This window comes from Pseudoalteromonas atlantica, from assembly GCA_007988745.1.
GTDB lineage: Bacteria > Pseudomonadota > Gammaproteobacteria > Enterobacterales > Alteromonadaceae > Pseudoalteromonas > Pseudoalteromonas atlantica.
Map to the genome: position 1 here is coordinate 1 of BJUT01000006.1, position 115,343 is coordinate 115,343.

Consider the following 115,343-nt stretch of genomic DNA (forward strand, 5'->3'; position numbering starts at 1 on the left):
CAGAACAGATAGCTGATAGCTGATATCTATTCCCTTTTATTTTAGCTACAATACGCGCCGAACAAATTTTAGGTAATAGCCCTCTTGAAAAATCCCCAACATAACTCAGTATTAGTTTTGCGTGCTCAGCAAATTAGCGAATCGCGTCGCGAATTTAATGCCCGTGGCGGCAAAATGGATCGCTGTGAGCAGTGTTTAATTGCTAAGCATTACTGTATATGTGAGGGTGTAGAACAGGCGCAGTGCGATGCTGGCGTGTGTTTATTAATGTATCATAATGAAAGCTTTAAACCGTCAAACACAGGGCGTTTAATTGCTGAAATAGTCCCTGACAACTATGCATTTAGATGGGACAGAACAGAGCCAAGCGCTGAGCTATTAGCTTTATTAAACAACGCTGATTATCAACCTATGGTGATATTTCCAGCTGAAGATGTAGAGCCGGGCAGGGCAACCACCGAAGTAAACATTGAACCTGGCAAAAAGCCATTATTTATATTTTTAGATGGCACCTGGCGCGAAGCTAAAAAAATGATCCGCAAAAGCCCGTACCTAGATAACCTACCGGTGTTGTCGATCACAGCTGATAAATTATCAGATTACCGTTTACGCGTTGCACCTCACGCATACCAGTTAGGCACTGCTGAGGTAGGCATTATGGTGTTAGCGCTCGCAGGTGAGCAAGATGCCGCCTTAAAACTTGAACAGCACTTTATAAAATTTCGTGATGCGTACTTACTTGGTAAGCGAAATAAGGGCAGGCCACAGTAACTTAATTTTAGGCAAAGAAAAGCGCGCTCTATCTCTAGGCGCGCTTGCGGAATCTTCTAATTTTGCATCCTGCAATTGAACTTAATCAACTCCAATTTTTACTTATCCATGTGATTACGATATTACTTTTTAGTTCTATGTAATTTAGGCTATCCGGGCCTATCTCCTTTAAATCCCTGTACATCCTGTAGTGGTAAAAACTATTACCTATTCCTTTTGGCACATCCTAGTGCAGTCCATTAATTTACAATTCCATTGTGTTGCCTCAAGGGCCTGTCCATTTAATTCCTATCACATCCTGTTAAACAACTATCCGCTGTTGTTATCCTTGCTGTATCGTCCTGATACGTTCCTTTGTGCAACAATCCATTGCGATACTCATCCTGAGCCTGTCCTAATTTCCGTGTTGTCCGTAGTAACCTAATCATTGGTTGTTCGAGTAAGCAGTCCATTTCCTTTTACTCGATAAGCATCACTGCTTGGTTGATGTAGTATTTGTAGCGTGCTGGTGCAACTAAAATAGGTTAAAACGGCTATGGATTTACTTATAAAAAATGAGTATTTATAACAAATCAAATAAAAACAAGTGTTTAGGTTGGTTTTTCTGGGTTGTTATAGGTTTTTTTACTCATTAGCTGTCAGCTCTGTAAGAGATGTCTTACGCGGTATTTCCCTTTTGGTCATTAATTACTTATTTACATTTATGTAAAGAGTGTATATTTTCACTTATCACGATAAAATCCCCTGTAAATAATTACTATTTAGGTAAATTGATATGAGAACTGCACTGGCTATACTTACTTGTATTATTAGCGCTTCGCCTGCGTTTGCGAGCGATGTTGTTAATATTTACTCTTTTCGTCAACCGTTTTTAATTCAACCTATTTTAACTGACTTCACTAAGCAAACAGGCATTAAAACGAATGTGGTTTTTGCAAAAAAAGGGTTAATAGAGCGTGTTAAGCGTGAAGGGAAACACAGTAAAGCCGATTTAGTATTAACATCTAATTTTAGTGCGCTTATTCAGCTAGAAGATCTCAATTTAACGCAAAGTATTAAAAGTGATCGCATTAAAAACAATATTCCTGCGTCGTATAGAGATAGCGACGGGCAGTGGGTGGCATTAACTAAGCGGGTTCGTAATGTGTATTCATCAAAAGAGCGCCTAGGTGCATTACCTGAACTCACCTATGAAGATTTGGCTAACCCACAGTACAAAGGACAAATTTGTACACGCTCTGGCAAGCACCCTTATAACCTTGGCTTAGTTGCTTCGATGATTGCTCATCACGGCGAGGAAAAAACTAAAACATGGTTAGAAGGTGTTAAAGCTAATTTAGCACGTAAGCCACAAGGGAACGATCGCGCGCAGGTAAAAGCGGTAAAAGAAGGTTTGTGTAATCTTGCTTTAGGTAATAGTTACTACCTTGGCAAAATGCTTCAAGACGACGAGCAAAAAGCGTGGGCTGAGTCTGTTTATATTAATTTTCCTAATCAGCAAAATCGCGGCTCACACATAAATGTTTCGGGTGCTGTCATTACTAAATATGCAAAAAACCCTGATAATGCCCTTAAGCTTATTGAGTTTATGAGCGAAACCAAAGCACAAAATATGTATGCCTCTGTAAATATGGAGTACCCGGTTAAGCAAGGCGTTGAGCTATCAAGTTTAGTCGCCTCTTGGGGAAGCTTTAAAGAAGATGGCCTAGCACTTGATGAGATCAGTAAATATCGTCCGTTAGCCCTTAAGCTAATAGATGAGGTGAAGTTCGACCTTTAATGAATTTTATATTTAAGCTGTCTAAATGGCAGCTCTTTGCTTGGTCGACAGGGCTTTTATTGTCGGCCCCGCTGTTTTTTCTGATATATGAATCTTTACAAGGCGACTCAGAGGTATTTTCTCATCTGTGGGATACCGTGCTGTGGGATTATATTACTAATACCGTACTGCTTATTTTTGGCGTATGCCTGCTTAGCTGTGCAATTGCGCTTCCGCTTGGTTGGCTCAGTGCGTATTGCTCCTTCCCCGGAAAAAAGCAATTTGAATGGGCGCTTATGCTGCCCCTTGCAATGCCCACCTATTTAATAGCCTATGTGTATACCGATTTGCTAGATTACGCAGGCCCTGTGCAAATAGCCCTAAGAGAGTGGTTTGATTGGCACTCGCCAACGGATTATTGGTTTTTTGATATTCGCACTTTGCCCGGCGCTATTGTAATGATTGCACTTGTGCTGTATCCGTATTTATTTTTAATTTTTAAAACCGCACTGCGAGAGCAGTCATTTAAGCTAGTGCAAGCTAGTCAATTAATGGGTTTATCGCCTTGGCAAAGCTTTTTTAAGGTAAGTATAGTACTTTCTCGTGGCTCAATTGTGGCAGCCCTTGCGCTCATAAGCATGGAAACCATGGCCGACTATGCAACGGTAAGTTACTTTGCAGTGAGCACCTTAACCACCGCGGTGTACGATACATGGTTTGGTTATTACTCACTCACGGCTGCAGCGAAAATATCGGGCGTTATGTTGTTACTACTGTTTTTAGCTTTAATGGCCGAGCGCTTTAGTCGGCGTAACCAAGCCGTGTTTGAGCGTCAATCAGGTGTTAATAGCGAGTCGTTATACAAACTTAAAGGTAAACAAGCATGGCTGGCTACGTCATTTTGCAGTGTTATTTTGCTCATTGCTTTTATTATACCTATGTTGGTATTGCTAAATTATGCAATAACTTACTTTGATAAAGCGTGGAACACGGCATTTTTTAGTTACGCGTGGCAAAGTTTACAAGTAGCTATTATTGTAAGCGTAGCCAGCATAATACTCGCTACACTAATCGTTTTTTATCAGCGTGTGGCAAAGCAAGGCTATTCTTTAATACCTGGTCGCTTAGCGAGCACCGGCTATGCACTGCCAGGTACGGTACTGGCTATTGCTGTGTTATTACCGCTGAGCGCATTAGAAAACTCAATAAATGCAGCCCTTGAGAGCTACAACCTAGATATAGGTCTATTACTAACCGGCAGCATTATCACTATTATACTGGCTTACTTAGTGCGCTTTTATGCCATTGCGCACGGTGCTATAGAATCGAGCTTTGTACGTATTAGTCCATCACTGGATATGGCTAGCCAATCTATGGGTAAAAGCCAAGGGCAAACACTGCGCTTAGTGCACCTTCCTTTATTACGACGAGGTCTTTTAACAGCTGCATTGCTCGTATTTATTGAGTGTATGAAAGAGCTGCCAGCCGCATTACTATTAAGGCCTTTTGACTTTGAAAGTTTAGCCACACATGTATTTCAATATGTGAGCGATGAGCAGCTTGAGCTTGCTTCTATTTCCGCTTTATTTATTGTTTTGGTTGGGTTGATCCCCTTGTATTTTATTAATCGTTCTATGGAGCAACGCAGTTAAATGAGCCGTTTAAATTTACAAGGTGTGGGTTATCACTACAGTGGCACGCATGTGCTACACAATTTAGATTTAACGGTGGGTCAAGACGAAATTGTGTGTTTGCTCGGAGCCAGCGGCTGCGGTAAAACAACCACCTTAAAAGCAATTGCTGGCCTTATTGAAATAAATGAAGGTAGTGTATTTATAGATGGCAAATGTGTAAGCGACAAGCATACATTTGTATCACCAGAGCATCGTAATATAGGGATGATGTTTCAAGATTATGCCCTGTTTCCGCACCTCAGTGTGGCAGATAATATTGCGTTTGGGCTGGGTAAAGTAAGCAAAGCGCAAAAACAGCAACGGGTAGAGGAAATGCTAGAGCTAGTGCATTTAACGGGGTGTGCAAAACGCTACCCTCATCAGCTCTCGGGCGGCCAGCAGCAACGCGTGGCTATTGCGCGGGCTTTGGCTTATAAGCCTAGCTTATTGCTTCTTGATGAGCCTTTTTCGAACATAGATACACAAGTACGTTTTGAGTTAATTGCTGATATTAGGCGCATTATTAAAGCGCAGCAGGTTTCTGCGGTATTTGTTAGCCACTCAAAAGAAGAAGCCTTTGCGTTTTCAGACACGCTAGCCATTATGCACCAAGGAAAAATAGCCCAACAAGGTACACCAGAGCAGCTTTTTGCCGTGCCAAAGACAAAGGAGGTTGCAGAGTTTCTGGGTCAGGGCATATACTTAGGCGCAGAAGTGTTAACGGCAACTGAATACACAACGCCTTTTGGTGTCGTGCAATCGCAGCATGAGCATACGCACAGTGCAATAAAAGGGGTGGTGTATATTCGTCCACACCATATTGAGCTTGCGCAAAATACGCAGGCCGATAACCCTCAAGGTGTGAGCATTTTAAGCCGTCGGTTTATAGGCTCGGCTTATGTTTACACTGTTGTAATTGCAGAGCAAGAGATTGAAGTTGCCGCACAATATGGCCAGTCATTTGAAATAAATGAGCAGGTTATAATAAAAATAAAACCTCACACGGTGAATTTTTTCGAATCATAACAAATGTGTTATTCGCTGTGTTTTATAAAGCTAAGGAATAACAATGGCGCAAGCGCAATCTGGGATTTGTGCTGAAGCAAACTTACACGGTTTGCATTTATTTTTTAATGTATTTGATGGTCAAGACGAGTCATTGCGCGCAAAGCTTAAGCGCGTAAGCGCAATTGAAGAAGAGTTTAGTGATCAGTTCTCCGAAGCCATGCTCTCTTGCATGGTGGCTATAGGCGCGCAATATTGGCCGCATATACTACCTGAATATATCCCAAGCGAGCTGCAAAGCTTTCCTAATATAAATCACAGTGATTTTGTTATGCGCGTACAGCCATGTGATTTATTCATACAAATTCGCTCAGACCGAGAAGATGTTAATCACCTTTTTGCATTGCAAATATTAAAGTTGTTTTCGCCCGATGTAGAGCTAGTTGAACAAATTCGCAATTTTAGGTTTTTAGATGGGCGAGACTTTAACGGCTTTATTTATGCAGGCGACACCCCACATGGACGCCAAAAACGATTCACGGCACTGGTTAATAACCCCGACAGCTTTGAACACCAAGGCAGCTATATTCATGTACAGCGTTATAAACATGACCTGAGCGTATGGCAGCATTTATCACTAAGCGAGCAAGAGCATATTATGGGCCGCACGCGTTTAGATAACACTTTAATTGAGCCTAAGGTAGATACGAGCCACGCGACTAGAAGTGAGCTAAAAGATGAAAGCGGCCAAGCTATACTGCTTAACCAAAGCATGCCGTATGGCGATGTTTACGAGCAAGGCATGCTAAGTATTACATGCTCTGCATCGGGAAGTGCGTTTGAAAAGGTACTTAACAGCCGCATAGGAAAAGGGGGGTGTTACGACCACTGGCTTGATTTTACTCAAGCCGATATGGGCTCAGCGTTTTTTGCGCCGTCAGTTAGTTTTTTAAAACAGCTTTAAACCGTATCAAATAAAGTGCGTACGCGCTCTAGTGTAATGTCTATTTCAGATATTTTTGCTGGGGCAATAAAAATAGTGTCATCTCCGGCAATTGTGCCCAATACACCATCCGCTTTGCCTAGTGAGTCTAATAAGCGGGCAATTAACTGCGCAGCGCCTGGGCTGGTGGTTATAATAATCATCATTTCGTTATGCATAATATCAATAACAAGCTGACGTAGTGGGCTTTTAGCAGTCGGTACGCCCATTTCTGCGGGTAGGCAATAAACCATTTCTTGTTTAGCATTACGAGTACGCACAGCGCCAAACTTGCTAAGCATGCGCGACACCTTACTTTGGCTTATATTGTCAAAGCCTTGCTCTTTTAATGCTTCGACTATTTCGCCTTGCGAGCCAAAGTTCTCTTCTTTTAAAAGTGCTTTAAACGCTTTTACCAGCGCTTCTTGTTTGTCTTGTGGTTGCATAGTCTTTATTCATTTTTGTTATTTATAATGCAAATTCTACACAAAAATGAATAATTATGCAGCAGTTGTTTAGTTAACTTGCCAGTTTGCTGCGATAAACCAACAAAGTTTACAACTATGGTCGAAAATATACCTGAAATAAGCAGGATAAATTTGTTTTTAGTCGCTAATTTCATTATCTTAAGAGCCACAAATATTTCCTACCTCAAATTACGGAGAATTCCAATGAAAGTTGCTGTATTAGGTGCTGCAGGCGGTATCGGTCAAGCGTTGTCTTTATTATTAAAAACAGGCTTACCAGCTGGTTCTGAATTATCACTTTACGATGTTGCACCAGTTGTACCAGGTGTTGCGGTTGACCTATCTCACATCCCTACAGATGTTAAAGTAGCAGGTTTTGGCGCAGACGATTTAAATAAAGCGCTTGAAGGGTGTGATATCGTACTTATCCCAGCGGGTATGCCACGTAAACCAGGTATGGACCGTGCGGATTTATTTAACGTAAACGCAGGTATCATCAAAACATTAGCAGAAGGCATTGTAGCTAGCTGTCCTAAAGCGTTAGTGGGTGTTATCACTAACCCAGTAAACGGCACTGTACCAATTGTTGCTGAAGTATTCAAAAAAGCAGGTACTTACGACGCTAAGCGCGTATTTGGTATCACTACGCTTGACGTAATTCGTTCAGAAGCATTTGTTGCTGAGCTTAAAGGCGTAGACGTAGCAACCGTTAAAGTACCAGTAATTGGTGGCCACTCAGGCACAACCATTCTACCTCTACTTTCTCAAGTTGAAGGCGTAAGCTTCACTGAAGAAGAAGTAGCTACACTTACTCCACGTATCCAAAATGCAGGTACTGAAGTAGTAAATGCTAAAGCGGGCGGTGGTTCAGCTACATTATCTATGGGTGCTGCTGCAGCACGTTTTTGTATGTCTTTAGTTAAAGGCCTACAAGGTGAAGACGTAGTAGATTACGCATACGTTGCTGTTGAAAATGGCGATGCAGAGTACTTTGCTCACCCAGTACGTTTAGGCACAAACGGCGTAGAAGAAATTCTTTCTTACGGCGAGCTAAGCGCATTTGAAGAAAAAGCTAAAAACGACATGCTTGAAACTCTGAAAAAAGACATCAAAGAAGGTGTTGATTTCATGGCGTAATAGCCAAGTTATGCACAAAAAAGCCTGCTTATGCAGGCTTTTTTATTGCTCGAAAATTATGGCCCTTAAATACTAATTTAAGGGAGGCTGCAAAGTTAGTGATCTCGCTCTACAGCTATACGCGCTAAGCTGATTAACGCTTGCTTGTACTGCGACTCTGCTAAAAAGTCTAAACAGGCAATGGCCTTGTCTGCTTCTTGCTGCGCCTTTTGCATTGTAAATTCAAGTGCGTTGGTTTGTTTAAGTGCCGTTAAAATAGCCTCAAGGTTATCCATACCATTGCAATGCTCAATGGCATCACGAATAAGGGCTCTTTGCTGATCACTGCCGTGCTTCATCGCATATATTAGCGGCAAGGTCGGCTTACCTTCTGCTAAATCATCACCAATATTTTTACCTAATTGGTCAGCGTCTGCGTTGTAATCAAGTACGTCATCAACTAACTGAAAAGCAGTACCTAAATGCATACCATATAAATTAAGCGCATCTAACACACTGTTATCTTGCTCGGTAATAATAGCTGCAAGCCCTGTAGCGGCTTCAAATAATTTAGCCGTTTTAGAGTAAATAACCTGCATGTAACTTGCTTCGGTGGTATTAGGGTCGTTGCAATTCATAAGTTGCAATACTTCACCCTCAGCAATCACGTTGGTGGCATCAGCAAGCACTTGCATAATTTGCATTTTGCCCAGCCCCACCATAAGTTGAAACGAGCGGGTGTAAATAAAATCCCCAACCAGCACGCTGGCAGCATTACCAAATTCGGCATTTGCAGTCGGTGTACCACGGCGCAGGTTAGATTCATCAACAACATCATCATGTAATAGTGTTGCAGTATGAATAAATTCAACAATCGTTGCCAAAGTAATGTGATTTTTACCTTGGTAACCCAAAGCTCTTGCTGCCAATATTGCCAGCATCGGGCGTACGCGTTTGCCGCCGCTGTTAACGATGTACAAACCAAGTTGATTGACTAACGCCACATCTGAGCGCATTTGCGCGTGTATAAGTTGATTGACGTCATTCATATCGCTTTCGATTAACGCCTGGATAGCTTTTATATCCATTGATCTCCGAGCCAATTTTTATGTGTGAACGGCGCCGATTGTACAACAAAAAAAGCACTAGCTCGATATTTTGTGACGATTCATTAAAAAAACCGAGTTAAAAACCTTAATTAGCGCTTAATTAGGGTATTTAATTGTATATTTCACACTCAAAGCGCGACTATTTATTGCGCAGTCAATGGGTTCTGGAGTAGGCATAGCGACACGTAAATTTATTTTGTCTTTGCACTAAAAAGCGCTTGGCAACAGGGCAATTTAATATAAAATGGGGGAAATATTGAATTGCTCTCAATGCAGCTACTTTTTATTCATTTTAATTACAAAATAGGCTTGCTAGTTTTTATGCATTAGCGTAAACTTCGCGCCCTATCGAAGAATATTTTAGTTGCGTCGATTTGAGGGCGCACAGACGGAGTTAATTATGTACGCGGTTTTCCAAAGTGGTGGTAAACAGCATCGTGTGACTGAAGGTCAAACGATTCGTCTTGAAAAATTAGACGTTGAAACTGGTGCAGCAGTTGAATTTGATTCAGTACTTTTAGTTGCTGATGGTGAGAAAATCGAGATCGGTGTACCGTTCGTAAACGGTGGTAAAGTAACAGCTGAGGTTGTTTCACATGGTCGCGGTGAGAAGATTAAGGTTGTTAAATTTAGACGCCGTAAGCATTCTCGTAAGCAAATGGGCCATCGTCAATGGTTCACTGAAGTTAAAATCACTGGCATTAGCGCTTAATTAGAGGTACTTAGAAATGGCACATAAAAAAGCAGCTGGTAGTACTCGTAACGGTCGCGATTCAGAAAGCAAACGCCTAGGTGTTAAGCGTTTTGGTGGCGAATCAGTTCTAGCGGGTAGTATCATTGTTCGTCAACGTGGTACTCGTTTCCACGCTGGCGCAAACGTAGGTATCGGTAAAGACCACACTATCTTCGCAAAAGCAGATGGTAAAGTTCAATTTGAACAAAAAGGTCCTTTAAACCGTAAATACGTAACTATCGTAGCTGAGTAATCAGTAAGGTAGTAAAAAACCCCGCCTTTGCGGGGTTTTTTGTTTTCAGAAACGTCAAATATATACCCAAGCCTGCATTTACGTTGGCTTGGGTATATAATAGTTAAATTAAAGCCAATCCCTAAAGTGAGTAATCATGAAGTTTGTAGATGAAGTAGAAATTCGCGCAGAAGCTGGTGACGGCGGCAGCGGTGTCGTGTCTTTCCGTCGAGAAAAATATGTACCAGACGGTGGCCCGGACGGCGGTGACGGTGGAGACGGTGGTAGTGTTTATCTACAAGCTGATGAAAACTTAAATACCCTAATTGATTACCAGTTTGAGCGTTTTCACCGTGCCGAGCGTGGTACTAATGGTCAAAGCCGTAACTGTACAGGTAAAAAGGGCGAAGACTTGGTAGTAAAAGTACCTGTGGGTACACGTATTACCGACGTTGACACTCAAGAGGCGTTAGGCGATTTAACGCAGCATGGTCAAAAAATTGTGGTTGCAAAAGGTGGTTTCCATGGCTTGGGGAATGCACGTTTTAAATCAAGTACTAACCGTGCTCCACGTCAAAAAACGTTAGGTACTCCAGGTGAAGTTCGTAACCTTAAATTAGAGCTTATGCTACTTGCCGATGTAGGCCTATTAGGGTTGCCAAATGCAGGTAAATCAACGTTTATTCGCAGTGTATCGGCAGCAAAGCCAAAAGTAGCTGATTACCCGTTTACCACGCTAATTCCTAATTTAGGGGTTGTGCGCCCAGAGGCTAACAAATCGTTTGTAATAGCCGATATTCCGGGCTTAATTGAAGGTGCCTCAGACGGTGCTGGCTTAGGTATTCGCTTTTTGAAGCATTTAGAGCGTTGTCGTGTATTGTTACACGTGATTGATGTTATGCCTGTTGATGGTTCAAACCCTGTTGATAATGCATTTGCCATTATTAACGAGTTACACCAATACAGCCCTAAGCTTGCTGAAAAGCCACGCTGGTTAGTGTTTAATAAAATAGACTTATTACCAGAAGATGAAGCGCAAGCTTTGTGTGAGCAAATTGCGCAAGAGCTAGGTGAAGAAGAAAACGTTTACCGTATTTCAGCAGTTAATAAGCTTAATACTCAGCCATTAATTCACGATATTATGGCATTACTTGATAGCATGCCTAAAGAGAAGTTCGTTGAGATTGAAGACGAAGAAGTTGAGTTCAAGTGGGATACTTATCATCAAAAAGCAACCAAAGGCGATGATGATGATTGGGACGACTGGGATGAAGACGACTACGATGTAGAAGTGGTCTACGAGCGTTAATAAAAAACATATTTTAAAAAGGAGCATAAGCTCCTTTTTTATTTTTTAAGAATAAAGTACTAGGTATTTGATGTGATAATTTCAATGATCGCCGCAATGGCAAACAACCGTGTAATTGGTCTTGATAATAAAATGCCGTGGCATTTACCCGCCGATCTACAGCATTTCAAAAAGGTAACAACAGGCAAACCTGTCGTTATGGGGCGTAAAACATTTGAATCGATAGGTCGTCCTTTACCTGGGCGTCGCAACATAATTATTACCCGTAATAGCCAGTATAGCGCTCAAGGTATTGAGACGGTCACCACCCCAGAGGCTGCGCTAGAGCTGGTTAAAGCCGAAGAAGAGGTGATGATAATTGGCGGTGGTAATATTTATCAGCAGTTTTTACCAAGTGCCGATCGTTTATATTTAACCTTTATAGATTTAGAGGTTGAAGGGGATACGCAGTTTCCCGATTACCAAGCGGTAGCAACGTGGAAAAACGTCGACGAACAGGCAAATAAACCCGACGAAAAGAATCAATATAGTTATAAATTCGTAACTTTATATAAAAAAGATTAACATTATTGCGAAACTTACAGCAGGTTGGTACAATATTAGACAATCAACATAGGTAAAAAGTACCATAAAGGGTGTTTCATGTTTAAATTGTCAAAGCTAATTGTTATTACAGCCGTTGCTGCTGGTTCGTTAATGTATACCGTGCCTGCTAAAGCCAATGATCAATTAGCAGTATCTATTTGTGAATATATCGCAGCTGATGATAAAAACCGTTTACGTAGTAAACTAAAAAGCTCACGTGTAAAAATTCGCAATATTTACGATGCTATTCAATGTAATGGTAATAATTTACTTCGCCATGCTGTAGTTAGTAACGCTGTTGACTCGGGCGAGTACATAGTTAAAAACTTATCAAAAAGCGCACTGTCTGATGGCGCTGATATAGCATGGGCTGAAGGCAATGGCCACGGTGGCTCACCGTTAATTGCTGTAATTAAAGACCGTGCTGGCCTTTAATTAACACAATAAAATAAAAACCGCGCGGGTCGCGGTTTTTTTGTGCCTGGCGTTAGCTAATACGCAGCGCTTTAGTAATGGTGATAGCTGTATTAAGCCTATTTTAATTTGAACCTTAAGTGATGAAACTCTCACCTTGTAATTAACCCGCGTTTCTTATCTTTAATAGCATATAAATTAAGTCGGTTGGTTTAATAAAGGCGCTGTATTCGCTAAGCCTTTACTCGTATATTTGGGGCAAATATACGTGTTTTCCCTGAGTTACATAAAATTGTCATAAATAGTTAATAGTCTACGCGCTTAAACAATAGGGGTTGTTATTTATGCGCGTATCATCTTTTACTCGGCTGTTAGCCATACTGTTAACATTGGCAAGTATTTTATTAGCCATCACACTATTATGGGCAAGCCAAACTTTACTTAAGCTTGAGCAACAAGACAGCGCATACAGTAAATTAAAAAACACGATTTTAGTGGATTTAGCCGGTGACTTAGGCAGTTATCTAGAACAAGGTGATAGCCAATACTTAAATCAATCATCAGCCCTAATTGAACAAGTAAAAACACAGCAACTCGCAGTACTCCCCTCGGTACTTGCCGAGCAATTAAATGATCAGCTAAGTACGTTAGATACCGATATTAAAGGTAAGTACAGAGCGCTGGGTAAATTATCGGGCAACGAAACGGCGTTACTTGATAATGCAATTCGCCAAATGGCGGGCTCAGCCTCGTCACTGATTGGTTATGCAAAAAAATCCCCTAATCAAAATAGCGATGCGCAAGCTTATTACACACTTGGCGCAGATTATTATAATGAGGTGACCAACCTTGCCTTATTTACTTATCAACTAATCGTAAGTTACGACAGCGATACTGAACAAAGTTTGCAGCAAAGTATTGCTAATTTAAATGCGTTAGCAGCCAAAATAGAGCAACTCCCTAATCTAGGTGTTATGAGCGAAGTTGACGAAGATGCTTTGTTTTTTGACGAAGAAGCTGAAGATTTGGCCGATGAAATAAAATCTGAAATTACCAGCTGGCCTAACCGCTACCCCCGCGATTTAGCCAGTACATTAGCGCAAGCCCAGCAACGTGAAGCGGGCACCAATGAATTACGTGAGCAAATTAGCTTGCTCTCTAAAACCGTTATTAATGCAGAGCAGCAACTAAAACACGCACAAGGGGCGCTTAAAGAAAACGTATTTTGGGTATTTTGCTTTGCTATTGGCGCTTTGGTGATGCTAGCCGCGGGTGTTTATATTGTGCAGCGTAACCAAGTGCTCAACCCACTAAGGCAACTCAGAGACGGGTTTGCCTTTTTAATTGAAAGTAACGAGCTTAAAAACATTGAAAGTAAGAACCCAAAAACAGAGGTTGGCGAAATAGCCAGTTACTTTAATTTATTAATTGAGCGACAGCGCAAAGAGGCACAAGAGCGTGCCCAAATGCTAAAAGTGGTAAATGATTTTATGCAGCAAATGAGTGAGCATTTGCAAACTATTAGTCAAAAAGCGTCTACAAGTCATGGGCAAGTGGAGCAAAACCAACATTTGCTTGCTGATATTCAACAAATTGGCGAGCAGGTAAATAATATTAATGCCCAAGTGGCTGATAACGCCCAACACACTTTTAGTGCAATGGAGCAAAGTTTAGGCTTTGCACAAAGCATGCTAAGTGCCAGTTCAGATACGCAAACACGGGTTGAGCAAAGTATGCAAAACCTACAAGAGCTGCTCGCGGGGGTTGAAGGCGTTGGGCAAATTATTGAAGTGATCCGCAATATTGCCGATCAAACAAACCTACTAGCGTTAAATGCAGCAATTGAATCAGCACGTGCTGGCGAGCATGGCCGAGGCTTTGCTGTTGTAGCTGATGAAGTACGCCAGCTTGCCCGCCAAACTCAAGGCTCATTGAGCGATATTAATGAGCAGCTCACACTACTGAGCGAAAAGTCGGGCACAGTATCTACACAAATCGCGGCCCTAGCAGATGGCGCGCAGTCGCAAACACAAAACGCGCAAGAGCTAAAAGTAAACTCAGAGGGCGTGGCCGATAACGCTCAGCAAGCCAACAAAGTGGCCTTTGAGGCCATGGAGCTGGCTAAACAGCAAAGTAATTTGCTAGATAACTTTAGCCAGTCAATGCAAAGTATGAAAGGCCAAGTAAGCGAATCAAGCTTACTTGTTGACGATATTCATAGCCAGTTACAACAGCAAATGCAAACCATAAAAGTAAACCTTGGTTTGTAAATACCTGCTAACACAAAGGTAATTAGCGTTATACTGTAGGCTCATTAATCAAATGCTTTAAGGATTTATCATGATTGAACAAGGTCAAACGTTACCCGCAGTTACATTAACGCAGCTAACAGACGAAGGCATGCAAACTCACACTAACGCTGAGCTTTTTAATGGTAAAAAGGTTGTGCTTTTTGCTGTACCGGGTGCATTTACGCCTACCTGTTCAAATGCGCATTTACCTGAATTTATAACCCTTAGTGATAAAATTAAAGCAAAAGGTATTGCGGCAATTTACTGTGTATCGGTTAACGATGCTTTTGTAATGAAAGCATGGGGAGAATCTCAAAATGCCCAACAAATCGATATGTTAGCAGATGGCGATGGCAGTTTTACTAAAGCATTAGGGCTTGATAAAGACACCGGCAGTTTTGGTGGAACACGCTCTACGCGCTATGCAATGATAGTCGACGATAATGTAGTAACAGGACTATTTGTTGAAAAAGACAAAGAGTTTTCAGTAAGCCGTGCTGAGTCTGTGTTAGAAAAACTATAACCGCTTTATTAAAGCCCTAAGTGCATGCACTTAGGGCCTTTTTAATTATGGCTGGTATTGGCCACTTAATGTTAAACCCGAAAAGGTTCTGTAAGCGTTAACGCTTAAATGCCACGTACCCGCTTGCGGATTGCTAAACGTACATGTTTCTGCGTTGCCGTTTTTATAAGGACGACAATCGTAGCTAGATGCGGTAGGTTGGCTGCCAAACTTAACAAATAAGTCAGCATCACCTGTACCACCTGAGGTGGTGACTGTAAATGTGCTCATTCCTGCTGGCACATCTAAGGTATAGTGCTTCCAGTTACCTGTTGTAGCCGTTACATCGCTCACCGTGCCGCCACCGGCTTCTGGTGTAGTTGAACCGCCACCTGTAGAACCACCTGTAATATTACCCACTAAACTAACGCCTGAATAAGCCGAGTAGCCACGAAGCATTACATGGTATGTACCAGCGGTTGGGTTATCAATAGAACACTCCTCGCTATTACCGCCTTTGTACGGACGACAATCGTAGCTTGAGGTAGTTGGTTGGCTGCCTGCGCGTACGTATAAATCTGCATCGCCGCTACCGCCACTCATTGTAAACGTAACATTCGTTGCGCCACTTGGCACAGTCATCGTGTAATACGCTTGTGAACTTGCAGCGCCGCTTAAGCCTGTTTTAGCTTCGCCATCTGTCAGTTCGCTATCGCCACCGGTAGGAGGTGTTGTACCGCCACTTGCTGCGGCTACAGCGGCTGCTGCATCAACAATACCTGTACCACAATTTGTACACGTTGCTGGGAATGAGCGGGTGGTCGATTTTAAAATGCTTTCTATTTCATCTGGGGTAGCATTTGGTTTAGCCTGCTTTATCAGGGCTGCAACACCGGCAACATGAGGCGCCGCCATTGATGTACCTTGAGAGAACGCATAGTTATCGCTTGAAGGTGTAGACGAGCCTGAATTATAGGTTGATAAAACGCCTTCAGAGTCGTTTGCAAAGCTTTGTGCGCCGCCCGGCGCTGCAACATCAATATTGCTACCATAGTTTGAATAATATGCTCGTCCGCCGTTACGTCCAACAGAGGCAACATTAACAACGCCACTACAGTTACCTGGGTTATAGTTTGCTGAGTTATCGTTATCATTACCGGCAGCAATAACCACGACTGCACCGTTGCTGCGTGCCGTGTTAATTGCGTTTTGTGTGGTAGAGCTACACGAGCCGCTGCCACCTAAGCTCATGTTAATCACATCAGCAGGGTTTGAGTTGGCAGGAATGCCCGATACACTGCCGCCAGATGCCCAAATAATGCCATCAGCAATGTCTGACGTTAAACCACCACACTTACCAAGAACACGCACAGGTACAACTTTAGCGCCATAAGCCACACCGGCAACACCTTCACCGTTATTAGTAACAGCCGCAACCGTACCTGCTACGTGCGTACCGTGCCAGCTTGAGCCTTGTGCGCCGTTATTTCCACATTCGCCAGCAGCTACAGCATCGCCCGGATCGCGTGCGTCACTGTCGCGACCGCCGCCATCGTTTGCTACCGATAGGTTAGAGATCATATCGTAACCCGGTAAAATGTTAGCATTTAAATCAACATGAGGGCGGTAGCCAGTATCAAGTACCGCAACCACTACGCCACTGCCTGTTGCAGTATCCCATGCGGTTGGTAAATTTAGGCCTCCCGCTTGCTCGTAGTAGTGCCATTGGTCGCCGTAACGAGGGTCGTTAGGCGTTGCAAATGGTTTTAACATTTGATCCACTTCAATGTATTCAACATTGCCAGAATCAACCATTTCTTGCATAAATTCTTGTGCTTCTGCAGCGCTCAGTTTTTTATCTGCGCGCATAACGTGGTGGTTATTAAGCGCCATTGCACGGATGTACTTCGCTTTTACTTTACCTTTTTTAGAAGCGAAATTTTTTACAAAGCGTTGAGCACGCTTTTTCATATTTGCAGGGCTTGCGTCAGCAGACGAGGTGCTTAGCATGTCGTTCGCGCTATTTTTGTACTTAATAATAAACTGAGTTTCAAAACCCGATTGGCTTTGTAGTTTGGCTGTGGTTTCTGCCATAGAGGTAGACACATCTTGGGCAACACTTGCAGATGCTGCAAATACCGTACTAATAGTGAGCGCGATAGCGCAACGCTTAAATGATTTACTTGTTGTCATAATTATCCCTAGTTGTTATTAGTTAGTTCGTAATATTAAATTACGAAACAGAAACAAAGGTAAATGATCTGTTAATTTCTTTAAAATAATAATTGCTTATGTACCTATTTCTTTTAGTTATAACCTAGGTGTACGGTGCCTTTGTCGTTGTTTAGTATTTATCATATAAAACAAAAACAAGCATAAAGGATTGTTATTTTTAAGCTGTTTAGAAAAGCCATAACTAGCCTCGGTTACATTTGTTGCTATAAATTTAATAATAAATTCTATTCAGAGTGTTTAAACAAACTTTGCTATAATCGGGCAAATTTTTGAGTAGGGCGAAGTAATGAATCAAGTAGATGTAATTGTGATTGGCGCAGGTGCAGCCGGATTAATGAGTGCAGCACAAGCCGGTTATCGCGGGCGTAGCGTTACAGTGCTTGATATGGGCAAAAAGCCTGGTCGAAAAATTTTAATAAGTGGTGGTGGGCGTTGTAATTTTACCAATGAAAATGCCAGTCCAGAAAACTACTTATGCAGTAACCCTCACTTTGTTAAATCGTGCTTAAGCCGCTATACCCAACACGATTTTATTGAGCTGGTGGATCGCCACGGCTTGGCATACCATCATAAAACCTTAGGCCAGCTGTTTTGCGATAACAGCGCGCAAGATATAGTCGATATACTACTTACCGAATGCGAGTGGGCTGGTGTTAATATTAAATTGCGCAGCGAAGTGTTAAATGTGGCTAAAACCGACATTGGCTACCGTGTTACCACTGAACAAGAAACACTTACTTGTGAATCGCTAGTTATCGCATCGGGCGGTTTAACAATGCCCAAGCTTGGCGCCACTCCTATAGGCTATAAAATTGCAGAGCAGTTTGGCTTAAACGTACTACCTACCATGGCGGCGCTTGTGCCATTTACTTTGCATCAACACGATAAAGAACGCTTTGAAGGGCTTTCAGGAATTAGTATACCGTGCGAAGTGTCTAGCGAAGACGGCACTGTATTTAAAGAGAATATTTTGTTTACTCACCGAGGTTTATCGGGGCCTGCCATATTGCAAATAAGCTCATTTTGGCGAGCGGGGCAGGCAGTAAGCATAAACTTGCTCCCTGATCTCGATTTAAAACAGCAACTGGCTGATTGGCGAGAAACACAAGCCCAAAAATCATTAAAAAATAGCCTTGCGACTATTTTACCCAAACGCTTTATAGACATACTGCACGACAGCAAAGCGATTCCAGATTGTAATATTAATCAGCTTACCCATGCTCAAATAGATGAGTTAGCAAGCTATATTCACGCATGGCAAATAAAACCTAATGGCACAGAGGGCTATCGTACCGCCGAGGTAACTTTGGGCGGCGTTGATACTGATGAGCTGAGCTCTAAAACCTTTGAAGCTAAAAAAGCCAAAGGCTTATATTTTATAGGCGAAGTAACCGATGTAACAGGCTGGCTTGGGGGCTACAACTTCCAGTATGCGTGGAGCTGTGGGTTTGCATGTGGGCAATATGCATAAGTATTTCAGCGTATTGTGATAGATGAGATAAAAATATTACACTCTTAATTAAGGTGATTTTAAAGAGTGTAATATTGGTGCGTATATTTTTGCTGTTAAGTATTGTCGCTACAAGTTTTAATGCATTAGCATCAGAAAACTACAGCGATCATGAAGCGTTTTGCTTGCAACAGCCCAAAACGCACTGTTTAACTTATATTGAAACGCGCCTTAATGAAGTCAAAGATAACCCTGCACAGTGGTACAAAATAAAAACCTACCAATTTGATTACTACTACGACTACCAACAGTTCGAAAACTTACTCAACGCTATTACTCCTTTTTTAGAGCAAGATAAGCTGCCCGATGTATTTAAGCTACAAATGTATTTTTATTACGCGAAAGCACTTAACTATATTGGCAAAAAAGCAGAAGCTAAAACGTATGCCGCTAAAGCGTTTACCCAGTTAGACGGGATATATAATGCTTTTGGTGACCCTTTAAGATTAGTGGAGTTGGCTAACCTACACTATGTGTTTGGTAGTAAAAAAGCAGCGATGCGATTACTAAGAGATGCCGAGCAGCGCTTTGCAAAAAATAACGATCCTATTTTTCATTTAGAGCTGCACATTAACAAAGCGCATATTTACTTAAAGTGGCAGCAATACGAGCACGCAGTAAAAAGTAATTTAATGGCCTATAACGCCATAAAAAACACCAACCACGCTGCTAAAATAGTGCTTGCTAGCGGTAACTTAGCGTACAGTTATCAGCAAAATAAAGAGTATTCACAGGCTATAAATTATTATAAAACCGCATTCAAATTTACTGAGCCCTCAAGCATTTACCATGCTATTTATAGCTTACGTTTAGCGCAGGTATATTTACAAATAGGTAAAAAGGTACAAGCGAAAGAATGGCTTAGTCGCATTGATAGAAACGCCACCGAGTTTGGTAAAGGCCATGCTGCATTGTATAGCAAGCTGCAGCACGCCCTTAGCAATAATTAATTTGCAATCGCTGCTTTATATGGGGTGTTAACGCCTGCGTAACGCGGGCCAAATATTTCTAAACCTTTAGGGCCTGTAAATTCCTTTGGCGCTGGTAAAATTACAACGGCTACTTTCATGCCTACCTCGTAATTAGGATTAGTAATGGGTGTGCCTGTTTGGCTGTTAATACAGCATATTAAATCAGGAATGGTTACGTGCACTTCATCATTTAAAAACGCGGCCATGTTTTCGTTTTTAACCGTTATTTTGTAGCTGTTATTTACAAACTCGCCTAGCCCTTTAAGTGTTACTTCGCCTAAGGTAAAGCCTTCTACGGTGTTAAATTCAAATGTGCTTACCTCGCCTTCAAAGGCAACAAAGCCGCCGTGCTCGGCAATTATGTGTGCGGTGTTAGCGTGCTCCTCGTTGGCCTCACGCATTGCTTTACCGAGTTTAAGGGCTTTACTAATGGTGCCATGAATAACCGCGTTTTTCATTTGCTCAATAGGTAAAATATGATCAATGGCTGCTATGTCGTTACGGCTAATTTTAGCTAGTGCTCGCACGACTGTTTCGGCGCGTAAGTCATCCATTACATTTTCGCAAATAAAGCACTCACCAAATTCATTCGCGGTAATAATGGGCGCTGCGGGTAAGTTATTTAAATAATAGGTTGAATGGGTGATCTCCGGTACTGCGCGCCCAGCGGGGTCGGCATCAATAATGTAGCCGTCAAACATTGCAGCTAAGTAAAACGATACTGCGGTGTTTGAGCCGCCAAGCTCACAACAAATAGTGCCATAAATAGCATCGTTACCTGTGTATTCAAGGGTGCGCTGGTAAGCAGCTAAAATCGCATGCTTAGTGCTGCGGGGTAGGTTTGCATAAGCGCGTTCTTCTTGTTCACTTAAAGCAGATATTGCCCCTAACATGTAAGGCGTACAAACAAGCTCACCCGCGGGGACTTCATCGGCACTAATTAGTTTAAAGCTTTTACCCTGTGCGAGTGCTTCGTCAATATAGGCAATGCCTTCACTTAACTCACCGCCGCCGCCAGTGCCTAAAATGGCGCAGCCGTACAAAATATCAATAAGTTGGTCACGATTAAGAATTTGCATGTGTGTATCGCTATTGGTTAACTCATACCCATCCCCAAAACAGATCACTTAATTAAGCGGATTGGTATAAAACAGCAGGCATTAAAAAAATACCTGCTGTAAAGGTGAAAAAATTAAAATTGGTAACTGAGCTCAATACCGTAACTACGAGGCTTATTAGGTTGGCGCACTAAGTCTGTAACCCCATCGGCCAGTAGAAAAATATCTTCAATAGCGCGCTCATCCGTAAGGTTGTCTACGTAAACTTGAACGCTCCACTGCTCTGATTTAAGCCCTACACCGGCATTTAGGTAGGTATAACGCGACGACTCAACATCAGGAATATCAATACTGAATGTTTTAGGGCCTTCAATTAATAGCTCAGCGCGCGAGAACAATGACCACTCACCGTTTAGTGCTAAGTTATGATTTGCTGACAGCCCGTAGTTATACTCAGGCACCCAAAATTGTGGCCTGCCAGCCAGTTCTGGGCGCAGTGCAAAGCGTTTAATTTCTGAATCAATAATACCTGCACTGAGGTTAATACTTAAATTGCTGGTGGCAGCAAAGGCGGCTTCTAGCTCTAAACCTTTGGTTTGTACTTCGTCAATAGAGAGGTTTTCAAGGGTGAAGGTATCTATATTAAATTGGGTAAATTGCGCATCGTCTTGCTCAATAATAAACGCGGCGCCATTAAGGGTAACTTTGTTACTAAACAAAGCGGTTTTAAAGCCTACTTCGTAGCTGTCAGAAATTTCTTTATCAAAGGTGCGGCTAATACCGTCGGCCGGCTCGTTAAAGCCCCCACTTCTAAAACCACGCGAGTAGCCGGTGTAAAGCAGTAGGTCGTCATTCATTTGGTACGCCAAGGTAACTTTAGGCTGTAATTGGCTAAACGATTTTTTAGCGTAAGTGGCGTCTTTATTGGTTGGGTCGAACGACTCGCGAGTATCGTGATCGTAGCGCATCGCACCGGTAAGCTCCAACTGCTCGTTTATATCGTAGTTAAACTGCACAGCAAGTGCCCATGCATCGCTGCTGTTGTTGTCTATAATTGAAAGGTAGGGCTCGTCGTTGGCAAAATCTGCACGCGTTAAAATTTCGGCATCGGTAAAATCATCGTAAAATAATACCGCAGTATCGCGGTCGCGCTGTTGATAAAACGCCGACACCGACCATCTAAAAGCCTGATCCGACTGGGATATAAAGCGCGACTCTACCGTTAACGATTCAATACCGTATAACCCTTCAGTACCAAATGGGGCTCTAAAAAAGCCATCTTCGTCAATAAAGGTGGCATCGGCAGAGTAGTCGCCATCGTAAAAGTGCTCGTTTTCTGAATTGCTGTACGCGGTTACAAACTCAAATTTACCTAAATCGTAATGTTGGGTTAGCTTGGCGCTTAGCTCATACACATCACGCTCATCTTGGTTAATAATATTTTGTGAGGTATTAATTGAAAAGTCTTCAATGGTGTCATCGCTCACCCCTTGGTAGTAAGCAAACCCAGCTTCGCTTGAGGTGTATTTACCTTTAAGATTTATTGAGGTGTCTTCGCTTAGCTCAAACTCTAACTGTGAAAAAACCGATTGCTCTTTTAACGGGTCGGCGTAATCGCCTGTGTAGGTATTTTTAATCAGTCCGTCGGTATCTTTAATGTAACCACCGGCTCTAAAATAAGCGGTGTTTTCATCGTTAAGCGAACCCGATACAACCGCATTCAAATTATACGTGTTGCCATTACCTACAGAGCCTTTAATTTTACCTTCAAAGTCTTCAATGGGTTTTTTAGTTGTCACAATAACCGCACCACCAATGGCGCCGCGGCCATACAGTGCGCCTTGTGCACCACGCATAACTTCAATACGTTCAATATCAACTAGGTCTTGGTTTATAAACTCTAAATCGGGGGCGGTAACACCATCAACTACAAACGCTAATGGCGGATCGCCCACCTGCGGTGTAATTAAGCCACGAATAGTAATACGGGCAAGGCCGGGCCTAAAATTATCGAGCTGTGATAAGTTGGGAGTTAAATTAGCAACATCACGAAAATTAGTAATACGTGATTTTTCGATTGTCTCGGCGCTAAATGCGGTAACAGAGTCAGGCACGTTTTGTATCGACTCAACACGCCCACGCGATATCACCGAAATTTTTTCTATAGTGTCAGTTACTGTTTGTTGTTGTTCTTGCGCATGCACATAGTTTATGCACGACAGGGTAACTGCCGATGCTAATAGTGTTTTACGAAAGCGTATTTTGTTGTATCTGCTCATGTTCTATGTCCTAATGTGACTATCATGGTGATGTTACTTAGTGATAAACATTGTCGCTTTTTCAGACAAAATAATATTTTGTAAACCCTTAATACAGCACACACAAATTGCTGAAAATAACGCTTAAGCGCGTAATTTTATGTATTTGTTGACCTTAAATTTACAAAATTCATTATTATTAAATGTGAAACCGGTTATGAAAAAAACGATAAAAATAGACAGGTACAATCAAAAAATACTGGCAATTCTGCACCTAACTGCCGATTTAACAAACGTTGAATTGGCCGAGCAAGTTAACTTGTCGCCCAGTGCATGTTTTCAGCGAGTAAAAGCATTAAAAGAGGCGGGATATTTTAGAACCTTTCATGCTGATATAAATTTAGAGCAAATTTGTGAGCACGTGTTTGCCTATATGGAATTTACCCTAGAGGACAATAACCTAGCAGCACGGCGTAAGTTTTTAGCTGACATACACAACATCCCCGAAATAATGGATTGCATGCAACTAAGTGGCGATATTGATTATATTTCTTTTTGTTGCTTTGCCGATATTCAAGCGCTTAATGCAATGTGCGACAGGCTAACCGGCAGCTCACAGTATGCAATAAAAAAGCTGACTACACGCATAGTGCTTGAGCGCGCTAAGTTCTTTTTAGGCTACCCGCTGGAAAAACTTAAATGGCGAGACGAAATGAAAGTAGACGATGAAGAGTAGCCCCCTAATTTAGATTAATAAAAAGGCGCTTTATGCGCCTTTTTATTGTTTAAAGTTATTGCTGAATAACCGGTTTGGGCGCAATGGCTTTTGCAAACAGGGTATAAATGACGGCCGTTAATATAATGGCGTCAATCACGGTAATACCGCTCATTGATACGTTAAATAAAGCGCCATTACACACCGCATATGCCGCGCCTACAAACCATGCGCTAAACGCGGGGAGAGAAAAGTTAGCGTTATTTGCCAAAGCCGCTGCGTTATAAGCATGGGGTTTAATAAAAAGTGCATTAACAATAATTACGCCTGCCACCGGTACAAAAATATCAGACAAAAACGCTAAAAAGCTTATAAACATATCTAAAATATTTATAAAGGCTGCGCCAATTCCCACCAAACCTAATAACATAATAACCCACTTTTTATGCCAATGCGGGAAGGTAGCCTCTACGCTAAGTGCGGTACTGTACAGGTTTAACGAATTTAAAATCCAGCTGCCAGCTATCACAATAAAAAACGCCGAAAACCCCAAATTAAGCGCAAGCATTAAGCTTAATATTTCGGTTTCTTGCATGGCGGCTGCGGCAAACACAGCCACAAAAATAACCAAAAGCTCAATAACCATATACGCAATAAATGAGGTATACACGCCGCCACGTTTTTGCTTAGAAAAACGGGTTATGTCGGGCAATATTATTGCGCCAATAATAACGCCGCCAACAATGGCAGCGACACCATCTTCAAGAGAAAGCGCTGCTGATTTTTCTAAATTAATAAAATCAACCAGTGGCATATTATCGAGTGCGCCAAAAAGCATCATAGCGGTGACCGCAGCCAAAATAGGGATCATGATAGAGGCCAGCACATTAATGGCTTTAAACCCATACAATGTGGTTATGAGCATGGCGCAACCTGCGACTATATCGATGGGCCATTCGGGCATAATAATATTAAATTCTGCACTGAGTAAGCGCACTACGGCATTAGAAAACAAATCAATATTTACGCCAAACCAGCCAATTAACGATAAAGCAAAGGCAATATTAACAATGCCCGCGCCAGCATTACCAAACGCTATTTTTACCAATAAATAAGAGCTTAAGCGGCTTTTTACACCTATGGTGCCCATGGCCCCACCAATAAGGGTTAATATAAGTGAGCCAATAATTAACGCCCACAGTGTATTACTCACACTTGAGCTTTGATGTATTTCTAGGCCGGTGATAAAAGTGGGCAGCGAAAAGCTGAGCATAGCGGCTATGGCTGCAATGCGCGGCCAGGCAACAAGTTCGTTGCTATTAATAGTGTGGGGGTCGTTCCCGTTTGGCATTGCCTGTTTCTCTTTTTTATTATCTTTTATATTACTATACGCCGCTGGCGTGCAAAATTTTTTATTATTAGGTGTATATTCAAAATATGAGGTTTAAAAAGTAGGGGGCGCACAAAATTATATTTTGTGGTGATTATTTTTAGGGTGTTAAAGGCGTAACTATTTAGGCAAAAAAAACCGCCAAAAAGGCGGTTTAAAGGTCTACACAACATAATTAAATGTTTTACCTTATTGGGTTATTTTAATAACGCCAACACGTCAAAGCAGGCACCCATAGTATGGTAATCCGTTTTACCAATTGGGCTTTTCATGGTATCTATTTTTTTGTTATCTACGGTTAAAATTCTAAACCACGCACCGTATTGATGATCAACTAAGTGCTGCCACGAGTACTGCCAAATTTTGTCATACCACTGCTGGTATTTTTCATCCCCTGTGGTTTCATAAAGGTAGGCTGCACAGCACAGTGTTTCGGCTTGCACCCAAAAGTACTTGTCGTCATCGCATATGCTTTTATCTGGCGCAAAGCCGTAACAAATACCGCCGTGTTGTTTATCCCACGCAACGTCTATTGAATTATCAAATAACGCTTGAGCGCGCTCTACAAGCCAAGTTTGTGGCTTATGCTTATTTAAAAACATTAGTAGTTTTGACCACTCAGTTTGGTGACCTGGCTGAAAACCCCACGGGCGAAACAAATTTTTAGGATCGTCTTTGTTATACTCTAAATCAACCTGCCAATTTATATCGTAGTGCTCCCAAATAAGCCCACCCATTAAATTAGCTTGGCGATTAACCATGTTATCGGCCAGTGTGAGCGCACGATTTAAAAATAGCTCATCTTGAGTTGCTTCATAAGCGGCAATAAGAGCTTCGCACGTATGCATATTGGCGTTTTGCCCGCGATACGGATCGCACTTAGTAAAGTCACTGTTGTGCTGATCTTTATATAAACCCGCTTTTGCATCCCAAAAATGCGTTTCCATTGTTTGAAATGTATCGTTTAGGTATTCGCGCGCCTCTGTAACACCTACGCGGTATGCCCAGCTGTAGGCTAAAATCATGAACGCAAAGCCATAGCAGTGGTTGGTATCATCAAGTACAGTGGCGTTACCTTGCTCAACACTCAATAACCAATTGTAACCGCCTGTTTGCTCAACAAAGTGGTGCTTACGAATAAACTCAATACCCGATTTAACACGGTCCAGGTACTTTTCGTCATTAAAGGTTTGGTACGCACGTGCATAGTTAAATACAAACCGAGTAGAGCTTACTAAGTGGCGAGTTTGCTTATCAAATACCTCACCATTATCCGAAAAATTTTGGTAAAAACCGCCGTGTTCGTCGTCTATGTTTGGCTCGTAAAACGCCAGCGTATCGGCAATATGTTGTGTTAAAAATTCGCGGCTTTTAAAGTTATCAGGTGTGTGGCTCATAGTGCGCTCCTAAAATCGTTAAGCGATTTTTCGTTAGGAAGAGACGTAAATGCCCCTTTGTAAGATGCTGCATGAGCACCACATAACGAAGCAAATTCAAAAATAGTTGTTAGTGTTTCGGGGTTATTGCAAAGCTTACTAAAAGAGCTAGGTGTGAGGTTTTGTAAGCCTAGTTGATACAGCAATCCACCTACAAACGCATCTCCTGCGGCGGTAGCATCAACCATAGTAACTTTTTTAGGGTGAAGCGTTTGCTTGGCACTTTTGGTATACCAGTGCATGGGGTTGCCTGCATCGGTAACCACAAATAACTCACAGCCATTATTGAGAGTGTCGGCTATAAATTCTTCACCCGTTTGCTCACCCGCTAAGTATTCAAGCTCTTCTTTAGAGGCTTTAATAATAGAGCAGTGTTTTAACAGGGGTAAAATGTGTTCACGCGGGTTAGCATTACTAGGCCATAAGTTGAGGCGTAAGTTAATATCAAAACTGACAATTGAGTTATTTTGCTTGGCAAATTCAACCCCATACGCGGTGGTTTTACGTATGCGCTCGTCGGTTAAGGTGTTTGAGCAAATATGAAAAATATCGCATTGCTCAAACCATTCACTGCTAAAGTCACTATTAGTAAAGTGAAGATCGGCGGTGTTATCACGGTAAAACTCAAACGTACGGTCGCCGTCCTTATCAAGTGATACAAACGCAAGGGCGGTTTTTGCTTGGTCGGTAAAGCGCATAAAGTCGGTTTTTACGCCTTGCTCTTTTAAGGCGTTATGTAAAAAATCACCAAAGCTGTCGGTGCTTAGCATGCCAGCAAAGTAGGCGTTACCACCTAGCTTTGCAATAGCTACGCTTACGTTTGCAGGCGCACCGCCTGCAAACTTAGTAAACGCTTCGTGCTCGCTGTTGTTTAGGCTTAATTTATCAGAGAGTAAATCAACCAATACTTCACCAAAACATATTGTGTGTTTCATAATGCTGCCTTAGTTATTAATCAAGTAGCCAATGCAGCGCAATAGCGGCTGTCCATGAGAAATCTTTACCACCACAGCCTGCGCCTGTTTCTGGGTTAAAATATTCGTAGTAACCCGATTTAAGCACTAAATCGCGCGTGTCGTCCTGAATTTTATCTGCCGTGGTCACAAACCCTGCTTCTTTAAGGCCTATGGCTATCATCCAGTTAATGTGTAACCAAATAGGGCCGCGCCAGTAACGCTGTGGCTCGTATTTTTCTTCTTTAGGGTGGGTAGATGCCACACTAAATTGACTCGACTCAATAAAATCTTCTGTTGCGGTATTAATAATACGCGTTTGCTCGTCAGTTGTTAAACCAGCATAAACGGTTAGTAGTGCCGCCGATGTTTTAACTTTAGCTAGGCTGTTGGTTAACACGTTTTTACAGTAAAAGTATTTGCTTTGCTCACACCATAACGTGTTAATTGCTGTTTGAGTAAGTTCTAGACGCTGTGCTAAATAATCGGTACGTGCATCGTTTAAACCGAGTTGTTCACCCATTTTGAGTAAATCTTTTGTCGCACGGTGCAAAATAGCAATAATACCTAGGTCGTTCATTTTGTACGGGCAGGTTTCGTAAATTACTTTGCTATCAAAATTGTTACGTTTAAAAAAGTCTACTAGGTATAAGAAACGGTCGTACTCGCTTTTATGCGGGCGCTGCGACGAATCAACATGGCTGGTGTCGCGGCGGGTGTATTCCCAATCAACACCAGGTACAGCTTCAAGGGCATCATCCCACGATGGGCTGTTATCCATACCCGATTCCCACGGGTGATAAGTGACCACTAAGCCTGTGTTTTCAGGATCTCGGTCGTTGTACCACCATAAATGGTAATCAACAACTTGAGAAAATAATGCTTTAACTTTTTGCTCTGCAAGGGTTTTATCTTGTGCGCTGGCAAGCATTTCTTTCATTACTGTTGCCACAACGGGTGGCTGCGAAATAGACGTACTTTTAATTTTTTTATCAGAGCCCCACACATCTGGACCAGGGAAGTAGGTAGTTGAATCTTTATGAAATAAGATATGTGGCACCATGCCATCATCCCACTGGCCTGAAAATAACACATCAATTTCTTGCCACGCACGGCTCTCGTCAGACTTCATCCACCCTAGGGCTGTAATCGCTGAATCCCAGTTCCACTGAAACGGGTAAAGGCCATGCGTAGGGACGGTATAGCCACCTAAATCGTTTGCTATAAGTGTTTTAGTAGCAAGTTCTGTAAGCGATGCCGCTGTGGCTGCATCAAGTTTACCGTTGAGTGTAGTAGTCATATTGGGTGCTCTTTGTGTGTTATTTTCAATTTGGATAATATTAAAGCACTCATTATGGGTTGTAAATGTTTTTTTTCTGTGCTTAAATCCTGTTCGAAGTAACAAAAAACTAACATGTATACTTGATTATTTCGCACTTACTTAGCCACACTCTGAGTAATTACACACAGACAACTAGCACAATTGGAGAATACCCGTGAATAAAACTACGATCGCCTCTATTGTATCTTTATGCCTCACACAAGGCGCGTTTGCCGCAGAAGAGACTGCGCCAGATACAGCAAAAAAAGAAAATAACGTTGAACGTATTATCGTCTCTGGTACCAGCAAAGGACGCGTTATTTCAGATACCCCACAGTCAGTAACCTCTATTAGCGAAGATGAATTAATAAAGCTTTCATCAAGCAGCCAAGCAGATGTATTACGTTATATCCCAGGTATTAAAGTAGAAGGGGGCGGTGGTGAGGTTGGAACAAACCTACAAGTAAGAGGCTTACCTTCATCGGGTCAGTTTCAGTTTACGCCACTGTCGTACGACGGTTCACCTAGTTTGAGTGTTTTTGGCTTAAACTCATCGGCGTTTGATGTGTACTACCGAAACGACTTAGGTATTGAGCGTGTAGAATTTGTGCGTGGCGGTGTGTCTAACTTATTTGGCCAAGGCTCTGTAGCGGGTATTATTAACTATATTTCTAAAACGGGCAGCGATGATCCGCAAAGTACTGTGCAAATGGAGCTTTCTGATCAGGGCCGTACCCGTTTAGATTTTGCCACAAGCGGGCCGCTTAACGAAGATGGACTTTATTATGCGCTGTCGGGCTTTTACCGTTACGATGAAGGCCCGTTAGATACAGGGCTTGAGACTAAAGGCACTCAGCTGCGCGGTAATATTCGTAAAGAATTTGATGACGGCTCTGGCTCATTTACTGTGTATGGCCAATACATTGATGACCAAGCACAATTTTACCTGCCTATTCCGCTTGATGGCGACAGCCGCGAACGCTTAACTGGTAACGATGGACGCGAAGTGGAGTCATTACAAACTGCTAATGTGTCTAACCTCTCTTACGATACCGCCAATGGTCGTTATGAATCGCCAATTAGTGATGGTGTGGTAACTAAAGGTGGCTCTATTTCAGTGGTGTTTGAAAAAGAGCTCGCTAACGATTTTGCTATTAACATGCGCAGTAAATACGCAAAGTACCAACACGAATTTAATCTATTTTTAGATGGCGACGGTATTATTAATGTACCTGAGAGCCAGGAAGAGTTTTTAGCTAACCGTGGTTTAGGTGATGTAAGCGATGCAGCGTTTACTTACACTGCATCGGGGCAGGCACTGGCAAGCGATGACTTATTATTTGCTAATCGTATTTTAGATAGAGACCGCCCAGCAGAGGATTTCTCGGCCGAATTTAATATTGTTAAAAGTATTTTTGTTGGCGATTTTAGCCACGATATTACCGTTGGTACGTTTTTCTCTCACAGTGAAGCCGATGACGATAACGTTATTACGACCTACTTGGGGGAATTTAACAATAACCCAGAACTGGTTGATTTAACGTACACCAATGCCGATGGTGATGTTGTTCAGTACACACAAAATGGTATTAGTGGCCCAGGTATTTCTTACACCAACCAAACAATTAGCGCTACCCGTCGTGCGCTTTATGTAGCGGACCAAATGGAAAGCGATGACTGGATTATCGACTTTGGTGTTCGTTATGAAGAAATTGACGGCAAAATTAGCCGTGAAGGCAGCCAAGTTGTACAAATTTCTGATGATCCATCACTTGCGCCTAATTTACAGGTAAACACCACAGGCAGTGGTGTAATGACCTACGGCGAAGTAGACACCTCTGAATTTGCAGTATCGGGTGCAGCCTTATACCGCTTAACCGATAACTTAAACGTATACGCGAATGCATCTCGCGGGTTTTTCTTCCCAGAAATTAGAGGGATTCAGTTTAATGATTTAGGTGAGCCTGCCAGCTACGAAGCCGAAATTGTTGAACAAGGCGAGCTTGGTATTAAGTTTTTTGATAACGACTTTAGCGGTAGTATCGCGTTATTTAGAACCGACTTAAAAGACAGACGCAGCGTAGACTTTGTTAACGATGGCAACGGTGGGGTATTAGAGCTGCCTGTTATGCAATCAACCAAAGCAACGGGTGTGGAGCTTACGGGTCGCTACGATATTACCGACGAGTGGGCGATTGATGCCAACATGACCTACACTGACCACGAATTTACTGAGTTTGACTCAGACCCTTCTATTATTGGTAACGAGTTACGTCGTAAACCAAAAGTATTATTTAACTCTTCTATAAGCTACACCGCAGATAATTGGGATGCTGCTTTGTATCATAACTTTACAGGTAAAAACTTTGCTAACGATGCAAACTCTGTAGAGCTTGATTCATTCCACTTGTTTAGATTTGATGCGGGTTATAACTGGCAAATCGCCCCAGAGCAAACCGTACGTTTAAGCGTAGGGGTATTTAATTTGTTTGACTCTGATGGTGTTACCGAAGGCTCGCCGCGTTTAGGCAACAGTCAAACGTCAGACAATCCTTACTTTGTAGGCCGTCCAATTCTCCCACGACGCGTTACATTTAGAGTCAAATACGACTTTTAAATAAATGCTTTACGCCTATTGACCTGTTTTGGGGTTAATAGGCTTTTTGCATTGTGATGCATTTTTCAGCTAAGTTAGCGATAGGCTTGTTTTTAGGGACTGTTTTAGAAGTAAGCATATAGCTGTTTAGTTTTTTATTTTTGAGAAGGCGCTGTGTTTTCTTAATGTGAATACGCGAAATAATTATGAATATATTAGATTTTTCAATAGTTGCTCTTTACCTTGGTGCCTTATTGGTAATGGGGTTTATGCTACGCGAACAAACCAATAAAAGTGATTACTTTTTAGGAGGCAAAAGCTTAGGGTGGAAACCTTTAGCTTTGTCGGTAATGGCCACTCAGCTTTCGGCTATTAGCTTTATTTCGGCTCCTGCATTTGTTGGTTTGCGTGAAGGCGGTGGTATGCAATGGCTCTCGTATGAGTTAGGTGTGCCGCTGGCGATGATTTTAATTTTAGCGACTATTTTACCTAAGCTTTATAAAAGCGGTATTGTAAGTATTTATGATTACTTAGAAATGCGTTTTGGTCGTTCTACCCGTGTGCTTATTAGTGTGGTGTTTCAGTTTAGCCGCGCATTTGCCACCGGCATTATGATTTATGCGGTATCGCTTATTCTCCAAGGCACCATGGGCATAGAAGCATGGCAAGCCATTGTGCTTACCGGCGTGATCACGGTGTTATATTCACTGCAAGGCGGTATGAAAGCCGTGGTGTATGGTGATGCAATTCAAATGATCATCATTGTACTGGGAACTATTGCTTGTATTGGCTTTGGACTTTATCACTTAGGTGGGGTTGATACCTTTATTGCTAATGTTGATTCGAGCCGATTAGAAGCCATAAAATTTGATTCGTTTGGATTTAGTGGCGATGGTTTTGGCTTTTTACCTATGATTTTTGGTGGTGTGGTGCTTTACGCCTCTTACTATGGGTGTGACCAAACACAAGCGCAACGTGCCCTTAGTGCAAAAGATCCTAAAAACTTACGCTACATGATTTTAGCCAATGGCGTAGTACGTTTTCCTATTACTATTTTATATTGTGTGTCGGGCTTAATTGTAGGCACACTGGCTATGAGCAACCCTGAGTTTTTAGCCAAAATTCCAGCCGATAGCCCAGATTGGATGATGCCAATCTTTATTTTAGATTACTTACCACATGGCTTAATTGGTTTATTAGTGGTGGCTATTTTATCTGCGGCTATGTCATCACTTAGCTCAGCTATTAACTCGCTTTCGGCGGTAAGTATTGAAGACTACAGCCGTATTTCAAATAAAGAGCTAGACCAACCAACCTACTTAAAATTGGCTAAATACTTAGGGCTTATTTGGGGTGCAATTACGTTAATTTTATCGCTTTATGCTGGTGATATCGCACCTACTATTATTGAAGCCATTAACAAAGTAGGCTCGTTATTTTATGGCCCAATACTAGCGGTATTTTTAATAGCCGTAGTTAGTAAGCGCAGTGCTGCGCTGCATGCAAACATAGGCTTAATTAGTGGTGTGTTAATTAACTTGTTGGTGTCGGTATTTGCGCCAGACGTATTTTGGTTTTGGTGGAACTTTATTGGCTTTGTGGCCACTGCGGTGATTACCCTTACGACAAGCATTGCGATTCCACGCGAAGTAAACGAGGTTGCTAAAGCGCAAAACGCTGAGACTATCTCAAACTCAATTTTAACCGGTAAAGATATCGTTATGCTGCTTAGCATGTTTGTTGTGATGGTATTAATTTGCCTTGCTATTCCATCAATTTTTTCGTGAGCGTTAACCCATGGATTCTAAAAAGTCATTTTTAATCGATTTATTTACCACGGCGGTAAATGCCTGTAAACCCAGTGCGTGTATGAGCAAGTACTTGGAAAATATAGATGCCAGTAATGGCTTATGCGTGGTGGGCGCCGGTAAGGCCGCCGCCGAAATGGCCGCAGAGGTTAACCGTTTTTATGGTGATAAATGCTTTGGTGCGGTAGTGACACGTTACGGCTACGAAAGTGCCGGCGACACTGGGCGCATTAAAGTGCTTAGTGCTAATCACCCAACGCCAGATGTTAACAGCTTAGCAGCAGGTAAAGAGTTATTGGCGCTTGTAAAAAATAACCCGGCCGATATTCCTATTTTGTTTATTATATCAGGCGGCGGCTCGTCGCTTATGTGTTTGCCGGTAGATGATGTACCGTTTGAGCAAAAGCAGGCGCTTAATCAGTTTTTACTTAAAAGTGGTGCAAGCGTTGATGAAATTAACGTTGTGCGCAAACAGCTCTCGCTCATTAAAGGCGGTAAGTTAGCACAAGCGGCTAAGTCGGATTATGTCACGCTGATTATTTCGGATGTAGTAGGGGATAAGCCAAGTGATATTGCATCAGGCCCCACAATTAGCGATAACAGCACTAAAGCCGATGCGCTGGCTATTTTACAAAAGTACAACTGGCCGGTTATTAACGAAATTGAAGCGCATTTATTAAAGCCTGAGCAACCACGCGCGGCTGATACTCAAGGCAAACACTTTATTGTAGCTAATGCCCAGCACGCGATTGACAGTGCTATTGATATAGCGCAGCACCAAGGCTGGGATACGCAAGTACTGGGGTACGACATTCAAGGTGAGGCAAAAGAGGTTGCCCGCGCACATGCTAAAATAGCCCTTGAGCAAAAAGCGCAAGGTAAGTGCGTTATGTTGTTCTCTGGCGGTGAGCTTACAGTAACGGTAGCCGATATTTATGGCGATGGTGGCCCTAATCAAGAGTACTTAATGGCATTGGCAGAGGCGCTTAACGCCGAGGCGGGCATTTATGCCATAGCCTGTGATACCGATGGTGTAGATGGCAGTAAAGACGTTGCCGGTGCGTATATAAATAGCAGCACGATTGCGCGCGCACTTGATGCTGGCGAAAACTTACACGCTCAGTTAGAAGGCCATAATAGCCATCAGTTTTTTAAAGCCATTGATGATTTAATTATTACTGGGCCAACCAATACTAACGTTAACGATTTTAGAGTGATAGTGATTGAGTAGGCGCGCTCGCCTACTTGTTCTTTAAAGTGGTTTAACGTAACCTTGTGCTCCAATTTTATTAGGGTTAATAGCTATGTTTTCGCTAAATAACAGTAACTTATTACGCTCAGGATTTGAGCTTGGAAAAGGCGATAAACTTTTTCAAGACATTGAGCGTGATATTATTAAGGTGGTGTTTTGGGAGCAGTGCGTAACACAAAGCCATATTGTGAGCGCCACCCGAATTCCGCAGCAAACTGTCTCGCGTTTACTTAAATCGTTAACTCAGCATGGCGTAATAATGCAAACCGATACGCTTATCCCTAATAAAAAGGGTAAGCCTGGGTTTGGTATTGCGCTTAACCCCGAATATGGCTTTACCTTTGGTTTAGCTATTTTGCTTGATGCTATTTCTGTAGCAGTCATGGATTTTACCGGCAAAGTTATTTACACCCATATGCAGCTTATGTCAGACATGAGTATTAATAACGTACTTAAAAGTGCGCAAAAGCTGGTGGACGATATAAGTGCAGAGCATAACATTGCGAGCGAAAAAGTACTGGGAATGGGCGTGGGTATATCGGGCTTTTTTAGCTCTATGGACGGGAAAATGAATACCCACCATATGCTAGAGGAGTGGTCGCAGGTTGATATTATCGATATTGTCTCTAAGCATTTTCAACTCCCTACGTGGGTGGTGAATGACGCTACAGGCGCCGCCGCTGGCGAAGGGGTTGCAGGTATAGGCCGCGAGTATAAAAACTTTGTGTATATGTTTGTCTCGGCCGCATTTGGTGGCGGAATCGTAAATAACGGCGATGTACTGCGTGGTACTTACGGTAATGCTGGCGAGCTTGGCGATATGTTACCGCCAAAGTTATACGCTCATCCCAATTTAGAGTTACTAAAGCGTATTTTGAAAAAAAATGGTGTAGCGGTTGATTCAATTTACGACCTGCACGATAATTTTGACCCAGAATGGCCAGGCGTAGAAGAGTGGCTATTTAAAGTTCAAGACTCGTTTGATTTAGTAGCAACCTGTTGCTCGGCGCTATTAGATGCAGAAGCGATTATTATTGGCGGCCATATACCTAAAGAGCTGGCTGAAAAAGTAATAGCGCGTACTGAGGTTTACGCACAATTTAGACGCGGTGCTAAACGCCCAATGCCCAAGCTGGTGGTCTCAAACATTAATAACTTTCCGGTCTCCATTGGTGCAGCCACTTTGCCATTTAGAGAGCTGTGTTTGTAGCTTAATAATAGAAACTTTAAAACAAAAAGCCGATATTGATTTATACAATATCGGCTTTTTAGTATTTAAACCAAACTCTTAACTAAGTGTTATTGCGAATGGGTTTTACTCTTCAACGAACGGTTCACCTTCTGTCATCCACTTAGCTGCTGGCTTGCCTTTTAAGTAATGGTCAAAGTACTGCATCATACGCACTGAAAAATCGACCTGATTAGGAAACTTTTTCAAATGATGTGGTTCACCTTCGTATTGTAAAAAGGTGGCGTCTTTACCCGCACGGCGCAGGGCTAAGTAATATTGCACGCCTTCGTGCCAAGGCACTGCGTCGTCTTTGTCTCCAAACATAATTAAAATAGGGGTATTTACTTTATCGGCAAAAAACACTGGTGAGTTTTCGATGTATAGCTCGGGTGCTTCAAATAAATTTTTACCTATGCGGCTTTGTCCTGTTTCGTACTGAAATTGACGCGCAAGGCCCGACTTTAAACGTATGCCGCTGTATGCGCTGGTCATGTTTGATACCGGCGCGCCCGATACAACCGCTTTAAACATATCTGTTTGGGTGATCATAAACGCACTTTGATAACCTGCCCATGAATGCCCTTGTAGGCCTATTTTATCTGGGTCGGCAATGCCTAAATCTATTAATTTTTGGGTAGCGTTTATCATGGTTTGCGTTGACGATTTACCCGGGTGACCTATTTCAAAGCGAATATCAGGTAAAAATACCGCATAACCGTTTGAGGTAAACATAGGGAAGTTAGGACGATGATTTAGCTCCATTTTAGGAAAGTCATACATGCGCTGGCTCATATAGCGGTAAAAATACACAACAACGGGTACTTTATCGCCTTTTTTGTAACCTGCAGGTTTAATTAATACCCCTTGTAAGTCTTCGCCGTCAAAGCCTTTGTAGCTAATTAGCTCTGGCTTTTCGCCCCAGGTAAAATCCGCCATTTGTGGATTTAAGTTGGTGACTTTTTTAGGCGCTGCAAAGCTAAAGTCGCTTTGGTAGTAATCAGGAAACTGATGATATGTTTGCTCGGTAAAGAGGTATTTATCGGCATGCTTTGCTTTTTTAACTACATCAATACGTTTTTTGCCACTCAGTACATTAGTAACCGTTTGTGAGGCTAAATCAAGCTTGGCTACTTCACGTTGCTTTGATTGTAAGTTAACGGCTGATACAAGTAATGTATCGTTTTGGGCAAAGCCTACGTGGTTTTTATCAAGCTTAATAACGCGATATTGCGTATTGCTTGGTTTACCATTAGTTAAACGCTCAGCGCGTTGAGTGTTGACATCAAACGCCCAAATATCGTATTTGCTATAAACCAATACTTGGCTGCTGTTATTTAACCAACCGGCAAACCCATAACCAGGTTGCGGTGATGGGTAGTCGTGTTTGTCATCGGCAAACGTGGCATTAATAGCTTTGCTAAGAGCGGTAACTTTGTTGGTTTTTAAATCTTTAAGTTGTACTTGGCTTTGTGCAAAGTAGGCTGCGTAGCGCCCATTAGGTGCAAGGCTTGGTGTAAACGGTGAGTTTTTAATAATGGGAGTTTGCTCACCGGTATTAATGTTTATGCTGTAGTAGTCGGCAAAAAAGCCACCGTACATAATTTTTTCTAGGTGGGCTTGGTTAGAGTAGCCTAATACACTTTGGCTACGATTAGTGTTAAGCGCTAAATCGCTGACTTTTTCATTGCTTAGTTGTACTGCTTTTTGGCTTTTTAAATGAAAAACAGCGCTGTAATGGCGGTTTTTATTAACCTTGTTCCACTGTTGCTCTTCTCGTGGTTTTATTTGGGCATCGTTGTTGTGCCACACGTTTAGCGCTTTATATTCACGAATCGTGTCAAAGTCATACAGTGATGCTTCATCGGTGTACTCTTTTGCTTTTATTTTAGCGGCCAGTTTGGGGTGGTTTTCAAAATATAAGCGCTCGCCATTTTCAGACCAGCTAATCGATGCTGTTTTACCTATAACCCATTCTTTATTAGGGGAGTCGATAGTGCTAAGGGTGTTATTTTGCCAAAGCTTTAGAGAGTATTGTCTGCGACGCTCATCATCGTTTACGTAGTTACCGAGGTTAAATGCGGCTATTTCTTTATCAGGGTGCCAACTAATTGATTGTGCAACCACGCCTGGCTCATCAATTAATACGCTTTGCGCAAAGTTATTATTAAGTTCAAGCAGTACAAGCTGATTGTTGTTGCCATCACTAAAGCTTTGGCTGGCAAGTAGCTGAGCGCCATTTGGACTTAGCGCATAACTAAATACATTGTTTAAGCTGTGGGTGGTGCTGTTTTTTAAGTTTATTATTACTAGCTCAAAGCTTTTATCTTTTTTATCTGGTGTGATAGCGCTTTTTTCTTTGCTGTTCTCTTCAGCAGGTGTGTCTTTTTCTGCTTTTTTATCAACTCGATAAGCAAGCCACTGGCCATTGTTACCTAAAACATAGTCTTTTACGTCGGCAAATTGCTGTTTTTCGCCGGTTTGGGTATTTACTAAAATGAGGTTGTTTTTAAGTGATGACTTTTTCTCGCTGGTCTCTTGCTCAAGCAGGGTGGGTACTTGTGTAAATGCCACCCAATTAGCCGCTTTGTTAATAAAAGGCTTAGTGCCGCGCTCCACGGTGCTAATGAGGGTGTTTGTTGTTAAGTCATAAACTTGCCCATTTGCATTGCCACGGTAAGGCTTAGCGCTAAAGCTGAGGATTTTACCATCATCTGAAAGTTGGGTGCTTTTTGCGTACTTAAAATCGAATACGTCTTTAAATTCTAACGGCTTTTGAGCCCAAGCAGCCGGGCTCGCTAAGCTTGCAAGCAGTGCTGAGCTTAAAAAGGTGAGCGTTGTTTTCATTATTGATTCTCGTTTTTCACAGTACTTTTAATGTAATAAGTATTGTAGCGAGTTTGGTTTATATTTCGAGCGGATCAGATAAGCGGTATAAGAAAAGGGACGAAAGGGTAACCGTTAGCGCGAATAACTAGCGCTAACGGTAAAATAATAAAGTAAGGTTATAACCAAATTTTTTGTAGTTCAGGCCATTGTTTTTCAAATTGCGAACTTGGCTTTACTTTAAAGTCGCTGCGCACAAACTGGTTCATTTTACCTTCAACATAGGCTAGTAAAAAGTTAGCAAGGGTGAGTTCGTCACTTTGAAAGGTTTTACCTTCACGAAGTTTGCGCTCGCGCAGTACTTGTTTAAATTGCGTTTCTAGCTTTTCGAATAGCCCTTGTACACGTTCGCGTAAACGCTCTTGCTCGCCTTGTAGGGCGTCGCCGGTAAGTATGCGTGTAATACCTGGGTTTTTTTCTGCAAACGTTAGTAGCAACAACAAAATATTATAAACGCGTGTTTGGCTTTCTTTTTCGTTTTCTAAAATAAGGTTAATGCGCGATAAAAGCGTGTCTTCGATAAACTCTATTAGGCCTTCAAACATACGTGCTTTACTTGGAAAGTGACGGTAAAGCGCAGCTTCAGACACGCCCACTTCAGCAGCAAGCTTTGCAGTTGTAATCCGTTGTCCTGGGCTGGTTTCTAACATTTGCGCGAGGGCTTGCAGTATTTGCTCTTTGCGATTACTTCTTTTTGTCGCAGGCATGAACCTTCCTTTTTTATTTGTTATTTTTAGCTGCTAATCATTTTTCGTTCAAATGAGTGGCTTATGTTAATGTTTTATTCAGTTTGTTTCCAGCACTTTATAGTTGCTTGGCAAGTTGTTTAATTACCTCAAGAGCAATGCGTGTTTTACTATTTACCGCCAGTGCTAACTGCTCATTTTGCCAGTAAAGTGTTAAAGCATTGTGATCTGAATTAAACCCTAAACCACTTTGCGATACATCGTTAGCGCAGATCATATCGAGATTTTTATTTTTAAGTTTACCCTTTGCATAGCTCTCTACATTTTGCGTTTCAGCAGCAAAACCCACAGTGTAAGGGCGGTTTTGCGTTAAGTTTGCCACGGCGGCTATTACATCGGGGTTTTTAACAAGGGTGAGGGTAAGCTCATCGCCTTGTTTTTTCATTTTTTGAGTCGCTACATTAGCCGCTCTATAATCGGCTACGGCTGCACAACCAATAAAAGCATCAGAGAGTGGGGCATAGGTTAATGACTCATTTAATAGCTGCTCAGCGCTTTCAATGTTTATTAAATTAACGCCAACAGGGGCTTTGATAGTGACAGGCCCTGAAATTAAATTGACATGAGCACCAAGCTTTAAAGCGGCCTCAGCCAGGGCAAAGCCCATTTTTCCTGAGCTGTGATTAGAGATAAAACGCACAGGGTCAAGCGGCTCGCGGGTTGGCCCTGCCGTAATTGTAATGGTTTTACCTGCTAATAATTGCGGCTGATCTGTAGCAGTGCACAAAGCCACAAGCTCATGCGGCTCTAGCATGCGCCCAGCTCCTACATCGCCACAGGCTTGCTCGCCTTTGCCTGGGCCCCAAATAAGTACGTCACGTGCTTTTAAAGTGGTTAAATTTGCTTGTGTTGCAGGGTGTGCATACATTTGCTGGTTCATTGCTGGGGCTATTGCCACTTTAGCAGGGGTTGCCAGTAATAGTGTGGTAAGTAAATCATCGGCTATGCCTGCGGCCATTTTGGCAATGGTATTACTCGTTGCAGGCGCGACCAAAATTAAATCAGCCCATTTGGCAAATTCTATGTGGCCCATTGCGGCCTCTGCTGAGGGGTCAAGTAATGAATCAGACACCATTTCACCACTCACCGCTTGCATGGTTAATGGGGTTATAAAATGCTTAGCTGACTCGCTCATAACTACTTTTACTTCGCAACCTGCCTCTTTTAAGCGCCTAACGAGCTCGGCACATTTATAGGCTGCGATGCCGCCGGTGATACCAAGTACGATTTTTTTGTTTGTTAAGTTAGTCATGAGTGTTTTTTGCTTGAGTGTATATGCAGGCTAAAATAACAAATCTTTGTGCTTTGAGCTAAGTTTTTAGGATTAAATAATCAGGCTAATTTTAAAAATTGCATTACAGTTATAAGACTGTTTTTTAATCATCAAGGATGAATAATGCAATTAACATCGTTACCTAACTCACTTCGCCCACGCGAAAAACTCATTGAAAAAGGCCCTAAAGCATTGACCGATGCTGAGTTATTAGCGATATTTTTGCGTACGGGCTTACCCGGTATGAATGTGATTGAGCTTGCACAGCACCTGCTTAACGAAAACAAAACATTGCATAATTTATTTAACGCCAGCCAAGATGAGTTTTGCGCACAAAAAGGGTTAGGGATGGCAAAATATGTGCAATTGCAAGCGGTGCTCGAGCTGAGTCAGCGTTACATGCAGGAGCGTTGCCAGCGCGATGCGGTGTTTAATTCGCCAAATGCGGTGTATGAATATTTAACGCTGCAAATGCGCGGGCTACAGCAAGAAGTGTTTATGGTGCTTTATCTCGATAGCCAAAACCGTTTAGTAAAAGACGAAATTTTGTTTTATGGCACGATAAACTCAGCCAGCGTTTACCCCAGAGAAGTTCTAAAAGCGGCCTTAAAAAATAATGCTGCGGCCATTATTTTGGCACACAATCACCCAAGCGGGATTGCCGAACCAAGCCAAGCAGACAAACTTATCACTAATAAATTACAACAAGCACTGCAATTAGTAGACATAAATGTGCTTGATCACATCATTGTAGGAGGAGAAACGTGTGTTTCTTTTGCACAGCGAGGCTTGATTTAAGGTTGCTTGATGAATAAGTGTGTTAAAAATGAGCGGTTTGGACGGTTTTAGCAAATTAGTTTAATTTAAATGCAGTTTTTACTTTCCCTAAGGGCATTCGATCTTTATAATTAGCCGCTATCAAATTTACATATGAGCTGGTTGGATAGATCAGTATTTGATCTTTGCCTGTAAAAGCTGTATAAAGAGCGCCCTTCGATTTATCTAGGGCACAAATACATGGCCTTAGGTTAAATTAAGCTCGAGCGAAGTTATTGGAGATATATAGACATGTCTAAAGTATGTCAAGTTACAGGTAAGCGTCCAACGGTTGGTAATCACCGTTCACACGCGAGAAACGCGACTAGACGTCGTTTCCTACCTAACCTACAAACACACCGTTTTTGGGTTGAAAGTGAAAAACGTTTTGTAACACTACGCACTACTACTAAAGGTATGCGTATTATCGATAAAAAAGACATCGACGCGGTACTTACAGATATCCGTGCTCGCGGCGAAAAAGTTTAAGGAACTGAATCATGCGCGATAAAATCCGTTTAGTTTCAACTGCTGGTACTGGTTTTTTCTACACTACCGACAAAAACAAGCGTAACATGCCTGAAAAGATGGAAATCAAAAAGTTCGATCCTAAGGCTCGTAAACATGTGATTTTCAAAGAAGCTAAAATCAAGTAATTTAGTTTTCTTTCAGAATTGTAAAAACCCAGCTTATGCTGGGTTTTTTGTTTTTAGCACTTATCAATATTAAACAGCCCCTAAAATATTTTATTAAATCAACAGATATAATTTAGGCATAAAAAAACCTTGCAGGTAAAACCCACAAGGTCATTATTTTTACAGCTTACTGTGCCGGCAATAGCAACTTGTTTACTTATGGTATCCCAAGCACGTTTCTACTTCGTTTTTAGAGCCTAATATTACCGCCACACGCTGGTGGATTGCATCGGGTTGAATATCCATAATACGCTCAGTACCCGTAGAAGCGATACCACCTGCTTGCTCAACTAGCATAGCCATGGGGTTGGCTTCGTACAGCAAACGTAGCTTATTAGGTTTGTTTGCATCTTTGGTGTCGGTTGGGTAGGTAAATAAACCACCACGGCTAAGTACACGGTGCACATCGCCAACCATAGCGGCAATCCAGCGCATGTTAAAGTTTTTAGCACGTGGGCCGGTATCGCCAGCGAGTAAGTCATTAATATAGTTTTGCATTGCTGGCTGCCAATGACGCTGGTTTGACGCATTAATGGCAAATTCGTTTGTATCAGCAGGGATAGTGGCAAAGTCTTGTGTTAGTAAAAAGCTACCTTGGGTTTTATCTAGCGTAAACATGCGCGTGCCTTTACCTGTAGTAAGTGCAAGCATAGTTGATGGGCCGTAAAGCACGTAACCTGCAGCAACTTGTTTGTGGCCTGGCTGCAAAAATATACTTTGATCGGCGGCATCTGAGCCTTCTGGGGCTTCCATAATTGAAAATATAGTACCCACTAGCGAGTTAATATCGGTATTTGATGAGCCATCAAGCGGGTCAAACGCCACAATGTATTTAGCGTCTTGGTTGCCAGCTACTGTGTAATCTTCTTCTTCTGAGGCGATGGCTTTAACTGACCCAGACTCGAGTAAAATATCTTTTAAAAGCTGATTAGATAATACATCGAGCTTTTTTTGGGTTTCGCCTTGAATGTTTTCATCAAGCGTTGAGCCTAATACGCCAGAAAGCGCACCTTGGCCAACACGAAACGAAATTTCTTTACATGCTGCTAAAATGGTTCTAATTAACGATAAAAGTTCTCTAGGACAACCGTCTTCTAGTAATACTGGTGGGAGTCTACGCATTCTATTTTCCTGATAACGTGTACTAGCTAATCTAAATGTGAGAGAGATTAACTTAGTGCGCTGAATTTCGTCTTAAATACCTGTATTGTTTAAATAGCACTGTAATAATGGTGCCACCTAATTGTACTTAAAACGCCAATAACAAAGATAAGATTATGAAAAAAATACCACTAATAAGTTACATATTCTTTACTGTGCTGTGCTCTATGATAACCCAAGCGCACGCAGCAATTAAGCCTATAGATGAATTTACTGCGCAAATGAATCACTTTCCTGGGTACTTTTCGTTTTACTACGATACTCAAAACGGCAAAGTGTTTTTAAAAGTAGATAAATTAGAGCAGCAATTTTTGCTTCAGCAAAGCTTACCCTATGGAGTTGGCTCTAACGATATAGGCTTAGATAGAGGCCAACTTGGTAACACGCATTTAGTTCAGTTTGAGCGTTTTGGCGATAAAGTAATGTTGCGCGCGCTAAATACATATTATCGCGCTAATACCACTAACAAAGCTGAGCAGCAAAGTATCAAAGAGGCCTTTGCATCCAGTATTTTAGCGGGCTTTAAAGTGGTAGCGCAAAGCGAAAAAGCGCTCCTGATTGATTACACACCTTATTTATTAAGCGATGTACACGGGGTAAGCCGTACGCTTGCAACGCGCAAGCAAGGCAGCTTTAGCCTTGATGAATCACGCAGCGCTGTATATATGAATCGCTCAAAAGCGTTTGTAAAAAACACCGAGCTTGAAGCAGTATTAACGTTTAAGGGCACTAAACCAGGTAAATTTGTGCGCCAAGTAAGCGCCGATGCATACGCACTTACTGTACATATGCACCACTCACTTATTAAATTACCTGATGATAAATACACGCCACGTAAATTTGACCCGCAATCAGGGTATTGGAGCATTGAGCACAAAGACTATGCAGCCCCCCTTGGTGAATCTATGTTTGTGCGCTATATACCGCGTCATCGCTTAGCTAAAAAAGATCCAAGTTTACCGATTAGTGAACCCGTAGAGCCCATTACTTACTACCTAGATCCTGGCGTTCCTGAGCCGGTTAAAAGCGCGTTACTTGAAGGCGGTAAGTGGTGGAATGATGCCTTTAGCGCAGCAGGCTATAAAAACGCATTTATAGTCAAAGTATTGCCGAGCAATGCTGATCCTATGGATATTCGCTATAACGTTATTCAGTGGGTACACCGTGCTACACGCGGATGGTCTTACGGAAGCTCTGTTATAGACCCTCGTACCGGCGAAATACTCAAAGGGCATGTAACACTTGGCTCATTGCGTGTACGCCAAGATATTTTAATTGCAGAAGCCCTCGGTGCGCCTTATTTAAAAGGTAACGAGGTGGCTAAAAATTTACAGGCAATGGCACTTGATAGGATTCGCCAGTTAAGTGCACACGAAATTGGCCATACGCTGGGCATTGCACATAACTTTGCAGCCTCGGTGGGGGATAGAGCGTCAGTTATGGATTACCCGCACCCACTACTTGGCTTTAACGAGCAAGGCGAGCTTGATGTAACCCGCGGCTATGCAAGCGGTATGGGCGTATGGGATACCCAAGTTATTAAATATGGTTACAGCGACTTTACTCATCAAGATGAAAGTGTTGAGCTTGCAACAATATTAAAAGAGAACAAAACGAAGGGCCTTGAGTTTATATCTGATAGCGACGCACGCGCAAAGGGCGGGGCACACCCTACAGCGCACTTATGGGATAACGGTACTAACCCAGCGCAAGAGTTACTTAGAGTGCTTGATGTACGTAAAAAAGCGCTTTCGCAATTTGGTATTAACAACATTAAAACGGGCGATGCACTCTCGCAGTTAGAAGAAAAACTCGTGCCGCTTTATTTATTTCATCGCTATCAAGTAGAGGCTGCAGTTAAGCTAATTGCGGGGGTTAACTACGAATACGAAACACGTAACGACTCACCTGCTAAGGGCGCACAAGTGGTTGCAAAAGCGCAGCAGCAATCGGCGCTTAGTGCTATTTTAACAACATTAAAACCGGCTAATTTAATTTTGCCTGAGTCGGTATTAGCGCTTATTCCGCCAAAAGCGTATGGCGAGTCTAAATCACGTGAAAGCATAACAGGGCGTACGGGTGTAACACTTGATGCGATGGCCTTGCCAGAAGTAGCTGCGCAGCATAGTTTATCGTTATTATTAAACCCACAGCGTTTAAATCGTTTAGCTCAACAACAAGTACGTAATTCTAATTTTTACAGCTTAGATGAGCTGCTAGAGCAGCTTTACAGCCAGGTGTTTAATGTGTCATCACCTAATACAATGAAAGGCAAAATCACCCAGCGGGTGCAATTTTTAACTGCAAAAAATATGGCTGATTTAGTCACTAGTGACAAGGTAAGCCCAGAGGTGCAGGCGCAGTTACGTTTCTACTTGGTAAAATTAAGCAAAGAGTACAATCAAAACTCAATGTTAAGTAATACCAGTGTAGGAGAAAGCGCGTTTAAACAGTATTTAGCAGAGCAAATAAAACAGTTTTTAAAAGTAGGTAAGTGGCCTGAAAACTTCAGTGGTTTACCAATGCCACCGGGCTCACCAATTTAATTATATGTTTTAGTGTGTAGTGGCTACTTAACCTGAGTTCAGGTTGTTAAATAAGTAGCCACGTTGCGGTGCCTAAAAAGGCAAAAATACCGACAATATCAGTCACCGTTGTAAGTACAACACTACCGGCAAGTGCAGGGTCTATATTCATTTTTTTCAATAAAATAGGAATACATGCGCCAGCAACACCAGCCACTACGAGGTTCATAAACATTGCAAATGCGAGCACGCCGCCAAGCATAAAATCCCATTGCCAAAGCGCAATTACACTGGCTATAAGTATTGACCAAATAACCCCGTTTAATGCGCCTATCGCCAGCTCTTTAGCCATTAAAAATCGTTGGTTAGTTTGGTTAATATGGCCCACGGCAATACCGCGAATAACCAGAGTTAAAGATTGGCTACCTGCTACACCACCCATTGAGGGCACAATGCCATTGAGTACAGCTAAAATAGGTAATATATCTAAGGTGCTTTCAAAAAAGCTGGCCACAAAGGCGGCAGCTAAGGCAGTGAGTAAGTTAACACCAAGCCATACTGAGCGTTTTTTTGAGCTTTTTAAAACAGGTGCAAAGGTGTCTTCTTCATCATCAAGACCGGCAAGGCTTAATAAGCTGTGCTCTGCATCTTCACGAATAACATCAACAATATCATCAATGGTGACACGTCCAAGCAAGTGGGCGTTATCATCGACTACAGGGGCCGATATCCAGTTGTGGCGCTCAAATAACTGAGCAACTTCACTTTCATCCATCGAAATAGGGATAGACTCACAGTCTTCATCCATTAAATCTTGAACAATTTTTTCAGGCGGATTAGTTAACAGTGTACTAAGTGACAATGCACCTAAAAAACAGTTATGTTTATCAACAACGTATAAATCATCGGTGCCCTCTGGCAGCTCACCGCGTAGCCTAATATAGCGCAGCACAACATCAAGTGTAACGTCTGGGCGAATGGTCACCGTATCGGTGTTCATTAGCGCGCCTGCAGAGCGCTCTTGGTAAGATAAAGCCTGTGTAGCGCGTTCGCGGTCTTGCGTATCCATAGCGCTAACCACATCTTTGTACACGGTATCAGGTAGGCTACGCAGGACTTCACCTAAATCATCGTGGCCCATATCCTCAGTGGCCGCGGCAATATGCTCAGGTTCCATTTGTGCAATGATACCTAAACGTACATCTTCAGAGAGCTCTTCTAGCACATCCCCTTGCACATCTGGGTCAACCAGTTGCCAAAGCATGCGTCTAATTTTATGCGGAGAGGATTCAAGCAGCAGTGCTGTATCACAAGGTGCTGTTTTTGCTAGCATGCGTCTTACTTGAACAAATTGCCCACTATTAAGTGATTTAGTCACTTGTTTTAGTTGCTGTAGTGGGTAGTCTTGTTCAAACGCTTCTGGCATTGGCATCCTAAATATTTTTGTGTAATGGAAAGGTGTTTAGTAAGTGGTGTTGCCCACTGTCATTTTCTTTATTTTTTGTGCTAAACCCAATGCTGGGACTAAATTAGTGTTTAAAATTAAGTAACCAAATTTAGCAGGGGCATGGCTTTATTACCCTAAATTAAAGCACTAAATTAGGCGAGTCGGAATACCCTAATTTACTAAATCTTTATAGTCTAGCCTGATAAGTCTTTAACTTATAAGGCTATGATGCTTTAAATTATTCTTGTTCGTTAAATCGTTGTACAATTAATTGCCCAACCGCATGCAAAGCTTGCTCTGAGTCAGGGCCTTCACAGACTACTTTAACTTCTTTACCTTTACTGCTTTCAAGTAGCATTAAAGCCAATACGCTGTCGCCTGCGGCTTCTTTATCATCTTGGTGTAAGGTGATTTTAGCATCAAACTGCACAGCTAATTGCGCAAGGACCGTTGCCGCTCTGGCGTGTAAGCCTAATTTATTTTTTATTAAAAATGTGTCTTCACAGCGCATAAATTACTATACCTAAACTGAACAGGTTATTATTTTAAGGTTACTTTTCTTGCTCACGATGACGAATTTTGACATTCGGATGCGTCATAGCAAAGCTCTCACCAATGGCTTGCGCTAAATAAACCGAGCGGTGTTGACCACCAGTACAGCCAATTGCAATAGTGAGGTAACTACGGTTATTACGCTCTAAGTGTGGCAACCAAGTTTGTACAAAGGTTTGAATTTGCCAAGTGAATTTTTGGACTATGCTGTGATTTGCCAAAAAATCTTTTACTGGTTGATCAAGGCCCGTAAGCGGTTTGAGTTCAGGCTCCCAGTGGGGGTTTGGCAAAAAGCGAGCATCAAAAACATAATCAGCTTCTTTAGGTATGCCGTGTTTAAAGCCAAACGATTCAAACGTTACAATAAGTTGCTTATCTTTTTTACCCAGTATTTTTTCGCGAATTGACTCTGCTAATTGGTGCACACTTAAATCGGTGGTATCAAGCATAAAGTCAGCGCGCGTTACGAGCCCATCAAGCAGTTCTTTTTCTTTTTTTATTGCTAAATCAAGCGGCAGCGAATCGATGGATAAAGGGTGTAATCTGCGTGTTTCTGAAAAACGTTTGATCAGTGTTTGATCATCACTATCTAAATAAAACAGTGTGGGTTTAGCAAAGTCAGGAAGGTACTCGAGAATATCGTTAAATTCGTCTTGTTCTTTGGGGATATTACGAACATCTATACTAACGGCTATTTTGTCATAGTTATCTGAAACACTTCGCACTAAAGAGGGCAGTAAGTTGACCGGAATATTATCTACGCAATAATAGCCTAAATCTTCAACCACGCGTAAAGCAACCGACTTACCTGAACCAGAACGGCCGCTTATGATAATTAACTCCATTTATAGCCCTTAATATTTACTACGATTGATCAACAATTACTTGATACAGCTCAGCATCGGTTTTAGCACTGCGCAGCTGTTTACAAAATTCTTTGTTGCTCAGTTTATCAGCTATGGTTGCCAGAGTCTTTAGGTGCTGTTGGTTATCGCCATCTGGTACGATGAGTGCAACAAAAATATCAACAGGGCAGTTATCAATAGCGTCAAAGTTAACAGGCGTGTCGCTAACAAGTACTAAAGCCAGCGGCTCTTCTACGCCACCCATTCTGCCATGAGGAATGGCGATACCCCGGCCAATACCAGTACTGCCTAGCTTTTCTCTGCTTGCCAGCGCATTAAGAATATCTTGTTGTGGTAAGTAGGGGAGCTTTTCATGAGCTAGCTCACTGATAAACTCTAAAATTCTTTTTTTACTACTAAAAAGGACCGCAGCTTTGCTGCAGTCCTGGCATACTAATGTACTTAATTTCATAATATTAGTGTCTAGCAAGCTTCTCTTTATGTTTTATGACTTGACGATCGAGCTTGTCAATCAACGAGTCTATAGCGGCATACATATCTTGGTGCTCTGTTGAGGCAAATAAATCTGCGCCACTTACATGAATAGTCGCTTCTGCTTTTTGGTTGAGTTTTTCTACATCGAGAATGACATGCACATTGCTAATATGATCTGAGCGCCTTTCTAGCTTTGCAAATTTATTATTTACATAGTCTCTAAGTGAATCAGTTACTTCTACGTGACGACCAGTTAGGTTTAGTTGCATAAGCATTTCCTCTTTGTTTTTTACGTCTTATATCAAACTCTTTCTCTGATTTGACGGTGGAATAGCTAGCGATTCACGGTATTTTGCTATTGTGCGTCTAGCTACTTTAATTCCTTGCTCTGCCAATATATCCGCAATTTTACTATCACTCAATGGTTTAGCTGAGTTTTCCGCGGCAATTAGCTTTTTAATTAGGGCACGTATTGCGGTTGATGAACACTCACCGCCGTTTTCAGTGCTTACGTGGCTTGAGAAAAAATACTTAAGCTCAAAAATACCACGTGGCGTATGCATATATTTTTGCGTAGTAACACGCGAAATTGTCGATTCATGCATTTCTACCATTTCAGCAACATCGTTTAAAACCATTGGCTTCATTGCTTCTGGGCCATGTTCAAAAAATGCCTGTTGCTGTTTTACAATACAGTTTGTTACCTTAAGCAGCGTGTCGTTTCTGCTTTCAAGGCTTTTTATAAACCATTTAGCTTCTTGTAAGTGAGAGCGAATAAATTGGCTATCACCACTTGATTTTACGGTACGTGACATAGCCGCGTACTGACTATTTACGCGTATTTTTGGCATGCTATCTGGGTTTAGCTCTACCACCCAGCGGCCTTTTATTTTTTTAACCGACACATCCGGTATTACATACTCCGACTCTTCCCTTACTATTGTATCTGCAGGTTTTGGGTTGAGGGTATGTATTAGGGTCATGACCTCTTTAAGCTCGTCTTCTTTAAGCTTAGTCTTTTTCATTAATGTACGATAGTCGCGTGCCGCTAATAGATCAATGTGATCGGTTAAGATCATTTTAGTTTGTTCTATAAAAGGGGTGTCTTTATCAAACTGGTTTAGCTGAATACACAAGCACTCTTGTAAACTGCGCGCGGCTATACCTACAGGGTCAAATAACTGAATACGCTTTAAAACGGCTTCTATTTCGTCAAGTTCAACTTCAACTTCGTCATTGTTTTCTTGGTTAAAGCTCTCTAAAATTTCTTCGCAACTTAGCGTTAAAATACCCGAGTCATCTACAGCTTCTACAATGGCAATAGCAATGGCTTCGTCAGTTGGGCTAAAAGGAGTAAGCTGAAGCTGCCACATTAAATACTCATGTAGCGTTTCAGTAGAGGCACCTTGATAAATAGACTCATCTTCCGGCATTGGGCCTGAGGATGCCGCAGGGGCTGCGCTCATGTACTCATCCCAGGTTACATCCATTGCCATATCATCGCTAACGGTGTCTTTATTTAAAGCTTCGCCACTGTCTTGCTCGTACTCGCTGGTTGTATCGTCAGCCGATGCGCTTACGGTTACATCATCCGTATCTGCTTTTTGTTCATTTTTTCCAGCCGACTCTTCCGTGTAATCTTGCTCTTCTACTTCTAATAGCGGGTTGCTATCAAGTGCTTCTTGTATTTCTTGCTGGAGATCCAATGTACTGAGCTGCAGCAAGCGAATCGCTTGTTGCAATTGTGGAGTCATTGTAAGTTGCTGGCCCATGCGCAGCTGTAATGATTGCCTCATGTATCTCTAACAATCCTTTTATGTTGTTATAATTAATATTAGCAGATGCTTGTAGGTGTGGCTTAAATGTTACAGCCTAAATTGCTCGCCTAAATAAACATCGCGTACAGTTTTGTCATTTAATACGTGTTCTGGGGTACCAGATGCAATTAGCTCCCCATGAGAAACAATGTAGGCTTTTTCACAAACATCAAGGGTTTCTCTTACATTGTGATCGGTAATTAATACGCCAATGCCACGGTTTTTAAGATGTTCTATTATTTTCTTTATATCTAACACTGAAATCGGATCAACACCAGCAAAAGGCTCATCCAATAAAATAAATTTGGGGTTCGCTGCCAGTGCTCTGGCAATTTCTACACGGCGGCGTTCACCACCAGAAAGCGCCATACCTTGGCTATCGCGAATATGCTGAATACTAAATTCATCAAGTAAGTTGTTGAGCGTTTCTTCTCGCGCGGCTTTATTGAGCTCTTTACGCGTTTCTAAAATAGCCATTAAGTTTTGATAAACTGTCAGCTTTCTAAATATTGATGACTCTTGCGGCAAATAGCCAATGCCTAAGCGGGCGCGGCTGTGCATAGGTAATAACGTAATGTCGTTATCATCAATAGAAATTTTACCTTTGTCGCTAGGTACTAACCCTACAATCATGTAAAAGGTGGTGGTTTTACCTGCGCCATTAGGGCCCAATAAGCCAACAATGCTGCCGGCTTCTACCTCAAGGCCTACATTTTTTACAACTTGGCGGCCTTTATAGCTTTTTGCTAATAGTTCTGCTTTTAAGGTGCTCATGGTTGACCTTCGTTACCTGTTTTTTCTTTAATTTTTGCTTCAACAGGCACTAAAATTGTGTGGACACGATCCGTGGAGTTTTCGTCTTTTTCTGCGCTAATAAGCTGCTGCTGCATATCGTAGGTAATACTTTTAGCATTAATTTTTTGACCGGCTTGTGCGACTTCAGCATCGCCAACAAGCGTTAAAAAGCGCTTTGCTACGTCGTAACGTACTTCGTTTGCACTGGCGCTCATTACGGTACCATCGTCTTGTTTTTCTTCGAAGTAGGCTGGGCTGCCAGTGGCAATAAGGAGTTGTTTGTTATCCCCTAAGTCTTCACGTTTATGTACTTCGAGTCGGTCGGCTGTAATTTTGCGATTGCCATGCACAATTTCGACGTTCTTTTCAAAAATACCTACGTTTTCTTTAAGTTGGCCTTCTTGACGGTCTGCACTAATAGAAATTTGATTTGCTGGCGGTTGAGCAGCAGGCTCAGCAGCAGAGGCGCTAAATGCAAGCATTAGCGATGGGATAATAAGTATTTTAGTGAGTTTATTGGTCATAATATATTGTTCGCGTATGGTTAATTAGTTTTATTACTTCGGTTTTTAAATCGGCTTCAAGGCCTTTACCGACAATTTTTAAATTAGGCCCAGTGACAACCACTGGCTGCTCAGAGCGCATTGTTAGCGCTTTAATGTCGACTTCGATGTTATCGGCATCGATGTTATCTATCATGGCATTATCAACTAAATTTTTAGCAACCACATTGCCTTCTAAAATAAGTTGCTTATCTTCGTAAAGCGTTGCTTCGTCTGCATTTATTCGCCATGTTTGCTTTTCGTTATACAAGGTGAAAATAGGTTTTTCAAAAAATGTAAAACCAAGCTGTTGGTACAGCTCCATTTTAGCCGCAGTGACTTTATGGCTTATTTTGCCTTGCTCGTCATAGGCTGTTTGCTTAAGCTCTATAGCGGTGTAATCGGGCTTTGCGATTACTTCAGGTTCTTGCTCTGGCGCTACATTGGTTTGGGTAAAATAAGGGTACCAAAGCCAAACCATACAGCCGATGAATAACGCACTGAGTATAACGCGTGCTGCATTCATGAACTGGTGCCTTGTGTTGTAAGCGCTATGCCGTTCTCTAGCATAAGTAAATCTGTGAGCTCTCTAACGGCGCCAAAGCCGCCAGGCATTTGCGTAGTGTAATGCGATAAGCGCTTAATTAGTGGGTGTGCATCGTTTACTGCAACGGCAAAGCCAACGCGCTCCATTACTGGCATGTCAGGGCCATCGTCACCAATATAGGCTATTTGTTCATCAGTTAACTTTAAAGTGTTTTTGAGTTCTTGATAAGCAATAAGTTTGTCTTCTTGGCCTTGATAAATGTGCTGCACGGTTAAGCTGCTCATGCGAGTTTGCACTATTTCTGAGTGACGCCCCGTAATGGCCGCAACTTCAAAACCGCTATTGATCAGCGCTTTAATGCCAAAACCATCTTTTGTATTAAATGCTTTTAATTCTTCGCCTTGGTTACCGAGGTAAATTCGGCCATCAGAAAATACACCATCAATATCGCATATGAGTAGTTTTACTTTTTTGGCGCGTGCTTTGGCATCATCGCTTAGCGGTTGATAGAGATCTTCAAATTGCATTTATAATACTCCTGCTTTTAAGAGGTCTTGCATATTTAAGGCGCCTATTGGCTGGTTTTTATCATTGACAACAATTAAACCATTAATACGTTTATTTTCCATTATGTTTAGGGCTTCAGCTGCAAGTATATCGGCTGTGGCAGTTGTGCATGACTTAGTCATAACCTGGCTAATAGCGGTGCTATGTATATCCACTCTTTGCTCTAAAATACGGCGTAAGTCACCGTCGGTAAAAAGGCCAGCAAGCTGTTGATTGTTATCTACAATAGCGGTCATGCCCAGCCCTTTGGCTGACATTTCTATTAACGCGTCTTTAATTGTTTGCGTTACACCTATAATAGGGGTGTTTGTGCCGCTGTGCATTACATCTTTTAAAGTTAGCAACAATCGCTTACCTAAACTGCCGCCAGGGTGAGAGAGTGCAAAGTCATCGGCGGTAAAGCCGCGTGCTTCTAAAAGCGCAACCGCCATTGCATCACCCATTGCTAAAGTAGCAGTGGTGCTTGCAGTAGGCGCTAAACCTAATAAACAGGCTTCTTGTTCTACTTTTATGCATACGTGCACATCGGCAAGTGTAGCCATAGTAGAAAGCGGGTTGCCCGTCATCGATATTATTTTTGCACCAAGGCGTTTAAGCACCGGAATAATATTAAGTACTTCGCTGGTTTCGCCCGAGTTTGATATAAGCATAACCACGTCATTTTTGGTTATCATGCCTAAATCGCCATGGCTTGCTTCGCCTGGGTGAACAAAAAAAGCAGGGCTGCCTGTACTTGCAAGGGTAGCAGCAATTTTATTACCAATATGGCCTGATTTACCCATGCCAATAACAATAATCCGGCCTTGGCAATCAAACATGAGCTGACACGCACTATGAAAGTTTTCGTCAACGTATTGTGTAATATCAGCAAGCGCTTGGCGTTCAATGTTTAATACGCGTAAACCTTGCTCTATAAAATTTAGTTGTGCCATTGTTACCCTACTTGACTAAAAATATAACCTTGGTACGCCAAAAATGCCATGAGTAATAGGCCACCTTCTACTCTATTGATACGCTGAGAACCTCTAAAGTTCAATGACATAATAATAAGCGCAAGCGTAGCACCTAACATAATAAGTATGTCGCGGTTTGCAAGTGACGGGTCAACCACTGATGGGTTAATAATACCTGCAAGTGGTAATACCGCTAAAATATTAAATATATTTGAGCCCACAATATTACCTAGGGCTAAATCATCTTCGTTTTTAAGTACACCCGCTACAGAAGCTGCAAGTTCAGGCAAGCTTGTGCCAATGGCGATAATGGTTAAACCAATTACTAAGTCGCTTAAACCAAAGTATTTAGCAATATCGACTGCTGAACCAACTAAAAAGTGTGAGCTAACAGGTAATAAAACCATGCCAACAATTAGCCATAAAACGGCTTTCTTAGTTGGTACATCGTTAGGAACCTCATCGCAGGCTTCTGAAACAAAAGGGTCATCTTGATTTTTTGCGCGCAAAGAAACCACAATCAAACCGCCAATAAACACAGCAAATGCAACTAGCAACGCCACCCCTTCGGTGAGCGAGAAGTAGTTGTCTGAAAATACATACCACGTAGCCAAGGATACCAGCATAACAAGCGGCATTTCGCGTTTTAAAGTGCTTGATGACACACTCAAAGGGCGTAGCAGCGCAGTAATACCTAACACAAGTAATATGTTTGTTATATTTGAACCTACCGCGTTACCAACCGCTGTGTCGGTTTTATTTGCCAAAGCAGCCGAGGCCGATACCATCATTTCAGGGGCCGAAGAACCCATAGCAACAACCGTTAAGCCAACAATTAAAGTAGGGACTCCAAAGTTTTTAGCAAGCGCTGCCGCACCGTATACAAATCGGTCGGCGCTCCACACAAGTGCAGCAAAACCAAGAATTAAAATAACAAACGAGGTAACCATTATGTTAAGCCAGATGTTCAAAATACAGATGGCGCGAATAGTAACAAAAGCCAACATGAAAGTATAAGCAAAAGAGTAGGGTCTACTATTGCAGTGCGTGAATTTTATGCGCTTAAGCAAAGGTTAAGGCAATTTACTTCAGCCTTAGAGCGCTTTTTGTAGGCGTATTACAAAATCTTACGAATTGTTTTTTCCATCTTGGCTAAAAAACCCTTAAAATAGGAGCACGAGTGAACATTGTTACGGAGAGCGACTTGTCGCAATCAATAGTAGAAGTCAAGGATGTTAGCTTTTCGCGAGGCGATAGAACCATATATAAAAATATGAGTTTTAGTGTTCCTAAAGGTAAGATAACAGCGATTATGGGGCCAAGCGGAATTGGCAAAACCACAATGCTACGCTTAATTGGTGGGCAGCTTAAGCCTGACGCCGGCGATATTTTATTCGAAGGTGGCAGTATTCCTAGTATGTCGCGTAAAGAGTTATATGCGGCACGAACCAAAATGAGCATGCTGTTTCAAAGCGGTGCGTTATTTACTGATATGTCGGTTTTTGACAACATTGCATTTCCTCTGCGAGAGCACACCAAGTTAAGTGAAGCGTTAATTAAACTAGTCGTATTAATGAAACTGCAAGCGGTGGGTTTACGCGGTGCTAAAGATTTAATGCCTTCTGAGCTTTCTGGCGGTATGGCCAGACGAGCAGCACTTGCACGTGCTATTGCACTGGACCCAGAACTTATTATGTATGATGAGCCTTTTGCCGGCCAAGACCCAATATCTATGGGCGTATTGGTAAAGCTTATTAAGTCGTTAAATGAAGTGCTAGGTTTATCATCCCTTATTGTAACCCACGATGTGACGGAGGTAATGAGTATTGCCGATCACGTTATTATTATTGCCGATCAAGGCGTAATAGGGGCTGGGACACCGGATGAAATGCGTAATCATGAATCTCCATTAGTACAGCAGTTTTTAAAAGGGTTATCGGATGGACCTGTGCCATTTCATTATCCTGCACAAACGTATGCTGATGAGCTGTTAGGAGAAAACGCTTAATGTTGGATTTATTTCAAAAGTTAGGTCATAAAACGCTGGGGCGTTTTGCTGCATTAGGGCGCTCTGCCAACATGCTTTTTAATGCATTGTGGAATGTACCTAACTTTAAAAAAGGCACACCGCTGTTAGTGCGCCAACTTTATATGGTTGGTTCGCAATCATTATTAATTATTATGGTGTCGGGTTTGTTTATTGGTATGGTGCTTGCGCTGCAAGGTTACACTGTATTGGTTGGCTATGGCGCCGAAGACAGCCTAGGCCCATTAGTTGCGCTTAGTTTATTACGCGAACTAGGCCCTGTGGTTACAGCGCTATTATTTGCTGGGCGCGCTGGAAGTGCGCTAACGGCAGAAATAGGTTTAATGAAAGCCACCGAGCAACTCTCTTCACTAGAAATGATGGCCATTGACCCTCTCAAGCGCATTATTGCACCGCGCTTTTGGGCAGGTTTTATTAGTATGCCATTGCTTGCACTTATTTTTTCTGCGGTTGCCATTATCGGTGCTCATTTAGTTGGGGTTGATTGGTTAGGCGTAGATACCGGCAGCTTTTGGTCGATAATGCAATCGCAAGTATCGTTTCAAGAAGATGTATTAAACGGCATGATCAAAAGTTTTGTATTTGCCATGGTAGTGACCTGGATTGCGCTTTATAAGGGCTACGACTGTATCCCAACCTCAGAAGGGATCAGTAAAGCAACAACAGAAACAGTCGTACACTCATCACTGGCAGTATTAGGGTTTGACTTTATTTTGACAGCGGTAATGTTTACCAGCTAATAGGGTATAGATAATGAATTCACGGAAATTAGAGATTTTAGTTGGCTTTTTTGTCGCATTAGGCATTTTAGCGTTTGCAATGTTAGCACTTAAAGTGGCTAATTCGGGTATTAGCGGGTCGGGTGAAACCTACACGCTAAATGCAAAGTTTGAAAATATCGGCTCACTTAAAGCGCGTGCACCGGTAAAAGTAGGCGGTGTAGTGATTGGCCGTGTTGAATCTATTTATGTACACCCACAGGAGTTTTTGCCTGTGGTAAATATGACGATAGATGCACAGTATTTATGTCGTTTTTCAGACACTAGCTCAATCTCAATTTTAACATCGGGTATTTTAGGGGAGCAGTACTTAGGTATTCACCCTGTTATTTCTCCTAATGCAGCAGAGCAGCGCTGTTTAGGTGAAACAGTGACCGAAAACGCACAAGATCAAGCAATCGATGAGTTATTTGGCGTAGAGAGCAAAGCGTTAGGTGATGGTGATTCAATCACAGATACTAAGTCTGCACTTGTTTTAGAAGAGTTAATTGGGCAGTTTTTATTCAACCAAGGTAGTGAGTAATTATTATGTTGAAACAGTTTTTAGCCGTTATTGCACTTGGTGCAACCCTAGCTGTGCAAAGTGTTAGCGCAGCCGAAGTTAAACTGACAGATCCTAACAAAATGGTGCGTCAGGTAGCAGAGCATACATTTGAGCGCATTAAAAAAGATCAACCGCTTATCACTAAAGATAAAGAGCACCTTCGTGTTATTGTAGAAGAAGAGCTGATGCCTTACATAGACTACAAATATGCAGCACTTCGTGTGTTGGGTAGTGAAGTGTCTAAAGTGCGTGCAATTACCGATGAAGCCGAAAAAGCCGAAGCAATTAAAGACATCCAAGAATTTATTGGCGCGTTTAGAGCCTATTTAGTTGCTACTTACGCGGGGGTATTTACTCAATACACTGACCAACATGTAGAATTTGGCGCAGAGCAACCATTTAAAGGCAAAGATGTAGTTGTAGTAAAAACTAAAATTACAGAAGATGGCAAGCCTGACATAAAAATTGATTTTAAAGTGCGTGAAGATCGCAGCGGCGAGTGGCGCGCATACGATATGATTGCAGAAGGAATTAGCTTACTCGATGCAAAACAAAGTGAGCTACAAGGTATTTTACGCCAGCAAGGTATTGCACACGTAAGCAAATTACTAGAGCAAAAGAGCCAGTTACCTGTGCAATTTAGAGGCAACAACAGCAATGACTAAATTGGCAATTAGCCAAGTAGATGAGCAGCACTATAGGGTAAGTGGTGAACTTACCCGCAGCTCAATTGGCAATGAACAGCTTCTGAACGCCAAGTCATTAAGTAAGCATAAAACCATCTATTTTGACCTTTGTGAGGTAATGAGGGTTGACACAGCGGGCTTAGCTTGGTTAATTCACTCTTTTGCTGAATTTAAGCAACAGGGCACACGCCTTGAATTGCAAAATCCACCTGAGCAATTGCAAAATTTAATGCTGTTGGGTCAGGTAACAACTTTATTTGAGTGAGAGTTATGGAAACTAGCCAAGTCGAAACATTATTACGCGACGAACTTCAATTATCTGAAGTAAAAGTAAAAGCCAATGGTAGCCATTATGAAGTAATTGCAGTAGGTGAGTGCTTTGACGGTTTAAGCCGCGTTAAAAAGCAACAGCTAGTTTATGGCCCATTAATGAATACTATTTCAGACGGCACAATTCACGCTGTATCAATTCGTGCATTTACGCCAACTGAGTGGAAGCGTGAACAAAAATTTATTTTACCTCAATAGTTAAGGCCTCTTAATGGATCAGTTTGTAATTCAAGGTGGCACTTCACTTGCGGGTGAAGTAACTATTTCTGGCGCTAAAAATGCCGCATTACCAATTTTGTTTGCCGCACTGCTTGCCGATGGTAAAAGTACATTTACGAATGTTCCTCGCCTTCGCGATATTGTGACCACTGAGGCGCTTTTAAGCACCTTAGGCGCAACTGTAAATTGGCAAGGCGATACACTGTATATTGATGGCGCAACCGTTAATAAAACGCTTGCTCCTTATGATTTAGTTAAGCAAATGCGTGCCTCTGTTTTGGCGCTTGGGCCTTTAGTGGCGCGTTTTGGTGAGGCGCAGGTATCGCTACCTGGTGGCTGTGCTATAGGTGCACGTCCGGTTGATATACATATTCAAGGTTTAGAGCGCATGGGCGCACAAATAAACGTTGAAAATGGTTATATCAATGCAAAGGTAGAAGGCCGCCTTAAAGGCGCTGAAATTTTCATGGAAATGGTCAGTGTTGGCGCAACCGAAAACTTACTAATGGCCGCAGCACTTGCTGATGGTAAAACGGTGCTTGAAAACGCAGCTCGCGAGCCCGAAATTATTGACCTGGCCAATTGCCTAATTGCTATGGGTGCAAAAATTACTGGTGCAGGTACAAGCCGTATAGAAATTGATGGCGTAGAGCGTTTAGGCGGCTGTGAGCACAGCATTTTACCTGACCGCATTGAAACGGGCACTTTTTTAGTTGCAGCAGCGATGGCTGCAGGCGAAGTACTTTGTAAAAAAACAGATTTTCATTCACTTGAGCCTGTTATTGAAAAATTACGTGCCGCGAATGCATTAGTTGAAGTAAACGATGACAGCATTTATTTAGATATGCGTAATCGTGAGCTCAAAGCCGTTAATATTAAAACCATGCCACACCCTGGTTTTCCAACCGACATGCAAGCGCAGTTCACCGCGTTAAATGTAGTGGCTAATGGTAGTGCAACAATTACCGAAACCATTTTTGAAAACCGCTTTATGCACGTACCAGAGTTACAACGCATGGGCGCTAATATTCGTTTAGAAGGGCACACCGCTATTTGTGGTGAAACGCAAAGTTTAAGTGGCGCACAAGTAATGGCAACCGATTTACGCGCCTCTGCAAGCTTAATTTTAACCGGTATTGTGGCGCAAGGTGAAACGGTAGTCGATCGTATTTACCACGTAGACCGAGGCTATCAACGCATTGAAGATAAACTCAGTGGCTTAGGTGCCAATATTAAGCGCAGAAGTAGCTAATACCCATTCGCAATAATATTTATTCGCTTTAGGGTGAGAGCACACTTGCTCCTAAATTAAGCGCTGGGTTAAACACAGTTTACTTTAGACATAAAAAAAGGTCGGATACGCGTATTGCTATCCGACCTTTTTATTGCCATTTTGGTTAGAGTTTAGTTTCGAGCTCTGCAACTCTAACCATTATTTTTTCTACTTTACCGTCTCGGTACAGCTCAAATTCTATTTCTTTACCGGGCTGTGTATTGCCTATTTTTTCGAGTACTTTTTGCGGGTTGGCGACACTTAACCCTGCAATTTTAATAACGATGTCTTGCTCTTCAATGCCAGCTTGCCATGCAGGGCCTAATGGGTCTAAATTGGTGATTCGCATACCAGCAACCTCAGTAAGGCTGTCGTTTACCTCTTTGCCAGTGCTATCAACCGCAGTGCCTTCAAAGCCTAAATAGCCACGTACTACACGGCCATGGCGTATTAGCTTTGCCATTACTTCTTTAGCGAGCGAATAGGGAACAGCAAAAAATATTCCTTGGATATTAAGATTTTCACGAGTTTTAAACTGCGCAGACGTGATCCCCACTAAATCCCCATTTGAATTAACCAAAGCACCGCCAGAGTTACCTACATTTATAGCAGCATCCATTTGTAGTAAGTTGTTATAAGGGCTATCGGTAATTTTTTGTTTACCGGTGGCACTAATTATACCTTGGGTGATGGTTTGCCCTAAATTGAGTGGGTTACCAATGGCCAGCACTACATCACCTACACTGGTGGTGTAATTATCGTTTACGGGGATCACCGGCAGGTGGTCGGCGTTAATTTTTAATAAGGCTAAATCGGTAATGGTGTCAAAGCCAATTAACTGCACATCAAAAAAGCGTCGGCCATCGGTTAATATAACCAAGATTTGATCTGCATTATTTATAACGTGGTAGTTAGTTAATATGTAGCCATCTTGCGCCATAATTACGCCAGAGCCAAGCTCTTGAACGGTGTTTTGTTGCTTATATCGAGGCTCTTTAGAAATGCTTTCTGAAAAAATAGTTACTACCGACGGTGCAGCACGTTTAACCGCGTCAGCAAAGCTAAGGTGATTTGAGCTCATAGCACTGGGCAAGGGAACATTAGGGAGTAAAGAGGCGCGCATATTAGGGCTGAAAAAAACCACTAAAAAAGCGATACCTAAACCGACAAACAAAGGGGGAAGTACAAATTTTAGTAATTTCAGCACGAGATTCTTATTGTTAGTGAGCAATTCTTTATGATGGCACAAAAAAAATAACAGCGGCAAGTGCTGCTGTTATTTTTATTGCTTATTTATAACGTGTTACTTATTGGATAAGTACAAAGATAGACTCTCTGCCACGTTTAACGCCAAGTACAATATTACCTTGGGTATCTTCGATAATTTTGTTCATTTGACGAATGTTTTCTACACGTTGGCGGTTAACTTGTACAATCACATCACCTTCTTCAAGGCCAACACGTGCAGAAGGAGAACGCGGATCTACTGTGGCGACTTCAATACCTTTAGTGCCATTTTTTTGCACGTTTTCAAGCGTTGCACCTTGGAATGCAGGATGCAGTTCATCGCCTGCGGCGGTTACACCCGATGCACCATCAAGCGTTACTTTAATGGTTTTTACTTTGCCATCGCGGTAAATACCTAATTTAACTTCGCGTCCTTCACCTAACGTTGCTATTTTACTGCGCAGCTCGTGGAAGCCACTAATATCGCTGCCATTAATACTAATAATAACATCGCCAGCTTTAATACCTGCTTTGCTTGCTGCGGTATCATCCATTACTTGCATAACGTAAGCACCTTGTTTAACGTCAAGTTGCTGTGCTTTTGCAAGGCCTGCATCAAGTGGGCGGCCAGAAATACCCAGTGAGCCACGGCGTACTTCGCCATGTTCAATAATTTGGTCAACTAAGTTTTTCATCATATTTGATGGAATGGCAAAGCCAATACCAACATTTCCACCCGAGGCACCTAAAATAGCAGTATTAATACCAATAAGTTCACCATTAAGGTTAACTAAAGCGCCTCCTGAGTTACCTTGGTTAATAGCTGCATCGGTTTGAATAAAGTCTTCATAGCCTTCAATATTTAAACCACTACGCCCTAATGCACTTACAATGCCCGAGGTTACTGTATGACTTAAACCAAATGGGTTACCAATTGCTACTGCAAAGTCGCCGACACGCAATTTATCTGAATTTGCCAGTTTAACTTCGGTTAAGTCATCTGCATCTATTTGTAATAGCGCAATATCAGACTCTTTATCGGTACCAATTTTGGTGGCTTCAAATTCACGCCCATCTTCTAGCGTTACCACCATTTTTTCGGCATCTTGAATTACGTGGTTATTTGTTACTACATAGCCTTCGTCGGCATCAATAATAACCCCTGAGCCTAAACCACTAAATTGGCGCTTTTGACTACGTGGCTGAGGGTTACCAAAAAAGTATTCAAGCGGGTCTGCACGGCGGCGCACTTCTTTTGAGCCAGAAACCTGAATGCTCACAACGCCAGGGGTAATTTGCTCAAGCATAGGCGCAAGTGTGGGTAATTGTTGGCCATTAACTGCAATAGGCAGTTTTGCATAAGAGGCCATTGGGCTTAGTAATAAGCTTGTAGATAAGATTGCAGCACTAATAAGTGATAATTTCATTTTCATTTTCATAGTCAGGGTGTACTCCACATCACAGGAAAAGCAAAAAGGCTGCATAAGCAGCCTTTTCGAATTTAAATATAAAGCTGTTACATTTAAAGACTATGGGGTCAAAAAAAAGTTCCTCAAGATAGCACTAACATTTTAGCGTGCTCAGTGTGTTAAGAGGCTTTTGCAGGTTTTGTATCGCTATTTTGCCCTGCAAATAAACCAGACTCACCCGAGACGTAATCGGCAGGTTGTGCTTGTGCAGATGAACGGTCAACCTCGCGCTCTTTTAAAGACGCTTGTAATTGCTCTGTTGTTTCTTTAGAGAAAAACGGCTCGCTAGGTGCTTTGTTTTTATCATCAAGTAAGAGTTGATTGGTTTCTTCAACATGGCTGAGTAGTTGGTCGTAGTTTTCTTTCATTTTATTCACAAGCTTACCTGTGCTTGCTAAATGATCGGCCACATCTTGGCGATACTGCTCAAGCGCGTTTTGTGCTTGCTCGGCTTGCTCTTTTAATTCATCTTGCTTAAATTGCTTTTTAGTAACGAATGCACCAACAAAAAATGCCACTACAGCAGTAATAATAATTAAACCTACCCACGTAACTGTGCCCATAACTTCACCCCTTTGGGAAAAAATATCTAATAATGCCTGATTCAAATATAAATCATCCTGTGGGTAATATACCCCGAGTTAAGATGCGTGTTAATATGTTGTGCAAATTAAACTGTGTTTAAAATGTAATTAGATATGACTCCTTGGCAAACTTACCAGCAAGATCTTAAGCGCGATGACTTTGTACATGACCAAGCACAAGAAAATGCAGTGCGCCATTTACAACGTTTATACGATGACCTCACAAGTAAAAAGCCACAGCAACAAGGCTTTTTTGCAAAGCTGTTTAATAAAAGCGAACCTGAGCCAATTAAAGGGCTTTATTTTTGGGGCGGTGTAGGGCGTGGTAAAACCTATTTAGTAGATACCTTTTACGAAGCGCTGCCAGGTGAGCGTAAAATGCGTGTGCATTTTCATCGCTTTATGCACCGAGTTCACGATGAACTAAAAAAGCTAAATAATAAAAGCAATCCACTGGAAATTGTTGCCGACATATTTAAAGCCGAAACCGATATCATCTGTTTTGATGAATTCTTTGTTCAAGATATTACAGATGCCATGTTACTAGGCGGCTTAATGCAGGCATTATTTGCACGCAATATAGTATTAGTTGCTACCTCTAATATAGTACCTGATGATTTATATAAAAACGGCTTACAGCGTGCGCGTTTTATTCCGGCCATTGAACTGGTAAAAGCGAACACAGAAATAGTAAATGTAGACTCTGGTATCGATTATCGCTTGCGTACACTTGAGCAAGCCGAAATATTTCACAGCCCGTTAGATGAGCAAGCCGATAAAAACTTATTTGAATATTTTGATAAGCTCTCTCCAGAGGCGGGGGAGCTTGATCAACCCATAGAAATAGAAGGGCGCTTAATCAACACACGCAAAGTGGCCAAGTGCGTAGTGATGTTTGAATTTAGCGAATTGTGTGAAACCGCACGTAGCCAAGTCGACTACATGGAAATTAGCCGCTTATACAACACTGTTATTATTTCTAATGTTAAACAGCTTGGACAAAATAATGATGATGCAGCTAGGCGCTTTATTGCTTTAGTGGATGAGTTTTACGAGCGACATGTAACATTAATCATTTCGGCTGAAAAACCGATCACGCAGCTTTATACCCAAGGCAATCTTAACTTTGAATTTAAGCGCTGCATTAGCCGCCTGCAAGAAATGCAGTCTTTAGAGTATTTAGCAAAAGAGCATTTAGCATAGCGCTAATACGACTGTATCGACTCTTTAAAGTGGCCTTATTGTTGTTTTTATATAAATGCATAAATTTTTGTAATTTTCTTGTGGAAAAAACAACCGCTCGGTAGCAATGTGTTTTAAGTGCTGGTATACTCCCGCGTCTGCCACGTTGCGTTCTATGTCCTCATATAGTTTAGCCACTTGTGAGCGGCGCTAAAGTCTAAAACTCGAAGGGGTTATAGCATACTTAGAGCGGTAGTTAATAATAACTGCCTGTGGTTTTAATTGAAAAACATTGGATTTTTATAAATGAAAACGTTTGTTGCTAAACCAGAAACAGTAAAACGTGACTGGTACGTAGTTGACGCTGAAGGTAAAACTTTAGGTCGCATCGCTACTGAAATCGCTCATCGCCTACGCGGTAAGCATAAAGCTGAATACACTCCACACGTAGATACTGGTGATTACATCATCGTTATCAACGCTGAGAAAGTTACTGTAACTGGTAACAAATTCAAAGATAAAGTGTACTACGCTCATACTGGTTTCCCAGGTGGTCTTAAGTCTACTACTTTTGATAAACTTCAAGCTGCAAAGCCTGAAATGATCATCGAAAAAGCTGTTAAAGGCATGTTGCCACGTGGTCCTTTAGGCCGCGCTATGTACCGTAAACTTAAAGTTTACGCAGGTACTGAGCACAACCATGCTGCACAACAGCCTCAGGTTCTAGACATTTAAGGAGCACTATCATGGCAAATCAATACTACGGTACAGGTCGTCGTAAAAGTTCAAGTGCTCGCGTATTCTTACGCCCAGGCACTGGTAACATCGTAATCAACAAGCGCTCTTTAGAAGAGTACTTTGGTCGCGAAACAGCACGCATGGTTGTTCGTCAAGCTCTTGAGCTTGTTGACATGACTGAAAAATTTGACCTTCACATCACCGTTGCCGGTGGTGGTACAACTGGTCAAGCTGGTGCTATCCGTCACGGTATCACTCGTGCACTTATGGAGTTTGACGAGTCATTACGTCCACAACTTCGTAAAGCAGGTTTTGTTACACGTGATGCACGTAAAGTTGAACGTAAGAAAGTGGGTCTTAAGAAAGCGCGTAAGCGTCCACAGTTCTCAAAACGTTAATTTTTACGTTATCAAGAATTCAAAAACCCAGCTTATGCTGGGTTTTTTGTTTTTGGCATTAAAATTTAAGTACTTACCTACCTCAAGCCCGCTTTTTTAAGGTTAGGCGCTGATCATATTTTATAAATACTGCGTATTTAATGTACGAAAGCTTTAAAATACCCATTTCGCTGCAAAAAAGTTAAATAATTATCGCAATTAGTGTAAATCCATCAGTTAATTGGTGGAATTTTTTGCTACAATTGGCTGGCAAGTAGTATGAGCAAGTTCAACATCACCATGTACAGTTTATCTGTTTCCTCGTAGTGGGGTTGATCTTGGTCAGTATATTGTTTTTACAGAAGCGCTATTATAGTCATTCGGCTTTATTCTCGAGCTTACTTTATCAAACTATTGATCAAGTCGGGTTATTCGAGCGTGAGGCTGTGAATAACCTTGTTTTAATCAAGGGTTTTAATTATGATCGCTTCTATTTTAAAAATTTCGAAAAATTAACCTGCTGTAACTGATGTTCTCAATATAGCAAGTGTTGAGAATCATAGTGGAGATAAGTGGATGAGCAATGCGCCTGTAGACAATGGCCGACGTCGCTTTTTAACCATAGCTACCTCTGTTGTAGGTGGTGTTGGTGCGGCTGGGGCTGCTGTTCCTTTTATTGCGTCTTGGAATCCAAGTGAGCGAGCTAAATCTGCGGGTGCGCCTGTAGAAGTAGATATCAGCAAACTTGAGCCAGGACAATTAATACGTGTCGAGTGGCGTGGTAAACCTGTATGGGTTGTATCACGTACCCCTAAAATGCTTGAGCAGATGAAAGAACATGAAGGTCAACTTCGTGATCCGCAATCGCAAGAGCCACAACAACTAGAATCATCAACAAATGATTACCGTTCATTACGCCCAGAGATTTTTGTCGCTGTTGGTATTTGTACGCATTTAGGGTGTTCTCCAGGCTTTTTCCAAGGTAACTTTAGTGAAAAAGTTGAAGGGACAGATGATGGTTTTTACTGTCCATGTCACGGTTCTAAATTTGATATGGCTGGGCGAGTATTTCAATCAGTTCCTGCACCATTGAACTTAGAAGTACCACCTTATACTTTTCTTGATGAAACCACTATTTTAGTGGGCGAAGAAAAAGGGGTAGCCTAATGTTTGGTAAAATTGTTAGTTGGATTGACGACCGTATCCCAATGACACGTGTTTGGAACATGCACATTGCACAGTATCCAGCACCTAAAAACTTTAACTTCTGGTACTTTTTTGGCTCGCTAGCCATGTTAGTACTAGTAAACCAAATACTTACTGGTATTTGGTTAACGATGAACTTTGTTCCCTCTTCTGAAGGCGCTTTCGCATCAGTAGAGTACATCATGCGTGATGTTGAATACGGTTGGTTATTACGTTATTTACACTCAACGGGTGCATCTGCGTTTTTCATCGTTGTTTATATGCATATGTTCCGTGGCATGATCTACGGCTCTTACCAAAAACCACGTGAATTACTGTGGTTGTTCGGTATGTTTATTTTCTTAGCATTAATGGCTGAAGCCTTCATGGGTTACTTACTACCATGGGGTCAAATGTCATTCTGGGGTGCGCAGGTAATCATTTCGTTATTCGGGGCTATTCCGGTAATTGGTGATGACTTAACACTTTGGATCCGTGGTGACTACGTAATATCGGGTGCAACGCTTAACCGCTTCTTTGCATTACACGTTATTGCACTACCATTGGTTATTGTAATTTTAGTGTTCTTACACATTGTTGCGCTGCACGAAGTAGGCTCTAACAACCCAGACGGTGTTGAAATAAAACGCAAAAAAGGCACTGTGGCTGAAGAAGATAAGTCTAAATTTAAATTCCATGAGTATTACACCGACAAAAAAGACATTGTTGATGCGATACCGTTCCACCCGTACTACACAGTAAAAGATATTGTGGGCGTGGTTGGTTTCTTAATCTTGTTCTGTTGGGTTGTATTCTTTATGCCTGCGATGAATGGTTTCTTCCTAGAAGCGCCAAACTTTGAAGCAGCAAACCCACTTAAAACACCAGAGCACATTTTCCCAGTTTGGTACTTTACGCCATTCTATGCAATCTTACGTGCAATCCCTGATAAACTTATCGGTGTTGCGGCTATGGGTGCGTCAATTGTGGTACTCGCATTGTTACCGTGGATTGACCGTGGTCGTGTTAAATCGGTTCGTTACCGTTGTGGTTTCCACAAATGGAACATTGCAGGTTTCGTTGTAACTTTCGTTCTTTTAGGTTGGGTGGGTGCAACTCCACAAACTGATATGAAAACGATAATTTCTCAAATCTGTACTGTGACTTACTTTATGTTCTTCGTACTGTTATTTATATACAGTAAGAATGAAAAAACTAAGCCATTGCCTGAGAGGTTAACGAAATGATGAAAAAGCTACTTATTGGTGTATTTGCTTTATCAGTAAACTTGCTGCCTAACATGGTTATGGCTGCGGGTCCTTCGGTTCCTCTTATGGAAGCGGGTAACGATATATCTGATCAGCCTTCTTTGCAGCGCGGCGCAAAGTTGTTCATGAACTACTGTCTTGGTTGTCACCAAATGCAGTATCAACGTTATGAACGTACTTTCCGTGATATTGGTATTCCAACCGAGCTTGGTAAAGAACAATTGATTTTTGATGGTTCAAAAGTAGGTGGCCATATTCTTAACGCTATCGCAAAAGAAGATGCTGCTAAATGGTTTGGTGCGGCTCCGCCGGATCTAACCAATGTGGCGCGTGTGCGCGGCAGTGATTGGATTTACACTTACTTAAAGTCGTTTTACAAAGATGAATCTCGTCCGTTTGGCGTAAATAATACGTTATTCCCATCGGTGGGTATGCCACATGTTCTTCAAGAACTACAAGGTTTACCAACACCTATCATTGAAGAAGTTGAACAACATGGTCAAACAGTGACTAAAGTTGTTGGTACTGAAACAGATGGTAAGGGCGAATTAAGCGTTGATGAATACGATCAAGCGGTTCGTGATTTAACGAATTTCTTAGAGTATGTAGGTGAACCTACACGCCTTGAGTCAGAAGCGTTAGGTATTAAGGTAATTGGATTTTTAGTTATCCTGTTTATCTTGGCATTTATGCTTAAGAAAGAATACTGGAGAGATGTTCATTAATTTGAGCATTTTACAAGGTAATTTTGCAATAGGGGCTTAAGCCCCTATTGCTGTTTTAGTTATTTAATGGAGGTATAGGCATGGCCGTAGCTGCCAATAAGCGCCCTGTAATGACCCTTTTTTCTGGTGCTAACTGTATGTATAGCCACCAAGTACGTATTGTACTTGCAGAAAAAGGTGTAAGTGTAGATATTCATTTGGCTGAAAAGGATAACTTGCCAGAGGCACTTCACGAAATTAACCCTTACGGTACAGTACCCACACTGATTGACCGTGAGCTTGGCTTATATCAGGCAAACATCATCATGGAATACCTTGATGAACGTTTCCCTCATCCTCCACTAATGCCTGTGTATCCGGTAATGCGTGGTCGTAGCCGTTTAATGATGCACCGTATTGATACTGATTGGTACAGCCTTGCTGAAAAAATCATTAACAATACAGCAGATGCTGCACAAGCTCGTAAAGAGTTAACTGAAGCGTTACTTGCAATTGCACCAATCTTTAACGAAGCTCCATACTTTATGAGTGAAGAGTTTAGCTTAGTAGATTGTTATTTAGCACCACTATTATGGCGTTTACCAGAGTTTGGTATTGAGCTTAATGGCTCTGGCGCTAAAGAGCTAAAAGAGTACATGATCCGCTTATTTGAGCGTGAGTCATTCCAAGCTTCTTTAACTGAAGCAGAGCGTGAGATCCGTTTATAATGACGCCTAATCGTCCTTATTTACTACGTGCTTTTTTTGATTGGATCGTAGATAACGACTGCACACCACATTTAGTGGTTGATGCGCAGTACCCAGCAGTACAAGTGCCTACGCAGTTTGTACAAGATGGCCAAATAGTGCTTAATATTAGCCCTTCTGCCGTTACTGGGTTTTCGTTAGATATGGAACAACTAAGCTTTAATGCGCGCTTTGGCGGACAGCCAATGCAAGTATATGTGCCTTTAGGTGCGGTGCTTGCTATTTATGCGCGTGAAAATGGCGAAGGAACAGTCTTTACTGCAGATGAGTTTTTAGAGGACGAAGACGATTTTGCACCTGACCTTGAAAGTGTGGAAACATCAGATGAGATTATTGATGAGACCCCGCCAGAAAAGCCAGAAAAGAAAAAAGGCTCACATTTACGCGTTATCAAGTAACGCTTAAATACAAAAAAACCGCTAATTAAGCGGTTTTTTTATGTGCCTTTTAAAAGGCTTTTTATGTATTTTATAAATATTCAAACACTTTAATAACGCGCTCTACACCCGATACATTGCGTGCAATGTTAACCGCTTGGTTAGACTCAGATTCAGATACTAATCCCATTAAAAATACTTCAGCGTTTTCGGTCACTACTTTAATATTATTACTCGGTATATCTTTAGCTGTTAAAAGCTGCGCTTTTACTTTAGAGGTTAGCCACGAGTCATGCGTTTGTGTGGTAATTCCAATATTTGAGCCAATTCTAATTTGGTTATGAATTTTACGTATACCTGAGAGCCCCTCAATGCTCTGCTGAGCTTGGTTTTTCATTTCTTGATTGGCAACCTGACCTACCAATAAAACAATGCCATTAACGCTTATAGCGTCTACATTGGCGAACTTTTCTAGTCGTTCAACTTCACTAAGCGCAATACTGGCTTTAATTTCTATATTATTGTCGTCTATTTGCGAGCCAATGGTGCGGCGATCATTTGCTGCTGTTACTGCACCAGCTGTTCCTGCAACCACTGCGGCTGCACAGCCTTGCAGTAAAACAACAGTACCTAAAACAATAAGAGAGCGTTTAAACATAATTTTCATCCTGCGGGAAAAGAGTTAAATCAACCAGTTCACTTAAGCAATGTAAGTTAACTAAGTGAGATTCAATAATGCGGCTAGGGCGCTTAGAAGGCGTACGAATTTCTACATCATTAGGGCCTAATAAGCCAACGAGCTCTCCACCATCGTCACCTACCATCACTATGACCTTCATATCTTTAGTAAGTGCCGCTTCTACAGCAGAAATAATATGTTTTTCGTTGCCATTAATTGCTAACGCAAGCAGTAAATCGCCTTGCTGTGCAAAGGCACGTACTTGGCGAGCAAAGGTATCATGCTCATCTACTTGGCTACTTTGCCCTAAATTGATGTTTTCTTGAGATAGCGCAATAGCAGGTAAACAGGGGCGCTCTGTTTCGTAGTGATTAACTAATACGCCGGCCATGTGCTGCGCTAGCATATGGCAGTTTGCCGTGCCACAGCAAAGGAGTTTGTTACCATTAATTAAACTTTGTGCAATGGTAAATGCCGCAGACTCTAGTGCGCTTGGCAGTACTTCGCCTGCTGCTATTTGTACTTGAATGCTTTCTGTAAAAATTTCTTTAATTGTATCTTGCATAGACTACCAATAATTTATTCGTCATTTTTGTTTGTTGCTGGGCGTTTTACTAATCTGTTTGCGTGGTGTTAAAGTACGCTTTTGATCCAATTTATATTGCCAGAGCCTTCACCTGTAATGGCAACATAGTCGACTCTTATAGGCTGATTAGTTAAGTTTTTTGCTGCCAAGTAGTGATAAATAGTGCGTTTTAGTCGTGCTTGTTTTTGTGCGCCAAGGGCATAATTTGCACCGCCTCTCGCATTGTTTTTACGAAACTTAACTTCTACAAATACAAGCGTATCGCCGTGTTTCATAATCACATCAAGCTCACCAAAGGGGCAGTAATAATTACGCTCAATAGGCGTAAGCCCTTCACGGGTTAAGTATTTTTCTGCTTGGCGTTCATAGTACTGGCCTTTTTCTCGGCTATTTTGCCACAGCTCTTTAAACCACGACATAGCCGCTCCAGATTAATCAAACGTAAGCGTAGTGCTTTCGTTGGCTGATTGCATAAATAAAGGCACGGGCTGCTTTGTTTCTAGCTGTACGGCTTTTATGCGTCTATTTGTGTATTGTGCCCAATCAAGCGTACGCTCTATGTGTCCGCTTGTATTTACCGAAAGCTTTCCACTTAAACCTGTAAACTTATTACCGGGCATTACACTCAATTGCCTAATGTCGCTTAGCACCGACACGGCATCGTAAGCCATGGCAAATAGGCGTTGGCTTATATCGGCATTTTCAGGCCACAGCGTGTTGTATTGATTGCGTAAGTTATGTTGTTTAACTGTCGCATTAAGCATCCACGGAAGCTCTGTAAAGTAAAGCCCTTCTAAATCGCCTTTATCAGTGCGATCTATTTGCTTACTATGGCTTTTAGAGCTGGCATAAAGCGGGATCCGCTGTGCAAAAGTACTTACATTTACATCTAAATAAGGTTTTATCAGGCGTGTTTCTATAGCGTCGCCTAAAATGTAAATCGCATCAATATCGCTACGAGAGCGGGTTTCACTTTCTACTTCTTGTTTAAATAAAGACTTAACCGTCTTAATACGCTGCTTAGATTTATCAACCTCTAACAAGCTTGTAATTGTGTTAGGCATGTCTTTGTTATCGTTATAAAACCCAATTTGCGGTTTTGTTTCGCTATAGCGCTGCCACTGAATATTAAAGTAATCAACCAAACGCTGACCATTGGCATTATTAGGCGCTAATAACATAGGCTTTTGATAACCTTTAGCTAAAAAGTGCTCCAGCGCTTGCTGCACTTCATGCTCAGGGTTTAAAGCAAAAAAGTAATGTTGCAGCGAGAGTCGCTCACCATCAAATGTATTTAAGTGTAATGTTGGGGTATCAATAAGTGTTTTAGCTTGTGCAAGTTTATCTATATTCGCTTTTAATAATGGCCCAATCACAAAGTCTGGATTAAATTGACTCAGCTGCTCGCTTAGCACTTGGGTTGAAAGGCTCTCGTCTATAAAAATAGTGTCGCTAATAGTTTGCTTATCAAGCCCTGCCAAAATGCCGGCTTTTAGGGCGTCACCTAAACGCTCATTTGCGCCTGATTGCGGTAAAAGTACAGCTAAACGCTCTATATTAACTGGTGCTAGGTCGGCTAGGGCTTCATCTTGCTCGGGTAAAATAGCTACGGCTGGGTGCCCAGGGTAGCGACGGCGCCAATTATTAATGGCTTGGTCAAGCTCTACACCGCTATTTGCATATACCTGGTGGTACAAAGCTAAGTTAGTCCAACCTTGTTGAATAACAGAGCCACGATTAAAGCGCTCCAGCGCATAAGAAGACAGCTTTGTTAAGTTATCCCACAGCGCACTTTGCAGAGCAGGGATCTCAATATTGTTTTTATTCGCAGTTTCTGAGGCTCTAAAAAAATAAGGTGCGGCGCGCTTAGGAAAGTTTTGCGATGCATATATGCTAGCAGTTAAATATTGATGCCAAGCAAAGTGTTCAGGCTGTTTAAGTTGGCCATCGAGTGATTGCAAAATAACGAGCGCTTGGTCGTTTTTATTTTGCTGCTTTTGTGCATAAGCAATGTATAAGCGGTTTTGAATTTTATCTACACTTGGGGTTTGCTCAAGCTCATTACAAATGTTTTCAAGTAACGGCCAGCTTTGCTCCGAAATAGCCGCATCACGCGCACTATAAAGCAATTGAATTTTGTCGGCACCGGTACGATTAAGCGCTAATTTATAAATAGCATCGGCACTGGTTGCTTGATTTTGCAGCGCATTCGCACTGGTGTTAATGCTATCGCTATTTTTAGTTGGTTTTTCGGTTGTGCTACAGGCCGATAACCCTGACAATATAATTAATAGACTAACAAGTTTAAGTCGCACAATGATTTCCCAATACGTTAACGCGATTTGCTTATATTACTGACTGACGCAGGAGACCTCAATGTTAAATGAGGAGAATTCACAGAAAATTGGCACTCTTTACATTGTTGCCACCCCAATTGGCAATTTTGACGACTTAAGCCAGCGTGCCATCGCGACATTATCGCAAGTTGACTTAATCGCTGCTGAAGACACGCGCCACACCGGTAAGCTACTAAGCCACTTTGGTATAAAGGCTAAAACTTTTGCACTACATGACCATAACGAAAAACAAAAAGCGCAGCAGATTATTGATTGGCTAAACGAAGGCAAAAATATCGCGCTAGTCTCAGATGCTGGCACGCCGCTGATAAGCGACCCAGGTTATGCCGTTGTAAACCTGTGCCGCGAGCAGGGCGCGCATGTAACACCCGTGCCCGGTGCGTGTGCTGCTATTACTGCAGTGTGTTGCTCAGGCCTGCCAACAGATCGCTTTCAGTTTATTGGCTTTACACCGGCTAAAAGTAAAGCCCGCCAAGATTTTTTCATAGAAGCTGTAAACTCAAGCATTACCAGCATAATGTACGAAAGCACCCACCGTATTATGGCAAGCCTAGATGATTTAGAAGCGGCCTTAGGTAGTGAGCAACAAGTGGTATTTGCAAAAGAGCTTACCAAAACCTTTGAAACCTTTTTTAATGGTAGCGTAAGTGAGTTAAAGCAGTTTTTAACTGATGATCCCACTAAGCAACGTGGCGAAATTGTTTTAATGTTGCCAGGCAAACCTAAGCTTGTGGACGATATTCCACCCGAGGCACGTAAAATGCTAGCGCTACTTGAAAGCGAAATGCCGATGAAAAAAGCGTGCGGCATAGTAGCTGAATACTTTGGAATGAAGAAAAACGCCCTGTATAAAACAATTATTGACGAAAAAGGGTAAATCTTTACTGCGTACAAGGCGCAGCTCATGTATACTGCGCGCCGAGTTAGCCAAGATAATCGCTGCCTGTGACGAAAATGATCAGGGGGAGGAAAGTCCGGGCTCCACAGGGCAGAGTGCCAGCTAACGGCTGGGGGGCGTGAGCCCACGACAAGTGCAGCAGAGAGGAGACCGCCAACCCTCGGGTTGGTAAGGGTGAAAGGGTGCGGTAAGAGCGCACCGGGCCACTGGTAACAGTTGGTTGCAAGGTAAACTCCACTCGGAGCAAGACCAAATAGGGTTCCTTATGGCGTGGCCCACGTTGGAACCGGGTAGGTTGCTTGAGCCATAGAGCGATTTATGGCCTAGACGAATGATTATCACTTTCTTCGGAAAGGACAGAACCCGGCTTATAGGCTAACTCACTCATTCAACAAAAAAGCCCGTAGTTAACGCTGCGGGCTTTTTTGTGCCTAAAATTTGATTAAGTACTTTGTTGTTTTTTAAGGCTCAGGCTGTCCTTTTTTAAGTCGCTTACTGAGTGCTGGCTGCGATATACCGAGTAGTTGCGCTGCCATAGATTGATTTGAGTTGCTACGTTTCATCGCTTCTGCCACCAGTAATTCTGCAGCTTGTTTTAAAGTGGGTAGCGTTGATGTTGACTCAAATAACGGCTTGGCAAGCTGGGCTTGCATATCTAATTTGGGCACGGCGCTGCGTACGCTTTCAAACGCTTTCATAGACAGTGCGCCGCTTTGGTGGGTGCTCATTGCATCAAAGGCCATGGCGCGCAGCTCTCTTATATTGCCCGGGAAAGCGTAGTTTTCGAGTAAAATTAATAATTCTTTTGGAATACTTGCCACCGGTTTATTAAATTCTTGTGCGGCAAGCGTTAAAAAGTGCTCGAGTAATAAGGCTATATCTTGCTTGCGCTCTCTAAGCGGCGGAATATTTACATGGTGAATTTTTAAACGGTAGTATAGGTCGTTTCTAAATTCGCCATTTTCTTTTTTAGTGAGTAAGTTTTGGTGGGTGGCTGCAATAATGCGCGCGTTGATGCGCTTTGGGGTATCGCTGCCTACAGGGTAATATTCGCCTTCTTGCAAAAGCCTTAATAACTTTACTTGCGAGGCCAGGTTTAAATCGCCAATTTCATCAAGAAATAGTATCCCGCCTGATGCGCGTTCTATCATGCCTTTGCGGGCTTGCTCAGCGCCTGTAAAAGCGCCTTTTTTATGGCCAAATAAGGTATCCGAAAATAAGTTATCGTCAAGGCCGGCTACGTTTACACACACAAGCTCGCCACTGCAGCTACTGGTTTCGTGAATGGCTCTGGCTATAAGCTCCTTTCCTACGCCGCTTTCTCCGGTAATAAGAATAGGTTGTTGGCTATTTGATATAGACTCAATGTAATTAAACACCGAATGCATTTGATGATCCACACTAATAATTTTGGAAAACGCAGGGTGCAGGCTTGTTTGGTTTTCTAGTAGATAGCCGCGCATGGCTTGGTTTTCTAGGTTTAGCTCTTGAAAACGCACCACCTGCATTATGCTATTGCTTAGGCGTTCGGGATCTTCTGTTTTTACATGATAACCATAAGCACCTAATTTTATACATTTTACAGCGGCTTCTACTTGGTTAATGCCACTGATGATCACCACCGAAATGTGCGGAAAAAGCTCTGTAATTTGCGCTATAAGCTCATCACCGCTGATATGTGGCATGTTTAAATCAAGCAATACAACGCGAACATTCCCTTGGTTTAGTATGGCAATTACATCGCGGCTATCATTACATTGCACAATGTTGTTAATGCCGCAGTAGCGCTCTATTGCAAACGATATGCTTCGTAAAAAGCTGTTGTCGTCATCACAAATGAGGACCTCAAAACTAGGATATAAATTAGTATTCATAGTTCTCTCTCGTGTTGTAATAAGGGTAGTGATAGCTTTACTTTTGTGCCTTTACCGAGGGTTGATTTAAAGGTGAGTTGGCCTTGATGATCTGCCACGATCCCCGCTGATACAGAAAGCCCTAAACCGGTGCCGCCAGATTGTCGTTTGGTGGTATAAAAGGGGTCGGTGAGCTTAATTAAGTGCTGTTGATCAATGCCTACGCCTTGATCTTCAATGCTCAGCACAACCTGATTGTGTTTAGTATGGAAATAGCTGGTGATAATAATTTTTTGCGATTTGTCTTCAAGCGCTTGGCAGGCATTTAAAATTAAATTAACGATTACCTGCTCGATGCGGCTGCCGCTGCCTTTAAACGCAGGCAGTGAGTTGGCTAAGTTAACCTCTAAGTGGTTTGTCGAGTTTTTAATTTGATTTGTGACTAAGCGAATAGAGCGGTTTGTTAGTAGGTTTAAATCTAGCTGCTCAGTTTTCTCATGCGATGCTTCACCTTTTACGGCAAAGCTTTTTAAATCCTCTACTATGCCCTTTACCTTGTTACTGGCAATGTGCATATCGTCTAAAATTTCTGGCAGCATATGTTTAAAGCGCTGATAGCTTACACCGGCAACAAGAAAATCGCCTTGGCGTGCTTGATGCTCATCAAGTATATCTGTTGCATCTTCAAAGGCTTCTTTTATAAACGGAAAATTTAACGTTAAAATACTACATGGGTTATTTATTTCGTGAGCGACTCCCGAAAACAGTACCCCCAGTGAGGCCATTTTATCTGCATGAAGTAGCTGTAACTGCTGGGCTTGTAGCTCTTTGGTGCGGCTTTCTACTTTTTTGCGCAGGGCTTTGTTCCAAATTATCACCACGGTACTAATTAGTAGCAGCACCACTACACATATACCTGCTATTACGCCAGCTTTTGACCAAGGTGATACGTTTAACGGGCCAAACCATTTGTCGTAAATTTCTTGCTGACGGCCGGTGTTTTTTAAAATAGCTAAGCCTTGAGTAAATTGCGATAACAGCGCTTCATCTGCGGTTTTAGTGGCATAGCCATAAAGCCGGTTTCTTTCTAGGCTAGAAATAGCAGTGATGTTTGATAGCCCCAATTTTTTACTTAAATATAAACCGGGTAAGTTTGAAACCACTGCAAAGTCATAGCGGCCAGAGGCAAGCAAGCGCAGGGCATCGGCATGGGTTTCAACCGGTATAAGGGTAATGTTTAAGCCTGAGTGGTTAAGCATATCAAATGCCGAGCCATTGCTTTGTACAATAACGCGGTAGTTTTCAAGCTCGCTGTAGTGCGTTATTTTAGGGCTATTGTCGCGCGCAAATATAGAGTGGTTAACAAACGTGTGCGGGCTAAAGTTATACAGATCGGTGCGCTCGGGTGTGGCGGCCATGCCTTGTAAAATATCCACATTTCCACGGTCAAACTCGGCTCTTATTTCGGCCCAGGGCATTAGCTTTATTTTTATATTAAGCCCCATTACAGCGGCTATTTCTTGGCTAAGTTCTACGTTGTAACCTGTAAGCTCGCCATCTTCGTTAATAAACTCATAAGGGGGGTAGTTAAAATCTCCGCCCACTACAATTTGTTTAGGCTGCGATAAATTAGCTTGTGCAATGCAGTTTAGGCTATTGAAACCCAGTAGGCTTAGTAGCGCTATTTTTAATACATAAAACCAAGCGTTTTGTTTAATAAACAAGTGAGTAAACCTCTGCATTTTTTAGTTGTGGTAGTGCGTTAGTAAATTGTCTAAACAGTACAAATAAAATGGCGTTTATGTTCCTTTTACAGCCGCAAAAAGGTTGTTTTTAGTTGGCAGCAGGGGACTATAGTCTGTATTTTAATTTTATATAAATTAGGTACTAACGAATTTATCATGGTTTTAAGTCTTATCTATTTATACTTTAAACTAAATAAGAATAAATTAATTGTTAATTAAGGTTTTTTGTAAGGCAGTTATGTCTTTTTAAGGCTGTTTAATAAAATAAAAGCGATTTAATATCGGCTATTAAATCGCTTTTATTGGTTGGGCCTATTTAGAGAATGTTGACCTGTGTAGATTAACGTTTTTCAAGCTAGGGCAGTTTAAGCAAGGCGCTGGCTTTTAAGCGAGTAGGCTTAATAATCGCTTTTGCTAAATACTAAACTCACTACTGTAAATTTAATCACGATTGGTCAACATGCCTTAGTACTAAAACTTCATGTTTAGGTTTACTTGAATGCGATCGCGGCCATTGTTGTTAGTGGGTATATCGTTATTAATATTATCTACGCTAAACCATCTTAAATCGGCATTTAGGTTCTCTGCAATTTTGTAATCTAGCTGTACGCGTGTGCCTTTAATATTGGTATAAGAACCCGGAGTATTAGTTTGCGTAAACGCGCCGTTCATAGGTAATGCATAGGCTTCGGTACGTAGCACGTAAAAACGCAGGCCAAACTGTTTATTAATTTGATAACGAGCATGTACAGTAAACGCTGTATTTTCGCTGTCGGCTTCACTTGTGTAGTAATCGGCTGCAAAGCGCACTGCGCCATAACGTACATCAAGGTTGTAGGTCATTACGTTGCCTGCTTGGTCATCATCAAGACCCGACTCAGCACTGGCATAGGCCGTATCTGAGGCGCTAACAAAAATTCCGCCAATACCGGCTTTAAGGTTAATGTTATTAAAACTTGTAGCATATACACCTTGTAGCTGTTGCCAGCTAGCATCGCGCTTGCCTTCGCCATTATCGACATTTTCTTCAAGAATAATATGCCCCGCATTAACGCTAAACGTATTGTTACTCCAGTTAGCTTGTACACCTTCTAGCGCTATATCGTCACGAAAAAGCAGCTCTGATGAATGCATATAAACGGGTGCCGCCTTACCAATATATACTTGGGTGTTACTAAGCCCTGTGTACTTCATAAAGGCGCGGTCTAAACCAAAGTCATCGTTATCGCTGGTATCGGTGATACCAAAGGTTTGATGGGTTGAATCGTGTTGGCTTGAGGTTGTTCTAAAGCGCATTTGCGCTGACCAGTTCTCGGTAGCTGCGTATTTAATACCAAATCGGGCACGCAAACGGGCGCGGCTTGTTGAGTCAATTGTATCGCCTTCGGTGCGCTCAAAGCGCATACGCATATCGCCAAATAGCTTAACGGCTTCAAGGCCATTTAAACCTTCAATTGTAATATCTGCGTGGGCAGGTTTAGCTAAGGCAATAACACCTAATGCAACGGGTAAATAGATAAGTTTACTAGTCATGGTTTGTTCTCTATAAAATTACTAAATCGAGGGTTATTGCTTAGCGGGTTGAGCCGCTGTGTTGTCTTGGTTGTAAAGGGTTTCGTCAAGCTCGCCTTCGCTTTTACCAATTAATAAAGTAACCATTAAATCGCCTGTTACATTTATGGTAGTGCGCGCCATATCTAAAATTCGGTCAATACCGGCAACTATTGCAATGCCTTCAAGTGGTAGGCCAACGGTGGTCAGTACTAGCGAAAGCATAATAAGGCCTGCACCGGGTACACCAGCGGTGCCTACAGAGGCTAAAGTAGCTGTAGCTATAATTGTTAAGTAATCTGTTGTGGTGAGGTCAATACCAAAGGCTTGGGCAATAAACAGTGCTAATACGCCTTGGTATAAAGCGGTGCCATCCATGTTAATAGTGGCGCCTACAGGCAGTACAAAGCTTGATACAGTACGCGATACACCTAAGTTTTGAGTGGCGCATTTAATGCTGGCAGGTAAAGTACCTGAGCTACTTGTGGTGGTAAAAGCAATAATTTGCGCTTCAATAATACCTTTATAAAAACGCTGTGGATTAAGCTTGCCTAGTAAGCCTACAAAGCCGCCACCCAACACTAAAACGTGAATAATGCAGCCTAGGTACACTAAGCCAATTACTTTTATAAGTGGCAGTAAAACATCCAGTCCGTACTTGCCAGATACCCAAGCCATTAATGCAAATACACCGTATGGTGCCAGCTTCATTACAAGTTCAGTTAACTTGTACATTGCATCGGCTAGGCTTTCAAACATTTTGCTAGCGGGTTCGCCTTTTTCACCAATTAGGTTTAAAGCAATGCCTAAGCTCAACGCAAACACAATAATTTGTAAAATATTACCTGAGGCTAATGAGCCCACTGGGTTTTTTGGTACTAAACCTACAATGGTGTCTACTAAGGTAGGGCTTGGTTTAGCATCAGCCACTGTGGTTGCAACCATATTTAAGCCTGCGCCAGGTTCAAACAACAATCCAAGACCCAAACCAATCGAAATGGCTACTGCGGTGGTGGCTAAATAAAATACGATTGACTTAACACCAATACGACCCATTTTAGTGGTGTCTTTCATTGAGGTAACACCAACAATTAATGAGCAAAATATAAGCGGTACAATTAACATTTTTATGGCGCTAATAAATAGCTGGCCAATTGGTTTTATATATTCAGCATTATTGCCTAACAGCATGCCGGCAATAATACCCGCTATCATACCTATGAGTATTTTTAGCCAGAGCGCCATTTTTTTAGGCTCGTTGTTATTAATACTTGTTGTACTGGTCATAGTGTTATTCCAATTATTTATAATATTTAGTGGGAGCTATTTAACTTTTGCTTAGGGCGTTAACGCGCATACTGCACCGGCACGTGCACAGGCCGCACAAGGGGCTTGCAATTTTATGGACAAGCTTTCGTTAGCCTTTTTAGATAGGGGTTGTTTGTACATGTGCATAATTAAGCTCTAAAGTTGTTAGATTATTGTTATTGCATTAATAATGCCAAGCACGGTTTTGTTAATAACGTATTGAATGTTATTGGTTTTATTGTTTTTGGTTGGCGGTTTGTTAATATAACTTTTTGAATAATTATTAATAATGAAAGGCGGGTTAAAGGCGGCTTAAATGATGGTTTATAAATAACTCATTTAAAATCAATGAGTTGATGGGTGTATAACTTTTATTATTGATATAACAAAAGTTATATTTAATACATTAATTAATCATATTTTTTGATTTTTTAGGGTTTAAAACATTATTAAGTTGTAAATTGGCTGTATGTGGTTTTATTTTTTCTTATACGTTTAACTTAGATAATATTTTTACCCTGTTCAGGATCCCGTGATTTTTCGGCTTGATCACGAATTTCGTCGGTATCACTACTTACATCATCAACCGTTTCATTTTGCTGCTGCAGCTGCTTAGAGCTTTGCTGAGCAGTTAAAGGTTGCTCAGCTTTATTGGTGGGCTTTTGTGTATCACTCTCATCAGGTGCACTGAGTAAAATACGCTCGCGGGCATCATCTGGCATACTGATGTTTTGCGCTGTAAATTCGGTTACTAGCTCACGCATTAACTGCGAGGCCACTTTTAACGGACTATGTTGCTCGCTGTTAACCCAAAAAAACAGATTAAAGTTAATTGTTGAGCTGCCTAAATTATTGATCAGCACTTGTGCTGGTGGCTCAGTAATCACACCCGTTTGCTTGTTTGCAATTTCAAGGGCGAGTGTTTGGCAGTAACGAATATCGTTATCGTAACCTATGCCAATCACCACCTTGGCACGCATTTTTGGATTTGCAGTTAGGTTTTTAATGGTATTTTTATAAACCGTGGCGTTAGGTATTTGTATATGGTTGCCATCGTAATCAACTAAGGTGGTTGCGCGAGCGGTGACCTTTTTAACCACACCTAAGCGGCCATCGACTTCTATTACATCGTCTATTTTAAATGGCCGTTGAACGCTCAACAGCAAACTAGCAATAAAGTTCTCTGCTATGTCTCTAAAGGCAAAGCCCAATATTAAGCCTATTAATCCGGTACCGCTCATAATGGCAATAGCAAATTCGGTAAGTCCTGCTAAACGTAAAAATAAATACACGCCCAGCAATAAAATTAAAATGCTAATCCCACGTTTGGCCACTAAGTGCACAAGTTTACTGTCGGTCATATAAATGAGCGGTTTTACTAACAGCTTAGATAAAGGACTGGCGACAAAGTAGCTAATAGTTAAAAGTATAAAACCTAATAAAAGAGTGGGTAATATTTGCGCTGTTGCGTGAAGTAATTGCAAACTTTGGGCGTATAAATACTGCCAACTGAGCACGCTTTCTGGGGTGTTTAAGGCATTCACAGCCGTGGTGTTCACTGCAATTAGCATAGTTATAAGGCTGTTCATGGCGTATTACCTTGGTATTTTAAATAACCTAGCAAGCAGCAAGTTTAATACCAATGCCATAAGCACAGCTTGGCAAACTTTTTGCTCGATAATAGGCTAAAAAGGAGCAAACAATGAGCAAACCTAAACGGGGACAACATGCCGAGCAGCCAGTGCACATTCCGGTTATTGGTTGGTGGGACATAGCCAAACGTATTTTTAAGCAAATGAGCCAAGATAACTTATCGCTGGTTGCAGCGGGCGTTGCGTTTTATGCCTTACTTGCTATTTTTCCTGCTATTGCTGCAATGGTTTCTGTGTATGCGTACTTTTCATCGCCCACCGATATTAGTGAACACTTAAGTAAAATAGTTACCTTATTACCGCAAAGCACGAGCGATTTAATTTTATCTCAGGTCTCGAGCTTGGCTCAAACCTCTAACGCCAGTTTAAGCTTAAGTGCAATTGGTACACTTATTCTTACTATTTGGAGTAGCTCTAAAGGCAGCCAAGCGCTCATTACTGCCTGTAACATTAGTTATCATGAATACGAAAAACGCTCATTTTTTCATGCTCAGTTAGTACGTTTTTTATTTTCGGTAGGGGCTATTTTAGTGGCTATTTTTGCTTTGCTAATTATAGGTATTTTACCCATAGTTCTTAATTTAGTGGGCTTAAAAGAAAGTATAGACTTACTAATAAAGTTAATATCGTGGCCATTACTCGCCTTTATGTTTAATTTTGCATTGGTGCTTTTGTATCGCTATGCACCACACCGAAAACCCGCTAAATGGCGCTGGATCACACTTGGCTCGTGTATTGCGACTGTATTATGGATTTTAGCCTCAATTGGTTTTTCGTTTTATGTGTCTCACTTTGCAAGCTACAACGAAACGTATGGTTCGTTAGGCGGGGTAGTGATTATGCTAATGTGGCTCTATATAAGTGCCTATATTATTACACTTGGGGCGGTAATAAATGCGGCAACCGAACAACAAACAGCGATAGATAGTACCAAAGGCCCCGCTAAAGAACGCGGTAAACGCGGAGCCTATGTTGCTGATCACCTTGATGTAGATGAGCCGACAAACTCTTAGCCCGGCTCGTTATTGCACAAGCTTATGAGATGCTGAGTAAATGCTTGGCCAACGGGGCCTAAACGGTCATTGTCGGTGCACATTAAATAAAGTTTTAAGGAGCGGGTTGTACCTTGCTCTAAATTAAGGGGCTTAAGTGTGTTGTTTTTAAGATAAGGTTTAATTTGTGCACTAGGCAGCCATGCATAACCAAAGTTTTGGCTAACCATATCAATAGAGTTGCGTAAGTGACTTACTGTCCAGCGCATATCAGCCCCAAGCCAGCCGTCGTCGTGGCTGGTGTGGGTGGCCGAATCGCGAACAACTATTTGCCTGTGTAATTTAAGCTCTCTGTAGGTCAGTGGTTCAGTGCGCTGGTGCAGGGGGTGATCAGGGTGCGCAACGGCAATAAATTCTATATCGCACAAGCTATGGCAATTAATGCCATAAAGCGCAATAGAGGTAATTGCTAAGTCGACCACTGCATTGGTAAGTAATTCGTTTGCGCCGTTAAGTACGCTTTCTATCAGTTCTATTTTTACCAGTGGGTATTGCTCATTAATATGGCTTAGCGCTTGGTACAATAAATGCTGCGGAAACACTTCATCTACTGCTATTTTTAATGTGCTTTCAATACCTTCGCTTAATGTATTAGCAACCGATTCTATTTTGCTGGCTTCATCTATTAAAAATTCAGCGCGGCGCAATATAAGCTTACCGTTTTCGGTTAAATACGCTTTACGGCCTTTTACTTCAAGCAATTTTACTTGCAGTGCCGACTCTAACTTTTGCACTGCATGGTGCACGGTTGATTGGCTTTTAAATACCGCGCTGCTAGCACCGGCAAACCCACCATGCTCTACAACAGCTTTAAACATTCTCCATTGCTCGAGTGTTGCCTTTGCCATTTTAAACCTTGTTACTACTTACTATTGATTAAACTACCTGACCGTGTAGACACTCTATTTATTGCGTAACTACTTATTTATTATTGGCAATAACCATTTTTTTGCTGCTCAGCAGCGTCATAAACTCTTTTTTAGGCACTGGCTTTGAAAACAAATAACCTTGCCCGTAGTCGCATCCTGCTTTTAGTAGTAGCTGCATTTGTTGCTGCGTTTCAATTCCTTCGGCAATAACTTTTAGGCCAAGCTGGTGGGCCATTACAATAATGGCTTCACATAAAGCAAGCTCCTGGCTCCCTGCTTTAATATTATCAATAAAGCGTTTATCTATTTTTAGGTAATCGGTATCCATTTCTTGCAAGTACGCGAGCGATGAATAACCGGTGCCAAAGTCATCTAGCGCTAATTGCACACCTGACTGGACTAATTTTTTTAAGCGACTTTGAGTTAGTGGCTCTGGGTTAACCATAAGGCCTTCTGTGATCTCGGCCACAATAGAGGAGGCGGGTAGTTTGGCTGCTTTTAAAATCTCACACCAATCGTCAATTCCGCTATCGATTGTTGATAACTGCACAGGAGAGACATTTATACTAATTTGAAATTGCTCACCCATGGTGGTGTTTATTTCTTTTAGGGTGTGTATTGCTTGCGTAAATACAAATTGGCCCAGCGCATTTATTTGCCTAGTTTCCTCAGCAAGCGGTATAAACGTCGCCGGCGAGACTAAACCCTTTTTAGGGTGGTGCCAGCGAATGAGCCCTTCGGCTTTATGAATGTGCAAATCGTTTAATGCCACAATAGGCTGATAAAATAGCTCAAATTGTTCAAGCTCTATGGCGGTGCGTAAATCTTTTAATAGCTGCATACGCGCTTGCGCATGAATACGCATATCTTTTGAAAAAAATTCAAACCCATTACGGCCGTTATTTTTAGCTTTATACATGGCTTGGTCGGCAGCTTTTAATAGCAGCTCTGTACTTTGGCCATCGCTAGGTGCGCATGCAATGCCCATACTAGCGCTAATAAATAGCTCCTCGTCTTCAAGCTGTATACTTGATGAAAGGCTTTGCAATATATTGCTGGCAATTTGGTTTATATGGCGACTGCTTTTAACGTGGTCGTATACAATCACAAATTCATCACCGCCAATACGCGCGACAAAACTGGCGTTTATTGCAGCTTGAATTATCCGTTGAGAAACTAACTTAAGTAGATTATCACCATAATGATGGCCTAACGTGTCGTTAATATCTTTAAAGTGATCAATATCGAGCAGCATCACAACAAGTTCGCATTTGTCGCCTGTTACTTCATCAAAGCGCTTATTTAAACGCTCTTTAAGCTCTAGCCTATTTGGTAAATCAGTTAAGTGGTCGAAGTGAGTTTTTCGCCATATGGTTTCATCGGCTTGTTTTTTTTCTGTTAGGTCGGTAAAAATGGCCACCCGGCGAGTAGGCATGTTTTTATCATCGTAAACGGTATCTATGATCAGAAATTCGGTATAGGTGTCGCCATTTTTTTTACGATTAATTATCTCACCCTGCCAACGGCCAGTTTCTCTGAGCTCTGCCCACATTTTTTCATAAAATGCTTTTGAGTGTTTGCCAGATGCTAAAATCCGACTGGTTTTACCTATCGCTTCTTCTTTGCTGTATTGGGTTGTTTCGCAAAACGCAGGGTTTACGTCATAAATAATGCCGTCGGGGTCTGTAATCATCATCCCTTCACTACTATTACTGTAAACAAGCGACGCTAAATGTAGCGCTTTTTCGTTGACCTTTTTTTGGCTTATATCTCTAAGAACAATAATGTATTCATTATTAGTGAGTGCATTGATTCTTGCCTCAAAAAAGTGCTCTTTAGATTTTTTAAACAATGTAAACTCAATGGTTTGTGAGCCATCTAAAGTACCTAAATGAGAAAGCAGTAACTCTGCGTTGGCCTCAGAGAGTACATCAACTAATTTTAAAGCTTTGCCTGTCTCAACATTTAGCACAGGGCTAATATAGCCGCCAATATAAAGGATTTTGCCTTGGGCATTTATACGTATGTAGGTATCGGGTAAAGCATTTAATAAGCTCATTAACTCGTTGTGCTTATTTTTTAATTTAGCCTCTGCAGATAGCCGGGTTTGTGCCATAACAGCAAAACGGTCATAAAGCGCGCGCAGTTCTGGGCTATTGGGCTTCTTAATATGTTTGGGCATAGTGCCATTTGCCAGTTCATCTGTGGCTTTGGTTAAATTAGCGATAGGCTTAAATATACTTTGTTTAATTAAGCGCCTAGCGAGCAGCACCAACAGGACAATAGCCGATAAAAACGCAAAAATGGTTTTAGCAAAGCTTTCATTCACTTTATTAATAAAGTCTTCAACCGAAACGGCTATATAAATATCTAAATTATTATCATGGCCGTCTTTGTATATTACTGAGCGGTGAAAAACCTGATTTTCGCCTTCTGCATTTTTAAACACGGTTAACGAGCTTTTATCGTGAAGTAAATCTATGTCGGTAATTTTTTGGCCTAAATTACGTGGTTGATTAGGGTAGTTGGCCAGTATTAAGCCATTAGAGTCGGCAATAACGGCCTTGGCATTGTTAGGTAATTTTGCTTCGCTTAAGGCGATATTCCACCAATTCAATGCAATAACGGTAACTAGTGTGCCTTTTAATTGGTTATTACTATCTATAATTGGGTAGGCAAAATTGACACTTTGCGCTTGAATACTTCGGTCGTATTGAAAATACCCCACCGAAAAACTTTTATTACTAATGGCATTTTGAAAATAAGTACGATCGCTAATATTAATATTTTTACTACGACCATTTGTCACGCACTGTAGGTCGCCATTTTTATCAACAATACCTATATTTGCAATATTCTTATAAAGGGCTTTTATTTCGTAAAAGTAATTAGGGCAGATTGTGGGGAGTGTTTCATTTTTTGCTGTTTTATCGGCTAAATAAATAGTAATACGTTTAACATCATCAACCATTGTTTTTTGATGTTGTGTCAATTGCTTAGCTATATTTACTATTCTTTCTTCACTTTTTTCAATGGCAGCATCACGCTCATACCATAGCGTAAATACCGTCACAGCGGCGCCGGGAATGCTAAGTAGGATGAGTAACCTGTAAAGCTGGCTTTTAAGCGATGAAGTAAAAATAAGATTTCCTTAAGCTCTGCGTCCCTAAAAAGTGATTGTAGACATAAAAGCCAAAAATAACCATACAAAATATAGGGTTGTACTAAAAAGTTATTAGAAATCAGCTTAAGTCTGTGTTTTTAATCATGGAGCTTATTATACCAAATAAACGAATTATCAAAATAAACACTCAATTTTCTAAAAAATAGAACGTTTTGCTCGATTTAAAGACATAGTCGTATTGTTTTATGAATGCTTTAATAAGCTCATTAATTAATCTACTACAGTATTTTAAATATGAACATAGCAAAAGTGTTAACTGCTTACGCCACCCAAGATGGTGATGGTGTAAACATAAGGCGATTACCTGGTTTTGATGGCAAATACCTCGACCCTTTTTTAATGATTGATGAGCTAAAGTCTAACAATGAAAGTGACTATATTGGTGGCTTTCCACCGCACCCTCATCGCGGCATTGAAACCTTTACGTACATTATTAAAGGTGGCTTTGAACACCAAGATCAAATGGGCAACAAAAAAGCGATCCGATCTGGCGATGTACAATGGATGAGTACAGGTAGAGGCGTAATGCACAGTGAAATGCCACTAACAGATGCAAAAGAGGGGCTGCATGGCTTTCAAATTTGGATCAATATGCCCAGTGGCGAAAAAATGCGTGCGCCACGTTATCAAGATACTACACAAAATCCAGCGCCTGAAGTCACTAACCAGCACGGCGTGAGCTTTAGCGCACTTGCGGGTAATTGGCAGTTTGAAGATTGTACGTTAACGTCGAGTTTGCAAAGCTTAGCGGCCAATGCTGCACTGGCCAATGTTACTCTCCCCGTTAATACACGCATGCAGTTAGCAGGGCTTAAACAACGTAAAGTGATGATTTATGTTCATACAGGTGAGCTTATTACAGGTGACGAGCAAACATTTAATGCTGGCAAGTTGCTTATATTAAGTGAAAACAGTGACATTGATATATCTTCACAAAAGGGGGCGGGGATGCTTATTTTAGCGGGTGACCCACTTGAGCAACCTATTGCACATATGGGCCCATTTGTAATGACCACGCAAGAGGAAATTAAACAAGCGGTGCGTGATTATCAAAACGGTGAATTTGGCAACATTTAATAGTTAAATGAGGAGGTTATTATGGGTTTATTAGTTGATGGCCAATGGCAAGACAAATGGTACGACACCGGCTCGAATAATGGTAAATTTAAACGCGAAGCAGCGCAGCTTCGTAATTGGATCACAAAAGATGGCAGCCCTGGTCCTACAGGAAACGGCGGATTTAAGGCGCAAGCAAATCGCTGCCACTTATATGTTGCCTTAGCGTGCCCGTGGGCGCACCGCACACTTATATTCAGACAGCTAAAAGGCCTAAGTGATATTATTAGCGTATCGGTAGTCAGCCCAGATATGTTAGATAAGGGGTGGAGCTTTGATAAAGATAACCTCAGTAGCGGCGATGATTTATTTAATAGTGAATACTTACATCAAATTTATACTAAGCACGATGAAAATTACAGTGGGCGAGTAACTGTGCCTGTGCTTTGGGATAAGCAGCAAAATAAAATTGTTAGTAATGAATCTGCAGATATTATTCGTATGTTTAATACCGCATTTAATGAAATTACGAATAATACGGATGACTATTACCCACAATCACTACAAGCTGATATTGACGAAATTAACGACCTTGTTTATACCAATATTAATAATGGGGTATATAAAGCGGGTTTTGCAACCACACAAACAGCATACGAAGATGTATTTACTGCGTTATTTAAAGCACTTGATAAAGTAGAGGGCATACTAAGTAAAAATCGCTACCTGATGGGGAGTACATTAACTGAAGCGGATTGGCGTTTATTTACCACACTCATTCGGTTCGATAGCGTGTATGTAGGGCATTTTAAGTGTAATTTACGCACCATTGAAAGCTACCCAGCGCTGAGTAACTATGTACGTGAGTTATACCAAATAGAGGGAGTAGCCAGTACGGTTAACCTTGAGCATATTAAGCGACATTACTATTTTAGCCACACGATGATCAACCCAACGCAAATTATTCCAAAAGGGCCGGCGTTAAACTTTAGCCAAAATCATAATAGAGACAAGTTGGGCTAAGAGGTATTAGAAGGCATTAAAGTAAGCGGCAATTGCATTTTTAAAAAAGCTTTTTAAATGCAATTGCTGCTATGCAAATAACCTTACCAGCCAGCCGTATTTTCGCACAAAGCTGGTTTCGCTTTTGCCAGCTTGAACTGTTGCTCCGGCTAAAAAAGCTGATGCCAATCCTACCTTGGTGGCTGCAAAGCGCTTAAAGCGATACTTTATTGCTGCATGGTGCTGGCGTTTTAATGCATGCTGTAAATCCATTTGCTTATTTAACGTGTCAACGTTCTCATTCGGTTCTTTAATTAGAAAATTAACAAGCATGGTTATTTCCTTATAGATTTAAAAGTTGCTTCACACTTTTAATCGTTTTACTAAAGCCAATTTTATTGCTTAGGTATACGGTATTTCGCCAAAGCCAAATTAAACAAATTATTTGCGCGAGTGCAGCAGTAGCAAAGCTAAGCCAAACCGAGCCAAATAAATCATATACGCCGTAGCCAATTGCACCTAGTAAGCCGGCCCACAACAAAATCAAACCACTGGCAAAACATCCTAAAAATATAGTGATCAACGCCATTGATCGTAACGACAGCTTCCACTCAGCCTTTGCAAGTTGGTGGGTAAGCTTTCCTTGCGTTTTATAATCCTCCTTGAGCTGGTCAGAGTATTCAATGATCTTTGCTATATGATCCTGCCAATCATCCTTTTGGCTAGGGTCATCTGTTGTTTGATTTTGAGCATTACCGTCCGTGGTTGCTGTTGTTTGTGAGCTACTCATTATTTATTACTTACGACGAAATAGTGACGTTACAAGCATACCCGCCGCAAAAGCAATACCCGCTGTTGCTAGCGGATTTTCTGAGGCAAAAGCACGCGTTTTTGCGCTGCACTCAGTTAGTTTTTCACGAGCAATAAGTTGTTTTTCGCTTAGTGCTTCTGCAGAGCTTGAAGCGCCTTTACGTACGCTTGACTCAGCAACTGATGCCTTGCTTGAAAGTGCATCTACTGCATCGTGTGCTACAGACGTTGCTTTTTCAGTCAACGGTGCCTCACTCTCTTTTTGTTTAAGATCAGGTTTCATGTTTGTTTCAGTATTCGGTTTTGTATTTGTTGCAGTAGCCATAATCAATCCTTAATAAATAAAATAAAAAAATTTAACTGGTGCTATAGCAGATGCAACGATTAAACCAACCATTAAAAATAATTTAACCACTTGATTTTATTGTTTTATATATTTAAGGCAGGGTGCGGTAGATTAAATAAAAAGCAGCATGAAGTAAGTATTGCTGCTGTGCTAAGTAAATTTTACATGCCTATAAACCTAGGGCCTGTTTACCTTTCGAGATTTAATTTGCAGCAGTCTGTTTGGGATTTAGGCAAGGTAGAGCCTATGTAGTGTGGTTATTCCCCATAAATAGGCGATAACGACGTATAAATGTCAAACAGGCGCTGCCCGAAGAGTTCTGCCTAGGGGGCATTTACTCTTTGTTACTCGGTTTTTACTTAGCCCACTAGGTTACAAACCTCACGCCGCGATTAAATACCCCCTAGATTGAACAAATTATAATCCTTAAAGGTCAACAGGCCCTAGATTCATTTTTTTGTAATTATTCATTGATTATTCAGTAAGCAAATTATGTAAACCAAACGTTATTAGTATCGCTTTAAAAAAATTTTATCTACTACCTCCACTTTTTCCCACGTAATTCAATCGCTTTGCGTAAAGCCTTATTTTTTCTAGCTTAGCGAGACGTTAAAGCTGGTCAGCTTACTTGACAAAAAGGCTTGTCAAGCCCTAAACTGGAGCACTGTGGTAAAAAGTGGTTTTTAGTGGATCTAACTGGATCAAATTAATCGAAACTCGATTACACAATTTAAAAGTAGGCTTTTTATGTTTCGTGGCGCTAGTTCACTGAGCTTGGATGATAAAGGACGTTTTGCGGTACCGACTAAGTACCGAGACGCTTTGCTGTCTGAAGATCAAGGAACGGTAATATGTACCATTGCGCTAAACGAGCCGTGTTTATGGTTGTATCCTCTTGCACAGTGGCAAGAAATAGAAAGCCGCTTATCTAAAATCTCTAATATGAATCCACGCGCTCGCCGAATGCAACGTATGTTGTTAGGTAATGCCACAGAGTATCAACTTGATAAAAATGGTCGAATTTTGCTGGCGCCTTCATTGCGTAGCCACGCAGAACTTGGCAAAAAGATCATGCTAGTTGGTTTAATGAATAAATTTGAAATTTGGGATGAAGCGCGTTGGCACGAACAAATGCGCCAAGACACTGAGCTGGAAAGGCTCGGCGATTTTGAAGCAAACCAAGATTTAGATAATTTCACACTCTAACGGCACTAAAAAAGGCAAACACAAGCTAATGACTGCGCAATTTGAACACGTATCCGTATTAATGGACGAAACCATCGATGCTCTTGCAATTAAGCCAGACGGCATATACATGGATGGTACTTTTGGACGTGGCGGACACTCAGGTCAAATACTTGCTCGACTTGGTGAGCAAGGGCGTTTACTGGCCATTGATCAAGACCCACAAGCAATAAAGTCGGCTGAAAAATTTGCCGATGACGCTCGCTTTGCTATAGCTCACACCCGCTTTTCTAACTTATACGATGTTGCAGAGCAAAACGATCTGTTAGGTAAAGTTGATGGCATTTTATTAGATATTGGCGTGTCCTCACCCCAGCTTGATGACGCAGAGCGTGGCTTTAGCTTTATGAAAGATGGCCCTCTTGATATGCGCATGGACCCAACAAGTGGGCGCAGTGCAGCGCAGTGGCTAGCCGAAGCTGAGCTTGAAGACATTACCCATGTAATTAAAACCTACGGTGAAGAAAAATTCGGTAAGCGTATTGCCCACAAAGTACTTGAGGTAAGAGAGCACACGCCAATTACTACAACCAAGCAACTTGCCGATTTAGTCGATGAAGCGGTGCCCGTTAAAGATAAATTTAAACACCCAGCCACACGTACATTTCAGGCAATCAGAATTTATATAAACAGTGAGCTGGAAGAAATTCAAACCGCATTGCAAGCCGCTGTAAAAGTATTAAAGCCAGGTGGACGTTTAGTGGTTATTTCGTTTCATTCACTTGAAGACAGAATAGTGAAGCAATTTATTAGAAAACAGAGTAAGGGAGAAGCGATACCCAGAGGTCTGCCTTTAACCGACGCACAAATAAATAAAAACCTGACGTTAAAAGCAGTGGGTAAAGCTATTAAACCAAGTGCTGAAGAAATTGAGCGTAATCCACGCTCTCGCAGCTCAGTACTTAGGATTGCACAGAGGCTTGGATGAACACTAAAGCGAATCATCGCCAACCCAATTTATTTTTAGAAATATTAAAAGGCCTAGGAGCTAACAAGCTAACCTCGGCCTTGTTGGTTGTGATATTCGCTTCAAGCTTTGCAGTAGTGCAGGTTACGCACTCGGCTCGCGCGCAGCTAATTAAGCAAGATACGCTGCTACAAGAGCGAGATGAGCTCGACCTTGAATGGCGTTATTTACTTGTAGAAGAAGAGTTTTATTCGCAGCATGCGCGCATTGAAGAAGTTGCTACCACGCAGCTTCAAATGAAGCGCCCTACCAGTCAGGATGAACAGGTAATAATAATACAATGAGAAATCGCGGCAAAAAACAGGTCAATAACTTAATCACATGGCGCTTTATGTTGGTGTGCACTGTGGTGTTTTTAGTGTTTGTAACACTGGTGTCGCGTGCTGCCTATTTACAAGTTATTGAGCCAGATAAAGCCCGTTCAGAAAGCGATAAACGCACCGTTCGTGTAGAAAAACTACACGTACAACGCGGTATGATCTTCGATCGTCAAGGCAAAGAGCTTGCTGTAAGTGTGCCTGTAGTCAGTGTGTATGCCGATCCTAAAGCATTGCATAAGTCACTTGTTGCCAAAGTTATAAAACAAGCACGTAAAAACGGTGAAGATCATAAAACGCTTGCAGAAAATGCCGCTGAGCTTGATAAGCGTACCTCTGTTTATTATGAAAATGATCTGCGTTGGCGTGAGCTGGCAGATGTATTACGTATCGATCCTAAAAAAATAAATTCGCGTTTATTAAATGATCCCACCCGTCGTTTTGTGTATTTAAAGCGCCAAGTTACACCGGCTGTTGCCAACTACATTAGCCAATTACGCTTACCTGGTATTCATTTGTTAGATGAGTCTAAACGTTATTACCCCGCGGGAGAGGTAACGGCCCACATTATTGGTTTTACAAATATTGATGGGAAAGGCATAGAAGGCATTGAAAAACTCTACGAAAATGCCTTAACAGGCGAAGAAGGCCGTCGCACTATTCGTAAAGATGCCCAAGGCCGCGAAGTTGAAGTATTAGATGAGCGTGAGCGTGTAGAGCCTGAAAATATTCAGCTGAGTATTGATCAACGTATTCAAGCAATTGCTTATAAAGCAGTAAAATCTGCTGTACTTACATATAAAGCGACATCGGGGTCGGCCATGGTGGTTGATGTTAAAACCGGTGAAGTTTTGGCCATGGTAAATAGCCCATCATTTAATCCAAATAATTTGAACGATGCACAACCACATAAACGCCGTAACCGCGCAATTACCGATTTGTTTGAACCAGGCTCAACCGTTAAGCCACTAGCCATTTTAGCTGGGCTAGACTACGGCGCAATTAAAGCCGACGACACCATTGATACCTACCCAGGTTGGATGCGTTTAGGCGGCAGTTTAGTAAAAGATACCCGTAACCACGGTGAAATGACGCTTCGCGAAATTTTAAAGTATTCATCAAACATGGGCGTGGCGAAGGTAACGCAGCAAGTACCTAAAGATTACTTAGTTGGCTTATATCAAAAAGTGGGCTTTGGTAGCGATACCGGCACAGGCATGGTTGGCGAAAGTAGTGGTTTATTTTATCCAAACCGCCGCTGGTCTGACTTTGAAATTGCCACGTTATCGTTTGGTTATGCTATTTCGGTAAGTACGGCGCAAATGGCCCGTTTTTACACCATGTTAGGCGCCGGTGGGATTAATCGTCCGTTAACGATTTTAAAGCAAGACGGTGTGCCAGAAGGCGAGCGTATTTTTAAACAAAAAGACGTAGAAGCCGTTGTTCACATGATGGAAAGCGTGTTTGAAAAAGACGGTACAGCCCGAAACATAAAAGTAGATGGCTACCGTGCGGCAGGCAAAACCGGTACTTCTAAAAAGGCGGTTGCTGGTGGTTACGGTGATGAATACGTAGGTTATTTTGCAGGTGTAGCACCGGCAAGTAATCCACGCTTGGCTGTGGTAGTGATGATAAATGAGCCCGGTGGCGATGTGTACTATGGAGGTGCCACCGCAGGCCCTGCATTTGCAGAAATCGTCTCTAACGCATTAAGAATATTAAACGTAGCCCCTGATAAGGAAGAAGTGGCTTACGTAAAAGGTAAAGATAACGATGCGTGATTTAAAGGCTATTTTAAAATACATCGACATAGATGCACCTTCGCAGCTAGCTAAAGATTTACGCCTTGATAGCCGGGATGTAACGCCAGGCGATGTATTTGTGGCTATAAAAGGCCATGCGCTTGATGGCGGACAGTTTATTGCCAAAGCAATTGAAAACGGCGCTGCAGCCATTATTGCCGATAGGCTCTGCGAATTTGATGTCACTTTTGAGCCACTGTATTTAGTAACTGAGCTTGATAAAAAACTCCCAGAGCTAGCGAGTCAATTTTATGAAAACCCAAGCCAATCTCTCGATTTAATTGGTGTAACGGGCACTAATGGCAAATCTACAACAACGGCTATGATGGCGCATTTAGCGCAGTTTTGTAGTACCCCTTCGGCCATTATAGGCACATTAGGTTATGGCCACCCCGATACACTTACGCCACTTATTAATACCACGCCTTCGGCTGTTGACTTGCAGCACATATTGCATGACTTAAAACAGCAGCATAAAAAGCTTGTGGCGATGGAGGTTTCATCGCACGGATTAGTGCAACAACGTGTGGCACAATGCCAATTTAAAGCGGCGGTATTTACTAATTTATCGCGCGATCACCTTGATTATCACGGCGATATGACAAGTTATGGCGACGCTAAGCTTATGCTGTTTCGCGATTTTGACCCACAGCTAGTGGTGCTAAATCAAGACGATGGGCAAGCAGAGCAATGGCTTGAAAAATACAGTTTTAATAACCTTATTTGTTATGGTCGTAAAAATTTAGCGCCGAAAAATGCACAGTATGTGTATTTTTCTGATGTTGAGTATTCTAAAAATGGTATTTCGGCGCAATTGAGCACAAGTTGGGGTGATATTAGCGTAACATCGCCTCTATTTGGTGAGTTTAACTTATATAATTTAACTGCGGCACTGGCAACATTGTTGGGGCTAGGTTATCCGCTTGAGCAGTTAGCCGCCGGATGCGCGCATTTGCACCCCGTTGCTGGGCGTATGCAAGCGTTTAGCGAAGTTAATTTACCTACGTGCGTTGTTGATTACGCCCATACGCCTGATGCGCTTGCTCTGGCTTTACAAGCATTGCAAAAGCATGTGCCTGGTGGGGTTAGTTGTGTTTTCGGTTGTGGCGGCGACAGAGATAAAGGTAAGCGTGCCTTAATGGCGCAAGCGGCAGAGCAAAATGCAGATAAGGTTATTGTTACCAGCGACAATCCGCGTTCAGAAAACCCAGATGCTATTTTGGCAGATGTGGCAGCGGGTTTATCGCAGCCTGAAAAAGCCCATTTAGAGGCTGACAGAGCAAAAGCCATTCGCTATGCAATAGAAAATGCAAATGCGGATGACGTTATTTTAATTGCCGGCAAAGGCCACGAGGATTACCAAATTATTGGCGATCAACGTATCGACTTTTGCGATCGCAGTTATGTAAAAGAACAACTAAAAAAAGCAGTAAGAGGGATAACTCAATGATCCCAATGGACTTTGATTGGCTGGCAAATGTGCTAGCAACCGATTATCTAGGTGATAATCTCAATGTAGTAAATATTAATACCGATACTCGCAGCATTTGCGACGGTGAGGTGTTTTTAGCTTTAAAAGGGCCTAATTTTGATGGCCATAAATTTATTGCTGACGCTAAACAAAAAGGCGCTATTGGCGTTATTGTTCAGCATAAAGTAGATGTAGATATTGTGCAGTTTGTTGTTAGCGATACCCGTATTGCATTAGGTAATATAGGTGCGGCGGTTATGGCGCAGGTTAACCCTAAAACCATTGCTATTACGGGCAGCGTGGGTAAAACAACGGTAAAAGAAATGTGCGCCGCTATTTTATCGGTGCACGGAGATGTGCTTGCTACAAAAGGTAATTTTAATAACGATATTGGCGTACCACTTACGCTATTACGTTTAGAGCCGCAGCACCGTTTTGCTGTTATAGAGCTTGGCGCTAATCATTTAGGCGAAATTGCTTACACTACCGCCATGGCAAAACCCGATGTAGCTGTGGTGTGTAATGTGGCCGCAGCGCATTTAGAAGGCTTTGGCAGCCTAATGGGGGTTGCTAAGGCAAAAGGTGAGATTTTTGATGGCCTAAAAGACGATGGCGTTGCCATTGTTAACTGCGATAGCGAATTTAGCCAATACTGGCTTGATAAATTAAAAGGGCGCACTGTTAAGTGTTTTTCAAGTACTGAAAAACTTGATATTTGGGCTGAAAATATCAGCCTAGACGAAAACGCTCGCGCAAGCTTTTTATTGTGTACACAAGATAAAAAAGTACCAGTAACGCTTGCTCTTCCTGGTAAGCATAACGTGAGCAATGCGCTTATTGCCGCGGCTTTAACCAGCGAGTTTGATGTATCACTTGAAGAGATAGCCACCGCACTTGCCACCATGGGCGATGTTAAGGGGCGTGTAAACTTAATAAAAGTAAGTGATTCACTGACCGTTATTGATGATACCTACAATGCAAATGTTAAGTCGGTAAAAGCAGCAATTGATTTATTAAGTGATATTCAAGGGCACCGTATTTTAGCACTGGGCGATATGGGAGAGCTTGGTGAGCAAGCCAGAACTTATCATCAAGAAGTAGGCGAATACGCAAAACAACAAGGCATTGATGAGCTGTATACGCTGGGTGTGTTAAGTAAATACGCAAGCGATGTATTTGATAAGCCAAACCGTCATTTTTCTAACCGCGAAGAGATGCTCAAGCAAATTCAAACCAGTCTTAATAACACAAACAATAAAACCACGCTTGTGGTGAAAGGATCGCGCAGTTCTCGCATGGAATTATTAGTAACCGATTTAGTAAATGGCCAGCAACAAGCCATCAATGGAGTATCATAATGTTAGTTTGGCTGGCAGAGTATTTAACCCAATATTACAGTGGCTTTAATGTTTTTTCGTATTTAACCCTACGTGCCATTTTAGGCATATTAACAGCGTTAATGATGTCGCTTTATTTTGGCCCTAAGCTCATTCGTTCGTTACAAAAAATGCAAATTGGCCAAGTAGTGCGAGATGATGGCCCAGAATCTCACTTATCTAAAAAAGGCACTCCTACTATGGGAGGATTACTTATTTTAGGCGCCATATTTACCAGCACCTTATTATGGGCTGATTTATCAAACAAATACGTATGGGCAACCTTATTTGTAATTGGCTCATTAGGTTTAGTGGGCTTTATAGATGACTACCGCAAAGTAATACGCAAAGACCCTAAAGGGTTAATTGCTAAGTGGAAGTATTTTTGGCAATCGGTTATTGCTCTAGTGGTGGCAACTGCACTGTATGCTACGAGTACACAAGCGTCAGAAACCTCACTTGTTGTGCCATTCTTTAAAGATGTATTGCCACAATTAGGCTTGTTTTACATTGTAATTACTTACTTTGCATTGGTGGGCACTTCAAACGCGGTAAACCTGACTGATGGCTTAGATGGCCTGGCGATTGTGCCGACTATTTTAGTGGCTGCTGCACTGGCGATAATTGCTTATTTAACCGGTAATATTAACTTTTCGGCTTACTTACATATCCCGCATTTACCGCTTGCTAGTGAGCTGGTGGTTGTGTGTACCGCTATTGTTGGCGCTGGGTTAGGCTTTTTATGGTTTAACACTTACCCAGCACAAGTGTTTATGGGTGATGTAGGGTCGCTGGCACTTGGCGGCGCGCTGGGCATTATTGCTATTTTAGTACGCCAAGAGCTACTGCTTATTATTATGGGCGGCGTGTTTGTAATGGAAGCTTTATCGGTAATTTTACAAGTGGGCTCATACAAATTACGCGGACAGCGCATTTTTAGAATGGCGCCGATTCATCATCATTACGAGCTAAAAGGTTGGCCAGAGCCACGTGTTATTGTGCGCTTTTGGATAATTTCAATTGTGCTAGTACTTGCTGGCCTTGCGACATTAAAGATTCGATAAATGCAGTATTTAAACGAGATAAAAAACAAACATATAACAGTGCTCGGACTCGGTGTAACCGGTCTGGGTATTGTGCGTTTTTTATTATCTCATGGTTTTGCACCAAAGGTCGTTGATAGCCGGGTTGCGCCACCAGGTATGGATTGGCTAAGCGAGCATGCTCCTGAGCTTAATACGCATTTTGGTGATTTAGGCAGCGCCGCGCTTTGTAAAACCGACATGATCATCATAAGCCCCGGGCTTAGCTTAAAAATTCCCGCAATTGCTCAAGCAATAGAGTCAGGCATTGAAGTAATTGGTGATGTAGAGCTGTTTGCTCGTATAAATACAAAACCGGTTGTTGCTGTTACAGGCTCTAATGGTAAATCAACCGTTGTTACCTTAGCCTACGAGGTATTAAAAGCAGCAGGTTATAAGGTGGCATTAGGTGGCAATATTGGCACTGCGGTATTGGATTTACTAAGTGATGATTTTGATGTGTATGTGCTGGAGCTTTCGAGTTTTCAGCTGGATACCTGCTCAAGCTTAAAACCAATAAGCGCAGCGGTATTAAATATATCTGAAGATCATTTAGATCGTTACGACAGCTACCAAGCCTATATCGACTCTAAATTAAGTATTTATAACAATGCTGAGCTTTTAGTAACCAATGCAGATGATATTCAAACTAAGCCTATTAGTCGCGCTTTAGCGCCGCAAATGAGCTTTGGCACCGACCACGGTGATTACCACTTAGCTGAGCGCAATAATGAGCTGCACTTTATAGTAAAAGGCGAGGCGTACTTACCTGTTAGCACGCTTGCGGTCGTTGGTAAGCACAATTACTTAAATACACTTGCGGTTATGGCGTTATTAAGCCCGTTTGATATTAGCAAAGAACAGTACGCAGCGGCGCTTTGTCAATTTAATGGTTTAGCGCACCGTTGCCAGTTTGTTGATGAGCAACATGGTGTTCAATACTTTAACGACTCTAAAGCCACCAATGTTGGCGCCACTATAGCGGCAATAGATAGTTTGGCCTCAGATCACGAAAACCTGATTGTAATAGCCGGTGGTGATGCTAAAGGCGCTGATTTAAGTGCGTTAAAGCCATATATAAAAAGTCATGTAAAAGCGCTTGTATGCTTTGGTAAAGATGCAGCAGAGCTTGCTGCTTTAACGAGTAAATCGCACTTAGTAAACACAATGCAAGAGGCGGTATCGCTCGCTAAAGTATTTAGCAAGCGCGGTGACATTGTATTACTTGCCCCTGCCTGTGCCAGCATTGATATGTATAACAACTACATGCAACGCGGTGATGACTTTGTGCAATGTGTAATGGAAGGGCAATTATGATTGCCTTTGCCGATTTAAAAGAAACACTCACCCCAAAACCCTCAGCACAGCTTTACGATGTGCCACTGCTTTATTGCATGTTAATGCTTATAGGGGTGGGTTTTATAATGGTGACCAGCGCCTCAATGCCCACAGCCGAAAGGCTGTTTGATAACTCATACCATATTACCATTCGCCACAGCATGTTTTTAGCGATGGCATTTGTTTTATTTTGGATTGCCGCCAGCGTGCCTATGGATTGGTGGAAACGCTCAAACCCGTATTTATTGCTGCTTGGTATGGTGCTACTTATTGCTGTGTTAATAATAGGCCGCGAAGTCAACGGCGCTAAGCGTTGGATACCCATTGGGCCTGTTGGTTTTCAGGTGGCTGAGGCCGCTAAATTATACTTTTTCAGTTATATAGCAGGCTACTTGGTAAGAAAGCGCGAAGAAGTACAAGAAAATATTAAAGGCTTTGCTAAGCCTATCGCTGTATTTGCGGTATATGCCTTACTTATTTTACTGCAGCCCGATTTAGGAACCGTGGTGGTTATGTTTGTAACAACTGTGGGGCTGTTATTTTTGGCCGGCGCAAAGTTATGGCAGTTTTTTGTACTTATTTTAACGGGCGTAGGGCTTGTTGTATTACTGATTATTGTAGAGCCATACAGAATGGCGCGAGTGGTGGGCTTTTTAGACCCTTGGGAAGACCCATTTGGTAAAGGGTATCAGTTAGTGCAGTCGCTTATGGCCTACAGCCAAGGTGGCTGGTTTGGCCAAGGGTTAGGTAACAGCGTGCAAAAGTTACAGTATTTACCCGAGGCGCATAACGATTTTATTTTTGCCGTTATTGGTGAAGAGCTAGGCCTAGTAGGTGTAGCAAGTATTTTATCTGTGTTGGCTGTGTTTGTATTTAGGGCGCTTTTAATAGGCCAACAAGCTTTAAAATGTGGCAAAGAATACGAAGGCTATTTTGCGTTTGCTATTGGCATTTGGTTTGCGTTTCAAACCATGGTTAATGTAGGCGCCAGTGCGGGGTTATTACCGACTAAAGGGTTAACCTTGCCGTTTATTTCGTATGGTGGTTCAAGTTTATTAATAATGACGATTGCCACCGGTATTTTATTGCGTGTTGATTTTGAAACTAAAATGGCAACCAAACAAGCCACCTCACGCGGAGGTAAGCGATGAGTAAAAAATTAGTAGTTGTGGCCGGTGGTACAGGCGGGCATATATTCCCAGGTATTGCTGTAGCCGATTATTTAAAAGAGCAAGGCTGGCAAGTAAGCTGGATAGGCACGCCAGACAGAATGGAAGCGGATGTTGTACCAAAGCATAACATTGAAATTGATTTTATTAATGTAAAGGGCGTACGCGGTAATGGCTTAAAGCGTCTTATTAAAGCCCCATTCATGGTACTTAATGCAATATTGCAGGCGCGTAAGGTATTGAAATCTCAGCAACCAGATGTAGTGCTTGCTATGGGCGGCTATGTAACCGGGCCAACCGGCATTGCCGCTAAAAGTTTAGGCATTCCACTGGTGATTCATGAGCAAAATGCAGTGGCAGGAATGAGCAACAAGTGGTTGGCAAAATTTGCTAACAGAGTACTTGCTGCGTTTCCAAGCGCCTTTGCACCAGGGCAAGCCGAATTAGTCGGTAACCCAGTACGTGCAAGCGTTGCTAATGTAGCTAAACGTGATGTTTCAAGCCCTATTAATATTTTAGTGGTGGGTGGCTCGTTAGGCGCACAAGTGCTTAACCAAACACTGCCAGAGGCGTTTAATTTACTTGCTAAAACAGCGCCAATCAAAGTGTGGCACCAAACAGGTAAAGGCCATATTGAGGGCGTGAAAAGTGAGTATGCGAAAAACAACATTGCAGATGAAGACCTAAAAGTTGCTGAATTTATAGATGATATGGACGCCGCCTACGCGTGGGCCGATATTGTTATTTGCCGTGCTGGTGCACTGACTGTTAGTGAAATTGCCGCCGCGGGTAAAATGGCTGTATTTGTGCCGTTTCCACATGCGGTAGACGATCATCAAACCGCCAACGCAAAATATTTAGTAACCGCAAATGGCGCGCTTTTAATGCCTCAGCCGCAGTTTAATAAAGATTCAATAGTTGAGCTATTAAACCCGTATTTGGCAAAGCCTATATTAATTAAACAAATGGCCAGCAATGCTAAGCAGCAAGCCATTTTAGATGCCACAGCAAGCGTTGCCTCGCACTGTGAGCAAGTAACAAATAAGAGAAAATAAGTGAAAGATAAGTCAATACAAGAACAACAAACTCGACCTGCTATGCGTCGAATAGAAACCATCCATTTTATTGGTATTGGTGGTGCGGGTATGGGCGGTATTGCTGAAGTACTGGCTTTTGAAGGCTACCGCATTACAGGCTCAGATATAGCGCACAGCGCAATGACCGAACGCTTAATTAAAGCCGGTGCAGAAGTATTTATAGGCCATCACGAAAACAACGTAAAAGATGCCAACGTAGTTGTTGTTTCAAGTGCTATTGACGAAACAAACCCTGAGATTATTGCTGCAAAAGCAGCGCGTATACCGGTAGTTCGCCGTGCAGAAATGCTTGCCGAATTAATGCGTTTTCGCCATGGCATTGCCATTGCGGGCACACATGGTAAAACCACAACAACCAGTTTAATTGCCAGCATTTATGCTCAGGCAGGGCTTGATCCTACTTTTATTATTGGCGGCTTATTAAATAGCGCGGGCAGTAATGCAAAAGTGGGCAAGAGCGACTTTTTAATTGCTGAGGCAGATGAAAGCGATGCATCGTTTTTGCATTTACAGCCTATGGTATCGGTGATCACCAATATTGAAGAAGATCACATGGAAACCTATGGCGGCAGTCTTGAGAAAATGAAAGACACTTATGTGGACTTTATTCATAACCTGCCATTTTATGGCTTAGCCGTAGTGTGCATAGACTCGCAGGTAGCAAGTGAGCTGATCCCGCGTTTTGGTCGCCCTGTGATCACGTATGGCGAGTCAAAAGATGCCGACTACCGCATGAGCGATTTTAGCCAATCAGCAAGTACTTGTACTTTTACAGTGACACATAAAAGTGGTGAAAGCTTAAGTGCAACGCTTAATATGCCAGGTAAGCACAACGCACTGAATGCCACGGCGGCAATTGCAGTGGCCAAAGATCAAAACATTGCTAACCACGCAATTTTAGAGGCGCTGCAAAAATTTGAAGGCATAGGACGACGCTTCCAGCATTATGGCAACTTTGAAAACGAGCGCGGCAATGTCATGTTGGTGGATGATTACGGACATCACCCATCAGAAGTTGCTGCCACCATTGCAGCGGTACGCGAAGGCTGGCCAGAAAAGCGTTTAGTTATGGTTTATCAACCGCACAGGTTTACCCGTACACGCGATTTATACGAAGACTTTGTAAAAGTATTAGCAGATGTAGATCAACTTTTATTACTAGATGTGTACAGTGCCGGCGAAGAGCCTATTGTTGGTGCAGACAGTAAAAGCCTGTGCCGCAGCTTACGTCAGCGCGGAAAAGAGCCTCTACATGTAGCAACGAGCGCAGAGCTTGCTGGTGTGCTGGCCGATAACTTACAAAATAACGACTTAGTTTTAACGCAAGGCGCTGGTAATATAGGACAATTGGTTAAAACATTAGCGGCAACAGGTATGTCGGTGGAAAAATTAAAGCAAGGTGAAGTATGACGCAAGAAAACGCGCAATTTGGTAAAGTAGCAGTACTGCTTGGGGGTAACTCAGCAGAGCGCGAAGTGTCACTACGTTCAGGGCAAGCGGTGCTTAATGCACTACAAAATGCCGGCGTTGATGCCATTGCTTTTGACCCGCAAAATCGCTCTTTGTGGGAGCTGAAAGAATTACAGGTAGATCGTGTTTTTATTGCTTTGCATGGCCGTGGTGGCGAAGATGGGACAGTGCAAGGCGCACTTGAATTTATGAACTTGCCATACACGGGCAGCACTGTATTAGGCTCAGCCTTGGCAATGGATAAAGTCCGTTGTAAGCATTTATTTAAATCTGCAGGACTAAGCACAGCGCCTTATGCAGTTGTTGATGCTAAAAAAGGCTTTGATGCAAAAGCTATTATGGATGAGTTTAAAAAAGTAATGGTTAAGCCATCGCACGAAGGCTCAAGCATAGGTATGGCGCAAGCAAGTACCGCTCAAGAGCTTGAAGATGCCCTTACACACGCTTTTAAGTTTGATAGCCAAGTGTTAGTAGAGCAGTGGATAACCGGACGCGAATTTACCGTGACTGTATTAGGCGATGAAGTACAGCCTGTGATTGAAATGACGACTCCAAATGGTTTTTACGATTACCAAGCTAAGTATCAATCAAATACAACACAGTATCATTGCCCTGCAGATTTATCGGCGCAAGATACGCAGCACTTACAGGCTATCTCGTTAGAGGCGTTTGATTTAGTGGGTGCAAGCGGCTGGGGCCGTGTAGATGCCATGCAAGATGAGCAGGGGAATTTTTATTTATTAGAAGTAAATACAGTCCCTGGCATGACCGAAAAATCGCTGGTGCCCATGGCGGCAAAAGCAAACGGGGCAACATTTGAGCAATTAGTTGTTCGCATTTTGGGGCAAACGCTTTAATATGCATCCCCTTTTAGAAAAAGCTCAACAGTTAAAACAGCAACTTAACTTTAATTGGTCGCTAATTTTTGGTGTGAGCTTTTTTCTGGTGGTAGTGATTGGGCTCGTGCAAATAACTACCGGTGTATCTGATTGGCTAGTAGAGAACAAAGATGCACAAATAAAGCACTTAACAGTGCTAGGAAAGCCCAAATACACTGACGAAAAGGCCATAATAAAAGCAATAAAAAAGGCCGATTTAAGCAGTTTTTTTGAGCTAGATGTAAAACGCGTACAGCAACTGGTAAAAGATTTACCTTGGGTTGCAACCGTATCGGTACGCAAGCAATGGCCCGATACAATACAAGTGTACGTAGTTGAACACGAAGCCGTAGCCCATTGGAATAGCGATTTACTGCTAAACCAAAGTGGCGATGCCTTTGAAGCAAGTAGCGATAAACTCGCCAATGATTTACCGCAACTTTACGGCCCAGAAGGCAGCGAAAAAGAAGCGTGGATTGCCTTTAAGCAGTTTGACGAAATGCTAAAGGTAAATGCGTTAACGTTAAAAAGCTTAGCCCTTTCGGAGCGTTTTTCGTGGCAGTTATGGTTAGATAATGGTGTGCGCTTAAATTTAGGGCGCAAAGACAAAGCAAAGCGAGTACAGCGGTTTATAGATGTGTACCCGCGCATGGAAAAGCGTGCAGATGCACAAATAGATGCAATAGATTTACGCTATGATACCGGCCTTGCAGTTAGCTATAAGCCTGTGCAAGAACAGCAATTACAAAATAAGAGTAAGGCATGACTAAGTCAGCAGAAAGAAACCTAGTGATTGGATTAGACGTTGGTACCTCAAAAGTGGTGGCCACGGTAGGTGAAATCACCGCAGATAACAAGCTCAGCATTGTTGGTGTGGGCAGCCAAGTATCTCATGGTATGGATAAAGGCGGCGTTAACGATTTAAACTTAGTGTCTGAGTCGATTCGCCGAGCAATAGATGAAGCCGAGTTAATGGCTGATTGTCGTATTAGCTCAGTGTACTTAGGGATTTCTGGCAAGCACATACAGTGTCAAAACGAAAGCGGCGTGGTTGCTATTAATAATACAGAAGTAACCGATGAAGACATTGAAAATGTAATTCATATAGCGCGCTCTGTGCCCATTTCGGCCGAGCGTAAAATGCTGCATGCATTACCGCAAGAATACAGCATTGATATGCAAGAGGGCATTAAAAACCCCCTTGGTATGAGCGGCGTACGTATGGAAGCACGTGCACACATTATTACCTGCTCAAACGACATGGCTAAAAACATTGAAAAATGTGTTGAGCGCTGTGGTTTAGAGGTTGATCAGCTTATATTTACCGCACTTGCATCGTGTTACTCGGTTTTAACCGATGACGAAAAAGAGCTTGGTGTAGCGGTACTTGATATTGGTGGTGGTACAATGGATATCACTATTTATATTAACGGGGCATTACGCCATTCTTCGGTTATCCCAGTGGCGGGTAATCAAGTAACCGGTGATATTGCAAAAATATTTCGTACACCTATATCACATGCTGAGTCACTCAAAGTACAATATGCATGTGCAAGTAGCCAAATGGCCAGTAACGAAGACACCATAGAAGTACCAAGTGTAGGCGGGCGACCAGCACGATTAATGTCGCGCCATACTTTATCTGAAGTGGTAGAGCCTCGTTTTAGAGAATTATTTGAATTAGCGATGGAAGAAATTCGTCGCTCAGGTTTAGAAGACCAAATTGCGGCAGGCCTCGTTATTACAGGCGGGACTGCTAAAATGACTGGCGCAATGGAAGTGGCTGAAGACATTTTCCAAATGCCAGTGAGAATAGGCAAACCAATCGGGATAGTTGGTTTGACAGACTACGTAGACGATCTTTCGTACGCAACCGCTGTAGGTTTGTTACAATACGGGCGCACTATGCAATCGATGAATGCACAAAAGTCGAAAGCAGAGGATAATAATAATTGGTGGAACCGCATTACTAAATGGTTCCAAGGCGAGTTTTAAAGTACTCAAGTCGGAGAGTAAACATGTTTGATATGATGGAACAACACAGCGAAGAAGCTGTAATTAAGGTAATTGGCGTGGGCGGTGGCGGCGGTAACGCTGTTGAGCACATGGTAAAACAACAAATAGAAGGCGTGCGCTTTATAGCCGCTAATACGGATGCACAAGCATTACGTAATTCCGCTGCCGATATTACCGTACAACTAGGCACGCAAATAACCTCAGGGTTAGGTGCAGGTGCAAACCCAGAAGTAGGCCGCGAATCGGCTGAAGAAGATGCAGAAACAATCCGTGCCAGCCTTGAAGGCGCAGATATGGTATTTATTGCTGCCGGCATGGGTGGTGGTACAGGTACTGGTGCTGCACCTGTGGTTGCTAAAATTGCCAAAGAATTAGGTATTTTAACGGTTGCTGTAGTAACGCGTCCTTTTGACTTTGAAGGCAAAAAGCGCGCAGCAGCTGCTGAACAAGGCATTAACGAATTGTCAGAAATTGTAGACTCACTTATTACAATTCCGAACAATAAATTGCTTAAAGTTTTAGGTAAAGGGACTACACTGTTAGATGCCTTCGCTAAAGCAAACGACGTACTTTTTGGTGCGGTTCAAGGTATTGCGGAGCTAATTACACGTTCTGGTTTAATTAACGTGGATTTCGCCGACGTACGTACCGTAATGTCAGCAATGGGTACTGCCATGATGGGCACAGCCTCTGCATCAGGCCCAGATCGTGCTCAAGAAGCTGCAGAAGCGGCTATCTCAAGCCCATTACTAGAAGACGTTGATTTAACCGGTGCTAAAGGTATTTTGGTTAATATTACCGCGGGTATGGACATTGCGATTGAAGAATTTGAAATTGTGGGTAACCACGTTAAAGCGCTAGCGTCTGAAAATGCAACTGTGGTTGTAGGTGCGGTTATTGACCCAGAAATGAGCGACGAGTTACGTGTAACCGTTGTTGCTACGGGGTTAGGCGGCGATCGTCGTCCGCAGTTTGGTATTGTTGATAACGGCTTTAAAAAGGCATCAGGTTCTGATGTAGCAAGTTCATCAAACCAATCTAGCAGCATGTACGTACCAAGCTTTGCAAGCCAAGGCACAAGCACTGAAGAAACGACGCCAAGCACGCAAGTAGAAAGCAAAGAACAAGCGCCATCTACAAGCTCAAGCAACACGGCAAGTTCATCAGCGCAAAACAGTAAAAAAGCGGATAAATCAGAAGGCGGAGATTATTTTGATATTCCGGCTTTTTTACGTAAGCAGGCTGATTAACATTTACTAATGCTTTTGTTTGAAATATGTACAAATATTGAAAGGCAAAAGGATTTATGTTAAACTCCGCCGTCTAACTGTAACTGATTTAAAAGTGAGCGAACCTATGATTAAACAGCGTACGATTGCACAAGTAGTCAAAGCCATAGGAATTGGACTTCATAAAGGTGAGAAGGTCACAATAACTCTCCGACCTGCGAGCGCAAATACCGGGATTGTATTTCGTCGTGTCGACCTTGATCCGGTTGTTGATTTTGAAACAACACCTGAAGCCGTTGGTGATACGCAGCTGTGTACCTGTTTAATTAACAAAGATGGCGTTCGCTTATCAACGACTGAGCACCTAATTGCAGCGGTTGCTGCAATGGGTATCGATAATTTAATTGTTGAATTAGACAGCTCAGAAGTGCCGATTATGGATGGTAGTGCATTACCGTTCATTTATTTGTTACAAAAAGGCGGCATTGAAGAGCAAAATGTTGCGAAACGCTTTATTCGTATAAAAGAAAAAGTACGTATTGAAGAAGGCGATAAATGGGCCGAAGTAGAACCATATGATGGTTTTCACATCGACTTTGAAATTGCCTTTGATCATCCGGCCATTAATGAAAGCCGCCAGCGCATTGGTTTAGATATTACTGCGCAAAGCTTTACTGAAGAAATTAGCCGTGCACGTACGTTTGGCTTTATGAAAGACATTGAATACATGCATGCTAATAACCTAGCACTTGGTGGCAGCATGGACAGCGCAGTAGTACTTGATGACTTTAAAGTACTAAACCCAAATGGTTTGCGCTACAGCGATGAATTTGTAAAACACAAAATATTAGACTGTGTGGGCGACATGTTTATGACAGGTCATAACCTACTAGGTAAAGTAACGGCTTATAAATCGGGTCACGATTTAAATAATAAGTTACTTCGCAAAATTATGGCAACAGAGTCAGCGTGGGAGTGGGCAACATTTGAAACGCCTGTTACGATGCCTGCACCCGGCCTTGAATTAGCGACGGCCTAATTTAGTATTTTTTAAAAATACACGCTCACAAACAGTTATAAAAAATGACGCTTAATAGCGTCATTTTTTTGCCTTAAATTAGCGAGTTGTAGCTAATTACTATTAATTTTTAATAATTAACGCGCAGCTTAAAGCGCTAAAATTGCTGGTAACTGTGCCAGTTCAGTTATGGTGTAGGTTGGGCTTATGCCTGCTGGTAACTGCTCGCCTGGGTGCTGTAGCCAACAGGTATCAATACCGGCATTATTGCCTCCTAAAATATCGCTAGAGGCAGTGTCGCCCACCATTAATATTTTGCTTTTGTCTGGGTTACCCATAAGCTCAAATGTGTGCTCAAAAATAGCCTTGTTAGGCTTAGCAATGCCTACCAGTTCCGAAATAACCAGCCAATCAAACATGTTTTCAAGGCCGGTATGCGCTAGGCGCAGGGCTTGCAAACGTGCAAAGCCATTAGTAATAATACCCAATCGTGCATGCGGTTTGAGTGCATTTAGTAAATCGATTGCGCCGGGGAGTGGTTCACAAATTTGTGCCATAGCATCTAAAAATGCATCGTTTAGCTCCTTAGCGGGTACCCCTAATTTTACAGCCCACTCGTTAAAGCGGGTTACTTGTAAGTAATCGGCGCTAATTTTTCCATCTTGATAATCTATCCACAGCTGCTTATTAGTTTTTTGGTAATGGATGTAATCGGTTTGGGTAAACTCAATGTTGTACGCTTTAAACATGCGGGTCATTCCCGCTAAAATATCAAACCTGAATAGTGTTTCGTCTGCATCAAACAGTACATAACTGTATTTCATTAATTTTCCTGATAAAGGCTAGGGTGTAAAAAAGGAGCCATAGCTAAGGTAAGCGCTTGGGTGTAGGTGCTTTGACGAGTGGCATGGTTGTTTGTGAGAAGCCCTATCGCGCCGCCTTTTTGCTTAACATTATGGGTGTTAAATGCTTTATCCATTACATCGCCAAGCTCTTCTCCGCTTAGCAGCGCGTTATATAACACTTGCGGTAACGGCAGGTTACTGCTGCGTCCTATCGCTTGCTCAGAGCCATTATTAATCACAACATAGGCAAAGGTTGCAGCTCCATAGCTAAATTGCTCTGCACCGCCTTCCATTGCACAGTAGTAATCTGCTTGGTACATGCTTTTACAGTAAGTAACTCGGTTTTGTGCGCCTATACGGGTTTGTTCCTCGCCAATTGGTTGATCGGGAACATTTGAGGGAGCATCAACGCCTTGGCAATCAATTTCATAACTAGGAAAGTACATTGCAAAAATATGTTTTGCAGCGTTAATTTTTACTGGGTTTTTAGAGCCCACAATAATTTTTAATGAGTGCGACACGTTTTCCCTCACTGTTAGCAAAAGCAGCAGTGTACGTCAGAAGTGTAAATCATAAAAGAGGGGCTAAATGGGTATATCTAAAGGGGCTAGGTTTTCAAGAGCACGCTTTTTAACAATAATGTCTTTAATAAGCGGGGTAAGCACCAGCTCCATTGCTAAACCCATTTTACCGCCTGGCACCACAAGGGTATTTATACGTGACATAAAGCTGCCTTCAATCATCTGTAAATAATACGGAAAATCAACGTCATCAATTCCTCTAAAGCGAATAACCACAAAGCTTTCATCTAGCGAAGGTATATCTTTTGCGCTAAATGGGTTTGACGTATCAACCGTTGGCACACGTTGAAAGTTAATATGGGTGCGCGAAAACTGTGGTGTAATGTGATTAATGTAGTCATCCATACTGCGTACAATGGAGTCCATTACTTTTTCGCGAGAGTGGCCGCGGTCTTGCGTATCGCGGATCAATTTTTGGATCCATTCAAGGTTAATAATAGGCACCATGCCTATAAGTAGATCCACGTGCTTAGCTACATCATGATCCTGATCAACCACGCCACCGTGCAAGCCTTCGTAAAACATTAAATCAGTGTTTGTTTCAAGATCTTGCCAAGGGGTAAAGGTCCCCGGTAATTGATTATAAGGCACTGCTTCATCAAAGGTATGTAAGTATCGGCGCAATTTGCCTTGGCCTGTTTCGCCGTAGGTACCAAATAAGGTTTCTAATGCGCCAAAGTCATTGGCTTCACGGCCAAAGTAACTTATGTGTTTACCTTCTTGTTGTGCTTCGCGTACTTTTTTATCCATTTCTGGGCGCGTGTAACGATGAAAGCTATCTCCTTCGATAAAAGCCGCATCAATGTTGAGGCTACGAAAAATATGTTTAATTGCATTGGTGGTAGTGGTAGTTCCCGCACCCGACGAACCTGTAATAGCAATGATAGGATGTTTAGCTGACATGTATTTTCTCTTTTTTAGGACCAAGTTAGTTATAAAGAGTTGACTGACTTAGGTCAAGTGACGCCATCGGCAAATAACGTTATCATGAGGTGCTTAAAAATAAAACGAGAGAAAGCATGAAACTTATTAAACCATGGCTTGGGCTAGTCTCTTTAGCGGCGCTAAGCCTTGCTACAGCGCAGGCTAGCATGCCTAAAAGCCAAATATTACTTGCTGATTTAAATACACCCTACGGTATGCAAGTGAGTATAGTGAGCGACAAAAATAGCTATAACAACCAACCTAATTTAACAAACAAGGGTATTTATTTCACCCATGAAGTTATTTCAAGCGAGCAAAGTCAAACCGATATTGCCTATTATGATTTAGCAACCAAGCAAATAAGCAACATAACAAATACGCCAGTGAGCGAATATTCGCCCACTGTTATGCCCTCAAAACAAAGTTTATCGGCTATTGTGGTAGAGCAAGATAGCAAACAAAAGTTGTGGCAATACCCACTCGATACTGAGCAAGCACCGAGCCGTATTTTTGATTGGATTGAACCTGTTGGCTACCACGCATGGGGCGCTCAAAGCGACTTAGTGATGTTTATTTTAGGTGAGCCACATACATTGCAATATACTTCGGTTGCAGCGGCAAAAGGCGAGGTGGTAGCAAGTAACATAGGGCGTACGCTTATTTATAACAGTAAAAGCGCAACATTTTTATTTAGCTACACAAAAAATGATCAGCATACTTTAGCAAGCTTTAACCCGCAATCTAAACAGGTAGAAGATTTACTTAGATTGCCAGAGCAAGTACAAGACTTTATTTTAAAAGATGCTAATACAGTGGCTTATGCGGTTAAAAACCGTGTATATATGCGTAACTTAAGCGGCACCGATGAGGTTTCTCAATGGCTTAACTTAAGCCCATATTGCGAGACAAACATAACGCGAATGAGTTATAAAAACGACAAACTTGCCTTTGTATGCGATGTAAAATAATTCGGACTTTGCAGCGCGTATAGGCTAATGTAATGCACAATTAAACATTAAAGGGATCACCACGTGGCTTATAGTGCAGATGAGTTAACAGAGCAGCTCATTCAGTTAAAGTGCAGAAGCAACTTTAAAATTAAAAACATTGCTGAGTACATGTTAGCAAATTCTAAAGAAGCAATTTATACCCACAGCGAAGCGGGTAAAGGCAAAATAATTATTCGCCCAGCCTTTGAAGTGTTTAGCGATGATTTTGCAACAATTGATGAGGTAACACGAGTACAAGGTTATTTTCATAGTAGCGAGATGACACGCTTTCCTACACGTATTCACAAAAGTGCGCAGCCGATTCACTATGGTGTGGCCTTTAAAATTAACTCAGAGCAAGCAGCAAAAGACTTTATTGCCAAGCTAACACAGATTATTAACGGGTAAATAAAAGCCGCTGAGTGAATAACTCAGCGGCTTTTTTAATTATGCATATTTACTTTTAATTAAGCTTACTTGCTTTTTAAAAAGTCATTAACTGATGCCAGTTCACGCTTTTTAAGCGCAATACAGTCATGGGTACTTTCTTCAAGCTTGCTTAGTGTACGCGCGTAGCCAGGTGTTTCTTCAATTTTATCTTTAAAGAATGTTTGCGTGGTTGCTAAACTTTGTTCATCACAACGCGCGGTTGTAAAGTACGGTAAGTTAGGCACAAAAAACGGCGGTAAGCTTTGTGTTACCTTGTCGTAATTGCTGTATATCCACTCAATAAATAGTGCTTGGCGTGACTCGCTATAACTTTGACCCGCTAAAATGGTGCGCATATCAGATGCGGTTACTTCGTCGGTTAGGGTGTACGCTAATACTTGCTTTTGTAACTGCGCTTTACCCATAAAGCCCATTGCAGCCAGCATGTTTGTGCGTACTTGTGGATCTTTAGTGGTTTTAAAGGTTGCCATAAATTGATCAAGTAAGGCTTTATCCCCATTATAGGCGGCAAGTTTTAAGTAGGTAGCTGCTAAATACGGATCCACTTTTTGCGGATCGTTTAAGTATACTTGTGTTTGCTCTTTTGCTTTGCTGATCACACGTTGATCTTCGCCATCAAAACCAAGCAAGGACACAACACCTGCACGTAGTTGCGATACTGCACCGTCTTCGCCAGCTTGTGCTTCAAGTGAATATTTTTTAGCTGCAGGCATTACTGCACTGCGAATAAACTCAGGCCATAACGCTTCGTTGCTTTCATCTTTAAAGGTATTTTTTTGCGATACCAAATAGCCCAGTGCTGTATTTGCAACACGAGGATGATCATCGCTCACAAATACTTCTAAGGTTTGCATTAACTTAGCCGCCGATATTACACCCGCATCAAGTAGTGCATCAGTGGCAGAGAGCAGCGCTAAACGCTCACGATCATTAAGTGCTTGCGGAGCATGTTTTATAAGTGAATCAAACTGCGCATCGTCCATTACCCAGCGGTAATAACCTAGCGCCCCTTCATCGGGATAAATCCACTGTGGCTCAAAATCAAGTGTTAAGGTTTGGCTTTGCTTATTAAGTAAAATACTGGCTGTTTTTACTTTATCACCAGCGCCATATTTTATCCCAACAGGGACATTCCAAAGCTGTGCGGGTGCATCTACACCGGCATTAGCAAAGCGACTTTGCGATATAGTAATTTTTTTACCGTCTTGTTTTACATCTACAAGCGGAAAAGAAGACTGTTCAATAAATGATTTTAAAACACTCGCAACATCTTTATTAGAAGCTTTACCTAGCGCTTCCCATAAATCGGCTGCTTCGGCGTTTTTATACGAGAATTTTTTTAAGTAACTTTGAATCCCTTTTTGGAATGCGTCTTCACCAATCCAGTTTTCAACCATAGCCAGTACAGCGCTGCCTTTACTGTAGGCAAGCCCTAAACCATCCATAATATCGGCTTCGGTTTTAATCGGTTTACGAATCGGCTTAGTGCTTAAGCGAGCATCTAATGCCATTACGTTGTTTTGTGGTAAATCAAGGTGAGATTCAAATTCTGGATTAAGCTGCTTAGTAATCTTTGCCGCCATCCAGCTGGCAAATGCTTCGTTTAACCATAAGTCGTTCCACCACTTCATGGTAACTAAGTTACCGTACCATTGATGGGCAAGCTCGTGAGCAATAATCGACACATTACGCTGTTTTTTACTGCGTGTAGCAGCTGCTAAATCAACCAGTAATATATCTTCGCGGTAGGTTACTAGGCCTGAGTTTTCCATTGCGCCAAAAGGAAACTCGGGTACTGCTACCGAGTCGAGCTTTTTATAAATATAAGGAATACCAAAATACGCCTCAAGTGCAGCAAGTACTTTTGGCATGTTCTCTTTTGCGTAATCAGCTAAATGAATTTTACCCTGCGGGGTAATAACACGCCCTGGAATTGGCATGTCTTTTATTTCAAGCTCTTCAAAAGGGCCCACGGCCATAGCCACTAAATAAGAAGGAATAGGTGGCGTTTTATCAAAGTAATGCGTTGTCATC

General features: G+C 42.0%; 107 protein-coding genes, 1 other RNA gene and 1 pseudogene (1 of these 109 running past the window's edge). 63 read left to right on the plus strand and 46 right to left on the minus strand.

Features of this window, described 5'->3' with window-relative positions; genetic code table 11:
- The first annotated feature begins 84 nt into the window (after positions 1 to 84).
- The 5 genes from PAT01_RS04575 (at position 85) to PAT01_RS04595 (ending at position 6,172) form a co-directional block, all read left to right on the plus strand.
- A complete protein-coding gene (locus tag PAT01_RS04575; protein WP_029773351.1) occupies positions 85 to 771 on the plus strand; it encodes a tRNA-uridine aminocarboxypropyltransferase in 687 nt (228 codons plus the stop codon).
- 775 nt (positions 772 to 1,546) lie between these two features.
- On the plus strand, positions 1,547 to 2,551 hold the full coding sequence (locus PAT01_RS04580) for a Fe(3+) ABC transporter substrate-binding protein (RefSeq protein ID WP_029773350.1): 1,005 nt from the start codon (positions 1,547 to 1,549) through the stop codon (positions 2,549 to 2,551).
- Positions 2,551 to 4,182, plus strand: a complete 1,632-nt coding sequence (locus tag PAT01_RS04585; RefSeq protein ID WP_154944956.1) for an ABC transporter permease — start codon at positions 2,551 to 2,553, stop codon at positions 4,180 to 4,182. The genes PAT01_RS04580 and PAT01_RS04585 overlap by 1 nt, the downstream gene beginning before the upstream one ends.
- Positions 4,183 to 5,229 carry an ABC transporter ATP-binding protein gene (locus PAT01_RS04590; RefSeq protein WP_154944958.1) on the plus strand — a complete coding sequence of 349 codons (1,047 nt, stop codon included), beginning with the start codon at positions 4,183 to 4,185 and terminating at the stop codon, positions 5,227 to 5,229. It begins immediately after the preceding gene.
- A 43-nt stretch (positions 5,230 to 5,272) separates the two neighbouring features.
- Positions 5,273 to 6,172 (plus strand): Dyp-type peroxidase, encoded by a 900-nt coding sequence (locus PAT01_RS04595; protein WP_154944960.1) that lies wholly within the window; start codon positions 5,273 to 5,275, stop codon positions 6,170 to 6,172.
- On the opposite strand, the gene argR is transcribed toward PAT01_RS04595, so the two are convergent.
- Complete coding sequence (gene argR, locus PAT01_RS04600; protein ID WP_154944962.1) at positions 6,169 to 6,636, minus strand: transcriptional regulator ArgR; 468 nt, start codon at positions 6,634 to 6,636, stop codon at positions 6,169 to 6,171. The two genes, PAT01_RS04595 and argR, sit on opposite strands and share 4 nt — an antisense overlap.
- A gap of 225 nt (positions 6,637 to 6,861) precedes the next feature.
- On the opposite strand from argR, the gene mdh reads away from it, so the two are divergent.
- Entirely contained in the window at positions 6,862 to 7,794 is a 933-nt protein-coding gene (gene mdh / locus PAT01_RS04610) for a malate dehydrogenase (RefSeq protein ID WP_004587919.1), read from the plus strand.
- Positions 7,795 to 7,889: 95 nt separating this feature from the next.
- On the opposite strand, the gene ispB is transcribed toward mdh, so the two are convergent.
- Positions 7,890 to 8,861 carry an octaprenyl diphosphate synthase gene (gene ispB / locus PAT01_RS04615; protein WP_154944965.1) on the minus strand — a complete coding sequence of 324 codons (972 nt, stop codon included), beginning with the start codon at positions 8,859 to 8,861 and terminating at the stop codon, positions 7,890 to 7,892.
- A gap of 421 nt (positions 8,862 to 9,282) precedes the next feature.
- On the opposite strand from ispB, the gene rplU reads away from it, so the two are divergent.
- From rplU to PAT01_RS04650, 7 genes are all read left to right on the plus strand, one after another.
- On the plus strand, positions 9,283 to 9,594 hold the full coding sequence (rplU, locus tag PAT01_RS04620; protein ID WP_004587921.1) for a 50S ribosomal protein L21: 312 nt from the start codon (positions 9,283 to 9,285) through the stop codon (positions 9,592 to 9,594).
- Between the two features lie 16 nt (positions 9,595 to 9,610).
- Entirely contained in the window at positions 9,611 to 9,868 is a 258-nt protein-coding gene (rpmA, locus tag PAT01_RS04625) for a 50S ribosomal protein L27 (RefSeq protein ID WP_004587922.1), read from the plus strand.
- Between the two features lie 136 nt (positions 9,869 to 10,004).
- Positions 10,005 to 11,156 (plus strand): Obg family GTPase CgtA, encoded by a 1,152-nt coding sequence (gene cgtA / locus PAT01_RS04630; protein WP_004587923.1) that lies wholly within the window; start codon positions 10,005 to 10,007, stop codon positions 11,154 to 11,156.
- A 72-nt stretch (positions 11,157 to 11,228) separates the two neighbouring features.
- Positions 11,229 to 11,720 carry a type 3 dihydrofolate reductase gene (folA, locus tag PAT01_RS04635; protein WP_055252694.1) on the plus strand — a complete coding sequence of 164 codons (492 nt, stop codon included), beginning with the start codon at positions 11,229 to 11,231 and terminating at the stop codon, positions 11,718 to 11,720.
- A 78-nt stretch (positions 11,721 to 11,798) separates the two neighbouring features.
- A complete protein-coding gene (locus PAT01_RS04640; protein ID WP_004587925.1) occupies positions 11,799 to 12,176 on the plus strand; it encodes a DUF3718 domain-containing protein in 378 nt (125 codons plus the stop codon).
- Between the two features lie 323 nt (positions 12,177 to 12,499).
- Positions 12,500 to 14,425: a methyl-accepting chemotaxis protein gene (locus tag PAT01_RS04645; RefSeq protein ID WP_154944967.1), complete on the plus strand. Its 1,926-nt coding sequence runs from the start codon at positions 12,500 to 12,502 to the stop codon at positions 14,423 to 14,425.
- A gap of 70 nt (positions 14,426 to 14,495) precedes the next feature.
- The gene (locus PAT01_RS04650) at positions 14,496 to 14,969 is read left to right on the plus strand and encodes a peroxiredoxin (protein ID WP_055252698.1); all 474 of its coding nucleotides are present in this window, start codon (positions 14,496 to 14,498) and stop codon (positions 14,967 to 14,969) included.
- A 45-nt stretch (positions 14,970 to 15,014) separates the two neighbouring features.
- Here PAT01_RS04650 and PAT01_RS04655 read toward each other — a convergent pair whose 3' ends face one another.
- Positions 15,015 to 17,141 carry a S8 family peptidase gene (locus PAT01_RS04655; protein WP_154944969.1) on the minus strand — a complete coding sequence of 709 codons (2,127 nt, stop codon included), beginning with the start codon at positions 17,139 to 17,141 and terminating at the stop codon, positions 15,015 to 15,017.
- Positions 17,142 to 17,469: 328 nt separating this feature from the next.
- Here PAT01_RS04655 and PAT01_RS04660 point away from each other — a divergent pair, with 328 nt between their 5' ends.
- Both PAT01_RS04660 and PAT01_RS04665 read left to right on the plus strand, forming a co-directional pair.
- Entirely contained in the window at positions 17,470 to 18,654 is a 1,185-nt protein-coding gene (locus PAT01_RS04660) for a BaiN/RdsA family NAD(P)/FAD-dependent oxidoreductase (protein ID WP_029774315.1), read from the plus strand.
- Between the two features lie 77 nt (positions 18,655 to 18,731).
- Positions 18,732 to 19,643: a tetratricopeptide repeat protein gene (locus PAT01_RS04665; protein WP_318299738.1), complete on the plus strand. Its 912-nt coding sequence runs from the start codon at positions 18,732 to 18,734 to the stop codon at positions 19,641 to 19,643.
- On the opposite strand, the gene PAT01_RS04670 is transcribed toward PAT01_RS04665, so the two are convergent.
- Positions 19,640 to 20,743 carry a DUF917 domain-containing protein gene (locus tag PAT01_RS04670; protein ID WP_154944972.1) on the minus strand — a complete coding sequence of 368 codons (1,104 nt, stop codon included), beginning with the start codon at positions 20,741 to 20,743 and terminating at the stop codon, positions 19,640 to 19,642. The genes PAT01_RS04665 and PAT01_RS04670 overlap by 4 nt on opposite strands.
- Before the next feature lie 113 nt (positions 20,744 to 20,856).
- Positions 20,857 to 23,001 carry a TonB-dependent receptor gene (locus PAT01_RS04675; protein ID WP_154944974.1) on the minus strand — a complete coding sequence of 715 codons (2,145 nt, stop codon included), beginning with the start codon at positions 22,999 to 23,001 and terminating at the stop codon, positions 20,857 to 20,859.
- Positions 23,002 to 23,197: 196 nt separating this feature from the next.
- On the opposite strand from PAT01_RS04675, the gene PAT01_RS04680 reads away from it, so the two are divergent.
- Positions 23,198 to 23,716: an Lrp/AsnC family transcriptional regulator gene (locus PAT01_RS04680; RefSeq protein WP_024031376.1), complete on the plus strand. Its 519-nt coding sequence runs from the start codon at positions 23,198 to 23,200 to the stop codon at positions 23,714 to 23,716.
- A 55-nt stretch (positions 23,717 to 23,771) separates the two neighbouring features.
- Here the strand turns inward: PAT01_RS04680 and PAT01_RS04685 are convergent, their stop codons facing one another.
- From PAT01_RS04685 to PAT01_RS04700, 4 genes are all read right to left on the minus strand, one after another.
- On the minus strand, positions 23,772 to 25,046 hold the full coding sequence (locus PAT01_RS04685) for a purine-cytosine permease family protein (RefSeq protein WP_154944976.1): 1,275 nt from the start codon (positions 25,044 to 25,046) through the stop codon (positions 23,772 to 23,774).
- A gap of 236 nt (positions 25,047 to 25,282) precedes the next feature.
- A complete protein-coding gene (locus tag PAT01_RS04690; protein ID WP_154944978.1) occupies positions 25,283 to 26,482 on the minus strand; it encodes an AGE family epimerase/isomerase in 1,200 nt (399 codons plus the stop codon).
- Complete coding sequence (locus PAT01_RS04695) at positions 26,479 to 27,456, minus strand: carbohydrate kinase family protein (protein ID WP_154944980.1); 978 nt, start codon at positions 27,454 to 27,456, stop codon at positions 26,479 to 26,481. The genes PAT01_RS04690 and PAT01_RS04695 overlap by 4 nt, the downstream gene beginning before the upstream one ends.
- A gap of 16 nt (positions 27,457 to 27,472) precedes the next feature.
- Positions 27,473 to 28,774 (minus strand): MGH1-like glycoside hydrolase domain-containing protein, encoded by a 1,302-nt coding sequence (locus PAT01_RS04700; RefSeq protein ID WP_154944982.1) that lies wholly within the window; start codon positions 28,772 to 28,774, stop codon positions 27,473 to 27,475.
- A 196-nt stretch (positions 28,775 to 28,970) separates the two neighbouring features.
- On the opposite strand from PAT01_RS04700, the gene PAT01_RS04705 reads away from it, so the two are divergent.
- From PAT01_RS04705 to PAT01_RS04720, 4 genes are all read left to right on the plus strand, one after another.
- A complete protein-coding gene (locus PAT01_RS04705; RefSeq protein ID WP_154944984.1) occupies positions 28,971 to 31,412 on the plus strand; it encodes a TonB-dependent receptor in 2,442 nt (813 codons plus the stop codon).
- 185 nt (positions 31,413 to 31,597) lie between these two features.
- The gene (locus tag PAT01_RS04710) at positions 31,598 to 33,178 is read left to right on the plus strand and encodes a sodium:solute symporter family protein (RefSeq protein WP_154944986.1); all 1,581 of its coding nucleotides are present in this window, start codon (positions 31,598 to 31,600) and stop codon (positions 33,176 to 33,178) included.
- A 10-nt stretch (positions 33,179 to 33,188) separates the two neighbouring features.
- On the plus strand, positions 33,189 to 34,430 hold the full coding sequence (locus PAT01_RS04715; protein ID WP_154944988.1) for a glycerate kinase type-2 family protein: 1,242 nt from the start codon (positions 33,189 to 33,191) through the stop codon (positions 34,428 to 34,430).
- A 73-nt stretch (positions 34,431 to 34,503) separates the two neighbouring features.
- Positions 34,504 to 35,661, plus strand: a complete 1,158-nt coding sequence (locus PAT01_RS04720; RefSeq protein ID WP_024031368.1) for an ROK family transcriptional regulator — start codon at positions 34,504 to 34,506, stop codon at positions 35,659 to 35,661.
- Positions 35,662 to 35,766: 105 nt separating this feature from the next.
- On the opposite strand, the gene PAT01_RS04725 is transcribed toward PAT01_RS04720, so the two are convergent.
- The 3 genes from PAT01_RS04725 to coaBC all read right to left on the minus strand — a co-directional run bounded on the left by PAT01_RS04725 (position 35,767) and on the right by coaBC (position 40,563).
- Positions 35,767 to 38,526, minus strand: a complete 2,760-nt coding sequence (locus tag PAT01_RS04725; RefSeq protein WP_154944990.1) for a S9 family peptidase — start codon at positions 38,524 to 38,526, stop codon at positions 35,767 to 35,769.
- Positions 38,527 to 38,684: 158 nt separating this feature from the next.
- Positions 38,685 to 39,272 carry a nucleoid occlusion factor SlmA gene (gene slmA, locus PAT01_RS04730; protein ID WP_004587943.1) on the minus strand — a complete coding sequence of 196 codons (588 nt, stop codon included), beginning with the start codon at positions 39,270 to 39,272 and terminating at the stop codon, positions 38,685 to 38,687.
- A gap of 97 nt (positions 39,273 to 39,369) precedes the next feature.
- A complete protein-coding gene (gene coaBC / locus PAT01_RS04735) occupies positions 39,370 to 40,563 on the minus strand; it encodes a bifunctional phosphopantothenoylcysteine decarboxylase/phosphopantothenate--cysteine ligase CoaBC (RefSeq protein WP_138577868.1) in 1,194 nt (397 codons plus the stop codon).
- A 144-nt stretch (positions 40,564 to 40,707) separates the two neighbouring features.
- On the opposite strand from coaBC, the gene radC reads away from it, so the two are divergent.
- The 3 genes from radC (at position 40,708) to rpmG (ending at position 42,056) form a co-directional block, all read left to right on the plus strand.
- Positions 40,708 to 41,382 (plus strand): RadC family protein, encoded by a 675-nt coding sequence (radC, locus tag PAT01_RS04740; RefSeq protein ID WP_054982295.1) that lies wholly within the window; start codon positions 40,708 to 40,710, stop codon positions 41,380 to 41,382.
- A gap of 270 nt (positions 41,383 to 41,652) precedes the next feature.
- Positions 41,653 to 41,889 carry a 50S ribosomal protein L28 gene (rpmB, locus tag PAT01_RS04745; RefSeq protein WP_154944992.1) on the plus strand — a complete coding sequence of 79 codons (237 nt, stop codon included), beginning with the start codon at positions 41,653 to 41,655 and terminating at the stop codon, positions 41,887 to 41,889.
- Positions 41,890 to 41,900: 11 nt separating this feature from the next.
- Complete coding sequence (gene rpmG / locus PAT01_RS04750) at positions 41,901 to 42,056, plus strand: 50S ribosomal protein L33 (protein ID WP_004587947.1); 156 nt, start codon at positions 41,901 to 41,903, stop codon at positions 42,054 to 42,056.
- A 192-nt stretch (positions 42,057 to 42,248) separates the two neighbouring features.
- Here the strand turns inward: rpmG and PAT01_RS04755 are convergent, their stop codons facing one another.
- Complete coding sequence (locus PAT01_RS04755; protein WP_138577866.1) at positions 42,249 to 43,217, minus strand: class 1 fructose-bisphosphatase; 969 nt, start codon at positions 43,215 to 43,217, stop codon at positions 42,249 to 42,251.
- Between the two features lie 155 nt (positions 43,218 to 43,372).
- On the opposite strand from PAT01_RS04755, the gene PAT01_RS04760 reads away from it, so the two are divergent.
- Positions 43,373 to 45,802, plus strand: a complete 2,430-nt coding sequence (locus PAT01_RS04760) for a zinc-dependent metalloprotease (protein WP_138577864.1) — start codon at positions 43,373 to 43,375, stop codon at positions 45,800 to 45,802.
- Between the two features lie 46 nt (positions 45,803 to 45,848).
- Here PAT01_RS04760 and mgtE read toward each other — a convergent pair whose 3' ends face one another.
- The 12 genes from mgtE to PAT01_RS04820 all read right to left on the minus strand — a co-directional run bounded on the left by mgtE (position 45,849) and on the right by PAT01_RS04820 (position 55,291).
- Positions 45,849 to 47,207: a magnesium transporter gene (gene mgtE, locus PAT01_RS04765; RefSeq protein ID WP_004589080.1), complete on the minus strand. Its 1,359-nt coding sequence runs from the start codon at positions 47,205 to 47,207 to the stop codon at positions 45,849 to 45,851.
- Between the two features lie 259 nt (positions 47,208 to 47,466).
- Positions 47,467 to 47,739 carry an HPr family phosphocarrier protein gene (locus PAT01_RS04770; RefSeq protein ID WP_138577862.1) on the minus strand — a complete coding sequence of 91 codons (273 nt, stop codon included), beginning with the start codon at positions 47,737 to 47,739 and terminating at the stop codon, positions 47,467 to 47,469.
- Positions 47,740 to 47,779: 40 nt separating this feature from the next.
- Entirely contained in the window at positions 47,780 to 48,625 is an 846-nt protein-coding gene (rapZ, locus tag PAT01_RS04775; protein WP_138577860.1) for an RNase adapter RapZ, read from the minus strand.
- Positions 48,626 to 48,644: 19 nt separating this feature from the next.
- Positions 48,645 to 49,097 carry a PTS sugar transporter subunit IIA gene (locus tag PAT01_RS04780; RefSeq protein WP_004589083.1) on the minus strand — a complete coding sequence of 151 codons (453 nt, stop codon included), beginning with the start codon at positions 49,095 to 49,097 and terminating at the stop codon, positions 48,645 to 48,647.
- 4 nt (positions 49,098 to 49,101) lie between these two features.
- Positions 49,102 to 49,389, minus strand: coding sequence for a ribosome hibernation promoting factor (hpf, locus tag PAT01_RS04785; protein ID WP_154944994.1), 288 nt, complete (start codon positions 49,387 to 49,389; stop codon positions 49,102 to 49,104).
- Between the two features lie 27 nt (positions 49,390 to 49,416).
- Positions 49,417 to 50,916, minus strand: coding sequence for an RNA polymerase factor sigma-54 (locus tag PAT01_RS04790; protein ID WP_138577858.1), 1,500 nt, complete (start codon positions 50,914 to 50,916; stop codon positions 49,417 to 49,419).
- Between the two features lie 69 nt (positions 50,917 to 50,985).
- Entirely contained in the window at positions 50,986 to 51,711 is a 726-nt protein-coding gene (gene lptB, locus PAT01_RS04795) for an LPS export ABC transporter ATP-binding protein (protein WP_004589086.1), read from the minus strand.
- Positions 51,708 to 52,256 carry a lipopolysaccharide transport periplasmic protein LptA gene (lptA, locus tag PAT01_RS04800; RefSeq protein WP_004589087.1) on the minus strand — a complete coding sequence of 183 codons (549 nt, stop codon included), beginning with the start codon at positions 52,254 to 52,256 and terminating at the stop codon, positions 51,708 to 51,710. The genes lptB and lptA overlap by 4 nt, the downstream gene beginning before the upstream one ends.
- Entirely contained in the window at positions 52,246 to 52,800 is a 555-nt protein-coding gene (lptC, locus tag PAT01_RS04805; protein ID WP_054982305.1) for an LPS export ABC transporter periplasmic protein LptC, read from the minus strand. Before lptC ends, lptA begins: the two co-directional genes overlap by 11 nt.
- Positions 52,797 to 53,348 (minus strand): 3-deoxy-manno-octulosonate-8-phosphatase KdsC, encoded by a 552-nt coding sequence (gene kdsC / locus PAT01_RS04810; RefSeq protein ID WP_096042313.1) that lies wholly within the window; start codon positions 53,346 to 53,348, stop codon positions 52,797 to 52,799. The genes lptC and kdsC overlap by 4 nt, the downstream gene beginning before the upstream one ends.
- The gene (locus tag PAT01_RS04815) at positions 53,349 to 54,320 is read right to left on the minus strand and encodes a KpsF/GutQ family sugar-phosphate isomerase (protein ID WP_004589090.1); all 972 of its coding nucleotides are present in this window, start codon (positions 54,318 to 54,320) and stop codon (positions 53,349 to 53,351) included.
- Positions 54,321 to 54,322: 2 nt separating this feature from the next.
- Entirely contained in the window at positions 54,323 to 55,291 is a 969-nt protein-coding gene (locus PAT01_RS04820; protein WP_154944996.1) for a calcium/sodium antiporter, read from the minus strand.
- Between the two features lie 254 nt (positions 55,292 to 55,545).
- On the opposite strand from PAT01_RS04820, the gene PAT01_RS04825 reads away from it, so the two are divergent.
- The 7 genes from PAT01_RS04825 to murA are packed head-to-tail and all read left to right on the plus strand — an operon-like array spanning position 55,546 to position 60,198.
- Positions 55,546 to 56,349: an ATP-binding cassette domain-containing protein gene (locus PAT01_RS04825; RefSeq protein WP_004589092.1), complete on the plus strand. Its 804-nt coding sequence runs from the start codon at positions 55,546 to 55,548 to the stop codon at positions 56,347 to 56,349.
- On the plus strand, positions 56,349 to 57,128 hold the full coding sequence (mlaE, locus tag PAT01_RS04830; RefSeq protein ID WP_024033330.1) for a lipid asymmetry maintenance ABC transporter permease subunit MlaE: 780 nt from the start codon (positions 56,349 to 56,351) through the stop codon (positions 57,126 to 57,128). The genes PAT01_RS04825 and mlaE overlap by 1 nt, the downstream gene beginning before the upstream one ends.
- A gap of 13 nt (positions 57,129 to 57,141) precedes the next feature.
- Complete coding sequence (mlaD, locus tag PAT01_RS04835) at positions 57,142 to 57,690, plus strand: outer membrane lipid asymmetry maintenance protein MlaD (RefSeq protein WP_004589094.1); 549 nt, start codon at positions 57,142 to 57,144, stop codon at positions 57,688 to 57,690.
- A 5-nt stretch (positions 57,691 to 57,695) separates the two neighbouring features.
- Complete coding sequence (locus PAT01_RS04840; RefSeq protein WP_138577854.1) at positions 57,696 to 58,376, plus strand: MlaC/ttg2D family ABC transporter substrate-binding protein; 681 nt, start codon at positions 57,696 to 57,698, stop codon at positions 58,374 to 58,376.
- Positions 58,369 to 58,662 carry an STAS domain-containing protein gene (locus tag PAT01_RS04845; protein ID WP_138577852.1) on the plus strand — a complete coding sequence of 98 codons (294 nt, stop codon included), beginning with the start codon at positions 58,369 to 58,371 and terminating at the stop codon, positions 58,660 to 58,662. The genes PAT01_RS04840 and PAT01_RS04845 overlap by 8 nt, the downstream gene beginning before the upstream one ends.
- A gap of 5 nt (positions 58,663 to 58,667) precedes the next feature.
- Positions 58,668 to 58,925, plus strand: a complete 258-nt coding sequence (locus PAT01_RS04850) for a BolA family protein (RefSeq protein ID WP_004589097.1) — start codon at positions 58,668 to 58,670, stop codon at positions 58,923 to 58,925.
- 13 nt (positions 58,926 to 58,938) lie between these two features.
- A complete protein-coding gene (gene murA, locus PAT01_RS04855) occupies positions 58,939 to 60,198 on the plus strand; it encodes a UDP-N-acetylglucosamine 1-carboxyvinyltransferase (RefSeq protein WP_004589098.1) in 1,260 nt (419 codons plus the stop codon).
- Between the two features lie 145 nt (positions 60,199 to 60,343).
- Here murA and PAT01_RS04860 read toward each other — a convergent pair whose 3' ends face one another.
- The 3 genes from PAT01_RS04860 to PAT01_RS04870 all read right to left on the minus strand — a co-directional run bounded on the left by PAT01_RS04860 (position 60,344) and on the right by PAT01_RS04870 (position 63,451).
- On the minus strand, positions 60,344 to 61,426 hold the full coding sequence (locus PAT01_RS04860) for a trypsin-like peptidase domain-containing protein (protein WP_154944998.1): 1,083 nt from the start codon (positions 61,424 to 61,426) through the stop codon (positions 60,344 to 60,346).
- A 100-nt stretch (positions 61,427 to 61,526) separates the two neighbouring features.
- On the minus strand, positions 61,527 to 62,879 hold the full coding sequence (locus PAT01_RS04865; protein ID WP_004589100.1) for a Do family serine endopeptidase: 1,353 nt from the start codon (positions 62,877 to 62,879) through the stop codon (positions 61,527 to 61,529).
- A gap of 155 nt (positions 62,880 to 63,034) precedes the next feature.
- On the minus strand, positions 63,035 to 63,451 hold the full coding sequence (locus PAT01_RS04870) for a Z-ring associated ZapG family protein (protein ID WP_404821010.1): 417 nt from the start codon (positions 63,449 to 63,451) through the stop codon (positions 63,035 to 63,037).
- Between PAT01_RS04870 and PAT01_RS20350 the strand changes: the two are divergent.
- From PAT01_RS20350 to PAT01_RS04910, 9 genes and pseudogenes are all read left to right on the plus strand, one after another.
- Positions 63,390 to 63,518: pseudogene (locus PAT01_RS20350) on the plus strand (hypothetical protein); the annotation flags it as partial. The gene PAT01_RS04870 and the pseudogene PAT01_RS20350 sit on opposite strands and share 62 nt — an antisense overlap.
- A gap of 95 nt (positions 63,519 to 63,613) precedes the next feature.
- A complete protein-coding gene (gene zapE, locus PAT01_RS04875) occupies positions 63,614 to 64,702 on the plus strand; it encodes a cell division protein ZapE (RefSeq protein ID WP_154945003.1) in 1,089 nt (362 codons plus the stop codon).
- Between the two features lie 285 nt (positions 64,703 to 64,987).
- On the plus strand, positions 64,988 to 65,416 hold the full coding sequence (gene rplM / locus PAT01_RS04880) for a 50S ribosomal protein L13 (protein ID WP_004589103.1): 429 nt from the start codon (positions 64,988 to 64,990) through the stop codon (positions 65,414 to 65,416).
- A gap of 8 nt (positions 65,417 to 65,424) precedes the next feature.
- Positions 65,425 to 65,817, plus strand: coding sequence for a 30S ribosomal protein S9 (rpsI, locus tag PAT01_RS04885; RefSeq protein ID WP_024600778.1), 393 nt, complete (start codon positions 65,425 to 65,427; stop codon positions 65,815 to 65,817).
- 555 nt (positions 65,818 to 66,372) lie between these two features.
- Positions 66,373 to 66,963, plus strand: coding sequence for a ubiquinol-cytochrome c reductase iron-sulfur subunit (gene petA / locus PAT01_RS04890; protein WP_004589105.1), 591 nt, complete (start codon positions 66,373 to 66,375; stop codon positions 66,961 to 66,963).
- Positions 66,963 to 68,228 (plus strand): cytochrome b, encoded by a 1,266-nt coding sequence (locus PAT01_RS04895; protein WP_004589106.1) that lies wholly within the window; start codon positions 66,963 to 66,965, stop codon positions 68,226 to 68,228. Before petA ends, PAT01_RS04895 begins: the two co-directional genes overlap by 1 nt.
- On the plus strand, positions 68,225 to 68,974 hold the full coding sequence (locus PAT01_RS04900; RefSeq protein WP_024033324.1) for a cytochrome c1: 750 nt from the start codon (positions 68,225 to 68,227) through the stop codon (positions 68,972 to 68,974). The genes PAT01_RS04895 and PAT01_RS04900 overlap by 4 nt, the downstream gene beginning before the upstream one ends.
- Before the next feature lie 80 nt (positions 68,975 to 69,054).
- Complete coding sequence (gene sspA, locus PAT01_RS04905) at positions 69,055 to 69,681, plus strand: stringent starvation protein SspA (RefSeq protein ID WP_004589108.1); 627 nt, start codon at positions 69,055 to 69,057, stop codon at positions 69,679 to 69,681.
- Positions 69,681 to 70,118, plus strand: a complete 438-nt coding sequence (locus tag PAT01_RS04910) for a ClpXP protease specificity-enhancing factor (protein ID WP_004589109.1) — start codon at positions 69,681 to 69,683, stop codon at positions 70,116 to 70,118. The genes sspA and PAT01_RS04910 overlap by 1 nt, the downstream gene beginning before the upstream one ends.
- A gap of 70 nt (positions 70,119 to 70,188) precedes the next feature.
- On the opposite strand, the gene dolP is transcribed toward PAT01_RS04910, so the two are convergent.
- The 4 genes from dolP to PAT01_RS04930 form a co-directional block, all read right to left on the minus strand.
- Entirely contained in the window at positions 70,189 to 70,755 is a 567-nt protein-coding gene (gene dolP, locus PAT01_RS04915; protein WP_004589110.1) for a division/outer membrane stress-associated lipid-binding lipoprotein, read from the minus strand.
- Positions 70,748 to 71,341, minus strand: coding sequence for an SIS domain-containing protein (locus PAT01_RS04920; protein WP_004589111.1), 594 nt, complete (start codon positions 71,339 to 71,341; stop codon positions 70,748 to 70,750). The genes dolP and PAT01_RS04920 overlap by 8 nt, the downstream gene beginning before the upstream one ends.
- Before the next feature lie 68 nt (positions 71,342 to 71,409).
- Positions 71,410 to 71,781 carry a YraN family protein gene (locus PAT01_RS04925; RefSeq protein ID WP_004589112.1) on the minus strand — a complete coding sequence of 124 codons (372 nt, stop codon included), beginning with the start codon at positions 71,779 to 71,781 and terminating at the stop codon, positions 71,410 to 71,412.
- Positions 71,782 to 71,793: 12 nt separating this feature from the next.
- A complete protein-coding gene (locus tag PAT01_RS04930; RefSeq protein WP_154945005.1) occupies positions 71,794 to 73,677 on the minus strand; it encodes a penicillin-binding protein activator in 1,884 nt (627 codons plus the stop codon).
- A gap of 61 nt (positions 73,678 to 73,738) precedes the next feature.
- Here PAT01_RS04930 and rsmI point away from each other — a divergent pair, with 61 nt between their 5' ends.
- Positions 73,739 to 74,596 carry a 16S rRNA (cytidine(1402)-2'-O)-methyltransferase gene (gene rsmI, locus PAT01_RS04935; RefSeq protein ID WP_154945007.1) on the plus strand — a complete coding sequence of 286 codons (858 nt, stop codon included), beginning with the start codon at positions 73,739 to 73,741 and terminating at the stop codon, positions 74,594 to 74,596.
- A 42-nt stretch (positions 74,597 to 74,638) separates the two neighbouring features.
- Positions 74,639 to 75,004: RNase P RNA component class A (rnpB, locus tag PAT01_RS04940), an RNA gene on the plus strand.
- A 74-nt stretch (positions 75,005 to 75,078) separates the two neighbouring features.
- Here the strand turns inward: rnpB and PAT01_RS04945 are convergent.
- The 5 genes from PAT01_RS04945 to PAT01_RS04965 form a co-directional block, all read right to left on the minus strand.
- On the minus strand, positions 75,079 to 76,491 hold the full coding sequence (locus PAT01_RS04945; RefSeq protein WP_154945010.1) for a sigma-54-dependent transcriptional regulator: 1,413 nt from the start codon (positions 76,489 to 76,491) through the stop codon (positions 75,079 to 75,081).
- Positions 76,488 to 78,194: a transporter substrate-binding domain-containing protein gene (locus PAT01_RS04950; protein WP_186807273.1), complete on the minus strand. Its 1,707-nt coding sequence runs from the start codon at positions 78,192 to 78,194 to the stop codon at positions 76,488 to 76,490. Before PAT01_RS04950 ends, PAT01_RS04945 begins: the two co-directional genes overlap by 4 nt.
- A 492-nt stretch (positions 78,195 to 78,686) precedes the next feature.
- The gene (locus PAT01_RS04955; RefSeq protein WP_154945014.1) at positions 78,687 to 79,748 is read right to left on the minus strand and encodes a putative porin; all 1,062 of its coding nucleotides are present in this window, start codon (positions 79,746 to 79,748) and stop codon (positions 78,687 to 78,689) included.
- Positions 79,749 to 79,781: 33 nt separating this feature from the next.
- On the minus strand, positions 79,782 to 81,053 hold the full coding sequence (locus PAT01_RS04960; protein WP_004589122.1) for a dicarboxylate/amino acid:cation symporter: 1,272 nt from the start codon (positions 81,051 to 81,053) through the stop codon (positions 79,782 to 79,784).
- A 521-nt stretch (positions 81,054 to 81,574) separates the two neighbouring features.
- A complete protein-coding gene (locus PAT01_RS04965) occupies positions 81,575 to 82,645 on the minus strand; it encodes a mechanosensitive ion channel family protein (RefSeq protein ID WP_052026279.1) in 1,071 nt (356 codons plus the stop codon).
- Positions 82,646 to 82,776: 131 nt separating this feature from the next.
- On the opposite strand from PAT01_RS04965, the gene PAT01_RS04970 reads away from it, so the two are divergent.
- Positions 82,777 to 83,739, plus strand: a complete 963-nt coding sequence (locus PAT01_RS04970) for a YihY/virulence factor BrkB family protein (protein WP_154945016.1) — start codon at positions 82,777 to 82,779, stop codon at positions 83,737 to 83,739.
- On the opposite strand, the gene PAT01_RS04975 is transcribed toward PAT01_RS04970, so the two are convergent.
- A complete protein-coding gene (locus PAT01_RS04975; protein ID WP_004589125.1) occupies positions 83,736 to 84,626 on the minus strand; it encodes a LysR family transcriptional regulator in 891 nt (296 codons plus the stop codon). The two genes, PAT01_RS04970 and PAT01_RS04975, sit on opposite strands and share 4 nt — an antisense overlap.
- 73 nt (positions 84,627 to 84,699) lie before the next feature.
- Positions 84,700 to 87,720, minus strand: coding sequence for a bifunctional diguanylate cyclase/phosphodiesterase (locus PAT01_RS04980; protein WP_154945018.1), 3,021 nt, complete (start codon positions 87,718 to 87,720; stop codon positions 84,700 to 84,702).
- Positions 87,721 to 88,065: 345 nt separating this feature from the next.
- Between PAT01_RS04980 and PAT01_RS04985 the strand changes: the two genes are divergently transcribed.
- Together PAT01_RS04985 and PAT01_RS04990 are read left to right on the plus strand one after the other, a co-directional pair.
- Positions 88,066 to 88,908 carry a pirin family protein gene (locus tag PAT01_RS04985; RefSeq protein ID WP_154945020.1) on the plus strand — a complete coding sequence of 281 codons (843 nt, stop codon included), beginning with the start codon at positions 88,066 to 88,068 and terminating at the stop codon, positions 88,906 to 88,908.
- Between the two features lie 21 nt (positions 88,909 to 88,929).
- Positions 88,930 to 89,910: a glutathione S-transferase family protein gene (locus PAT01_RS04990; RefSeq protein WP_154945022.1), complete on the plus strand. Its 981-nt coding sequence runs from the start codon at positions 88,930 to 88,932 to the stop codon at positions 89,908 to 89,910.
- Between the two features lie 69 nt (positions 89,911 to 89,979).
- On the opposite strand, the gene PAT01_RS04995 is transcribed toward PAT01_RS04990, so the two are convergent.
- Genes PAT01_RS04995 through PAT01_RS05005 form a run of 3 tightly spaced genes read right to left on the minus strand, consistent with a single transcriptional unit; the run spans position 89,980 to position 91,024 of the window.
- The gene (locus PAT01_RS04995; RefSeq protein ID WP_154945025.1) at positions 89,980 to 90,222 is read right to left on the minus strand and encodes a hypothetical protein; all 243 of its coding nucleotides are present in this window, start codon (positions 90,220 to 90,222) and stop codon (positions 89,980 to 89,982) included.
- 10 nt (positions 90,223 to 90,232) lie between these two features.
- The gene (locus PAT01_RS05000) at positions 90,233 to 90,679 is read right to left on the minus strand and encodes a threonine/serine exporter family protein (RefSeq protein WP_024033307.1); all 447 of its coding nucleotides are present in this window, start codon (positions 90,677 to 90,679) and stop codon (positions 90,233 to 90,235) included.
- A 6-nt stretch (positions 90,680 to 90,685) separates the two neighbouring features.
- The gene (locus tag PAT01_RS05005; protein ID WP_004589131.1) at positions 90,686 to 91,024 is read right to left on the minus strand and encodes a hypothetical protein; all 339 of its coding nucleotides are present in this window, start codon (positions 91,022 to 91,024) and stop codon (positions 90,686 to 90,688) included.
- A gap of 768 nt (positions 91,025 to 91,792) precedes the next feature.
- Between PAT01_RS05005 and mraZ the strand changes: the two genes are divergently transcribed.
- The 16 genes from mraZ to lpxC all read left to right on the plus strand — a co-directional run bounded on the left by mraZ (position 91,793) and on the right by lpxC (position 109,541).
- Entirely contained in the window at positions 91,793 to 92,251 is a 459-nt protein-coding gene (gene mraZ / locus PAT01_RS05010) for a division/cell wall cluster transcriptional repressor MraZ (protein WP_004589407.1), read from the plus strand.
- Between the two features lie 28 nt (positions 92,252 to 92,279).
- Positions 92,280 to 93,218 carry a 16S rRNA (cytosine(1402)-N(4))-methyltransferase RsmH gene (gene rsmH, locus PAT01_RS05015; protein ID WP_154945027.1) on the plus strand — a complete coding sequence of 313 codons (939 nt, stop codon included), beginning with the start codon at positions 92,280 to 92,282 and terminating at the stop codon, positions 93,216 to 93,218.
- Positions 93,215 to 93,541, plus strand: a complete 327-nt coding sequence (gene ftsL / locus PAT01_RS05020; protein WP_024033306.1) for a cell division protein FtsL — start codon at positions 93,215 to 93,217, stop codon at positions 93,539 to 93,541. Before rsmH ends, ftsL begins: the two co-directional genes overlap by 4 nt.
- The gene (locus tag PAT01_RS05025) at positions 93,538 to 95,355 is read left to right on the plus strand and encodes a penicillin-binding transpeptidase domain-containing protein (protein ID WP_024033305.1); all 1,818 of its coding nucleotides are present in this window, start codon (positions 93,538 to 93,540) and stop codon (positions 95,353 to 95,355) included. Before ftsL ends, PAT01_RS05025 begins: the two co-directional genes overlap by 4 nt.
- Entirely contained in the window at positions 95,348 to 96,826 is a 1,479-nt protein-coding gene (murE, locus tag PAT01_RS05030) for a UDP-N-acetylmuramoyl-L-alanyl-D-glutamate--2,6-diaminopimelate ligase (protein ID WP_154945029.1), read from the plus strand. Before PAT01_RS05025 ends, murE begins: the two co-directional genes overlap by 8 nt.
- Entirely contained in the window at positions 96,823 to 98,205 is a 1,383-nt protein-coding gene (locus tag PAT01_RS05035) for a UDP-N-acetylmuramoyl-tripeptide--D-alanyl-D-alanine ligase (protein WP_154945031.1), read from the plus strand. The genes murE and PAT01_RS05035 overlap by 4 nt, the downstream gene beginning before the upstream one ends.
- The gene (mraY, locus tag PAT01_RS05040) at positions 98,205 to 99,287 is read left to right on the plus strand and encodes a phospho-N-acetylmuramoyl-pentapeptide-transferase (RefSeq protein WP_004589413.1); all 1,083 of its coding nucleotides are present in this window, start codon (positions 98,205 to 98,207) and stop codon (positions 99,285 to 99,287) included. The genes PAT01_RS05035 and mraY overlap by 1 nt, the downstream gene beginning before the upstream one ends.
- Complete coding sequence (murD, locus tag PAT01_RS05045) at positions 99,288 to 100,622, plus strand: UDP-N-acetylmuramoyl-L-alanine--D-glutamate ligase (RefSeq protein WP_154945033.1); 1,335 nt, start codon at positions 99,288 to 99,290, stop codon at positions 100,620 to 100,622. It abuts the gene before it with no gap.
- Entirely contained in the window at positions 100,619 to 101,794 is a 1,176-nt protein-coding gene (ftsW, locus tag PAT01_RS05050; protein ID WP_154945034.1) for a cell division protein FtsW, read from the plus strand. The genes murD and ftsW overlap by 4 nt, the downstream gene beginning before the upstream one ends.
- The gene (murG, locus tag PAT01_RS05055; RefSeq protein WP_154945036.1) at positions 101,791 to 102,867 is read left to right on the plus strand and encodes an undecaprenyldiphospho-muramoylpentapeptide beta-N-acetylglucosaminyltransferase; all 1,077 of its coding nucleotides are present in this window, start codon (positions 101,791 to 101,793) and stop codon (positions 102,865 to 102,867) included. The genes ftsW and murG overlap by 4 nt, the downstream gene beginning before the upstream one ends.
- A gap of 42 nt (positions 102,868 to 102,909) precedes the next feature.
- Positions 102,910 to 104,319: a UDP-N-acetylmuramate--L-alanine ligase gene (gene murC, locus PAT01_RS05060; protein WP_051063459.1), complete on the plus strand. Its 1,410-nt coding sequence runs from the start codon at positions 102,910 to 102,912 to the stop codon at positions 104,317 to 104,319.
- Positions 104,316 to 105,236: a D-alanine--D-alanine ligase gene (locus PAT01_RS05065; RefSeq protein ID WP_024033298.1), complete on the plus strand. Its 921-nt coding sequence runs from the start codon at positions 104,316 to 104,318 to the stop codon at positions 105,234 to 105,236. Before murC ends, PAT01_RS05065 begins: the two co-directional genes overlap by 4 nt.
- A gap of 1 nt (position 105,237) precedes the next feature.
- A complete protein-coding gene (locus PAT01_RS05070) occupies positions 105,238 to 106,023 on the plus strand; it encodes a cell division protein FtsQ/DivIB (protein ID WP_004589419.1) in 786 nt (261 codons plus the stop codon).
- The gene (ftsA, locus tag PAT01_RS05075; RefSeq protein ID WP_154945038.1) at positions 106,020 to 107,252 is read left to right on the plus strand and encodes a cell division protein FtsA; all 1,233 of its coding nucleotides are present in this window, start codon (positions 106,020 to 106,022) and stop codon (positions 107,250 to 107,252) included. Before PAT01_RS05070 ends, ftsA begins: the two co-directional genes overlap by 4 nt.
- A gap of 23 nt (positions 107,253 to 107,275) precedes the next feature.
- Positions 107,276 to 108,523 carry a cell division protein FtsZ gene (ftsZ, locus tag PAT01_RS05080; RefSeq protein ID WP_004589421.1) on the plus strand — a complete coding sequence of 416 codons (1,248 nt, stop codon included), beginning with the start codon at positions 107,276 to 107,278 and terminating at the stop codon, positions 108,521 to 108,523.
- A gap of 106 nt (positions 108,524 to 108,629) precedes the next feature.
- Positions 108,630 to 109,541 (plus strand): UDP-3-O-acyl-N-acetylglucosamine deacetylase, encoded by a 912-nt coding sequence (lpxC, locus tag PAT01_RS05085; RefSeq protein ID WP_004589422.1) that lies wholly within the window; start codon positions 108,630 to 108,632, stop codon positions 109,539 to 109,541.
- Positions 109,542 to 109,669: 128 nt separating this feature from the next.
- On the opposite strand, the gene yjjG is transcribed toward lpxC, so the two are convergent.
- The 3 genes from yjjG to PAT01_RS05100 form a co-directional block, all read right to left on the minus strand.
- Entirely contained in the window at positions 109,670 to 110,344 is a 675-nt protein-coding gene (yjjG, locus tag PAT01_RS05090; RefSeq protein WP_154945040.1) for a pyrimidine 5'-nucleotidase, read from the minus strand.
- On the minus strand, positions 110,344 to 110,886 hold the full coding sequence (gene yjjX / locus PAT01_RS05095) for an inosine/xanthosine triphosphatase (protein WP_064384753.1): 543 nt from the start codon (positions 110,884 to 110,886) through the stop codon (positions 110,344 to 110,346). Before yjjX ends, yjjG begins: the two co-directional genes overlap by 1 nt.
- A 63-nt stretch (positions 110,887 to 110,949) precedes the next feature.
- Positions 110,950 to 111,849: a phosphoribulokinase gene (locus PAT01_RS05100; RefSeq protein ID WP_004589425.1), complete on the minus strand. Its 900-nt coding sequence runs from the start codon at positions 111,847 to 111,849 to the stop codon at positions 110,950 to 110,952.
- 116 nt (positions 111,850 to 111,965) lie between these two features.
- On the opposite strand from PAT01_RS05100, the gene PAT01_RS05105 reads away from it, so the two are divergent.
- Both PAT01_RS05105 and PAT01_RS05110 read left to right on the plus strand, forming a co-directional pair.
- The gene (locus tag PAT01_RS05105) at positions 111,966 to 112,838 is read left to right on the plus strand and encodes a TolB-like translocation protein (protein ID WP_154945042.1); all 873 of its coding nucleotides are present in this window, start codon (positions 111,966 to 111,968) and stop codon (positions 112,836 to 112,838) included.
- 63 nt (positions 112,839 to 112,901) lie between these two features.
- Positions 112,902 to 113,267 (plus strand): hypothetical protein, encoded by a 366-nt coding sequence (locus PAT01_RS05110; RefSeq protein WP_004589427.1) that lies wholly within the window; start codon positions 112,902 to 112,904, stop codon positions 113,265 to 113,267.
- Between the two features lie 65 nt (positions 113,268 to 113,332).
- Here PAT01_RS05110 and PAT01_RS05115 read toward each other — a convergent pair whose 3' ends face one another.
- Positions 113,333 to 115,343, minus strand: the 3' portion of a protein-coding gene (locus tag PAT01_RS05115; RefSeq protein ID WP_154945044.1) for a M1 family metallopeptidase. The gene runs 563 nt beyond the window's last position; only the last 2,011 of its 2,574 coding nucleotides appear in the window; its start codon lies off the right edge, out of view — the gene reads right to left on this strand; the stop codon is at positions 113,333 to 113,335.

What these genes read in the sequence shown, in the direction of transcription:
- PAT01_RS04925 (WP_004589112.1), bottom strand. Translation starts at nt 71,781, where the DNA reads ATGTCGTGGTTTAAAGAGCTGTGGCAAAATAGCCGAGAAAAAGGCCAG.
- PAT01_RS04755 (WP_138577866.1), bottom strand. Translation starts at nt 43,217, where the DNA reads ATGCGTAGACTCCCACCAGTATTACTAGAAGACGGTTGTCCTAGAGAA.
- murA (WP_004589098.1), top strand. Translation starts at nt 58,939, where the DNA reads ATGGATCAGTTTGTAATTCAAGGTGGCACTTCACTTGCGGGTGAAGTA.
- PAT01_RS04985 (WP_154945020.1), top strand. Translation starts at nt 88,066, where the DNA reads ATGAACATAGCAAAAGTGTTAACTGCTTACGCCACCCAAGATGGTGAT.
- PAT01_RS04655 (WP_154944969.1), bottom strand. Translation starts at nt 17,141, where the DNA reads ATGACAACAAGTAAATCATTTAAGCGTTGCGCTATCGCGCTCACTATT.
- PAT01_RS04955 (WP_154945014.1), bottom strand. Translation starts at nt 79,748, where the DNA reads ATGACTAGTAAACTTATCTATTTACCCGTTGCATTAGGTGTTATTGCC.
- PAT01_RS04995 (WP_154945025.1), bottom strand. Translation starts at nt 90,222, where the DNA reads ATGCTTGTTAATTTTCTAATTAAAGAACCGAATGAGAACGTTGACACG.
- mgtE (WP_004589080.1), bottom strand. Translation starts at nt 47,207, where the DNA reads ATGCCAGAAGCGTTTGAACAAGACTACCCACTACAGCAACTAAAACAA.
- PAT01_RS05025 (WP_024033305.1), top strand. Translation starts at nt 93,538, where the DNA reads ATGAGAAATCGCGGCAAAAAACAGGTCAATAACTTAATCACATGGCGC.
- PAT01_RS04695 (WP_154944980.1), bottom strand. Translation starts at nt 27,456, where the DNA reads ATGAAACACACAATATGTTTTGGTGAAGTATTGGTTGATTTACTCTCT.
- PAT01_RS04920 (WP_004589111.1), bottom strand. Translation starts at nt 71,341, where the DNA reads ATGCAAGATACAATTAAAGAAATTTTTACAGAAAGCATTCAAGTACAA.
- mdh (WP_004587919.1), top strand. Translation starts at nt 6,862, where the DNA reads ATGAAAGTTGCTGTATTAGGTGCTGCAGGCGGTATCGGTCAAGCGTTG.
- rsmH (WP_154945027.1), top strand. Translation starts at nt 92,280, where the DNA reads ATGACTGCGCAATTTGAACACGTATCCGTATTAATGGACGAAACCATC.
- PAT01_RS04815 (WP_004589090.1), bottom strand. Translation starts at nt 54,320, where the DNA reads ATGGCACAACTAAATTTTATAGAGCAAGGTTTACGCGTATTAAACATT.
- PAT01_RS04960 (WP_004589122.1), bottom strand. Translation starts at nt 81,053, where the DNA reads ATGACCAGTACAACAAGTATTAATAACAACGAGCCTAAAAAAATGGCG.
- argR (WP_154944962.1), bottom strand. Translation starts at nt 6,636, where the DNA reads ATGCAACCACAAGACAAACAAGAAGCGCTGGTAAAAGCGTTTAAAGCA.
- murE (WP_154945029.1), top strand. Translation starts at nt 95,348, where the DNA reads ATGCGTGATTTAAAGGCTATTTTAAAATACATCGACATAGATGCACCT.
- PAT01_RS05005 (WP_004589131.1), bottom strand. Translation starts at nt 91,024, where the DNA reads ATGGCTACTGCAACAAATACAAAACCGAATACTGAAACAAACATGAAA.
- PAT01_RS04840 (WP_138577854.1), top strand. Translation starts at nt 57,696, where the DNA reads ATGTTGAAACAGTTTTTAGCCGTTATTGCACTTGGTGCAACCCTAGCT.
- PAT01_RS04845 (WP_138577852.1), top strand. Translation starts at nt 58,369, where the DNA reads ATGACTAAATTGGCAATTAGCCAAGTAGATGAGCAGCACTATAGGGTA.
- PAT01_RS04820 (WP_154944996.1), bottom strand. Translation starts at nt 55,291, where the DNA reads ATGGTTACCTCGTTTGTTATTTTAATTCTTGGTTTTGCTGCACTTGTG.
- ftsA (WP_154945038.1), top strand. Translation starts at nt 106,020, where the DNA reads ATGACTAAGTCAGCAGAAAGAAACCTAGTGATTGGATTAGACGTTGGT.
- zapE (WP_154945003.1), top strand. Translation starts at nt 63,614, where the DNA reads ATGACTCCTTGGCAAACTTACCAGCAAGATCTTAAGCGCGATGACTTT.
- PAT01_RS04760 (WP_138577864.1), top strand. Translation starts at nt 43,373, where the DNA reads ATGAAAAAAATACCACTAATAAGTTACATATTCTTTACTGTGCTGTGC.
- PAT01_RS04790 (WP_138577858.1), bottom strand. Translation starts at nt 50,916, where the DNA reads ATGAGGCAATCATTACAGCTGCGCATGGGCCAGCAACTTACAATGACT.
- PAT01_RS04865 (WP_004589100.1), bottom strand. Translation starts at nt 62,879, where the DNA reads ATGAAAATGAAATTATCACTTATTAGTGCTGCAATCTTATCTACAAGC.
- murG (WP_154945036.1), top strand. Translation starts at nt 101,791, where the DNA reads ATGAGTAAAAAATTAGTAGTTGTGGCCGGTGGTACAGGCGGGCATATA.
- PAT01_RS04770 (WP_138577862.1), bottom strand. Translation starts at nt 47,739, where the DNA reads ATGCGCTGTGAAGACACATTTTTAATAAAAAATAAATTAGGCTTACAC.
- PAT01_RS05065 (WP_024033298.1), top strand. Translation starts at nt 104,316, where the DNA reads ATGACGCAAGAAAACGCGCAATTTGGTAAAGTAGCAGTACTGCTTGGG.
- rapZ (WP_138577860.1), bottom strand. Translation starts at nt 48,625, where the DNA reads ATGGAGTTAATTATCATAAGCGGCCGTTCTGGTTCAGGTAAGTCGGTT.
- hpf (WP_154944994.1), bottom strand. Translation starts at nt 49,389, where the DNA reads ATGCAACTAAACCTAACTGGTCGTCACGTAGAAGTAACTGATTCACTT.
- yjjG (WP_154945040.1), bottom strand. Translation starts at nt 110,344, where the DNA reads ATGAAATACAGTTATGTACTGTTTGATGCAGACGAAACACTATTCAGG.
- petA (WP_004589105.1), top strand. Translation starts at nt 66,373, where the DNA reads ATGAGCAATGCGCCTGTAGACAATGGCCGACGTCGCTTTTTAACCATA.
- PAT01_RS04690 (WP_154944978.1), bottom strand. Translation starts at nt 26,482, where the DNA reads ATGAGCCACACACCTGATAACTTTAAAAGCCGCGAATTTTTAACACAA.
- PAT01_RS05000 (WP_024033307.1), bottom strand. Translation starts at nt 90,679, where the DNA reads ATGAGTAGCTCACAAACAACAGCAACCACGGACGGTAATGCTCAAAAT.
- PAT01_RS04900 (WP_024033324.1), top strand. Translation starts at nt 68,225, where the DNA reads ATGATGAAAAAGCTACTTATTGGTGTATTTGCTTTATCAGTAAACTTG.
- kdsC (WP_096042313.1), bottom strand. Translation starts at nt 53,348, where the DNA reads ATGCAATTTGAAGATCTCTATCAACCGCTAAGCGATGATGCCAAAGCA.
- mlaE (WP_024033330.1), top strand. Translation starts at nt 56,349, where the DNA reads ATGTTGGATTTATTTCAAAAGTTAGGTCATAAAACGCTGGGGCGTTTT.
- lpxC (WP_004589422.1), top strand. Translation starts at nt 108,630, where the DNA reads ATGATTAAACAGCGTACGATTGCACAAGTAGTCAAAGCCATAGGAATT.
- lptC (WP_054982305.1), bottom strand. Translation starts at nt 52,800, where the DNA reads ATGAATGCAGCACGCGTTATACTCAGTGCGTTATTCATCGGCTGTATG.
- PAT01_RS05035 (WP_154945031.1), top strand. Translation starts at nt 96,823, where the DNA reads ATGATCCCAATGGACTTTGATTGGCTGGCAAATGTGCTAGCAACCGAT.
- PAT01_RS04680 (WP_024031376.1), top strand. Translation starts at nt 23,198, where the DNA reads ATGAAAAAAACGATAAAAATAGACAGGTACAATCAAAAAATACTGGCA.
- PAT01_RS05100 (WP_004589425.1), bottom strand. Translation starts at nt 111,849, where the DNA reads ATGTCAGCTAAACATCCTATCATTGCTATTACAGGTTCGTCGGGTGCG.
- PAT01_RS05070 (WP_004589419.1), top strand. Translation starts at nt 105,238, where the DNA reads ATGCATCCCCTTTTAGAAAAAGCTCAACAGTTAAAACAGCAACTTAAC.
- PAT01_RS04975 (WP_004589125.1), bottom strand. Translation starts at nt 84,626, where the DNA reads ATGGCAAAGGCAACACTCGAGCAATGGAGAATGTTTAAAGCTGTTGTA.
- rplU (WP_004587921.1), top strand. Translation starts at nt 9,283, where the DNA reads ATGTACGCGGTTTTCCAAAGTGGTGGTAAACAGCATCGTGTGACTGAA.
- PAT01_RS05105 (WP_154945042.1), top strand. Translation starts at nt 111,966, where the DNA reads ATGAAACTTATTAAACCATGGCTTGGGCTAGTCTCTTTAGCGGCGCTA.
- rpmG (WP_004587947.1), top strand. Translation starts at nt 41,901, where the DNA reads ATGCGCGATAAAATCCGTTTAGTTTCAACTGCTGGTACTGGTTTTTTC.
- dolP (WP_004589110.1), bottom strand. Translation starts at nt 70,755, where the DNA reads ATGTTTAAACGCTCTCTTATTGTTTTAGGTACTGTTGTTTTACTGCAA.
- PAT01_RS04910 (WP_004589109.1), top strand. Translation starts at nt 69,681, where the DNA reads ATGACGCCTAATCGTCCTTATTTACTACGTGCTTTTTTTGATTGGATC.
- PAT01_RS04670 (WP_154944972.1), bottom strand. Translation starts at nt 20,743, where the DNA reads ATGCAAATTCTTAATCGTGACCAACTTATTGATATTTTGTACGGCTGC.
- PAT01_RS04945 (WP_154945010.1), bottom strand. Translation starts at nt 76,491, where the DNA reads ATGAATACTAATTTATATCCTAGTTTTGAGGTCCTCATTTGTGATGAC.
- PAT01_RS04780 (WP_004589083.1), bottom strand. Translation starts at nt 49,097, where the DNA reads ATGAAATTAAGTACATTAGTATGCCAGGACTGCAGCAAAGCTGCGGTC.
- PAT01_RS04645 (WP_154944967.1), top strand. Translation starts at nt 12,500, where the DNA reads ATGCGCGTATCATCTTTTACTCGGCTGTTAGCCATACTGTTAACATTG.
- PAT01_RS04720 (WP_024031368.1), top strand. Translation starts at nt 34,504, where the DNA reads ATGTTTTCGCTAAATAACAGTAACTTATTACGCTCAGGATTTGAGCTT.
- ispB (WP_154944965.1), bottom strand. Translation starts at nt 8,861, where the DNA reads ATGGATATAAAAGCTATCCAGGCGTTAATCGAAAGCGATATGAATGAC.
- sspA (WP_004589108.1), top strand. Translation starts at nt 69,055, where the DNA reads ATGGCCGTAGCTGCCAATAAGCGCCCTGTAATGACCCTTTTTTCTGGT.
- ftsL (WP_024033306.1), top strand. Translation starts at nt 93,215, where the DNA reads ATGAACACTAAAGCGAATCATCGCCAACCCAATTTATTTTTAGAAATA.
- rsmI (WP_154945007.1), top strand. Translation starts at nt 73,739, where the DNA reads ATGTTAAATGAGGAGAATTCACAGAAAATTGGCACTCTTTACATTGTT.
- PAT01_RS04580 (WP_029773350.1), top strand. Translation starts at nt 1,547, where the DNA reads ATGAGAACTGCACTGGCTATACTTACTTGTATTATTAGCGCTTCGCCT.
- radC (WP_054982295.1), top strand. Translation starts at nt 40,708, where the DNA reads ATGCAATTAACATCGTTACCTAACTCACTTCGCCCACGCGAAAAACTC.
- PAT01_RS04585 (WP_154944956.1), top strand. Translation starts at nt 2,551, where the DNA reads ATGAATTTTATATTTAAGCTGTCTAAATGGCAGCTCTTTGCTTGGTCG.
- PAT01_RS04595 (WP_154944960.1), top strand. Translation starts at nt 5,273, where the DNA reads ATGGCGCAAGCGCAATCTGGGATTTGTGCTGAAGCAAACTTACACGGT.
- PAT01_RS04660 (WP_029774315.1), top strand. Translation starts at nt 17,470, where the DNA reads ATGAATCAAGTAGATGTAATTGTGATTGGCGCAGGTGCAGCCGGATTA.
- PAT01_RS04710 (WP_154944986.1), top strand. Translation starts at nt 31,598, where the DNA reads ATGAATATATTAGATTTTTCAATAGTTGCTCTTTACCTTGGTGCCTTA.
- rpmB (WP_154944992.1), top strand. Translation starts at nt 41,653, where the DNA reads ATGTCTAAAGTATGTCAAGTTACAGGTAAGCGTCCAACGGTTGGTAAT.
- PAT01_RS04685 (WP_154944976.1), bottom strand. Translation starts at nt 25,046, where the DNA reads ATGCCAAACGGGAACGACCCCCACACTATTAATAGCAACGAACTTGTT.
- PAT01_RS04990 (WP_154945022.1), top strand. Translation starts at nt 88,930, where the DNA reads ATGGGTTTATTAGTTGATGGCCAATGGCAAGACAAATGGTACGACACC.
- lptB (WP_004589086.1), bottom strand. Translation starts at nt 51,711, where the DNA reads ATGAGCACCTTAAAAGCAGAACTATTAGCAAAAAGCTATAAAGGCCGC.
- PAT01_RS04970 (WP_154945016.1), top strand. Translation starts at nt 82,777, where the DNA reads ATGAGCAAACCTAAACGGGGACAACATGCCGAGCAGCCAGTGCACATT.
- rplM (WP_004589103.1), top strand. Translation starts at nt 64,988, where the DNA reads ATGAAAACGTTTGTTGCTAAACCAGAAACAGTAAAACGTGACTGGTAC.
- PAT01_RS04725 (WP_154944990.1), bottom strand. Translation starts at nt 38,526, where the DNA reads ATGAAAACAACGCTCACCTTTTTAAGCTCAGCACTGCTTGCAAGCTTA.
- lptA (WP_004589087.1), bottom strand. Translation starts at nt 52,256, where the DNA reads ATGACCAATAAACTCACTAAAATACTTATTATCCCATCGCTAATGCTT.
- PAT01_RS04640 (WP_004587925.1), top strand. Translation starts at nt 11,799, where the DNA reads ATGTTTAAATTGTCAAAGCTAATTGTTATTACAGCCGTTGCTGCTGGT.
- murC (WP_051063459.1), top strand. Translation starts at nt 102,910, where the DNA reads ATGCGTCGAATAGAAACCATCCATTTTATTGGTATTGGTGGTGCGGGT.
- ftsW (WP_154945034.1), top strand. Translation starts at nt 100,619, where the DNA reads ATGATTGCCTTTGCCGATTTAAAAGAAACACTCACCCCAAAACCCTCA.
- PAT01_RS04850 (WP_004589097.1), top strand. Translation starts at nt 58,668, where the DNA reads ATGGAAACTAGCCAAGTCGAAACATTATTACGCGACGAACTTCAATTA.
- mraY (WP_004589413.1), top strand. Translation starts at nt 98,205, where the DNA reads ATGTTAGTTTGGCTGGCAGAGTATTTAACCCAATATTACAGTGGCTTT.
- coaBC (WP_138577868.1), bottom strand. Translation starts at nt 40,563, where the DNA reads ATGACTAACTTAACAAACAAAAAAATCGTACTTGGTATCACCGGCGGC.
- PAT01_RS04650 (WP_055252698.1), top strand. Translation starts at nt 14,496, where the DNA reads ATGATTGAACAAGGTCAAACGTTACCCGCAGTTACATTAACGCAGCTA.
- PAT01_RS04700 (WP_154944982.1), bottom strand. Translation starts at nt 28,774, where the DNA reads ATGACTACTACACTCAACGGTAAACTTGATGCAGCCACAGCGGCATCG.
- cgtA (WP_004587923.1), top strand. Translation starts at nt 10,005, where the DNA reads ATGAAGTTTGTAGATGAAGTAGAAATTCGCGCAGAAGCTGGTGACGGC.
- PAT01_RS04715 (WP_154944988.1), top strand. Translation starts at nt 33,189, where the DNA reads ATGGATTCTAAAAAGTCATTTTTAATCGATTTATTTACCACGGCGGTA.
- PAT01_RS04590 (WP_154944958.1), top strand. Translation starts at nt 4,183, where the DNA reads ATGAGCCGTTTAAATTTACAAGGTGTGGGTTATCACTACAGTGGCACG.
- murD (WP_154945033.1), top strand. Translation starts at nt 99,288, where the DNA reads ATGCAGTATTTAAACGAGATAAAAAACAAACATATAACAGTGCTCGGA.
- PAT01_RS04965 (WP_052026279.1), bottom strand. Translation starts at nt 82,645, where the DNA reads ATGCTAATTGCAGTGAACACCACGGCTGTGAATGCCTTAAACACCCCA.
- PAT01_RS04895 (WP_004589106.1), top strand. Translation starts at nt 66,963, where the DNA reads ATGTTTGGTAAAATTGTTAGTTGGATTGACGACCGTATCCCAATGACA.
- rpmA (WP_004587922.1), top strand. Translation starts at nt 9,611, where the DNA reads ATGGCACATAAAAAAGCAGCTGGTAGTACTCGTAACGGTCGCGATTCA.
- PAT01_RS04675 (WP_154944974.1), bottom strand. Translation starts at nt 23,001, where the DNA reads ATGAGCAGATACAACAAAATACGCTTTCGTAAAACACTATTAGCATCG.
- mraZ (WP_004589407.1), top strand. Translation starts at nt 91,793, where the DNA reads ATGTTTCGTGGCGCTAGTTCACTGAGCTTGGATGATAAAGGACGTTTT.
- mlaD (WP_004589094.1), top strand. Translation starts at nt 57,142, where the DNA reads ATGAATTCACGGAAATTAGAGATTTTAGTTGGCTTTTTTGTCGCATTA.
- ftsZ (WP_004589421.1), top strand. Translation starts at nt 107,276, where the DNA reads ATGTTTGATATGATGGAACAACACAGCGAAGAAGCTGTAATTAAGGTA.
- slmA (WP_004587943.1), bottom strand. Translation starts at nt 39,272, where the DNA reads ATGCCTGCGACAAAAAGAAGTAATCGCAAAGAGCAAATACTGCAAGCC.